The organism is Pedobacter albus (assembly GCF_036324255.1).
GTDB classification, from domain to species: Bacteria; Bacteroidota; Bacteroidia; order Sphingobacteriales; family Sphingobacteriaceae; genus Pedobacter; species Pedobacter albus.
On sequence record NZ_JAZDQT010000001.1, the window covers coordinates 2186744 to 2302086 of the forward strand.

The 115343-nt window shown below is 44.1% G+C and carries 73 protein-coding genes and 1 tRNA gene (2 of these 74 running past the window's edge); 20 read left to right on the plus strand and 54 right to left on the minus strand.

Features of this window, described 5'->3' with window-relative positions:
- The 4 genes from VRU48_RS09080 to VRU48_RS09095 all read right to left on the minus strand — a co-directional run.
- Positions 1 to 462, minus strand: partial view of a hypothetical protein gene (locus VRU48_RS09080; RefSeq protein ID WP_330107607.1) — the 5' portion only. 78 nt of this gene lie to the left of the window's left edge; 462 of the gene's 540 nt are visible here — the first part of the coding sequence; it begins with the start codon at positions 460 to 462; its stop codon lies off the left edge, out of view.
- A 221-nt stretch (positions 463 to 683) separates the two neighbouring features.
- Positions 684 to 1490 (minus strand): M48 family metallopeptidase, encoded by an 807-nt coding sequence (locus VRU48_RS09085; RefSeq protein ID WP_330107608.1) that lies wholly within the window; start codon positions 1488 to 1490, stop codon positions 684 to 686.
- A gap of 6 nt (positions 1491 to 1496) precedes the next feature.
- Complete coding sequence (locus VRU48_RS09090; RefSeq protein ID WP_330107609.1) at positions 1497 to 1856, minus strand: magnetosome magnetite crystal formation protein family; 360 nt, start codon at positions 1854 to 1856, stop codon at positions 1497 to 1499.
- 364 nt (positions 1857 to 2220) lie between these two features.
- Positions 2221 to 3027 (minus strand): hypothetical protein, encoded by an 807-nt coding sequence (locus VRU48_RS09095; RefSeq protein WP_330107610.1) that lies wholly within the window; start codon positions 3025 to 3027, stop codon positions 2221 to 2223.
- Positions 3028 to 3534: 507 nt separating this feature from the next.
- Here VRU48_RS09095 and VRU48_RS09100 point away from each other — a divergent pair.
- Positions 3535 to 3723 carry a hypothetical protein gene (locus VRU48_RS09100; RefSeq protein WP_330107611.1) on the plus strand — a complete coding sequence of 63 codons (189 nt, stop codon included), beginning with the start codon at positions 3535 to 3537 and terminating at the stop codon, positions 3721 to 3723.
- A 219-nt stretch (positions 3724 to 3942) separates the two neighbouring features.
- On the opposite strand, the gene VRU48_RS09105 is transcribed toward VRU48_RS09100, so the two are convergent.
- Complete coding sequence (locus tag VRU48_RS09105) at positions 3943 to 5604, minus strand: UxaA family hydrolase (protein ID WP_330107612.1); 1662 nt, start codon at positions 5602 to 5604, stop codon at positions 3943 to 3945.
- Positions 5605 to 6176: 572 nt separating this feature from the next.
- Between VRU48_RS09105 and VRU48_RS09110 the strand changes: the two genes are divergently transcribed.
- From VRU48_RS09110 to VRU48_RS09120, 3 genes are all read left to right on the plus strand, one after another.
- Entirely contained in the window at positions 6177 to 7055 is an 879-nt protein-coding gene (locus tag VRU48_RS09110; RefSeq protein WP_330107613.1) for an AraC family transcriptional regulator, read from the plus strand.
- Between the two features lie 154 nt (positions 7056 to 7209).
- Complete coding sequence (locus tag VRU48_RS09115; protein ID WP_330107614.1) at positions 7210 to 9366, plus strand: alpha-galactosidase; 2157 nt, start codon at positions 7210 to 7212, stop codon at positions 9364 to 9366.
- A 4-nt stretch (positions 9367 to 9370) separates the two neighbouring features.
- Entirely contained in the window at positions 9371 to 10201 is an 831-nt protein-coding gene (locus tag VRU48_RS09120) for an SMP-30/gluconolactonase/LRE family protein (RefSeq protein ID WP_330107615.1), read from the plus strand.
- A 74-nt stretch (positions 10202 to 10275) separates the two neighbouring features.
- Here VRU48_RS09120 and VRU48_RS09125 read toward each other — a convergent pair whose 3' ends face one another.
- From VRU48_RS09125 to VRU48_RS09135, 3 genes are read right to left on the minus strand one after another with little or no spacing between them, the layout of a single operon-like run.
- Positions 10276 to 11157, minus strand: a complete 882-nt coding sequence (locus tag VRU48_RS09125) for a heparin lyase I family protein (protein ID WP_330107616.1) — start codon at positions 11155 to 11157, stop codon at positions 10276 to 10278.
- A complete protein-coding gene (locus tag VRU48_RS09130) occupies positions 11157 to 13202 on the minus strand; it encodes a glucosidase family protein (RefSeq protein WP_330107617.1) in 2046 nt (681 codons plus the stop codon). The genes VRU48_RS09125 and VRU48_RS09130 overlap by 1 nt, the downstream gene beginning before the upstream one ends.
- Positions 13203 to 13216: 14 nt before the next feature.
- Positions 13217 to 14347 (minus strand): glycoside hydrolase family 88/105 protein, encoded by a 1131-nt coding sequence (locus VRU48_RS09135; protein WP_330107618.1) that lies wholly within the window; start codon positions 14345 to 14347, stop codon positions 13217 to 13219.
- 229 nt (positions 14348 to 14576) lie between these two features.
- On the opposite strand from VRU48_RS09135, the gene VRU48_RS09140 reads away from it, so the two are divergent.
- Entirely contained in the window at positions 14577 to 16091 is a 1515-nt protein-coding gene (locus tag VRU48_RS09140; protein WP_330107619.1) for a hypothetical protein, read from the plus strand.
- A gap of 278 nt (positions 16092 to 16369) precedes the next feature.
- Here the strand turns inward: VRU48_RS09140 and VRU48_RS09145 are convergent, their stop codons facing one another.
- The 10 genes from VRU48_RS09145 to VRU48_RS09190 all read right to left on the minus strand — a co-directional run bounded on the left by VRU48_RS09145 (position 16370) and on the right by VRU48_RS09190 (position 35074).
- Positions 16370 to 17809 carry an alpha-L-fucosidase gene (locus VRU48_RS09145; RefSeq protein WP_330107620.1) on the minus strand — a complete coding sequence of 480 codons (1440 nt, stop codon included), beginning with the start codon at positions 17807 to 17809 and terminating at the stop codon, positions 16370 to 16372.
- A gap of 20 nt (positions 17810 to 17829) precedes the next feature.
- Positions 17830 to 19029: a glycoside hydrolase family 88 protein gene (locus VRU48_RS09150; RefSeq protein WP_330107760.1), complete on the minus strand. Its 1200-nt coding sequence runs from the start codon at positions 19027 to 19029 to the stop codon at positions 17830 to 17832.
- Positions 19030 to 19031: 2 nt separating this feature from the next.
- The gene (locus VRU48_RS09155) at positions 19032 to 20897 is read right to left on the minus strand and encodes an alpha-L-fucosidase (protein ID WP_330107621.1); all 1866 of its coding nucleotides are present in this window, start codon (positions 20895 to 20897) and stop codon (positions 19032 to 19034) included.
- A 2-nt stretch (positions 20898 to 20899) separates the two neighbouring features.
- Complete coding sequence (locus VRU48_RS09160) at positions 20900 to 23062, minus strand: glycoside hydrolase family 31 protein (protein WP_330107622.1); 2163 nt, start codon at positions 23060 to 23062, stop codon at positions 20900 to 20902.
- 542 nt (positions 23063 to 23604) lie between these two features.
- Positions 23605 to 26175: a glycoside hydrolase family 95 protein gene (locus VRU48_RS09165; RefSeq protein WP_330107623.1), complete on the minus strand. Its 2571-nt coding sequence runs from the start codon at positions 26173 to 26175 to the stop codon at positions 23605 to 23607.
- 2 nt (positions 26176 to 26177) lie between these two features.
- The gene (locus VRU48_RS09170; protein ID WP_330107624.1) at positions 26178 to 28646 is read right to left on the minus strand and encodes a glycoside hydrolase family 95 protein; all 2469 of its coding nucleotides are present in this window, start codon (positions 28644 to 28646) and stop codon (positions 26178 to 26180) included.
- Between the two features lie 108 nt (positions 28647 to 28754).
- Positions 28755 to 29420, minus strand: a complete 666-nt coding sequence (locus VRU48_RS09175; protein WP_330107625.1) for an outer membrane beta-barrel protein — start codon at positions 29418 to 29420, stop codon at positions 28755 to 28757.
- Positions 29421 to 29527: 107 nt separating this feature from the next.
- The gene (locus VRU48_RS09180) at positions 29528 to 30370 is read right to left on the minus strand and encodes a hypothetical protein (RefSeq protein WP_330107626.1); all 843 of its coding nucleotides are present in this window, start codon (positions 30368 to 30370) and stop codon (positions 29528 to 29530) included.
- Between the two features lie 12 nt (positions 30371 to 30382).
- Positions 30383 to 31945, minus strand: coding sequence for a RagB/SusD family nutrient uptake outer membrane protein (locus VRU48_RS09185; protein ID WP_330107627.1), 1563 nt, complete (start codon positions 31943 to 31945; stop codon positions 30383 to 30385).
- A 6-nt stretch (positions 31946 to 31951) separates the two neighbouring features.
- Positions 31952 to 35074: a SusC/RagA family TonB-linked outer membrane protein gene (locus tag VRU48_RS09190; RefSeq protein WP_330107628.1), complete on the minus strand. Its 3123-nt coding sequence runs from the start codon at positions 35072 to 35074 to the stop codon at positions 31952 to 31954.
- A 661-nt stretch (positions 35075 to 35735) separates the two neighbouring features.
- Between VRU48_RS09190 and VRU48_RS09195 the strand changes: the two genes are divergently transcribed.
- Both VRU48_RS09195 and VRU48_RS09200 read left to right on the plus strand, forming a co-directional pair.
- The gene (locus tag VRU48_RS09195; RefSeq protein WP_330107629.1) at positions 35736 to 37031 is read left to right on the plus strand and encodes a PQQ-dependent sugar dehydrogenase; all 1296 of its coding nucleotides are present in this window, start codon (positions 35736 to 35738) and stop codon (positions 37029 to 37031) included.
- 91 nt (positions 37032 to 37122) lie between these two features.
- Complete coding sequence (locus VRU48_RS09200; RefSeq protein ID WP_330107630.1) at positions 37123 to 37560, plus strand: c-type cytochrome; 438 nt, start codon at positions 37123 to 37125, stop codon at positions 37558 to 37560.
- Positions 37561 to 37822: 262 nt separating this feature from the next.
- Here the strand turns inward: VRU48_RS09200 and VRU48_RS09205 are convergent, their stop codons facing one another.
- From VRU48_RS09205 to VRU48_RS09245, 9 genes are all read right to left on the minus strand, one after another.
- Complete coding sequence (locus tag VRU48_RS09205) at positions 37823 to 38791, minus strand: glycoside hydrolase family protein (RefSeq protein WP_330107631.1); 969 nt, start codon at positions 38789 to 38791, stop codon at positions 37823 to 37825.
- A gap of 54 nt (positions 38792 to 38845) precedes the next feature.
- A complete protein-coding gene (locus VRU48_RS09210; protein WP_330107632.1) occupies positions 38846 to 40432 on the minus strand; it encodes a glycoside hydrolase family 28 protein in 1587 nt (528 codons plus the stop codon).
- 141 nt (positions 40433 to 40573) lie between these two features.
- Positions 40574 to 42610, minus strand: a complete 2037-nt coding sequence (locus VRU48_RS09215; RefSeq protein ID WP_330107633.1) for a discoidin domain-containing protein — start codon at positions 42608 to 42610, stop codon at positions 40574 to 40576.
- Between the two features lie 9 nt (positions 42611 to 42619).
- Positions 42620 to 44002, minus strand: coding sequence for a polysaccharide lyase 6 family protein (locus tag VRU48_RS09220; protein WP_330107634.1), 1383 nt, complete (start codon positions 44000 to 44002; stop codon positions 42620 to 42622).
- A gap of 300 nt (positions 44003 to 44302) precedes the next feature.
- Entirely contained in the window at positions 44303 to 46723 is a 2421-nt protein-coding gene (locus tag VRU48_RS09225) for a glycoside hydrolase family 3 N-terminal domain-containing protein (protein WP_330107635.1), read from the minus strand.
- A 25-nt stretch (positions 46724 to 46748) separates the two neighbouring features.
- Positions 46749 to 49694: a glycosyl hydrolase family 28-related protein gene (locus VRU48_RS09230; RefSeq protein ID WP_330107636.1), complete on the minus strand. Its 2946-nt coding sequence runs from the start codon at positions 49692 to 49694 to the stop codon at positions 46749 to 46751.
- Positions 49695 to 49703: 9 nt separating this feature from the next.
- On the minus strand, positions 49704 to 52406 hold the full coding sequence (locus tag VRU48_RS09235; protein ID WP_330107637.1) for a carboxypeptidase-like regulatory domain-containing protein: 2703 nt from the start codon (positions 52404 to 52406) through the stop codon (positions 49704 to 49706).
- Between the two features lie 757 nt (positions 52407 to 53163).
- Positions 53164 to 53868, minus strand: a complete 705-nt coding sequence (locus tag VRU48_RS09240; protein ID WP_330107638.1) for a LytR/AlgR family response regulator transcription factor — start codon at positions 53866 to 53868, stop codon at positions 53164 to 53166.
- A complete protein-coding gene (locus tag VRU48_RS09245) occupies positions 53837 to 54958 on the minus strand; it encodes a sensor histidine kinase (RefSeq protein ID WP_330107639.1) in 1122 nt (373 codons plus the stop codon). Before VRU48_RS09245 ends, VRU48_RS09240 begins: the two co-directional genes overlap by 32 nt.
- A gap of 201 nt (positions 54959 to 55159) precedes the next feature.
- On the opposite strand from VRU48_RS09245, the gene VRU48_RS09250 reads away from it, so the two are divergent.
- Entirely contained in the window at positions 55160 to 57610 is a 2451-nt protein-coding gene (locus VRU48_RS09250) for an outer membrane beta-barrel protein (protein WP_330107640.1), read from the plus strand.
- Between the two features lie 494 nt (positions 57611 to 58104).
- Here the strand turns inward: VRU48_RS09250 and VRU48_RS09255 are convergent.
- The 3 genes from VRU48_RS09255 to VRU48_RS09265 all read right to left on the minus strand — a co-directional run bounded on the left by VRU48_RS09255 (position 58105) and on the right by VRU48_RS09265 (position 61802).
- Positions 58105 to 58178: transfer RNA gene (locus tag VRU48_RS09255), tRNA-Ala, on the minus strand.
- A 157-nt stretch (positions 58179 to 58335) separates the two neighbouring features.
- The gene (locus tag VRU48_RS09260) at positions 58336 to 60273 is read right to left on the minus strand and encodes a heparinase II/III domain-containing protein (RefSeq protein ID WP_330107641.1); all 1938 of its coding nucleotides are present in this window, start codon (positions 60271 to 60273) and stop codon (positions 58336 to 58338) included.
- Between the two features lie 23 nt (positions 60274 to 60296).
- Positions 60297 to 61802: an alpha-L-fucosidase gene (locus tag VRU48_RS09265; RefSeq protein ID WP_330107642.1), complete on the minus strand. Its 1506-nt coding sequence runs from the start codon at positions 61800 to 61802 to the stop codon at positions 60297 to 60299.
- Positions 61803 to 62020: 218 nt separating this feature from the next.
- On the opposite strand from VRU48_RS09265, the gene VRU48_RS09270 reads away from it, so the two are divergent.
- On the plus strand, positions 62021 to 64279 hold the full coding sequence (locus VRU48_RS09270; RefSeq protein WP_330107643.1) for a tetratricopeptide repeat-containing sensor histidine kinase: 2259 nt from the start codon (positions 62021 to 62023) through the stop codon (positions 64277 to 64279).
- Positions 64276 to 64920 (plus strand): response regulator transcription factor, encoded by a 645-nt coding sequence (locus VRU48_RS09275; RefSeq protein ID WP_330107644.1) that lies wholly within the window; start codon positions 64276 to 64278, stop codon positions 64918 to 64920. Before VRU48_RS09270 ends, VRU48_RS09275 begins: the two co-directional genes overlap by 4 nt.
- Positions 64921 to 65117: 197 nt before the next feature.
- Here the strand turns inward: VRU48_RS09275 and VRU48_RS09280 are convergent, their stop codons facing one another.
- The 16 genes from VRU48_RS09280 to surE all read right to left on the minus strand — a co-directional run bounded on the left by VRU48_RS09280 (position 65118) and on the right by surE (position 90879).
- Complete coding sequence (locus VRU48_RS09280) at positions 65118 to 67409, minus strand: GH92 family glycosyl hydrolase (protein ID WP_330107645.1); 2292 nt, start codon at positions 67407 to 67409, stop codon at positions 65118 to 65120.
- A gap of 28 nt (positions 67410 to 67437) precedes the next feature.
- Positions 67438 to 68106: a basic secretory protein-like protein gene (locus tag VRU48_RS09285; protein ID WP_330107646.1), complete on the minus strand. Its 669-nt coding sequence runs from the start codon at positions 68104 to 68106 to the stop codon at positions 67438 to 67440.
- Positions 68107 to 68119: 13 nt separating this feature from the next.
- Positions 68120 to 70348, minus strand: a complete 2229-nt coding sequence (locus VRU48_RS09290; protein ID WP_330107647.1) for a GH92 family glycosyl hydrolase — start codon at positions 70346 to 70348, stop codon at positions 68120 to 68122.
- 1 nt (position 70349) lies between these two features.
- Positions 70350 to 71771, minus strand: a complete 1422-nt coding sequence (locus VRU48_RS09295; RefSeq protein ID WP_330107648.1) for a glycoside hydrolase family 125 protein — start codon at positions 71769 to 71771, stop codon at positions 70350 to 70352.
- 54 nt (positions 71772 to 71825) lie between these two features.
- Positions 71826 to 72713: an ROK family protein gene (locus tag VRU48_RS09300; protein WP_330107649.1), complete on the minus strand. Its 888-nt coding sequence runs from the start codon at positions 72711 to 72713 to the stop codon at positions 71826 to 71828.
- Positions 72714 to 72757: 44 nt separating this feature from the next.
- Positions 72758 to 75022 (minus strand): GH92 family glycosyl hydrolase, encoded by a 2265-nt coding sequence (locus VRU48_RS09305; RefSeq protein WP_330107650.1) that lies wholly within the window; start codon positions 75020 to 75022, stop codon positions 72758 to 72760.
- A 22-nt stretch (positions 75023 to 75044) separates the two neighbouring features.
- The gene (locus tag VRU48_RS09310) at positions 75045 to 77213 is read right to left on the minus strand and encodes a hypothetical protein (protein ID WP_330107651.1); all 2169 of its coding nucleotides are present in this window, start codon (positions 77211 to 77213) and stop codon (positions 75045 to 75047) included.
- Between the two features lie 86 nt (positions 77214 to 77299).
- On the minus strand, positions 77300 to 79120 hold the full coding sequence (locus VRU48_RS09315) for a RagB/SusD family nutrient uptake outer membrane protein (RefSeq protein WP_330107652.1): 1821 nt from the start codon (positions 79118 to 79120) through the stop codon (positions 77300 to 77302).
- A gap of 11 nt (positions 79121 to 79131) precedes the next feature.
- A complete protein-coding gene (locus VRU48_RS09320; RefSeq protein WP_330107653.1) occupies positions 79132 to 82308 on the minus strand; it encodes a SusC/RagA family TonB-linked outer membrane protein in 3177 nt (1058 codons plus the stop codon).
- A 215-nt stretch (positions 82309 to 82523) separates the two neighbouring features.
- On the minus strand, positions 82524 to 84968 hold the full coding sequence (locus VRU48_RS09325; RefSeq protein ID WP_431311632.1) for a glutaminase family protein: 2445 nt from the start codon (positions 84966 to 84968) through the stop codon (positions 82524 to 82526).
- 233 nt (positions 84969 to 85201) lie between these two features.
- A complete protein-coding gene (locus tag VRU48_RS09330) occupies positions 85202 to 86206 on the minus strand; it encodes a LacI family DNA-binding transcriptional regulator (RefSeq protein ID WP_330107655.1) in 1005 nt (334 codons plus the stop codon).
- Positions 86207 to 86268: 62 nt separating this feature from the next.
- Positions 86269 to 87396: a hypothetical protein gene (locus VRU48_RS09335; RefSeq protein ID WP_330107656.1), complete on the minus strand. Its 1128-nt coding sequence runs from the start codon at positions 87394 to 87396 to the stop codon at positions 86269 to 86271.
- Between the two features lie 105 nt (positions 87397 to 87501).
- Positions 87502 to 88608, minus strand: a complete 1107-nt coding sequence (gene lpxB / locus VRU48_RS09340) for a lipid-A-disaccharide synthase (protein WP_330107657.1) — start codon at positions 88606 to 88608, stop codon at positions 87502 to 87504.
- Between the two features lie 133 nt (positions 88609 to 88741).
- Positions 88742 to 89518: a hypothetical protein gene (locus VRU48_RS09345; RefSeq protein ID WP_330107658.1), complete on the minus strand. Its 777-nt coding sequence runs from the start codon at positions 89516 to 89518 to the stop codon at positions 88742 to 88744.
- A 246-nt stretch (positions 89519 to 89764) separates the two neighbouring features.
- On the minus strand, positions 89765 to 90037 hold the full coding sequence (locus tag VRU48_RS09350; RefSeq protein ID WP_330107659.1) for a stationary phase survival protein SurE: 273 nt from the start codon (positions 90035 to 90037) through the stop codon (positions 89765 to 89767).
- 2 nt (positions 90038 to 90039) lie between these two features.
- Positions 90040 to 90879 (minus strand): 5'/3'-nucleotidase SurE, encoded by an 840-nt coding sequence (gene surE, locus VRU48_RS09355; protein ID WP_330107660.1) that lies wholly within the window; start codon positions 90877 to 90879, stop codon positions 90040 to 90042.
- A gap of 189 nt (positions 90880 to 91068) precedes the next feature.
- Between surE and VRU48_RS09360 the strand changes: the two genes are divergently transcribed.
- Positions 91069 to 94002 carry a M16 family metallopeptidase gene (locus VRU48_RS09360; protein ID WP_330107661.1) on the plus strand — a complete coding sequence of 978 codons (2934 nt, stop codon included), beginning with the start codon at positions 91069 to 91071 and terminating at the stop codon, positions 94000 to 94002.
- A 109-nt stretch (positions 94003 to 94111) separates the two neighbouring features.
- Positions 94112 to 96517: a hypothetical protein gene (locus VRU48_RS09365; protein WP_330107662.1), complete on the plus strand. Its 2406-nt coding sequence runs from the start codon at positions 94112 to 94114 to the stop codon at positions 96515 to 96517.
- A 26-nt stretch (positions 96518 to 96543) separates the two neighbouring features.
- Here VRU48_RS09365 and VRU48_RS09370 read toward each other — a convergent pair whose 3' ends face one another.
- Both VRU48_RS09370 and acs read right to left on the minus strand, forming a co-directional pair.
- A complete protein-coding gene (locus tag VRU48_RS09370) occupies positions 96544 to 96729 on the minus strand; it encodes a CsbD family protein (RefSeq protein ID WP_330107663.1) in 186 nt (61 codons plus the stop codon).
- Positions 96730 to 96981: 252 nt separating this feature from the next.
- On the minus strand, positions 96982 to 98877 hold the full coding sequence (acs, locus tag VRU48_RS09375; protein ID WP_330107664.1) for an acetate--CoA ligase: 1896 nt from the start codon (positions 98875 to 98877) through the stop codon (positions 96982 to 96984).
- A 126-nt stretch (positions 98878 to 99003) separates the two neighbouring features.
- Between acs and VRU48_RS09380 the strand changes: the two genes are divergently transcribed.
- The 8 genes from VRU48_RS09380 (at position 99004) to VRU48_RS09415 (ending at position 105474) form a co-directional block, all read left to right on the plus strand.
- Positions 99004 to 99498, plus strand: a complete 495-nt coding sequence (locus VRU48_RS09380) for a hypothetical protein (RefSeq protein ID WP_330107665.1) — start codon at positions 99004 to 99006, stop codon at positions 99496 to 99498.
- A gap of 88 nt (positions 99499 to 99586) precedes the next feature.
- Positions 99587 to 99820: a 50S ribosomal protein L28 gene (rpmB, locus tag VRU48_RS09385; RefSeq protein ID WP_199140266.1), complete on the plus strand. Its 234-nt coding sequence runs from the start codon at positions 99587 to 99589 to the stop codon at positions 99818 to 99820.
- A gap of 41 nt (positions 99821 to 99861) precedes the next feature.
- Positions 99862 to 100044, plus strand: coding sequence for a 50S ribosomal protein L33 (rpmG, locus tag VRU48_RS09390; protein ID WP_008242799.1), 183 nt, complete (start codon positions 99862 to 99864; stop codon positions 100042 to 100044).
- Between the two features lie 83 nt (positions 100045 to 100127).
- The gene (locus VRU48_RS09395; protein WP_199140264.1) at positions 100128 to 100289 is read left to right on the plus strand and encodes a DUF4295 domain-containing protein; all 162 of its coding nucleotides are present in this window, start codon (positions 100128 to 100130) and stop codon (positions 100287 to 100289) included.
- 72 nt (positions 100290 to 100361) lie between these two features.
- On the plus strand, positions 100362 to 101324 hold the full coding sequence (ftsY, locus tag VRU48_RS09400; protein ID WP_330107666.1) for a signal recognition particle-docking protein FtsY: 963 nt from the start codon (positions 100362 to 100364) through the stop codon (positions 101322 to 101324).
- Position 101325: 1 nt separating this feature from the next.
- Positions 101326 to 102654, plus strand: coding sequence for a 30S ribosomal protein S12 methylthiotransferase RimO (gene rimO / locus VRU48_RS09405; protein ID WP_330107667.1), 1329 nt, complete (start codon positions 101326 to 101328; stop codon positions 102652 to 102654).
- Between the two features lie 69 nt (positions 102655 to 102723).
- Positions 102724 to 104310, plus strand: coding sequence for a bacillithiol biosynthesis cysteine-adding enzyme BshC (bshC, locus tag VRU48_RS09410; RefSeq protein ID WP_330107668.1), 1587 nt, complete (start codon positions 102724 to 102726; stop codon positions 104308 to 104310).
- A gap of 78 nt (positions 104311 to 104388) precedes the next feature.
- A complete protein-coding gene (locus VRU48_RS09415; protein WP_330107669.1) occupies positions 104389 to 105474 on the plus strand; it encodes an Ldh family oxidoreductase in 1086 nt (361 codons plus the stop codon).
- 113 nt (positions 105475 to 105587) lie between these two features.
- Here the strand turns inward: VRU48_RS09415 and VRU48_RS09420 are convergent, their stop codons facing one another.
- The 6 genes from VRU48_RS09420 to dapB form a co-directional block, all read right to left on the minus strand.
- Positions 105588 to 107195, minus strand: a complete 1608-nt coding sequence (locus VRU48_RS09420) for a SusD/RagB family nutrient-binding outer membrane lipoprotein (protein ID WP_330107670.1) — start codon at positions 107193 to 107195, stop codon at positions 105588 to 105590.
- Between the two features lie 18 nt (positions 107196 to 107213).
- Positions 107214 to 110669: a SusC/RagA family TonB-linked outer membrane protein gene (locus VRU48_RS09425; RefSeq protein ID WP_330107671.1), complete on the minus strand. Its 3456-nt coding sequence runs from the start codon at positions 110667 to 110669 to the stop codon at positions 107214 to 107216.
- 97 nt (positions 110670 to 110766) lie between these two features.
- Positions 110767 to 111951, minus strand: coding sequence for an ROK family protein (locus VRU48_RS09430; protein ID WP_330107672.1), 1185 nt, complete (start codon positions 111949 to 111951; stop codon positions 110767 to 110769).
- 154 nt (positions 111952 to 112105) lie between these two features.
- Positions 112106 to 113290 carry a signal peptidase I gene (gene lepB / locus VRU48_RS09435; RefSeq protein WP_330107673.1) on the minus strand — a complete coding sequence of 395 codons (1185 nt, stop codon included), beginning with the start codon at positions 113288 to 113290 and terminating at the stop codon, positions 112106 to 112108.
- Between the two features lie 148 nt (positions 113291 to 113438).
- On the minus strand, positions 113439 to 114974 hold the full coding sequence (gene lepB, locus VRU48_RS09440) for a signal peptidase I (protein ID WP_330107674.1): 1536 nt from the start codon (positions 114972 to 114974) through the stop codon (positions 113439 to 113441).
- Positions 114975 to 114986: 12 nt separating this feature from the next.
- On the minus strand, positions 114987 to 115343 hold the end of the coding sequence (gene dapB / locus VRU48_RS09445) for a 4-hydroxy-tetrahydrodipicolinate reductase (RefSeq protein WP_330107675.1). The gene runs 384 nt beyond the window's last position; 357 of the gene's 741 nt are visible here — the last part of the coding sequence; its start codon lies beyond the right edge, outside the window; its stop codon occupies positions 114987 to 114989.

The window sequence follows — 115343 nt, forward strand, 5'->3', positions numbered from 1 at the left end:
TACCTGAAGTACATAAGTGCCCGTAAGTGTTTTGTTGCTGCTGTTGTAAATGAGGCTACAGGTCATGGTTACATTGGCGTCTTTTTTTAAAACAATGCTCAGGTTGTTTCCATTAATCCTATAGCTGCCAGCTTGCAGGGATGTCATGGCTTCGGGTGTCCATAAGCTGCAACTCACCTGGCCGCCAACAAGAAACTTAAAAGCTACGTCGCTAACCGAATGGCCTATATTTCCAGTTACCCACATGCGGGTGAGCTTCCAGGTGTACAGGGTAAATTTGGCGGTTTCGCGATCGGCTAGCGTTGGCAATTCCTTAACCGTACCCAAAGGCAGCTTTGTTGGCAGCTGTGGCAATTTTGCATCGATTACATTTTTTTTAGGTGGCACCTGTGGTGGTGCTTCCTGTGCCTCTGCAACAACAATGGAGAGTGCCAGGCTTAGTAAAAAAATAATTTTCTTCATGATTTTTGAGAATTAATAATGCGGAACAAATGTGTTATTCAATCTCCGGAACAAATTATGGTTGATCATCAGCCCTTCGTCAGCACATTATCGTGCCTTACCAATTCACACCCTGCCGGTGCGACAAGCTGGCCATGCCAAATGTATTTTTTTGCGCAAAGGCATTTACTGTGGCAAACAGGAAAATGATCACTAAAAACGATTTGTTCATGGGATTGATTTTAGGGCTGATGGTAGTATTTGCTCTTGATTTCGGGAATTAATGCGACTAGTTTTTTGATCCTTGTTTCATCAGAAGGATGTGTAGACAGAAATTCGGGCACCTTGTTTTTATTTGCCGCACTCATGCGCTGCCAAAAAGGAATGGCTTCGTCGGGGTCATAACCCGCCATAGCCGCAAACATCAATCCCAGTTTATCGGCTTCGCTCTCTTGCATGCGACTGTTGGGCAGTGCCAGCGCGAGGTTAGAACCTACCAGATAGAGGCCGAGAAACAATGCCTGTGTTTCCTGTTTCTTTTCCTTCATTGCTTCCTGTAGCACCATGCCACCGAGGTTAATCAACAGGCCTTGGCTCATGCGTTCATTGCCGTGGCGCGCAATAGCATGGGCAATTTCGTGACCCATAACCACCGCCAGTGCATTTTCATTTTGCGTGTAAGGCAACAGTCCGGTATACACCACCACTTTGCCCCCAGGCATGCACCGGGCATTTACGGTAGTCGCATCGATGGTATGGTAATCCCATTTAAAATTTTTGAGGTCTTTGCCCAGGTTGTTTTCCTGCATATACTTTTCTACCGCCTGCTGGATTTTTGTACCTACCCGCGTTACCAGTTGGGCTCTTTCATCGTATGGAGAAAGAGTTGCACTGCTTTTTACCACCGAATCGTATTGCGTTAATGCCATGGCGGTTATCATGGCATCAGGCACCAAATTGATTTGTTTCCTACCGGTAATGGGTATGGTTTTGCAAGCCAAAAACCCTGTTGCAAACAATGCCAAAATCAAGGATAGGGCCTTTTTCATGACAGGTTATTTGATGCCTTTGAGTAAATCCTGGGCTTTGTTGCCGAATAGGGGCAATGGCTTTTGCTCGCCGTTAACCGCACTGATGAGTGCAAGAACCCAAAGCACCAAGAAACCCAACAGCACAAGGCTAAGGGACAGGGAGATCATGCGACCCAGGTATGGGGTAAAGGCAAACAGCATCTGGACTATACAAATCCCAAATGCACAAAGCATCAAAAACAACGATTGCCTGATGTGAAACAAGGCCAACTGACTTTTATTTTTGCCCAACTGAACGTAGGCTATAATCCATCCGATAATTGTGATGTAACTGATGATGGCCACGGTTTTCTCGTCCATTTCCTGTGTTTGCTCCGTATTCATTGCTTAAATATTTAATGGTGAAAATGAAATTTACGAGGTAAAAGTAGCCTAGAACAAGAGGCGCATCAATCGTTAAAAAAGATGATTTTTGGAGGCCGTTGGGGAGGGGCAAAAAAGGGATGGAGAATATGGAGCGCTCGAAGTTGTACTCTAGATAAATAAAAAGGGTCATAGCAATATGGCCCTAAAACAATCAATTGATTGCTTTATCTCTTGGCTTGTAGTCACTGTATCTTATGGCATCATAAACATGATTAAGATAGCCAAGAAAAACTTCTGGAGATTCTATATTGCGGTACGGTTTTTTCTGCCGACAATGGCTTTGTGATAATTTTTGAAGATACTAGCCTTACATTCCAGATAGTTAGTCAACAATCAACAGATCCCATTTCTTCACCAGATTCCATTCTCCGTTCTGTTTTTCAAAATAGAATTCGGCTGATCCATTTGGATAAGCGCATTGCAGAATCGCCTTTTCCATTTTCAAATTAAAAACCGCTCTGTTGATATTAAAGTCGTAATCCACGATGTATTCCTTATTTACAAGCAACGGCCTTCTTCCTGGATTAGTGGCTACAAGTTTGGTTTGCAAAAAAGCAACCCTGTTTCCATAAGATGTATCTCGCCGTCTAGACAAATAACTATCGCCACGCAGGAATTGATTGAGCTGGCTGATATATACCTTAGGCAATTTCAAAGCCTTCAAATTGTTGGGGTAGGTTGCTAATGCGTCGACGGGATTCGCAACATTTTCTTGTGTATAGATATTCTTAAAATTATAGAATCCAAATCCTCCAGGAACCAGGGTAAGCAGTTCATAATCCTGCTTCATCCACATTTCTACTTTTTGAATGCTATCAACATTTATATCATCAACCTTTGCACACAACAAATCGGACTGGATAATAAAGTATCTGTCCTTGATCTGTACCTTGCGTTTTGCATATTCCGATTTCACATGAAAATCCATGAATTTAGCCATGATTGCATTTAAATCGGCTCCAAATTCACTTTGGGGATTACCGTAGATACCGGAGCCTATCTTTTTCAGGTACCGTTCAAATTCTACATCATCTTTCGCATCGTAAATCTTTTTCAACTCGATTTGCGCAAATACGGTGCTGTTTACAACCAGCAATAGCAAGCATACAAACAATCTCTTGTACATCATGGGCATAAGATCTCAAATGAAAATTTATCTTAAGATATAAATAAGTTGTTAGCTTTTTGCGATGCATTATTTTTCTCTTGCCAAATGTTTCTCTATGTAGCTTTTAAGGTTATTGTTACCTTACAGCAAAGGGCCGAAACCTAGTTCAGTTTCGGCCCCTTATATTAGCTGTCCGGCCTATAGGTTTTCCTGGTAAAAAGGAATCAGCTTATCCAACGCAATCTTTACGGGTTCTGGCTTGTCATACAGGTCGTAATGCGACCAGCCTTTACTGTAGAAAAATGGGCTTAAGCTAGGGATTGAAGTAAGAACCGTACTAAACCCTTTGATAAAAAACAAGACAAAGACCCCTTTTCGAGCTTGGCATACATCAATAGGCAAGCAAGGGAGAAAAGGTGAGGCAGATTTATCCTGAATATTATTCTTGTCCGAATTCCAATATATACTGCGCCACAAACATTTTGCTTATATTTATGTTAATGAACATATATCTTATTTCTAATTGATATGGAAAGATCAGAAATTATAGCGTTGCTCGAAGTAATCAACCAACAGGTAAGCTCATCAATACTGGGCGGAATGGAAGAAGAGTATGAAGAACTTGAAAGTATGGGCCTGATCACGATCGACCGCAAATCGGTACAATGGGCGGCGGCGATGACCCCTGAAGGAAATGCCTATCTAGGGCATAATTAGTCCATCGCCGGTTGTAGCCACAATAGTTTGCCAATTCAATTGGCGAAAGCATGGACCTGCCGTGCAACTATAGCCAATCCAACGGTCCAAAAGACAACTATGCCGTCCGTCAGTTGCATCTCGTCAGCAACGGAACGACACGACGGCAATAAATGTACCCGAGACCTTAGCGGGAAATCGAACACATCATCAATTTTGTTTACTTGAGCCGATAGATGATTACAAACTCACCCCTCTTTTCCAAGGAATAAAGTCGTCTTGCTCTAACGAAACGGCTTTAGGGATTTCTATCCCGCTGGCCACATTGATAATGTAATGCAGGATTCTTTCGCCAGACGCCTCAATACTTTCTGTGCCTTCAATAATTGTCCCACAGTCAATATCTATTATATCTGGCATTTTTCTGGCCAATGCCGAATTGGTTGAAATCTTAATTACAGGTGCTATCGGATTGCCTGTGGGCGTACCCAAACCTGTGGTAAATAAAACAATGTTCGCCCCAGCAGCTACTTCGGCAGTGGTACTTTCTACATCACTACCAGGCGTACATAAGAGGTTTAGCCCTGCTTCCGTAACCTTTTCTGGATAATCCAATATAGCTACAACTGGAGAATTCCCTCCTTTTTTCGCTGCGCCTGCCGATTTGATAGCATCGGTAATTAAACCATCGCTGATATTTCCGGGGGATGGATTTGCATAAAAACCTGAACCATCTTGTTCTGCCCTAGCATTATAAGTTGTCATCAGATTCATAAATCGCTGGGCTACTGATTCGTTTACACACCTGTCGCTTAATTCCTGCTCAACACCACAAAGTTCAGGAAATTCTGATAAGATTACCGAGCCTCCCAAAGCTACCAATAGATCTGACACATAGCCAATAGCAGGATTCGCAGAAATCCCAGAAAAACCATCCGAACCTCCACATTCTAAACCTATGCAAAGCTTATGTAATGGCGCAGGTGTTCTTTTTTGCTGATTTGCATTTAACAAACCTGCAAATGTTTGCTTCAACGCATCTTTTAACATTTGATTTTCTGTACCAGAAATCTGCTGTTCTAAAACAACTAACGGCTTATCAAATTTAGAATCGCGTTTATAGATTTCATTCATTAGGATGCTCGTCTGCGCATGTTGGCATCCCAAGGATAAGACGGTTGCACCTGCCACATTGGGGTGAGTAATATAACCTGCCAGCAAGCCACATAAAGCATCCGAATCCATTCGAATTCCTCCGCAACCCAAATCATGTGTCAGGAACTTAATGCCATCCACATTGGGAAAGACCCTATCTCTCTGTTTTCCGCCTTGGCAATCTTCAAATTCAACGGCTAAAATATCATGAACAGCCTGCCCGCTTTGATATAGACTGATTAACTGATCTACTTCAGTAGCCCAGCCTTTTGCCCTTTTGTAGCCCAATTTTTCTACAAGCGCTTCTTTCAATACGGCTACATTTCTGTTTTCGCAGAAAACCATCGGAATAACCAGCCAATAATTTGCCGTTCCAACACTGCCATCGCTACGGGCAAAGCCATTAAAAGTTAAATTATCAAAATTTGTGGTATCAGGCTTTTGCCATTCTAATTTGCGTTGGCCCATACCAAAGGAAGCGGTGGCATGAACTACATTGGCAACGGTTAATGCCCCTCCTGCCGGAACAAAGGTTTTTGTTTTGCCTACCAATACCCCGTACATATAAAGAGGATCTCCTACCTGAAGATCGGTGGCACTAAACTTATGTTTTCCTTGGATATTGTCTTTAAGATTGAATGTTTTTCCGTTAAAATCTACTGAAAAGCTTTTATCTAAATCTTTTAAGGCAACCAACATATTATCTTTCGGGTGAATCTGCAGATAACTTACTTGCGTATCGTTCATAATTTATGTAAAAATGTTTTTCATTAAGAGCACATTTCTTCTCAGGCTCTGAACCTGGTAAGGGTTCCTATGATTTGGTCAATACTAAAGAACGAATCATTGGGGATTTAAAATTTGCTTAGATTATCCAATTTATCAGCAATATTGGCGCAAACATTAAACTATTGTACAATTATTTCAAACGTTTGAAATGTCATTTCAGTGGATATTATCGAAATAAACGCCATTATGAAATCTTTCTTCCGTTTTCCTTTTTTATTTTTCATTATCGATAGCTATTTCTAAACAGCAACAGAATGGCTTATTGAAATGGTTTACTGATCATAAATCAAAAACCACCATTAACCGACCAACTAAAACTGAGATGAACTGTACAGCTGAACCACAAGCCAGGTCACTTGATGACCAAAATCTTATGACAGGCTATGCTAAAGGCGATTTTTTTGCTAAAGCCTACAAAGAAAATATAATTTTTGCGATTTATATTTTATGCCGACAAAGCGTATTGTTCTGATTTTTCACATTTAGCTGCAGCGTCTATTTATTTGACCAACCTATAAACCATCCCTAATATGAAACCGCAATTATTAAAAGTTTCAACGGGTCCTTCGCAATCTTTCAGTGTGCGGAGAGACCTAGTTCCACACATGAACAACAAGTGGCATTACCATCCGGAAGTAGAGCTCATCCATCTAAAAAAAGGATATGGAACACAATTTATTGGAGACAGCATCAAGACCTTTAGATCGGGAGACATTGTATTGGTAGGTGCTCATTTAGCACATTATTGGAGATTTGACGACGCCTATTTTAAAGACGAATCGAAACTATCGGCAGACGTTAGAGTTGCCCATTTCAGTGAAAATTTTTGGGGCGATCAATTTCTTAACCTTCCCGAGAACAAAGCAATCAAAATTCTGCTAGAAAATAGCAGAAGAGGCCTACAAGTAAACGGGAAAATAAAAACAAAAGTTGCCGATCTCCTGGAACAAATGCTCATTGCCGAAGGCCCTCAAAGGATTACTTTATTAATGGAAGCACTTTCTTTGATTGCTAATTGCAACCAAACAGCAAAGCTTTCGTCAATTGGCTTTAAACAGTCTTATGACGAATCTGAAAACATGAGGATCAATGCGATTTACAATTATACGTTGGAGCATTTTAGAAGAAAAATTCATTTGGAAGAAATTGCCAATGTAGCGGTAATCAGTCCTAATTCTTTCTGCAGGTACTTTAAATCAAAAACACGTAAAACCTATTCAAGATTCCTTACCGAAATAAAAGTAGGACATGCCTGCAAGCTGTTGATCGAAAACAAGCTTAACATTAAACAGCTCTGCTATGAAAGTGGATTTAACAACCTAGCTAGCTTTCACAAATACTTTAAAATAACTACAGGCAAAAGTCCAATAAGCTACCAGAAAGAATACATTTCAAATCATAGTAGCTAAAGCCAGCTCATGATTTCTTTTAAAAGCAACCCTTAAAGGTTGCTTTTTTATTCTTTGCCTCAAACTTACGCCTGCCATTGGCTCAATGTTATCAGTTGTACCAAATAGCTTGTTGATAAACATAATCTAAATATCCCTAGCAACTACCCATCCTATGAATCTTAAAATTATTCTCTTTACGTTTTTCTTACTCTGTTCTTCAGCTTTATGGGCACAGAACCGTAATACTATTATCATCGAAACCCAAAATACCAACCTCGTGTTTACTGCCGAAGCGGGCGGAAAATTATTTCAGTCTTATTTTGGAAAAACACAAGCAAAGGACAGCTATACCAAATTAAAAAAAGGCCCGGAAGCCTATATTGGAGCCGGTATGGAAGATGTATTTGAACCTGCTATCCGTGTTGTTCATGCAGATGGAAATCCTTCTTTAGATTTACGTTTCAATAAAACCATAACCAAGAAACTTGATAACGACATTACCCAAACCGACATTTATCTAAAAGATCCGGTTTATCAAACCGAGGTGATACTCCATTTTAAAGCCTTCTTTAAAGAGGATGTGCTAAGTAGTTCCTCAACCATTATCAATAAAGAAAAAGGAAGCATTGCACTAACTAATTATGCATCTTCGATGTTGCATTTTGATGCCGATAACTATTACCTTACCCAATTTCATGGTGATTATGCACGCGAAATGGACATGCAGGAAAGCAAGCTGACCAGTGGCATTAAAATTATTGACAGTAAGTTAGGCAGCAGAACGAATATGTACCAAACTCCCGTTTTTCTTTTATCGCCCAATCAAACGGCTACAGAAACCAGTGGCGAGGTAATCGCCGGAACAATAGCCTGGACAGGAAATTTTCAGTTTTTATTTGAGCTCGACAGAAGTAATAAGCTCAGACTAATAACTGGAATTAACCCTTATGCCTCTAGTTTAACCTTAAAGAAAGATGAACAATTTCCAACACCAGAATTCATCTTTACCTATAGTGATATCGGCAAGGGAAAAGCTAGCAGAAGCCTCCATAATTGGGCACGTAATTATGGCGTTTTGGATGGTACTAAATCCAGAATGATTTTATTAAATAATTGGGAAGCTACACATGTAAAATTTGATCAGGAGAAGTTGGTAGAACTGTTTGATGGCTCTAAAAAGCTAGGGTTAGATTTATTTTTATTAGATGATGGCTGGTTTGGCAATAAATATGCAAGAAACGATGATAAAACCGGCTTGGGCGACTGGCAGGAAGATGTTAAAAAACTTCCTGATGGGATAGGCTACCTGGTAAAGGAGGCTACCAAAAAAGGAATTAAGTTTGGGATATGGCTAGAACCAGAAATGATCAGCCCTAAAAGCGAATTGTACGAAAAGCATCCTGATTGGGTTTTAAAGTTACCAAACCGGGCAGAAAATTATCAACGTAATCAGTTGATATTAGACTTGATCAACCCCAATGTTCAAGATTTTATATTCAACTTAGTAGATCAGATGATGACCAAGAACCCAGATTTGGCCTATATTAAATGGGACAACAACCGTTTCATGACCAATGCCTATTCGCCTTACCTAGGCAAGGACCAGTCGCGGATGTTTATTGACTATACCTTGAGCTTCTACAAAGTGATGCAGCGAATCAGAGCAAAATATCCACATTTGCCTATTATGCTCTGTGCAGGCGGTGGCGGCCGAACAGATTATGGGGCACTTCAATATTTCGATTCTTTTTGGCCAAGCGATAATACAGATGCTGCAGAAAGAGTATTTATTCAATGGGGCTATTCGCACTTCTTTCCCTCAAACACAATCTCAAGCCACGTTACATCTATGGGCAAGCAAACGCTCAAATTCAGAACCGATGTAGCCATGATGGACAAACTGGGCTATGATATCAGTGTAGATAAAATGACGCCTGAAGAAATTACATTTAGCAGTACCGCCGTAGCCAATTATAACCGGCTAAGCAAAATAATTTGGTTTGGAGATTTGTATCGACTAATATCGCCTTATGATGAGGATAGAGCTGTATTAATGTATACTGATTCGACAAAAAATAAGGCTGTTTTATTTAGTTACAATTTGGCATTGAGAAAAAAACAGCTATTCGGTCCCGTAAAACTCCAAGGCTTAGATCCTGATAAAGAGTATAGCATTAAAGAAATAAATTTAATACCTGGAAATGCAGCAGAGAGTCCCGAAGACGGCAAGCTGTATACCGGCAATTATTTAATGAATATTGGCCTGAATGTAGCTCCTGCTAAATTAAGGCCCTACAGTAGTATTATTTTAGAAATTACAAGCAAATAGATCAATGAAACGAATTATTTTTTTAGCCCTTTGCCTTGCAATTGGAGGCAATAGTCAAGCCCAAAACAAACACCAGCTGGTTAAGCTTTGGCAAACCGACAGTGTAATAGCCGTTCCAGAATCGGTACTGATCGATTATAAAGAAAAGCTCTTGTATGTGTCCGAAATCGGACCTGGCAATGCTTCGGCATTCGACCAAAACGGTGGAGTTGGCAAGTTATCCATGGACGGAAAACCTATTGATTTGAATTGGATTACAGGGTTACACTCGCCAAAAGGGCTGGCCAGAATAGGAAACGAATTGTATGTTGCCGATTTAACCGAATTGGTGGTGATTGACATTAAAAAAGGAAAAATCATTAAAAAATATCCTGTAGAAGGCGCTGGCATGCTCAACGATGTAACGGCAAGTGATAAAGGCGTAATTTATTTTTCTGATTCGAGGACCAAGAAAATCCATCAGGTTGTTAACCAGCAACTGAGTACCTATATGGAAAACGTAGCTGGGGTAAACGGCTTAAAAGCCATTGGTGATGAATTATATATTTTAGGCGGAAAAAGGTTTTTTAAGGTCGATGCCCATAAAAAGGAAACCGATATTGCGCAACTGCCTCAAGGTGGCGATGGCCTGGAACCCATTGGCAATGGCGATTTTTTGGCCACCAGCTGGGGAGGCTATATCTTTTATGTAAGCAAGGATGGTAAGGTAGAAACTTTGTTAGACAGTCACGAGCCCAGGGTAAACACCGCTGATTTAGCTTACGATCAGGCCAAGAAAATACTTTATGTGCCTTCTTTTTACAATAAAATCATCACTGCTTACCAATTGAAATAAGTTTGATTAATAGTTGATAAGCGATATTGCGGAGGGAATGAGCGTATTTCAAGGCTTTAATACGCTCACCTTCCCTATTGGCAAACGGCGTCTCCTTCTGCAATACAGAAATCGGCGAACCTAACCGCTTCGTCCCTTAAATAAGAAGTATTATTTAGGCTTCGGTAAATTCCCCACTTTGGCCTGCAAAAGGTGGTTCCTGTACGCCATAAATCGATGTTGCTATTGGAATAGGTTAACAGCACTGCACCATCGCTTACCTTTTTAATGGTGATGTCGAAAGTGCCATTGGTTCCGTATTTGATCTTTTCGGTTACCTCAACCCAGTTGCCCTTAAACGGAGCCAAGTCTACTGTTTTAACTTTGCCTAAAGAAGTGGCCGATGTACCCGCCGTGTGAATAATTTCGAGCTTATCGGGCGTACCATATCTTGGGCTAATGGTAATGAGCGGCGAACCATCATCGCCATCTCCGGCCTTGATTTGGTGAATATGCGTAAAACTTGGCGAGGGCTTAAAACCTGCATCCAACTTAAACTTCCATCTGTAGGTTACGGTTTCGTCTATGGTTCCCTTGAGGTTATCTGGCGATGGGCCATAGGTTTTGATTTCGTTTCTTTGCCTGTCTGTTGATCCATTGCAACGGTCGTCGTCTGGTGTAACGTGGATATAAAATTCGAATACGTTTTTCTTCAAAACATCATCATAAACTTCGGCAATATGACGACCAAAAGCCGTGTGTCCACAATCGGGGGTTTCTTCGGCTGTGCCTCCAAACTTGCTGTTGATCAGTTCATAGGTATTGCCCGGGCCATCCGCCTGCAACATTACACCCAGTTTTGGTGCAACGGCTGGCGGTTCTATTTCTTTATTTTCTACAGGCTGGCTGGCTTTTTTACAATAGAGGATTGAAAACGTAGTTAAAACCAGAAACGATAACAATAATTTATCCTTCATTACAATGTGATTTTACAGGTTGCACCTTCATTAATTACATAGGTTTTGGTCTGTTTGCCGGCTTGGGCAATGCTGATCTTTAGTTTATTACCAGTGGCTCTTTCTACCAATAAATCAAACTGGCTTCCAAATGCATTGATTTTATTCAGGGCCATCTGGTTCCAGTCTTTTGGCAAACGCGGCGTACAATCGAAAGTGTTAAATCCGGTTGGACGCATGCCAAAAAGACCTTCGGTATAAATGCGGCAATACAAACCACTTTCGGCAGCAAGGTGTCTTTGATTGCCTTCTGGATAAGCTTCAACCGCATAAGGCACATGTTCGCCCAGCAAGCGTCTTTGCGAATAATACTTCAAGAAATCCATTGCTTTTTCTGTTTCGCCAGCAGCAAAAACGCCACGCAAGGCATAAAGCGTAGAACGATCCCAAAAAGTGATTTTACCCGCTTCGGTTGCCAAACCATCTGCTGTCCACAATCTTGGCGAGAACAAAGCATCGATGGTTCCTTTTTTGCGATCGTAAATGCCAACGGTTAAAGGCAGGCAAATCCAGGCCCTCAAGGTAGTATTGGTTTCGTAATATTTGTAGGTATCAAAACCTTCTACATTGGCACCGAAATACTTTTCCATGTTTGCCCTTAACTCATCGGCTTGCTTGGTATAAGTATCCGTTTGACTTTTCGGTTTGCCCAACAATTTGCCCAACAAGGCGGCAGAGCGAAGTGCATCATAATATAGGCTGTTGGTTGATAAATTAGCTTTTCCGGCCGGAAACCTGTTTTCCAATTCATCACTATCAGAATTGGCTACGCCTTCGGCATTGAGCTTTCTGTGACTATACTCCAAACACCACTCGATTAAAGGCCACAGCACCTTGGCCGAATCGATGTTGCCATAAGTTAAGGCATAACGAGAAGCCCCATAGGCAATCATGGCCTGATCTCCCCTGTCGCCAGCGCCCTTCCAAACCGCATCGCCCTCGGCAACAATCGAACTCGGAATAGGCTTGTAATCGGCATTCATGTATTTGGCAAACCAACGATAAGCATTCATCGCCGATTGGTTGCCCACTTCATCGCCCAAAAAGGCAAAAAACGGATTTACATATTCGGCTTGGTCATTGGCCCAAATGGCGGCATAATAAGACAATCCGCCCGGTCCGTGCAAGTAGCCGCCTTTTGTTTTATAAATGCTTTCGGTTGCCCTTATTTTTGCGAAATCGAAGGTGGTATTTAAAACCTTATCTGGAGTTACCAATTGTAGCCTATCCATCAAACCGGTAACGCGTTTCATTCTTGCCGCTTCTTCTGCATCGGCATCGATATTTAGCTTCTCCGTTGGGTTATCTGTAGCCAAATAGTAAACCGTAAAAGTGACAGATTTGCCCGGCGCCACCACTTTGCTGCCAGCGCCAATGGTACCCGTAATAATGCTATGTTGCTTGTTTTTGCTCCTGAGGCTATCTGTACGGATTTCCTTCCTCAGGTATTCCATAGCGAAGCTTACGTCTTTATCGGTTACATTGGTAAAGGTAAACTTCTCTAAAGCCATTGGCTGGTTTACCGATGGATAAAACTTGCGTTGGATCTTTGCCAAAACCGGTGTTCCCGGTTCGGCATTCACCGTCATTACGCCTTTTTGGCTGATGTCTGTAATCGTGTACGATAAATCGCCAGATTTGCCGCTTTTGGCCAAATTGGTTTTCAGCAACCTATTGTTGATGTAGAAACGGGGCAAATCGTTATCAGTGAAACTATAAGAGATATGTGACCTTGTGGCATCGGGCAACATCCTAAAGGTTGGGAATACAATGGTTCTGCTGATGTTTGACCTGCCTGCACTGTCTACGCCATACTCAACCCACATAGATACCTTTTCGCCGCTCATTTCGATATGATCGGTATGAGGCAATCTTTTGTCCAGTTTCCAATTGATGCTGCCATCGGGCTGGATAGTCCACCGGTCTTGTTGTGGCGTTAATTTAACTTGGGCAGTACCAGAAAAGCCTAAAAGCAGAGCAAGGGAAAGAATAACTAATGATCTCATTTTCGAATATCGGATTAATTGCTGATTAATGCTGCTGCCGTCCATAAAATTGGTGCCTGTCCGTGCAAATCGCCCACTACCCTTTTTCTATCTAAATAATATTGTTTGTCGTTTTTCTTGTTGGTGCCTTCGCATACTTCTTTGATATCGGCATTTTCGTCGATATAAGAAACCAAACCCAACCATGCTTTGCGCGCCGCAGGCATATAAGCTTTTTTGTCCAGCCAGCCTTTTTTAACACCTACTACCATGGCATAGGTAAACATTCCTGTCGATGAACTTTCTTCCCACGAACCAGGTTCATCGATTAATTGTCGCCATAAGCCCGATGGTGCCTGGTATTTCAACAGCGAGGCCATCATGGTTTTGTAGCCCTTCATAATGCGGGCACGATCTGGATTGTTTTCTGGCAACGAACTCAAGATTTCGGCCATACCGGCAGCCATCCAGCCATCGCCCCTGCCCCAAAAGTAAGGTACATCGGGCGCATGGTAGAACAAGCCGTTTGGTTTTTGTAATGAATCAAGGTATAGTACCATCTCTTTGGCTGCCCTGTTGATGTATTTTACATCGCCAGTAGCCCTGTAGGCCTGGGTCTGCAAAGCGGTGATCATAAACATATCGTCAATCCACATACGTGTATGCCATGAGTAGCCCTTTTCGAAGGCTTCTAGCTGTTCTGGTTTTACTTTCACTCCAGCATCTGGCTTGGCCCATTGTTTATCGGCAATGCCCTGGCCTAATTCTAAATACCTTTTATCTTTTGTTTGGATATATAATTGCAAAGGCACCGATCCAAATACGGCCCAATCCACATTGGTTACCGGGGGTACCATTTTGGCTTCGGTAGTAAATACAGGTTCGAACCTTTTGATCAGATCGTCTTTCAAGGCTTCATCGTTAGTAGCTTTCGAAAATTTTAATGCACCATACCAGGTACAGCTTTCTGGATAGGTAAAAACCGATGGCGGTGTTGGCCTATTAAAATTGGTATGTGGCGTAGCTACGAACCTTGCGGCTACTCGCTTGCCCACTTCTTGTGGCGAAGCGCCTTTGGGCCATGAGGTTAAATTTGCGGTTTGAGCAAAGCTGATGCCTGAGCAGGCCAATATTAGTCCGAAGATTACAAGAATAAATCTTTTCATGTTTGTTGTGATTTGGTTAATGCAATAAACAAAAATTGCCTGTGCCGATTGTTTATCGGATTGGCTACTCAATCAGCAATTTTAGCATCAAAAGCATTGGAGCGACGAAAGGAATGTACATGCGATTGAATTTGCTAAATCTCAAGGGTAAAATTACATACGCATTTGCCAATATTTAATAACTATTTAAGATGAGTTCTGGCTACATTTAGTTTTAGCCTATTTAATCATGATCAAGAACATTTTATTTTTAAGTACTGCCCTTTTTGTATGCCTATCGATTAAAACGGTGGTAAAAAAACTGGAAGAATCGAAATACATCAGGGTAAATGCCGATGGCTCCTTAAAGTACCTTCCCGATGCAAAGGGGAATACCATTCCCGATTTTAGCCATGTGGGTTATCATCAGGGCGATAAAGCTATTCCAGCTGTAACCGTGGTAAAAACCGTTAGCGCAAACGAAAGCGGAGATAGTGGGCAGTTGTTGCAAAATGCGATAGACGAGGTGTCTCAAATGCCTTTAAAAGACGGCTTTCGCGGTGCGATCCTGCTCAAAAAGGGCACCTATAAAATTGCGGGCACTTTGCACATCAACAAAAGCGGCATCGTATTAAGGGGCGAAGGAGAAAATGCTACCAAACTGATTGCCACTGGCAAAGGCCAAAGGTCCTTGGTTGTTTTTGGTGGCGACGGGGCCTTGAGCGCAATCAAAGGTACCAGGGTGCAGGTAGCCGATCAATTCGTACCTGTTGGCACTTTTTCGCTTACGCTAACTGATGCGAGCAAATTTAAGGTGGGCGATAATATTGTAGTATACAGACCGGGTACCGATCAGTGGATCAAAGACCTGAAAATGGACCAGATTGAAGCCCGCGATGGCACCAAGCAATGGCAGGCCAAAGAATACAACCTAGAATTCGAAAGGCGCATTATCAAGATAGAAGGCCATAAAATTACGCTCGACAATCCGATAGTGATGGAAATGGAGCAAAAATATGGAGGTGCCGAAGTTTACAAAGCTTCTTTTGAGGGCAGAATAAACGAAGTGGGCATCGAAAATATATACCTCGAATCTGAATATGCCAATGATACCGACGAAGACCATGGCTGGGTTGGGGTAGAATACAGCAAAGTTCAGGATGGCTGGGCGAAAAACATTACCACCAAGTATTTCGGTTATGCGGCCGTGAGCATTAAGGCCACTTCGAAACAAATTACGGTTAAAGATTCGAAGTGTTTAGATGCCAAATCGGTAATTACTGGTGGGAGAAGGTATTCGTTTAACAATGATGGACAGTTGAATTTGTTCATGAATTTAGAATCGACCGATGCAAGGCACGATTACGTAACCGGATCGAAAACCTTGGGGCCGAATGTTTTTACGCAGTGCAAAGCGATCAGAACCCATGCAGACATTGGTCCGCACCACCGTTGGGCAGCAGGAACCTTGTACGACAACATTCAAACCGATGGCGAAATCAATGTGCAGGATCGTGGCAACTGGGGCAGCGGACATGGTTGGGCCGGCGTAACGCAGGTTTTATGGAACTGCAAGGTAAAAAGGGCAGCGGTACAAAGTCCTTGGGCAAATGGCCAGAACTACAGCTTTGGTACACAGGGCGACAAATACGATGGCCGGTTTAAAGGCAGGCCTGATGGTGTTTGGGAAAACCAGAACCAAACAGGTATTAAGCCAGCTTCGCTGTATTTGGCGCAACTACAAGACAGGCAGAAAAGGAATTAGTTTATTGGTTCATTAGTATGCTTAATCCTATACATGCCTACCGGCAGACTGGCGGCGCAACGATTTCGCAAAGAACAAAAGCTTCGTGGTCTTTTGTAGTTAGCTTAAAAAGAAACCCGCATTGCGTCCAGGATGGCGCGTAAAAAAGATGCCAAACAAGTGACGGAATCAAAAACGGAGGAAATGTTTGTTACTTTCCTCCGCTAACCCCTCCTACGAGGGAAACAGTATGATGCCTGTAAACTATGGTCTATCGACTAAAGACTATGGACCTTAACCTAATCAATCGCTCCTGTTTTCATTTTCTCTTTGCCACCTTCTCCAAACCAGGTTTGCATTTTGCCTTTTACTTCTAACTTGATTACGCTGGCTACTTCATTTGGTACGCTAGCAGGCAACTTGATCGTTACTTCGTCTGCAGTTTTATTAAAGTTTACCTTGTTTTTATTGTTCAGCAATTGTGCAGACACCACTTCGTTAGCTAATCCTTTAACCACCAATTCGCCGTTCTTAGGCCATTCGAATACCGACAAATACAAAGTGGTTGTACCATTCGCATGATCTTTTCTGGTTACCCTGCCCCAGGTTTGCGTTGGAATTGGGCTAGCTTGCGTAGCATAAATCGCTTCGCTGTATATTTTCATCCAGGCACCCAAATCTTTTAAGCGCTCTACACTGGCTTCTGGGAAAGAACCATCAGGTTTTGGACCTACGTTTAACAAATAGTTTCCTCCTTTTGAGGCAATGTCTATCAGGTTGTGAATCAACGTAGGTGACGATTTCCATTTTGTATCCGAATTTCTAAAGCCCCAAGTACCGTTCATGGTCATACAGGTTTCCCAATCCTTGCCGTCTAGTTCGCTCAAGTTTGGTATTTTTTGTTCGGGTGTTTTGGTATCACCCGGAAAGTTGGGGCGTTTTAACCTATCGTTGGTAATGATGTTAGGTTGCAACTTTAATTGGTCCTGTAGTTTTTTGGCGGCTTCGTCCGTCATATTGGTTGGCGTGTCCCACCATAAAACGGCCACATCACCATAATTGCTCATCAATTCTTTTACCTGCGGTACAGCAACGCGATCTATATACTGATCAAAAGTTGAAGTTTCTTGCGCAGGATCCCAATGGCCTTTATGCGCTTCGGTATAAGCATTGATTTTGGTGCTGTCTGGATTTGGCCAACCTTCGGCCATTACCTTTCTGGCTACTGCACCACCCGCATTGCCCCAATCTTGGGCTTGCGAGTAATAAAATCCTAACCTGATGCCATATTTCTTACAAGCGGCGGCCAAAGGCTTTAGCAAGTCTTTTTTATAAGCTGTAGCGTCTGTAATATCCCAATCGCTTGCTTTCGAATCAAACAGGGCAAAACCATCATGGTGCTTGGCGGTAATGATCATGTATTTCATGCCGGCATCTTTAGCCATTCTTACCCATTCATCGGCATTAAATTTTACCGGGTTAAATTGTTTGGCCATTGCTTTATATTCGGCAACTGGCACTTTCATGCGGTTCATGATCCACTCTGCCCCGCCCCTGGCCTGTTGATGGCCATTGTACTCGCCGGCCATTTGTGCATATACGCCAAAGTGGATAAACATACCGAAGCGGGCTTCGCGCCACCACTCCATTTTTTGGTCGTGGGCAGTTTTTTGCTGCGCATGGCTGAAGCTGTAAAAGCAGCTGAGAACAGTGACAAGAAATAGAAATTTAACACGCATGATGATAATATTTTAAAGGTTTAATAGGTTTTTGTTTTGTAGTTTTTGTAGCGTAATAAGGCTTCGAGGTAATAATAATCGCCATAGCTTAAAGGCACGTCAACCTCGCTGTTCGATGGTTTCGAACCTGTGCTGTGCAACAGGATAAATCCTTTGGCCGTGCCTGCAGGCGCGAGGTATTGCGTGCTTAGGCTATTCAAAATCCGATTGGCTTTCTGGTAGTAATCCTTGCCCTGTTTGCTGTACTTACTCAATTCGTATAAGCCTGAAGCAATGACCGCAGCGGCCGAGGCATCTCTAGGTTCGTTAGGAATTTGAGGTGCATCGAAATCCCAGTAAGGCACCAAATCTTTGGGCATGTGTGGGTTATCGAAGATGAACTTGGCAATATTTTCAGCCTGCTTTAAATAAGCTGGATTCTTGGTATAGCGATAGCACATGGTATAGCCATACAGGCCCCATGCCTGCCCACGGGCCCAAGCCGACGAATTGCTGTAACCTTGGTGTGTTGTTTTTTTCAATATGGCACCGGTTTGCGGATCGTAATCTACCACGTGGTAAGAACTGTAATCGGGGCGGAAATGATTCTTCATAGTCGTATTGGCATGGCTCACCGCAATTTTATAGAAAGACGAATCACCTGTTAGTTTGGTCGCTTCGAACAACAGCTCCAAGTTCATCATGTTATCGATAATCACCGGGTTTACCCATTTATCACGGCTATGATCCCATGATAAGATGACGCCGGTTTTAGGATTGAAACGGGTAGCCAGGGTTTTGGCCGATTGGATGATCACTTCCTTATCGTGCGCGTCGTTCGTTAACCTAAAGGCATTGCCTACGCTGCAAAAAACCTTGAAACCCATGTCGTGTGTGGTGCCATTGGTTTTTTCTTTCTCCATGAAAGTGGTGAATTTTCTGGCAGCCGATTTCCATTGCTCGGTTTGATAATATTCATCCAAATACCAAAGCACGCCCGGAAAAAAGCCGCTTGTCCAATCTCTGGTAGCTACCAATTTCAGGTTCCCATTATCCAAAGTTCTTGGCGAAACCAGTTCTGGCTTACTTAGGTCTTTGGCTTTTTCTATCTCTTGCAACATTAATGTAGTTTGAGAGGCAGCCTGTGCAAATGCTTTGGGTACATCAACTTTTTGCGCATAAACAGCATGCTGTACGGCCAATAAAATAAGGGAACTCGCTAGGTATTTAATCGTCTTCATCATCAATTTATAGGAACCAATTGTACTTCTAAGAGTTTCATCAGTTCGGTTTTTGCCATGGTATTCGGAACTATGGCAATATGGTGTACACCTTTGTCTAACTGTACTTCGGTTACGCTTTGGGTAAGCACTACATTATTGCCAATCAGTACATCTTGTTTAATTTCTTGCTGGTCTATTTTAAAAACAAAGCTGCCTCCGCTGTCTTTGTTGGCCAAATATTTAAGAACAAGTTTAAATTTTTGTGGGGTACTTGTTCTGAAAGCCCATTGTACGGTTTGGTCTTTTTTGGTCCAGTTTTCTACATAATAGCGATCGGTTTTGCCATCGCCAAATTTAAAGCCTTTGCTTAATTCGGCATCGAAGGCCAAAAGCCTCGTTGGCGATACATTATTGGCTACATAACGTGTGCTGTCTGTTTTGATAGGGCCATTCAGCGCCAGCACAATTACAGTATTGGCCGTATCTGGTGCTTTGGCAGGCACATTGATATAGAAATCGGTATCGTTAATAGTTTGAGTAGCCAGTTTGGCTTTTTTAGAATCGGTGAGCAGATAGGCCTTATCAATTTTAGATTTTAAGCCACCTACATACAATTTTCCGTCTTTTGGCCAATTGAACACATGCAAATACAGGTTGTTTCCATTTTGGCTGGTTACCCCCCAGCTTTGCAGAGGCATTTTGCTTTGACGGGTTTTGTAAATGCTTTCCGAGTTTTTGGCTATCCATTTCTCAATACCACCTAAAATTTGCAGGTCCTTGCTATCGAAAGCGCCATCGCCTTTTGGCCCGATGTTTAACAGCAGGTTGCCATTTCTCGAGGCCGCTTTGGCCAACAACTGAATAAAAAAGCTGGCTGGTTTATGCGAATCGTCGTATTTACTGTAGCCGTATGATTCGTTGGTCGTTGGAATGGCTTCCCAATCTCCGTCTACTGGAAAAAATTCGGCAGGCCTATCGGCAGTGTTTTTATAATCGCCAAAGTTGGCGCTGGCATTTCTTACCAAGCGGCCGTTTACCACCACATTGGGATCGGTTTCCCGAATGGCTTTTAAAATTCTGATGTTCTCAGAAAGCGGCAATTTTTGAGGCGTATCAAACCATAAAATGTCTGGATGATATTTGGTGAGCAGTTCCTTGATTTGCGGAATTGCCTTCTCATCTACATATTTCACTGCTTTTGGCAATAATTCAGGATGCTCTACATACCAGTTTACCCCACCATACAAGCCTAAATCTCCTCCCGGATTTTTATATTCCCAGTCGTTGCCCGGTGCATTGGGATCCTCCCAATCGAAGGCATGCGAATAGTAAAACCCGAATTTCATGCCGTGCCTTTTCGCCGCAGCGGCCAACTCGGCCATCGGATCTCTTTTAAATGGGGTTTGATCCATGATATCGAAATTTGATACTTTCGTATCATACATCGCAAAGCCGTCATGGTGTTTGGCCGTGATGATAAAGTAATTCATTCCAGCTTTCTTGGCGTCTAAAATCCATTTATCGGCATCAAACAGTACCGGATTAAACTGATGGGCCACATCCAAATAGTCTTTTTTTGAAATCTTTTCCTTGCGCATCAGGTGTTCTGCATAGCCGCCTACTTTCTTGCCTTTCCATTCGCCCGCTGGCAAAGAATAAACGCCCCAGTGGATGAACATGCCAAATTTGGCATCGCGCCACCATTGAATGCGTTGTTCATGCGTTTTCATCGAGGCAGTCCACCAGGTATTTACCGCCTCATCAATTGCTTTTTGATCGCGGTTTTTAGATTGGTTGAACATCTCCTTATCCTCATCGCCATTTTGCGCCCAAGCCATCGGCGCTGCGAGCAGCAACAAGAAAACAATATTGAATAGCCTTTTCATGCTTATTTGGTCATAAATGTGAAACTTACCTTGCCAATATTATTCGGTTTGCCTTTTTCTGCAACGCCGATGCTTCCTTTTAATTGTCCGTTTGCAAGGCGTTCTATTTTTATTTTGCGCCACGACAGTTGCCCTTTTTCAAAATCGAAGGTTTCTCCATCGTCGTCGTATAAATTGTATTCGCCAGCTTTTTCACCGTAATGGCGGATTTCCAAATCTACTTTTTCACCCGGTTTTGGTGCATGTAATAAAGCTGGCATCATCGGGATAATCCCTCCGTCCTTTACGTAAACAGGTATTTTATCCAAGCCTGGTGTAACCGTAATTACTTGTCCATCGCCCACAAAGGCCCCAGTGTAAAAATCGTACCATTTTCCCTTTGGCAAAATCACTTTTCGTTGAGTTTGGCCGGTAAACATTGGCGCTACCAGCAGGTACTCGCCAGCCATATACTGGTCTTTGATTTCTTTTGAAGTAGCTTCTGCATAAGGGTTTTCTTCTAAATTGGCATTGGCTTTCTCAACCTTAGCCTCTTGTTTAAAGCCTTCTTCCAAGTTCATCGCCCTAAAAGGTGGCGTGCCTTCGAAATGGTATTTGGCAAATTCGGTATACCAATATGGCATCATTCGCATCCTTAAAAGCGCAAACTCTTTCACTTGTTTTTCCACATCGGGGTAGGTCCACGGCTTGGTGCCGCTAGCCCAGGCATTGATCATGGCCATAGGCGAAAAAACATTCGATTGAAACCTCCTCAACCATTCTTCTCCGGTTTTAGAAGCCCTAACTTCGGGGGTCCACAACACTCCAGCAAATCCGCTGTTAATGAGTGCAGTGATAAAATCTTCATGGTTATAGTAATCGTTGTAGATTACATAAGGAAATGAAGTCCCCCCGCCGTTAGATGCTCTTACCAAACCAAATGTACGCTTGTTCATATTTTTGAATAGGGCCGCTGAGTAGCGTTGCATAAGCAATCCGTAAGTTTGACGCATCTGCTCGGCACTGATCCCCGATGGGAAAGTGGCTACATCTGGCCATAAATAGTGATCGTAGCCATCAACTTCGTCAATTTTATAGCCACTAATGCCAATATCTACTTGGTCTTTTTTCAGTTGACCAAAGAAAAGCTCTTGGGCTTTGGGCATCGTAAAATCTGGAACAGCGCCCAGCCAAACGGTATGCGAACCTGTTAAAGGCCTAATTTCTTTATAAAATGGTGCATCTGGCGATACGTAAGGATTGATCCACAAATTGAGCCTAATGCCTTTGGCCAACATGCTTTTGGCAAAACTGGCTGGCTCGGCAAACCGGTTTTTATCCCAAGAGAAAGTACCCGGATAAGCCTTGCTCTGCCAGCCTGGCTCCAAGCCTACAAAATCTAAAGGGTAGCCTTTTTCTTCAAAACTGTTTACTTCTTTCTCTACATCGGCAGCTGTAGAGCGGGTCATTACGCGTTGTGTAAAGCCCAAGCCCCAACGCGGAGGCAGATAACCACCACCGTTAAAAAGGTTGTATCTTTTAATCGCAGCTAAAGTATTCGGACCACCAAACACATAAAATTCAACTCCTGCAGCGGGCACTAAAATTTCTACTTCATCGCCGTTGTTTCGAGACGACCAGCCTTTATCCGAGTTTCTGTCCTTAGGTGTCGGAAAATTGGGACTGTCTTTTCGCATGCCTGTACCTGTCCACACCTTAATGTACCTGGCCGAGTTGATGAAAACTCCATAACCATTTGACGACACATAAAAAGGGGTTGGTGCATGCGTACGCCCATTGTCCTTGCCTCCATAATGGTCTACATGCAGTTCTAGTATTTTGCCGCGTTGGTGTACGGTTTGAAAATTCAGTCCAAAGCCATACAACTGTTCGGTTTTATCTAACGGGATGCGCAGATAAGTTTTGCCATCGTTCAATTGCGCGATGATTGGCTGCTTTGCAAAAGGAAAAGGCACAGTGCCTAATTTGGCTAATGATTCGTGGTTGGGCTGAGCGCCTGATGCTTTGAGCAAATCGTAGGCTTCTGGCTTTCCAAATACGCCCTTCCATACGCCCGGCTCAATTTGCGTCCAGGTTATTTCTTGTGCCTTTGAATTAAAAATCGTTGCAAAAAAAAGCACAACACAGAGGATGATGCTTTTAGCTTTGGGTACAGGTTTATACATTTGGTTGGTCAATATAACAATAAGCAAGTAAAGGATTTTTAGCTGCTTTTCAATCCCTCTGCTATGCACTTTATTCAACTAAATTGGCATGTATTAAAGGCGAATTAAAGATATTGGGGGTATTTAGTTGAATTGTCATCCAACGATTTTTACCATTAAGAAATTAAGGCCATTAGCGCGTAGGCGAGTTCAAGCTTATTTTTCTTAATGCCTTAACGGTTCAAATGTTCTATTGGTGATTTTGTCATCCATAGCGAAGCAAAGCCTGCCTGTGGTAGGCAGGGAGATTACAACGACACAACAGTATACGAACGGCCTTTAAGCATATCGAAATCAATCACATAGCTTTTTGCCACAGGTAATTCCAACAGCTTGGCGTTGCCGTTTTGTTTAATCCAACGATTTTTACCATTAAGAAATTAAGGCCATTAGCACGTAGGCGAGTTCAAGCTTATTTTTCTTAATGCCTTAACGATTCAAATGTTCTATTGGTGGTTTTGTCATCTATAGCGAAGCCAAGCCTGCCTGTGGTAGGCAAGGGGTTACAACGGCACAACAGTATACGAACGGCCTTTAAGCGTATTGAAATCAATCACATAGCTTTTTGCCACAGGTAATTCCAGCAGCTTGGTATTGCCGTTTTGTTTAAATTCACCTGTTTTATGATCGGGGCTTAAGTTTGTTGCATTGTGCGATGCCGTTTCTACTATTTTTACTGGAAAGTTTGTCCTTAACCTGCAATTGCCGCCAATATTCGATGTAATTATGGCGTGGGTTAATTTATTGTCTTTCCAGTTGATGTTTACCGTAAAGTTGCCTCTGGCTTTAATGCCGTTAATAGAACCCATTGTCCATTCGTTAGGTAAGGCCGGCAATAAGTACAGTTCCCCATTGTGGCTTTGCAACAACATTTCGGTAATGCCAGCAGTAGCGCCAAAGTTGCCATCGATCTGAAATGGGGGATGCGCGTCGAACATATTGGGGTAAGTACCGCCCCCGCTCATTTGCACATTGGTTAATTGAGCCTGCGGGTTTGTAGGCGTAACGGGTTCGACGGTTTTGGCTGGATCGATTAAGGTTAAACCCGCTTTCAAAATCTTTAGCGAATGATCTCCATCCAACAACCTTGCCCACCAATTGATTTTCCAGGCCATAGACCAGCCCGTACTCACATCGCCCCTATAAATTAAGGATTGTTTGGCCGCTGCCGCCAATTCTGGTGTATTTAAGGGGTCGATTTGTTGACCAGGATATAAACCAAACAAATGCGACAAATGCCTGTGCGTATCTTTTGGGTTATCCAAATCATTAAACCATTCTTGCAATTGCCCATATTGTCCAATTTGGTAAGGGTATAATTTTGCTTTTGCTTTAACCAGCTTGGCAACAAATTCTTTATCGATATTTAGGGCTTCTGCAGCTGCAATGCAGTCGGCAAAAAGCTCTTTGATAATACTCATGTCCATCGTGCTGGCCATACTCATTTCGTAGTCTCTGCCGTTAACATTAAACACATTTTCGGGCGAAGTTGATGGATTGGTAACCAAATAACCATTTTTATCTTCAACCAGCCAATGGAGCATAAACTCAGCCGCACCTTTCATTAAAGGATAACTTTTCTCTTTTAAGAAAATTTTATCGCCGGTAAAAAGATAATGCTCGTACAAATGGGTACTCAGCCAAGCGCCCCCCATAGGCCAAGCCGACCAACGAGCTGCCGATTTAGGATCCCAATCATAGCCCCCACTCGGTGATGTTTTTGCCCAGATGTCGCTGTTGTGATGTACTACCCAACCTTGATTAATTCCATAATTTACTTTGGCCGTAACTGCTCCGTTTTTAGCCAACCGAGCAATAAAATCGAACAAAGGCTGGTGCAGTTCTGAGAGATTGGTATTTTCGGCCAGCCAATAATTCATCTGCGTATTGGCGTTTACCGTATAATTGCTTCCCCATGGTGGCTGCACGGCATCGTTCCAAATGCCTTGTAAATTGGTGGCTTGACCACCTTGTCGCGAGCTGGCAATCATCAAGTAGCGACCAAACTGATAATATAAGGTTTGCAAACCTTGGTCATTTCCGTTTTGCCCTTGTCTGGATAAGCGAATATTTGTAGGCAATTTAACCAATGCTGGGTCGGCCTGCAAGTTAAAACTTACCCTGTTGAAGAGTTTTTGATAATCGGCCAGATGTGCTGCTTTTAGCGTTGCGAAAGACTTGGCTTCCGCATTTTTCAAATTGGCTTTGGCCTCAATGGCGGGATCTACTCCTGCCAAGCCTGGCGATTTATCAAAACCATTGAAACTGGTGCCACTCGTCAAATAAATGGTTACAGCATTAGCTTTCGAAACCTTGATATCGCGGCCATTTGCGGTTACGCTTCCGCCCTCGTTTTTGAGCTTGAGATGCACCTCAAAATTCATCCCTTCCTTATCATCGTAAACAATTTGTTGGGGTTCGGTAGCCCGGTGTGCTACATGTTTCGGTGCTTTTCCTTTTAAAACCAAATAATTGGACTGCACCGCGGCGGTTTGATAGCGTAGTTTACTGGTTAGGCTCGTCGTAAAACTGATGGCATTTTGTTTATCGGCAGTTATCCTAATCGCCAGTACTTTATCAGGATAACTCACCAAAGTTTCGCGTTTGTAATTGATGCCGTTTATTTTATAGGTTACGGAATGAACTGCGGTATTTAAATCTAATGTTCTGTTGTAATTGGTAGTGGTCGAATCGCCTAAGCCGAAGTCTAGAAAAAGATCGGCCATGGTTAAATACCTTGCCGAATAGGTTCCCTGTAAATTCTGTTTCCATAAGGTGGCCGCTTTGCCATAATCGCCTTCAAAAATTGCCTTCCTCACTTGTGGCAAAGCTTCTACACCCTTCGGGTTATTTCCCGCATCGGGGTAGCCCGACCAAAGCGTAGCATTGTTCAACTGGATTCTTTCTCGATTTACCCTGCCAAAAACCATGGCTCCATTTTTACCATTTCCCAAGGCCAAGGCTTCTTCCCAGATTTTCGCGGGAGCGGTGTACCACAACTTTAAAGGTTCTTTTACTTGTGCAGTTGCCGAAAGCGCAAAGAAACTTAGGAAAAGGAAAATATATTTCTTCATGGTTAAAAGTTAAAGGTATAAGTTTTGCCTGCCACGGTTGGCAAATCGTAATCGGTTGAGGTTGGAATCACCACTTTGTTCAGCTTGGCTTCTGGCGAAATCAAAGGTGCTTTCACCCGAGGCATTTCATAAAAAGTATTTGGATTTTGGCCTTTGGCCTTTGCAAATTGGATTTTGCTTTTGTCGATTTGGCTATCGTTGAGGCGCAGCCTGCAGTTGCCCCCGAGCTTCGATTTGATTTGAAGCTGTGTAATTTTTTTGTCTTTCCATTTGATAGCGATTTCAAAACCGCCACGGGCAATCAGTCCGCTGATTTCACCAGCAGCCCATACATCTGGGAGTGCGGGCAAGAGGTAAACGGCTCCATCATGCGATTGCAACAACATTTCGGCAATGCCAGCGGTGCAGCCAAAATTGCCATCGATCTGAAACGGCGGATGCGCATCGAGCATATTCGGATAGGTGCCGCCACCTTTTACGTTCACGGTATCTAGGCGGCTTCCTACCAAACGCAATTGGTCTGTAATGAGTTTATAAGCGTGGTTGCCATCTAAAAAGCGGGCCCAAAGGTTTACCTTCCAGCCCATAGACCAGCCCGTAGCTGGATCGCCACGATAGATCAAAGACGTTTTAGCGGCATCGAACAATTCGGGCGTGCGGTTTGGCGAAATCTGATTGCTCGGATACACGCCATACAAATGCGATACGTGTCGATGCTTGTCGTTTACCCGATCCAAATCGGTTAGCCACTCCTGTAGCTGGTTATGTTTACCGATTTGCATTGGGGCCAGCCTTTCGATAGTTTGGCTTAGTTTTTTCCTGAAATCGGTATCGAGGCCGAGCAGTTCGCCTGCCCTTTTGGTTTTGCTGAACAGATCGAACAACAGCTGGTTATCCATGGTGGTACCAGCCGAAATAGAAACTCTTTTGCCCTCCACGTAGGTATTTTCGGGCGAAACTGATGGCGCCACCACCAGCCATTTGTGCGAAGGTTCTTCCTGCAAGATATCCAGGTAAAACTCGCAAGCACTTTTGAGGATGGGATAATAGTTCTTCAAGAAATTCTTGTCGCCAGTAAACTGGTAATGGTCCCACAGGTGCTGGCTCAGCCAATTGCCACCCATCGGCCACAAGCCCGGAAAAACGCGATCAACCGGACCAGTAATTCTAAATAAATCGGTATTGTGATGCGTAACCCAGCCTTTGGCACCGTACATTACTTTCGCAGTTTCTTGTCCAGTAACCGATAAATCTTGGAGCATTTTAAACAAGGGATCGTGTAGCTCGGTTAAATTGGTGACCTCTGCAGGCCAATAATTCATTTCGGTATTGATGTTGATGGTGTATTTGCTATCCCATGGGGGAAGCAACTTATCGTTCCAGATGCCTTGCAAGGTAGCGGGTTGCGTACCAGGCTGCGAACTCGAGATTAGCAAATAGCGCCCATACTGAAAATAAAGCGCCGCCAAATGAGCATCGTTCGATTGTGCAAATTTCAATATCCGTTCATCGGTTGGTTTATTCACCATGTCGGATAGACCTAAATTCAGCTTTACCCGATAAAAATATTTTTGATAAAAGGTAATGTGCTCCTTTAAAGCCTGATCATAATTTTTCAAGACGGCTTTAGCTAAAAAGCCAGCCGCTTTGGCAGAAGCATCGCCACTAATGTCGTTGTACTTTTTAAAGTTGGTGGCAATGGAAACATAAACGGTAGCCGAGTTGGCATTTTTAACTTCGTAAGTATTGTTTTTGGCCACCATCGTTCCACCCTGTGGCAATACTTTTACCTGCGATTCGAATTTGATCTGTCCCTTTTCGCCTTCGTGATCGGAGGTAATGCCACTTAAAACCAGTTTGCCTTTGCCGGTTTTTTGTTCGCTTTTTTGGGGCGAAACCATCGATGCCACAAAGGAAATCTGGCCGGGCTTGTTGGCGGTCAGCCTGATGATCATCACCTGATCAACAAAAGAAGAAAAGATTTCGCGCTTGTATTTTATGCCATTCAGTTCGTAGGTAACCGTAGCCAAGGCTTTTTCGATGTTCAGGTCGCGGTAATAATTCGTCGCTTTTTCATGGCCATCAAATTGCAAAAAAAGATCGCCTACGGTTTGGTACACCATGCCACTGTTCTTTTTAGGGAACATCTTTACATCGGCAATGGCCTGCGCTTCCTCAAATTTTCCTTCAAAAATGAGCTTCCTCAATTCGGGAATAGCGGTTCCCGATTCGGCGGTAATGTTTTGGTTGGGTCCACCAGACCACACGGTTTCTTCATTCAGTTGCAGCTGTTCTTTGGCCGGATTGCCAAATACCATGGCCCCCAACCGGCCATTGCCAATGGGCAGCGCTTCGTTCCAGTTGGCGGCAGGCAAGGTATACCACAATTTTAAGGTGGCATCGTTTTTTTGGGCTTGGACATTGACCCATAAACCTAGTCCTAAAACAGCAAATAAAATCCTTTTTAACATGTTGAATAATGGAGCTGAAAATTAATGAAAATAGCCGAACGGTTAATACAAAGGCCCCAGATCCCGGTAAAATCGGGATGCGAGGCCTTTGCATGGGTATATCAAATCCTAAAAAATATAACCTATCGAAAGGTTAACATTCCTGTTTTGCGATTTGAAACCTGGATTGTTGCTGATATTGGCCAAACCAAAGCCATAATTGAGGCTAAAATCGATTTTGTTTTTGAGCCTGAAGCCTGCTACAGCGTTCAAACCGTAGTCGAACTTATCTAACTGGTCTGGCTGATCTCCAAATGCGACACGTTCGGCACTTCCCCTTTTCATGTAGGTATTTCTTTTGTTGATTGACCTGATCCGGGCACTAACCGCATAAGCGGCATAGGCGCCACCACCGGCATAGGCCGTACCTAAGCTCAGTGTTTTGTTGTACAGCACATTAACTGGAAGTTCAAAATAATAAATATTCAGGTTGCGCTCGGTGGTGTACGGAACCGGCGAGCCGAAAGAAATGGTGTTGTGCTGCTCAACCGATTTGTTGCCCTTAACCGAAAACAAGAGGCCAGGCTGCAGGGTGGTAGCGGTACCGATCTTAATATTGGCAAAGCCCCCCAGCAAAAACTTGGCGCTGATTTTATATTCGGACCCTGGGCTAAACCCGGTTCTGGGCTGGAGCGATGGAAAATTGACCCCCATTTTAACCCCAAATTGAGTTTCTTGAGCCCATGCACCATGGCTAGCCATTAGCACAAGAAGCAGAAATAAAAGTTTTTTCATCAGTTTATAGTTTACTTTTAAAGTTGATGAAGCCATCATGAGCGGTTAATTGTAGCTTAAAAGCATGGCTCATGACGGGTTCATCATTCCATTGTAAGGTTAAATTTTTATCTGGACGGACGCACGGTAACACCCCAAACATGGATGGTGCCATTGGTTGCCCTGTAGTTTGAAGATCTTACGATCAGTCCTCCGTTAAAAAACAATTTCGAATCGGCGGTATTAGACAGTTTGAGGGTAAATTTTCCCTCCGGGTCAAAGCCCTTGCCGTTGTTGCCTACATAATCGAAAGTGAAAACTGCCGGAGTACCTGTACTCGCCGTGGTAAAGCCCGGAACCGACGAAGGCGTAACCATGTAGCCCAACCTCGATTCTTTGGTAGCCACACTGCCAGGCGACAGCAGCGATTGCAAAGTCACTTCGTTTTGGTCGAGGTTATCGTAGCTGTATTCGCCCTGTCCGATCAGGTACAGCAGGTATTTCTTAACAGTTTCCTTATCATAGTCTTTCCAGCTCTTGGTTGGCGTAGTGGTTACCGGTATGCCCGAAGTAGGCGTGGTAAAGATGACAGACCCGTCTGGATTTTTGCTGATGATTGGGTAGTCGTAAAAGAAACAGTTGGTTTGCAGTACCTGCGAACCATTTACCCTTCTGATGGCATCATTGTGCAGAAAAATATAAGTTCTGTTCGGCTTGGTGTACTCGAGGGTATCGATGCCCGAATAGTCGATTGCCTTTTTCATCCACCTAAAAACGGTATCGTTCGGGTTGTTGCCATCGGCACGTTTCTTCAGGTATTCCCAAGCAGTCATGTTCACTTTTTCTTCCAAAAGCGATTTCTTATAGTCGTAATCTTCCTGAAGATCTAACCCAAACACGCTGCAGCCGGTAATAAATACGCTCAGGGCAAACAGCACCAGTAGTCTATTGATTAACTTTTTGATGTTCATGATCTTAATTTTTTAGTCGGTGTAAGGTGGATTTTGTTTAAGCAACGAATTGGAATTCATTACGTTTCGGTTGATTGGCCATAGGTATTTGCGTTTATCGGTACCAAAGCCGGTTGCATCGGCTGGCAATACGCCCGCCCTTACCTGGCGCGCCTTGATGATCGGGTCCATTACTTGAATCACCCTATCGGTACGCACCAAATCGAACCATCTTTTGCCTTCCGCAAAAAGCTCGTATTGTCTTTCCTGGATAATGGCATCTTCCAATTTAGTGGCGTCTAATGTGCCTGGGGTAACCGAAACCTCCGGACTGTTCACTGTATACACCGGTATGTTTGCCCTAGTGCGGATAAAGTTCAAATACTTAAGCGCGTTTGTTCTGTCGCCGGTCTTGTTCAATGCTTCGGCATACAACAGGTACATATCTGCCAATCTGTACATCGAGATGTAAACGGTAGAGTTATTTACGTCTCTATCGGCTGCCAATACGGTATAACCGGTGGTGCCCAAGGTACCCGTTCCTTTATAATATTTCCATACCCTATCTCTGGCATCGGTTTTGGCAATATCGTAAGTGGCGCGAGTCCTGATGTCTGTAGGGTATTTCAATGGCCAATCGTAAAAGATACCATAATCAATTACCAAAGGCGTATTGTTTGGCGTGGCCGTTACACCCGCCATGCATGGACATCCGTTAGTGGTGGTATTCCAGTGGATGTTCCAAATGGCTTCGATACTGTTAGACGGGTCGTAGAACATCTTGTTCCAGTTGGCGGTAGGCTCCAAATCGGTAAGCAGTGTACCCCCATAAGTGGCCTTGGCAGGTGCTTTGGTAGCGCCTAGCAAGCCAAACCATTTAATGGCGTTGGTATAGTCCTTGCGCCACATGTATACATCAACCAATGCGGCACAAGCGGCAGCCCTGCCCATTTTAAACACACTGTAATCGGCATTGTTTACATTGTTATAGCAAAAAACCAAATCTGGAATGATTACCTCGTCGAAGATCTTATCAACCGGATCTCTGGCCAGTCTGGCATCTTTCGTGGCATCTTCGAAAGGCTCTAGCCTGATTGGTGCATCGCCCCAGGTGCGCACAATATAAAAATAAGCCATTGCCCTCAGGCCCCTGCTCTGTGCAAGGTTGTCATTAATGATCAAAGGCGTAATCAGGCTTTTGTTCATTTCCGTATTGGCAATGCCCGGAATGTATTTGAGATTGAGGTTGGCAATATTGATAACCTTGTACATGCTCGACCAATCTGAGAAAGGATTGCCGGCAGTTAGGCCATTCAGTTGCAACTCGGCATAGGTTGCATTAGAGTTGCCCCCTCTCTCGTAGTTGTCTGATCGGGCTTCGCCCCACATGGTGTATTTGTTGTTGGCCTGAGACTCGCCCACCATAGCCTGTTGAAAGTTGCCATACAGCGAAGCCATGGCACCGGTCATATCTTTGGCCGATTGGTAAAAATTCTCTGCCCTGATGGCCGTTACCGGCGGTATTTCTAAAAATTTCTTGCAACTTCCTAACGTAATTATTGCGGTTAGCAAAGCAATGCCAAATATCTTTTTCATAATAAATTATAAGCTAATGTTTATACCAAAACCAAATTCCCTACGCTTAGGGTAATTGCCTCCATCTGTTCCTGGGGTTAATGGGTTGCTCGAGGTAAACTCTGGATCAAAGCCCGAGTAGTTGGTCCAAGTGAGCAAGTTGGTGCCGTATACAAAAAGCGAAAGGGCCTTTAACTTGAACCTGTTAACCAAAGCCGGCTGGAACGAATAGTTAAGCCTTGCGCTAGAGAGCCTTACAAAAGACGCATCTTCGAGGTAGTAGCTGTTTACGCCTCTTTTCTGGTTGCCGTTGTTGTCTTTAGTTGGGAAATAAGGATAGGTAGCGATATCGCCCTCTTTTCTCCAGGCGCCATAAATCGCTTCAGGAAATGCGGTACCGTTGGTTGATCCAAACGTAGAGAAGCTCTCTTTGAACGAGTTGTAAATCTGTCCACCAATGGTGGCATTGAACATCACGTTTAGCGAAAACCTCTTGTAGCTAAAGGTATTAGAAAGTCCCAAATAGAAATCTGGCGTGGCATTGCCAATTACCTGACGATCGGCATCGTCAATGATACCATCTTTGTTGGCATCGTCCCACTGGGTATCTCCACCTTTGAGGACACCTGCCGGTCCGCGCATTTTCTGAACGGTGCCGGTGTAGCGTTGACCATTTAGCAAATAATACTCTGCCGTTTGGCCGTCGGCCGAAACGTTTACAGGCTCTAGCTTGCTCCATTCTGAAGAATAGGCGTTAGAAGCCGTCCAGCGGTAAATACCCAATTGCTTGTAGCCGTAAAAATCGCCCAAGCGACCTCCAGGTCTGATGATATACCTAGACCCGGCGATAAAAGGCTCATTTTTAAACAACGATTTTACCCTGCCTTGCTCAAAAGAGATATTGGCATTTACGAACCAGGTAAAATTAGGCTTGGAAACCGGGGTGCCAGAAATTGAGAATTCGGCACCGTTGGTGTATAAATCGCCGGCGTTTACGCGCACGGTTTGAAAACCCGTTTCTTTGGGCAACAAGTTGTCCATCAACAATTTGTTAGTGGCTTTATGGTAATAGTCAGCCACCAAAAGCAACCGGCCATTAAACAAGCTGATGTCTGTACCGATATTGGTTTGGATAGTGTTTTCCCATTGGATTTCTGGGTTGCCCAAGCGATTAGAGATTACCGCGCCTGCATTGCCCATGTAGCTCACGTCGCCAAAGCTCACCAAGGTGGCGTCTTCGTTATCGCCGATGCCATTGTTGCCCTGTGCACCTATACTTACCCTGATCTTGGCATCGTTAAGTACTTTTCCTTTGGCCCACGACATAAATTTTTCGTCGGAGATACGCCATGCCAACGATCCCGATAAGAAATCGCCCCATTTGTTATCCGCACCGAATTTAGAAGAACCATCCCTTCTGTAGGTACTGTTAACAATATAGCGGCCTTTGTAGTTATAACCCAAACGGCCAATCAGCGAAGCCAGAGAGTTGCTGCCCCCACCTGTGTTGCTGTTTCTGATATCGATGTTGCTTAAGTTAAAGTTCGTTACGTTTTCATTTACAAAGGAGCCCGGCAAAGCCTGGAACTTTAATGATCTCGAATTGTTTTTAGAAGCCTCTACCCCTAAAGTGGCATTAAACCTGTGGTCTTTTCCAAAGGTTTTGTCATAGTTGAAGAACGACTGCAAAGTCCAGTTGAAATTAATGCCTGAACTTTGGCTTCCCCTGTTTTCGTTGCCGTTATCGTCCAAAAACTGTGGCTGGAAATATTTGTTGTTCGTATTGGTCAGCGATCCGCTTCCAGTAGTGGTAAACCTCAAGCCATCCATAATCTTGTACTCGAGGATATCGGTGAACGATGCCGCATAACCATCAGTAATATTGGTTTCGAGCAAGGCATTGGCGATAGGGTTACGCTTGGTAGAAGTATAACTGGTCAAGCTGCCATCGGGCAGATAGATCCTTAAGTTGTTGGGCCTATCGAAAACCGGGTTCAGGGAACCTCCAGTGCTCCAGGTAGAACGTTTATTCCAGCCAAAAGTAATATTAGCCGTATTCCTTAATTTAGGGGCCACCTGAAAATCGATGTTCATCCTGCCCTGCAAGCGTTTGGCCCAGGTATTGAGTACGCTACCCCGGTCGTCTAAATAGTTTAAGCTTGAGTAATAGGTCAATCCTTTTTGGCCACCGCTTACGCTCAGTTTGGCATCGTTTAGCCAAGCCGTGTTGCCTAACAGCATTTCTTCCAAATAGTTGTCGGCATTGTAGGCTACGTTAAGCGAGTCGGTGTTGCTACCCGAACTTGGGTTGTTGTTGTTTTGGATCTGGCGCCACAAACGCAAGTCTTTAGAATTGGCCTGCTGAATAGTATGGGCAATATTACCCATTTTAATACCATAAGAGGCATCGATACGGGGTTTGCCTTCCTGCCCCCTTTTGGTCGTTACCAAAATAACGCCATTGGCTGCCCTCGATCCGTAAATAGAGGTAGACGCGGCATCTTTCAGGATTTCGATGTTCTGAATATCATTGGGATTGATGTTGCCGATACCATCGGTGATTACCCCGTCTACTACGTATAAAGGGTTGTTTCCTGCCGAACTAAAGGTAGATGCACCACGGATTTGAATGGTACCCTCGGCACCCGGCTCGCCATTGTCGTTAACCACCAACACGCCCGAAGCCTGACCTTGGATGGCATCGAAAATATTGGTAGGCTGACGTTCGGTAATCTGCGTGGCATTGATAGAAACGGTAGCACCGGTGAGGTCTGATTTCTTGGTAAAGCCGCCGTAGCCCTGTACCACTACCTCGCTGAGCGAACCCACGTTTTCTTTGAGCACAATGGCCATTTCCTTTCTATTGCCTACCTGTTCTTCGTAGGGATTGTAACCAATAAAAGTGAAAGTAAGTATTGCCTTAGAGTCTGGAACCTTAATGGTAAACTTTCCGGCATTGTCTGTTACTGCGGTAGCCGTTCCTCCTTTTAACTTAACGCCTACCCCAGGAATTGGTTCTCCGGCAACTTCTTTAACCGTACCCGTAACGGTAATGGTCTGGGCAAAAGAAACAGCCGGAAACATCACCATCAGGAAAACCAACGTCTTCCAAAGGTGATGATTAAATAATTTAGTAATTGTCTTGTCCATGTGTGAATGATTTGTTTGATAGTTTGAATTGTTTGAAGTTGGTTCAAAATTCATTCACGTAGGGTGATGTCGATTTTGGACTGCATGAATTGGCAGACCGCTAAAGTTTAGTGTCATGATAGTTTATATTTGGTATTACAATAGAAAGGAATTATCGTCTTGCTTTAGTGAGTATTTTTAGCGTTTTAGTAAGCAATTTTAGCATGCCTTATATAAATTTCAATCTAAACATGCTTAAAAAGTTGACTGTTGCTTAAAAACGATGGGCCTGATAGGCTTATCAAAAAAGATCTTCGCCAAAAACAATTCTACAAAAACAGCCCTTTCCATTGCTTTTAGCGTATAATTTTGTCGTTCTCCATCATTAGCTTTAGTAGCGATTCTAAAACCCGTGGCGCCAATTCGAACCAAGCAATTCGGCTGGTGCAAATGGAAATAGGCCTCATCCATTTCATTTCGATGCCAATATTATTGTATAAAATGCCAAAAACTAATAATGATGATTTCCCTCATCAGTTAGCTTTGAAATACATTTTATTTCCTCAAATGCTGAAGCGAATTTCATTAATGATTACCGAAGCCGGCGACAACACTTTGGACACCGCAAACCGTGATGTTTTTATAGGAAGTATTAAAAAACAGTTTATTAAACATAAATCAAATGAGAAAGAAAATAATCATTCCGCTCTCCATTGCCTGTCTTTTAGTAGGCTCTTTATCTGCCTTTATGTACAAGCATGCAGCCGAAATTACACCCTTTAAAGCCGACCCCGACAATGCCGGGCTCAAGTTGCCTGCTGGTTTTGGAGCCAACAAGGTGGTTGATAATTTAGGCAAAGCCAGGCATATCGTGCTGACCAAAGATGGCAGCATTTACATCAAGTTGATGAAAGTGGTGAACGGAAATGGCATTTTGTTTTTGCAAGACAAGGATAAAGACGGCAAATACGAAGTTCAGACTGCTTTTGGCAATTACGGCGGAACCGGCATTACCATTAAAAACGGCTATTTGTACGCTTCTTCAGACAAAGAGGTATTTCGCTATAAGCTGGATGACCAAGAACAGGTAATTGATCCGGCTAAACCCGAAAAAATCATTACCGGATTATTGGCTGGCAAACAGCACCAAACCAAATCTATTGTATTGGATAATGAAAACAACATTTATGTAAATATTGGCGCACCGACCAACTCTTGTCAGGAAAACGATCGCGGACTGGAGTCAAAAGGCAAAGCCGGTTGTCCAATTTTAGATTCAGCTGGAGGCATTTGGCAGTTTAAGGCCGATAAGCTGAACCAGTCTTACCAGCATGGGATAAGGTATGCCACCGGCATTAGAAATGTGATGGGCTTGGATTGGAATACCGAAAACAACACGCTTTATGTAATGCAACATGGCAGGGATAACCTAAATTCGTCATGGCCAAAGCTTTTTAATGAAAAACAATCTGCCGAAACACCGGCCGAAGTGATGTACATGGTTAAAAAGGGCGACAATGCAGGTTGGCCTTACACCTATTATGATTCTGCCCTGCAGAAAAAAATACTGGCTCCAGAATATGGCGGCGACGGTAAAAAAGAAGGCAGTTCAGCCTATATCGACCCTATTGCCGACTTCCCAGCCCACATGGCACCAAATGCATTGTTGTTTTATACCGGCAATATGTTTCCGGCAAGGTATAAAAACGGAGCCTTTATTGCCTTTCACGGCTCTTGGAATAGGGCACCCGAAAAACAGGCCGGCTATTTTGTGGTTTTTGTTCCTTTTGCCAACGGAAAACCAAGTGGGAAGTGGGAAGTATTTGCTGATGGCTTTTCTGGTTTAGATGCTGTAATGGTTCCCAGAGAAGCCGTGCACAGACCTTGCGGATTGGCCCAGGCACCAGACGGCTCATTATATGTAACCGACGATGTAAAAGGCACTGTTTATAGAATTGGATATACCTCGAAAAAATAAGTCTTTATGAAACCATCATGAGCACGTGGTCCAAAAGCATTATTATATGCTCATGATAGCTTCATAACCATTAAAAAACAATTATAATCTAATGAAAAAAATAGCTTGTATTACTTTTTTGCTGATTGGTTTATTGACCAGTTTAAATGCACAGACCAAAAAAACAGCGACAGCCAAGGCAGCGGGTACAACCGAGCCTTCGTTGGTAAACGGCAAATTGCTGTATAAAAAATACTGTTTGGTTTGCCACCAATCAGATGGCGGTGGTGTAATGGGCCTGAACCCGCCCCTTATTAAAACCGATTATGTTCTAGGCGATCAAAAAAGACTGATCAACGTAATTTTAAAAGGCCTAAATCAGGATATAGAGATAGATGGCGAAACTTATGCCAACCCCATGCCGGCATTAGGGCACCTTAGCGACCAAGAGGTGGCCGATGTGTTGAGCTTTGTACGCAATAGTTTTGGAAACAAGGCCAGTGTAATTACCCCTGCTCAGGTTAAAGCGGTTAGAGCAACGAAAAAATAAACCTAAATTTTAAACAAAAAAGGCTACCATTTTAAGGTAGCTTTTTTGTTTACAGTCGAGTTAATTAACCGATTATTAATCTATTTATCACACTGACAAAAGCATATCAAATGACAAACCCATTAAAAAAGCAGTCCGTTTAGCACTGCTTTCAATAACATCTTTGATATTGATAAACTTAGCTGCGTTTTTCAATCATTTTCTTTGCGAAAAAATGCTTTGCCTTCAGCTGGTCAAGGTTTGGATTTTTCATCGTTACAGCTTATTTGAGTGCTACAGGCACATAATTCTTCACCGGGTTCACCTCAATCCACGATTTTTCGCTACCGTCTTTGGCCTGGCTTAGGCAAGCGGTAAAAAAGGCGGTTACCTGTTCCTTCTCGTTCACAAAAACAAAGGGCCTTTCCCTCCTTCTAAAGGTTTGTTCGGTACCGTCATCATAGGTTACGGTTTTGGTATAAATCGATTCTTTTGAAACCAAAACATAGTTGATTCCGTCTTTAGAGGCATATTGCGCGCCGTTTTTGGGTGTTCCCGTAGCATCGCCCCTAAAATCGCTCAGGATCACATTGTATTGGTTTTTAGCCCACCATATAGTGGGGTCTTCCAATTGGTTTTTATCGGGCAATAGGTTGTATTGATCGTTCACCAAGGTATATATTCCATTAAAAGCAGGTGCTTGGTAGGCTTGGGCAATGCGGATGTTATCAACTGATTTCCTGCCAAACACATAAACGCTACCGTCTTTTTTAACCAGTGGCGCCGGATTAGAAAAAGGCATGGCCAGTTTGTCTATCCGTGTCCAAGGGCCTGTAATTGATTTGCTGTAGGCATAACCGGTTTCATTGGCCGAGGAGATGTAGTACAGCACAAAAGTATCGCCAGCCTTTACAATTTTAGGATTATGCGCACGGTCATTATCCCAAAAGTCTGGTCTTTTTTGGATCACCACCTCTTTAAATTCGTAAGGTCCATACAGATTTTTGGAAGTGGCTCTAACAATTTCCGAATAGGTGGTCCAGCCCCCCAAACCATATTTTTCTGGCCAGCGTGAGGCAAATAGGTGGTAGGTATCGCCCACTTTAATTACCGATGGACACCACAAAATATAGCCCTCCATTTTAAAGCCTCCATTTTTTACGGCTGGCTGCATGGCGTCTTTTAGCGTTTGCGATTTTGCAACGAATGCAAAAAGCAGGCAAATTAGTATAGCAACAGTGAATTTTTTCATAGGGTTTGTTTATGGATAATTTCTATCGAGGAGTTGTTTGTAACGGTGCAATGATTATTTCGGCTTGGCACCTGAAGCAAACTCTACCTGCTTTTTAATTGTTGAAGCTTTGTTATTAGCTACACTAATGCTCTTGCTATTGGTGCCTTCTACCCTTACCAAGGCCCGTGCATCGCCTTTTATGCTGATTCCGCTAATGTTGGCCCCAGCTACACTTTCTAAACGTACAATAGCTTCGGCACCTGTGGTCGTTGGCAAATCCCAATTGCTCACAGTTAGCTCCTTGCCATCATCGCAAACCAAAGCCGGACGCCTATCGTTGCTAGCTAAATTAAATTTAACATTGATGAGTTTAAGGCCCTTCACATGGCGTGCCCAAATACCATAAGCCGGAATTTTTGGTCCAAAGGTTTTTACTTCTGGATATTGATCTATCGCTTCTGGTACTGCTACACGTGAATCCTCAGTGGTACCGCCTCCAGCCAAAGTGATTTCTATGTTTTCTAAAGTTAAATTGGTGATGTCGTGACCGGGAACACCAGTGATTAAAATACCCGATGGTGGCGTTAGCTGTGCATTATCGGCAGCCTTTGCCTTCACGTTTCTGATGGTTACGTTTTCGAAGCTTCCGGTAGTTTTTTTGGTTTCAGTGTTTTTACGGAACACATTAAGCCTCGATCCCAAACGAAACAACATTGGGGTTCTTACTTCATCCATTGTGATATCCGAAATCAGTACGTTGCTGATGTGCGCGCCATCAACCGTTAGCAATTTGATACCTCCGTTTTTGGTATCGTAAATATGGCAATTGGTAATTTTGATGTTTTCGAAATCGGCAATGGACTCGGTACCTATCTTAATCCCCGCCTGATTACTTTTTAACCTCAATCCGCTTACTTCGATATCTTTGCAAGCCATTAGCCTCGAGGTGGTTTTAAAAACCAAGGCATCATCACCACTGGTTACATCGCAGTCTTTAATACGTACTTGTTGGCAACCATCAATTCCAATCCCATCATTATGCGCAACTCCAACACTTTGGATCTTAACATTCTCGATTAAGATTTGCCTGCTTTGAAAATAATGCGATGTCCAAGCGCCTGCATATTTCAGGGTTACGCCTCGCACGGTTACGCCTGTGCAACGTACAATGCGCACCAAAAAAGGCCTTAAGCCCCAACGTTGGCCTTCTGGACGGGTATCGGTTAAAATATGTTTGGCTTTAATAGCCGATCCTTGTCCATCGATCGTTCCTTCGCCTTCGATGCCGATGTTTTTTGCATCAACAGCCACCAACAAAGCCCAACCTACATCAATGCCTAAACCCTCGGTAAAGGGATCGAGATTTTGATAGTCTTTTAAATCGACACTACCTAACAACACCGCATCTTTTTGTAGGTAAATGGTAACATTGTCTTTTAAAGCTATGGTACCCGAAAGGAATTTACCTGCCGGAATGATCACCTTGCCGCCGCCGCTCTGGTGACAGGCATCAATGGCTTTTTGAATGGCCTGAGAATTTAGCGTTGTTCCATCGCCCACTGCACCGAACCTGGTGATGTCGAAATCTGCTGCTTTTACGCCATAACACATCCCTAGCAAAAACAACAAAAGGCTTATTTTTTTGATACCGCTTACCATAAAGAAATTATATTTGACACTGCAACTACGTGATTATTAGCGATGTTTTACGCATTTTAATTATCCTTTTATTCAACAATATTGACGTCAAAAGTCTGAAATGCTACCTTTCCGGGTATATTCGACTGAATGAATACCTCCTTATTTGGCTAAGTATAAACCGAAATTTTTAATGGCTGGATAATCGCTAAACTTGCTGATCGTAAGCTTTACTTTCCATGCTGTTATTGGCTGAAATTTAACGGTTTTATTTTCGCCTATGCTAGTTCCTTGATCCACCAAAATCCATTTGCTATCCAGCTGTACTTCTACTTTATATTCTTGCACCCTTTGGCCTAAAGCTTCACCTATTTTGAGCGCATTGATCAATACTGGTCCTTCCATATCTACTTCAAAAGTGGCCTGTTTCAAGCCATCGTTAATGGTCCAATAGGTTTTATTGTTGCCGTCCAAGGCTTTTTCGCCTCCAAAATCACGGGTAGTGCCACGTACATTGCTGGTATTTACCGGACGCTCGAAAGCCAAATTAATACCCAATTGTGGGTCGCTATCTGGCTTAAATGGTGTTGGCGCTATTTTCTTATTGTTAAACTCGCTCAATTGATTGGCTTGGTAGCCGATATTTTTTAAGGCTTTGTTGCCCAATCTTTCTTCCAACTGCGCCAAATACAAACTTTGGATAGCCACAGGTTTGCCATGCGAATCGAAATTACCATCGGGAATGATGGGCGCACTATCGAATAAGCGAGCGGTTTGTTCCCTTAGCCCGATACAGCCGATGGCCCAGTTGGCCGCTCCCGGCGGATTTTGGATGATGTAGCTTTTAGCCACACAATTCCAGGCTACCGCCCAGGCCATTGTCCACCCATGACCAGAACCCGCAATGCCACGGTTCATAAAATCGATATTGCCATCGGGGATGCTACAGTTATCAACCAGCAAACCGGTTGCCCATCGTTGGTGGGGCTGGATACGGCTTCCTATGCCCCTAAATGTAGAATTTAAAACCACATTGGGACCAGTTACCAAACTCGATGTCCATACAAAGTAGGTATTGCCTCCAGTGGCTTCGCAGCGGTCTATTAAATTCTGGCTTCCTTCTAGGCTAAAATCGGCAGGTTTTGATGCGCCCAAATTCGTATAGGTATGTTTGATCTTTACTTTTTGCATGGTAATTCGATCGCCTGCGAGCACCGTACTGTTCATGGTCTCTTCGGCAAATACGTTTTTTACCCAGCAATCGTCGCCGCCAACCCGAACCGCCGCATAAGGTGCGTGACCATAATCTGTTTCCAAGGGTGCGCATTGGATGTGCAGGCCTTCTACCCCCACATTCGTCACCCTGTTCAGGATTCTCAACTTCACTACGTTTGCCCCCATGGGTTCCAAAAATTTGGCATCGTACGAATCGGCCAAGGGTACATCAATGGTAATTTGGTTGCCGCCAATAGCTTTGATAATCCTTTTGGAAAGCTCTTGTCGGCCCGTTCCCAGCCAAGTCTGTTTTTTGCCTTCACGGTACATATCGTCCATTTTCATGAAACTGATCCAGGCATCGGTAACCGGCCGCTGTATGGCAATAGTATCGCCTACTTTAAAGTTCTTGGTATCAAGCACTTTAAAAACCGAAACACCAGCCGGAACATAAGCATCGGCCAAACGAGTGCTGGCCAAGGCAAGCTGTTCTTTATCTTCTGTGTTGCCTAGGGCCACTTTGGTATTTCCCCTGCCAATAACAATGGCCGTATGGGGCTCACCAATCATTTTAATCGTCGTCCCTCCCTTTTCACTTCCGTTTCCACGCAAAACGATGCCACTTTCTGAAAGGATGATGGCATTGGCACAGGTAAACACACCTGGTGAAAGTTCTACCGCACCTCGGAAACCATTTTTTAAAGGCATTTTGGCTACCTGATCAATTGCGTTTTGGATGGTTTTGGTATCGTCGCCAGTACCTGATGGCTTCACTTTAACGGCTGTAGCTATAGTTGGCAAGGGCATGCCCCCACCTTGGTAACCCGCATGGGAGAAATCCATAATTCGATCTCCCTTAGCTGTGGTTTTATAGCTGAGTTTTCCTTTTTGATCGTATTTAACCCATTCGGTTTGTTGTGCAACGGTTTCTTTAATTGCAATAAAATTCAATGCCAGCAAAAAGGCTATGCTAAGTTTGTTCATGTTCGGAAATTATTTTTTAGCCAAATGGCCTACCTGGTTAGGCAATAAAATACTGGCTTTTACTGGCGCTGTGCTTACCTCGTCGGCACCTGGCTCTAATGGGCTTACTCTTGGCTGGCCATCCATATCTACAGTTATAGCAGGATAAGCTTCTTTAACCGTGTTGAGTAATGGGCTATTGGCTGATAGATGGAAAGTACCGGAAGCATCTTTAACCAATTTCGGATCGGTGGTTTGGTAAGAACCTGCTGGCAAATCTCCTGCGCCAACTTTAAAAAGGATATTTCCTTTCCATTGGGCTTCGGTCATTGGTCCGGAGATCTTAGTGGCCACACCGCCGCCTTGAATGATGTTATTAGCTACCGTAACATACGTTGCTCCTAAACCATCCTTTCTTGGGGTTTGCACAATATTCTCTTTGTTGTTGATCAATGTATTAAAGGCAATCAGAATACGGTCTGGACGATCATGCGATGTTAACGGGGCACCATCGGCCACTTCTGCACCACCGTTTCCGATGGTAATGGCTGGTTTGCAGTTCTCAAAGTAATTGCTAAAAATAAGGTGGTCGTCCCCGAAAATCCTTAAACCCGGTGTATTCACAAAGTAATTTCCATACACCTGATTTTTGTTTCCATGGCGCAAAGTAAACTGTGCCGGACAATCTCTAATCGTGTTGTAGCGCAAAATTACGCCACCCGCTTTTACAGAAATGAGCTCGTTCTCTCCTTCGCATTTCTCAAACAGGTTGTATTCTACTACGCTATTGCTCATCGACATGCTAAAACCGCTTAAGCCAAACTGAAAGGCTTCGGCTCCGTTTTTACCGCCTTGACTGGCTGCTGTACTAAAATAGTTATGGTGAATGTGCAGGCGCTCGGCAATTTGTTTGCCCTCGCCCCTAATGGCAACAAACCTACCCATCGCATTTTTATTCTGAAATGTATTGTAGTCTACTTCCTGATCGGTACCTGCTACTGTGAGGTCTTCTCCATCGCCAGGGGTTTCGAAAATATTTTGAGTAAACCTGCAAAAGCTGGTGCCGTTGCCTGTTTTGGCTTTTGAGGCAAGATGGGTAAACTTAAAGCCTTTAATAATGATGTATTTGGCAGGTTTCACCAAGTTAAATCCTCCCTTTCCAGTAATTTCTGTTTCGCTTAGTTGCTCCGCAGCAATTACAATGGGTTGTTGGGCGGTGCCTTCTCTGTTAATGGTGATGTCTTCGGTGGTGGTATATACGCCTTTTTTGAGCAGAATGACATCGCCGGGTTTGGCTTTATTGATCGCATTTTGCAATTCGGCAATAGAGGCCACAGTAATGGTAGCGGCGAAAAGGTTTGACGAGCCCAGTACGAACAGCAGCGCAAAGCCAATTAGATTGATTTTTTTCATACAACGTAAAACTATCTGGTTTATAATGATGCAACCTATCTATAAAAATCAACAATTAGGTAAGAGAGTTTGGCTAATAAATCAGATATTTTGGCATGATGGCTTGATTGTTTTTTACCACCCAAGACACCTCAGTTCACCTTAGCCTTAATAAGATTTTCGCCACCTAAGACACCTCGGTTCACCTTAGCCTTAACAAGATTTTTTAACCACATAGAGGCATAGGGCACATCGGTTTTACTTTGAGCGCAGGGATATCGCCTTAGCTTTTCTAAAGTGTCTAAGATGGTAATGTATGGACTATTTACTCACCATGAATTCTTTTTTGAGTTTAATTGATTCGGAAGAATTACCAATCAGCACTTCGAATTTACCGGGCTCTACAGTCCATTTCATGTTTTTATCCAAGAGCATCAAATCGTCGGGCGTGAGTGTAAACTTAACTGTTTTGGTTTCGCCGGGAGCTAAATTTACCCTTTCAAAACCGCGTAATACCGTTTCGTAAGTGGTAACGCTGCTCACTACATCTTTAAGATAAAGTTGCACCACTTCGTCGCCTTTGCGGCTGCCTGTATTTTTCACATCGACCGATACTTGTACTTCGCCTTGCGAACGGATCTGTTCTGCACTTAATTTAAGGTTGCTGAACTCGAAAGTTGTGTAGCTCAATCCATAACCAAAAGGATAAAGCGAACCCAATACCATGGTTTTACCGTAGCCATTTGGGTCGTCGTTTTTGCTTTGTCCAGCTTGTGAGGCGGGTTTAAAAGGAAAATTATATTCAATTTGTCCGACAGATTTCGGATAGGTCATGGTGAGTTTACCCCCAGGATTGTTTTCGCCAAATAAGGTTTCGGCCACTACTTTGCCTGCCGATGGCCCCGGAAATCCTGCTTGAAGAATAGCAGGCAAGTATTTGTTTTCCCAATTAATGGTTAGCGGACGCCCGTTTACCATTACCATGACTACAGGTTTGCCAGTGACGTATAAGGCCTGCAGCAATTGCGACTGCAACCCTGGCAAGTTTAAGCCAGTTCTGGTTTTGCTTTCGCCTACCAAATCATCGGTTTCGCCTACTACAGCAATAATTACATCGCTGTTTTTAGCCGCTGCGACGGCCTCATTAATTTGAGCCTGCTCTTGTGCAGTTAAAGCAACCGGCATGATCTCACTTTCTGGCCATTTGCTATCGATTACTTCACAGCCTTTGCTATAGTTTACCGTGGCAGTTTTGCCTGCAAAAGCCTTAATGCCATCGAGGATAGAAACAATGGGATTGTTAGACGGTCCGTATCTACTGGTGGTATATTTGGTTTCGGTGGCCAACGGACCAGTAACCAGGATGTTTTTATATTGGTTGATGTTAAGCGGCAGGAGGTTTTTCTCGTTCTTCAACAGCACCATCGATTCGCGGTTCAGCTGCAAGGCCAATTCTTCATCGCTGGCCGTATGCACATTTTTATCAGATGCTGCCGGATCGTTTACATAAGGACTATCGAACAATCCCAATCTAAATTTCACCCGCAATACATCGGCTACGCGCTCATCAAGTGTTTTCATCGAAACCGAGCCTTCTTTTACCAATTCGCGCAAAGGCAGGATAAAAGTTTCGGGCATGGTAAAATTGGTGCGCACATTTAAACCCGCTTCAATAGCTTGTTTTACCGCACCTTTATAATCATCGGCTACGTGGTGCTTGCTCGAGATAAACTCTACAGCCTCACTGTCTGACACTACATAGCCATTAAACCCGTATTGATTGCGCAACAGCTCGGTCAGGAAATAATAGCTTCCAGTTACAGGCTCGCCATCCCAATCGTTGTAGCTGCTCATTACGCCCATGGGCCTGGCTTCCTGGATCACCCTTTTAAAAGGATAAAGGAACATTTCGTGCAATTCTCTAGGTGCTACATGCGGATCGGTACGCGCATTGCCGTCACGGCCACCTTTAGGCACGCTGTAAACGGCATAATGTTTTAGGGTAGCTGCCACTCCCTGGTTTTGGATGCCCAATGTCATCTGCTTGCCCAGCTCGGCAATAAGGTAGGGATCTTCTGCATAACATTCTACCACACGGCCCCAGCGCTGATCTCTGGCTACATCCAGAATTGGCGCATATACATTGGTGTAGCCCAAGGCCTTAGCTTCTCTGCCCACCGTGTTGCCTGCCCTATAAACCAAATTTTTGTTCCAAGTACTGCCAATGTTAACCGGTGCCGGAAAAGGAGTAGCCCGATCGTGGCAAAGCCCGTGAATACCCTCGTTGCTAAAGTCGACAGGAATGCCCAAACGGGTTTCTTCTACAAACCATTTTTGTACCGTATTGATGGCGTTGGCATGTTTGCTAAAAGGAAAAGAGTATTGGGTTACCGCCTTTTTATTGTAAGGCAAACTGTTTAGTTCTTCATCTATATTGGCAATGCCGTCTTTCCAGATTTTTGTTTTCCATTCGGCTGTTGGCATTTCGTCTTTCAATACCCTGCCATAACCATAAAGCGTAGCAGTTTGACAGGTTTTTTCATCCAAATTCATTTGACTCAGCAGGTCATTTACCCTACTGTCTATGGGTTTTGATGGATCTTCGAAGACATCCATTTTGCCGTTTTTGTTAAAATCTATCCAGCCTTTGTGGTAGATATTTTTGTTTTGGGCATGGCCGGTGGTTGCAACAAATAGAAGAGCGAAAAATAAAACAGACGGATATCGGAAAGTACGGTTCATTTATGGTTTAATACTTGGTTACAATTTAGTTAAGTTTTGATAGCGGTTTGGGATCTTTGCCCAACACATCGTCATCGTACACTATTTTATCTATGGTAATTTGGGAGGCATTTTTCTGGCCGATTACCGCAGGATTATCTGCGGGCTTTACCATTTTAAGGTCCGAAAACTGCGCGCCAATTACGTCATCTAAATATATGACATAACGGCTATCTCTTTTCTCATAATTGAAAGAACTTTGCTTAACTGTTAAGTTCTTTACATGACGGGCCCATAAACCATAAGAAGGCTGCACTTTTAGATTGGATACATTGTATTGTCCAACGCCCAACTCTGGAGGTGTTTGTGCCGTATCGGCCACCGCATTGCCACCCTTAACCAATACATGAACATCGGTAAAAGATACGTTTTTGATGTAGCCGGTATGTTGGCCATTGGGCAATTTGAAATTCAGTCCGCCCTCTACTGCTGCATTATCAGGCAGTTTATAACCGGCAATGATCGGGCTTGCCTTACGCTGTTTGCCATCATAGGCTTTCCAGCGGTTGCCGGCATCGCCATAAGAGCTGCCTCCATAAACTTCGGTAATATCTACTCCATTAATGATGATATTTTCGACCATTCCGATATTGATGTTCTTAACCAACAGTTCGTTGTGTTTTTCGCCGTTATCGGTAAAATTGTATTTGCCTACCGCAGCGCCCAATACCCTGCCCCGGTTGGAAATAGAAATAAAGAACGGCGTAGTGCTACGCAACATTTTAGACCTGGCATGTAGTGTGCCTGTATGTCCGCAATTGAGGTGGATGTTCTTGATGTGGCCACCATCATTGGTAGAGATCGAAAAACCCGCTTTGTTAGCACCCAGCACATAAATATTGTCTACGCAGATATCCATGATGTCATCAACCGTTTCCGAACCGACCTGAAACAGGTTGCAGTTGGTATCGCCAATAATGTTGCGCACCTTGTAATTGCGCGCCGGACGGGTAAAGCCCAAGGAACAATCCGATCCCGGTTTTACGATATCGTCAGAACTTACTTTGCAATAAATATTGGTTACGGTTACTTCGTTGCAAGCCATAAAATCGTAGATATCGCGAACATTTGAAGTGCTATTCCGGCCGAAATAGGTGTTGTGCACATTAATAAAATCGGAGCCGGTGGCCAACAAGGCAAAATGGCCAGCCCGATCAATATTGAGCATGTTTTGGGTATCGAAGTTTTTGCTACCGTCTTTGCCTACATAATAAGGTTCGTCTTGGGCGGGATCGTACCACAAATCTTCGGTTCTAGGCAAGCCGCCTATTTCTATGTTGGTGCAGAGCTTTAGCGCAAACATTTTGTCGGCCCTATTGTCGGGCGCATTGTTCATTACATTATCACCATTTACCAAATTGCCATCGCCGGTAATCCGGCCGTTTCCAATAATTTTGATATTATCCAAACGCTCGCCAAAAAACATGGCGTTTCTAAAATAGTGGTGGCCAACATCTTGTTTGGTGAGGTAGTTTTCTGGATCGGCATATGGACCAATAGCCGTAGGCGACAATCCCGAACGGTACTGCTTATCGCTAAACCAGGTCTGCTCGGGTGCATCGGCGCCTTTAATAGCTTTAATGGTTGCTTCTTGAGCTAAAAACAAATACACATTGCTTTGCAGGTGCACCGTTTTTACCAAATAGGTACCCCTGCCAAAATACAAGGTGCCTCCGCCAATCTTGTTGAGGTAAGCGATGGCTTCGTTTATTTTTTGAGTATCGTCTATTTGGTCGTCGGCATTTACCCCAAACTTTTTAACATCCATTTTGCCAGTATAAAACTGCACCAGATTGGAGTATCCTTTTTTCTCGCCATCTTTTACCGACAGCCTAAAACTATACAGCAAATGAGGTTTAAGGTTGGCTAGTTCGGCTGTATTTGTTTTCAGATCAACCGCATTAGGCGCCACCGTCCATGTTTTGCCTTCATTGAGCGATTGTTCTAATTGGATGTTTTTGGCATCGCTTACGGCAGGCCATTTAAAATTAACAGAGGTGTAGCTTGTTGCCGTTTCTTTATAGGCCAAGTTGCGATCAAGTACGCGTTCAAAATTGGAAATGGCTTTAGTTACCTTTAAAATCGCGATTTCGCCACCCGTACCAGCACTGCTTAGCACTTCGGGTTCAGAAGTGGTATAAGTGGCTTTGAAAGTCAGGTCCCCACTGTTTTTGAGGTTGATATCGTTTATTTTCAGTACCAGATCGGCACCATTTGCTGGTCTGAGGTCTAAATTTTTAAAAGTAATGACGCTACCAGTGGCTGTTTTAGTGATAGCCACTTCCCCAACCTTCGAATAAGAATACAATGAGCCCACTCTGCCGATAGATTGTGTACTCAAGTCGCCCAATTTCACAAAGCCTCTGCCAATTACGTTTACACTGGTGTTATTCAGTGTTGGCGCTATACCCAAAGGCAAAAACAACTGCACAGTCGCGTTAGGACTTCTTTGTCCGGCGGTATAGCTTAGCGTTAAGCTGGTATTGGTCTTTTGGGTGAGCTGGTTTTGAAACAGGCTCAATTTGCCACCGAGTGCCATTTTTTTGAAGGCAATGGTGTATTTTTTAACAGTTTTGCCATCCTGTGCAGTAACCTGTAGCCAATCTCCTTCGCTAATCGTGCCCGTATTTTTTAGGGTGCCCCTGCTGTCTTTAATTTGGTATTGCTGTGCAGAACCATCGGCTGAAACAATTTCTGTAATGATTTCGTCAACAGTGGCCCGCGTGCTCACCAGGCCCTTGTCTTCCGGTGTGTCTACCGTAAAGCGATAGGTGTTCCCGCTGGCTAAAAGTAATTGATTGGCACTGATCTGAATAATGTGCGGACTGCGAGCCCCAAAGGAAATCGAAGTATTTGAGCTTAGGGTTTCAGCCAAGGCCGGGGAAACCATGAGCTGTACGATTAAGACAAGAAAGCTCAGTGCTTTATTCATTTTAAAACTCTATTTAACAATAATACTTGATTTGGCACCGCCGATACCTCCGTTCATGTTGCTACCTTCCATAATCAAGGTATAGGAACCTTTTTTATCGGTGGTATAAAAGCCGACATGGGCAAAGCCATTCTTATCGGTTACCACGTTTGGATTCCAGTAAACCGTTGAGCGGGAATCAACCGACGATTCCTTGCTCTTTACCTTATACTTCGGACTGTAAAATTGATGCGATTCGACCATGCTTAAAGGCTTAAAAAGATAGGTACCTGGCGTTTTCGTTATATAGGCTCCATTGCCCGAATAGGTGGTGATTTCGATAAAGGCATGGTCATCGAACGTATCTGTGTCGACGTTTAAAAACCGTTTTCCATAATTTGTAATCATCCCGGGCGACCTCATCAATTCTATTCCCTTGATATCTTCGGCCGTCATGAGGTCTAAATAAAAATCCCTTAAAAAATCCCGATATGATAAGCCTTCCGGTCTCATCCTTCTTACATCAATTCCATCAATCACCAAATGCACCAACTGATCCCTGATCATATAGGTATGCTTCCTTTCATCAACCCTTAAATCGGGGATGTGTTCGAAAAGCAATTGACCCAAGGTCTTTTTGCCCGCCTTGTTCAGGTCAGATTCGTTTAGGGTAAGATCTGCATTGCCATTGTTAAGATTACTTGATCCTTTTACTATTTTCTTGCCTACAATGAGCACCTCGTTTAGTTTTTTTCCATTGAGCCTATTTTGTTGCTGTATATTTTCGACCCTATTCTTCACCGTACCCAGAGCGCCAGTATCGATATTTAGGAACCAGGGCCTTTGCACCTGAATAACCGTATCAAATTTTGGTGCCACAAACTCGTCAACCTTAATAGCGACGTTGAAGCTCTTGTTGTTTTTATTCTTTGCCTGGATAAAATAGACCGCCGAATCGGCAAGTTTTACCTCGTTGAAAGCAAAGGCACCTTTTGCATTGGTGGTAGTTTGTAGCAGTAATGAAGGATTTTTGGACAATAGTACCACATTGACATTGCCAAGGGCTTTACCCAAGCCCGAACTTACACTTCCATTAACGGCGTAGGCCGATTCGTGTTTAAAGCTGGGCTCAACCACGCTATATTTTGTATTCCAATTGTAACTTGTCCAACCTTGGGTTAAGAGCAACTGATCTAAATCGGCCCAAATTTGTGCGGTCATCTGCTTCGGGAAATAATACCCGGGATCTTCTACAAAGCCTTTCAGTTCCGAACTAAGCAGGATATGGGAAAGTAGGCCTTCGTTGCTGACCGAATCTATTTTAACCTGCCCATCGTCTGTTACGGCAAGGGAAAAACTTCCCTGAACAGGATTTCCTTTTTCGTCGCTAATATGAACATCCAAGCCTACGCTATCTCTATTATGGTAGATGGCCTTGTTCGGCTGAAGCTTTACTTGCAGCAAATCGGTATTCAGGTTAAATACCAAACGTTCGCAAACAGCTTGTTTTTGCTCGTCCAATAAAATAAGTTTGATTACACCCGAAGGGAAAAGATTTTTGCCAATCTTTACCTTTACCACAGAATCGGCGATGTTTACTATGCCACCATAGCAGCCAACGCCACGGGCTTGGCCAATGAAAAAATACTTGCCTCCTCTTTTATCTCCTGTGGCAAATACCTGAATAAGCAGCGAATCGCTCAACTGGTTATTCACTATATTAAATGTAATACCTGATTTTTTGGTAATGGGCAAGGGATAATTTTGCACTGTCCCATCTTGTTGCTTAACCGTCGCGGTATAGGTTTCGCCGGCTTTCGGAGTGAAAGTAAAGGAGCCCATTCCCAAATGTGTGCTTTTAAATTGGGCAACCGCTTGCTTTAAGTTGTTGTAAACGGTCCCCGAAACTTCGGTGCCATAGCCATTCTCGTCAATTGCCTTAAAGCCTATCTTGCTTTTTAAGCCGTCAACCAAATTCCCCGATTCGGGCAAAAATTGTAAGTCGATGTTTTTTGCTTGCTTTAAGACAACCGGAAACTTGATTTCCTGTGGATCATTCCCATTTGTTTTGAGCTGGATCTGAAGGTTTTTAGCTTTGTCACTTTCCAGCAAGGGAAATTTAAAATCCAGCCTTCCAATGGCATCCGTTTGTAGGGTTGCTTTTTTTCTCAGCTTTTCTCCATTGAACAAGCTTACTTCTATTTCTTTCTGGCCAATTCTGTTCCCCTTTGTTTCGCTGAGGAGCAGGTTGGCATTTAACATTTTCACATTGCCTTGTTGCTGCACCTCCATTTTCGAATTGACTAACCATCCGTTCTCGGCCGGGTCGGCAATGACAAAAGACCTTTCGAAAAGATATTGCGCATTAAAATTCTTCATCCAGTTGGTATAGGCCCTTAACCTATAATTTCCGGCTTTATAGATAGATTCTGTTAAATTAATATTGCCGATGCCCATGCCATAATATAGGGCAACCACTTGGCGCTTCATTAAGGCTCCAGTCTCATTTACAATATCGATATAGAGCATTTCTTTGGCGAGCGAATTGTTAAGGTAATTCGCATTCCACACATACGATTTAAACCAAAGCGTGTCGCCCAGCATGTAATTTGGCTTATCTGTTTGGAGGTATGCTTTTTGGGCGGGCAGACCTGGGGGATTGAGCAGAGAAGACACTTCTGTTTCCTTTTTGGTTTGCGAAACACACAAATGTGGAAGAAGCAGTAATGCCAAAAACGATAATTGGCGAAGTGTTAACTTAAAAAATCCTGAAATATTATTTAGCTGTTTATTCATTTTCCATTGCTCTATTTATTCCCGGCCAACACTTTCTATAATTTAAAGATACAGTATCAAGTATTATGGAGATTGGCATTTTAATAAAGGAAATTGACATAAGGTTGCGAATTATATATTTTGGCGTAATGGGTTCGGATTTTGCGGTTCCAGTTAACGAGCGTGGAGCAGTTCGGTTTTGCTAAAACAATTTTAGGGATAAGGAGATTTCCGCTAAAAGAGCCATAGCCGTATTGGCCAAAAACAAAATCCAAATGGACGACAGCGGGGCGTCTGATATATTGGACTTTCTCTCCCATATCGCAAAGACAAGGAAATGGCCTGAGGGCGACAGCGGGCATCAGAAACCCTGACCGAAAATCGAACCCATAGAATAACGGGCTTCAATTAACTGTCCATCAATTCATTGTGGGCATAAAAAACGGAACACCGCTTTTGCAGTGTTCCGTTAAGTGGGGCAAGCATACAAACTCCGAACCGCTTTATTGAAGATCTTTCAAAAACTGCCTCTATTAATACAGAACCAGCCGACGACAACGCGCCTCCTTCTCCAAAGCCAAAATCAGCTTATTTGACAATCGGGTACCGGAAAAAGAAATTCCCTTACAGGAGTCTCTCCCCTACATGCTTTGCAGTAGATCCACTTTGCGGTTTCCGAGATGGTTAAGAAAGAATTTCCAGTGGCAATATTTAACTAAAGATTCCCCAGCATCTTAAATACTGCAGATTTATAGCTTTCACCAATTGGTATTTCTGATTTTCCGATCTCGATAGTATTGGTATTGAATGCCGTAATATTCCTCAGATTGACAATAAATGAGCGATGGATTCGCAAAAAACCTTTCCCCGACAGGTCTGCTTCGATATCGGATATCCTATATTTAGCGACAATCTCATTCTTAATAGTCCATAGTTTAATATAATCCTTGATGCTCTCTATATAAAGCACCTCGTTTAAATCGACCTTAACCTGTTTGTATCTCGATTTAATAAAAATAAAGCCTGGCTCTGAATTTGCCGGCATGGGAAGTCCGCTCTGCCCGGCATTATGAAGGTACCGGTCAACTGCTTTAAAGAACCGGTCAAAAGTAATAGGCTTTAACAAGTAATCTACCAGGTCCAGATCATAACCATCCAAAGCAAATTCCCGGTATGCAGTAGTTATAATCGTTTTTGGAGCATTGCTTACGGTTTTTAAAAAGTCGATGCCGTTGATGCCGGGCATTTGAATATCCAGGAACAGGAGGTCAACATCCTGCCTTCTTAAAACATCAAATGCCTTAGCTACATTGGGGCAGGTTGCAGCTACCTCCAGGAAATCAAGCTGCGCGATGTGTTTTTCGAGGAGATTGATTGCTAAAGGCTCGTCATCTACCAATAAACAGCGTATCTTCTTCATATGTTTTCTTCATCGTTAAATCGATTTGCAGGATTACCTTAAACAGCTCACCCGTTTGCTCAATTACCAATTGATGGCCTGATCCATAAATCAGCTGCAGTTGCTGCTTCAGGTTTTTCAACCCAATTTTTTCATTTGCTCCACCTTGGTTTCCATGGTTATAGCTAACAGAGTTAACTACCTTAAAAATAAATATGTTTTTGGATACTTCCAGATCTATAGTAATGAATGGGATGCCTGTATCTTTACCTGCCCCATGTTTAAACGCATTCTCTACAATAGAAAGCATCAACAATGGCGCGATATTGGTTTCCTGATCGATACTTTTATTAAAGCGCACTTGCAAACTCTTATCATACCGCAACTTTTCAAGCCCAATATAATTATCCAATAAGGCAATCTCCGTAGACAAGGGAATAAACTCACGATCGCAACGGTAAAGGGTATGGTCGAGTATTTCGGAAAGCCTCGCAATTGCCGCAGAAGTGGCTGGCGATGACATCAAAGAAAGAGAATAGATGTTATTTAAAGTATTGAATAGAAAATGCGGGTTTAGTTGCGTCTTTAACAACCTAAGTTCCGCTTCCGTTTTTTGTTTCTCGAGGGTAAGCGTGCGTTTTTGAATATCCAGCTGGTCTTTGAGCAGTTTGATGAACATAAAAACAAAAGCTAGCGAAAAGATGCTAAAGAAATAAATATAAAGAAGTTTGGGAAGGTTTGTCAGTATCTCCCGGTTGGTTTCAAATGCTTTCGGAATTGTTCCTGCCAAAGGCTCGGCAACCCGGATGATTAAAAAACGGCATAATACACAGATTATGTAGCTGGCAAAGATAAAACCTACTAAGGTTACTGCGTATTTCTTCTTGTAGAAAAATCTAGGTACTGCCCAGTAAGTCAGGAAATAAGTGGCGAGGATTTGCGGACCAAGAAAAAGGCTATTAGCTATTATTGCAAAACGATAGCTAAATGCATTTCCGTCCCGGTATTTGCTATTACTGATGGCAATCAGCATTATGATAAGCCAGAAAAGTATGTGGCTTAACAGCCGGTGCTTTTTTTGTACATCAAGGATTTTTTCAAAAAGGCTCATTACCAACAAGTATAGGTAATTTAACGTATAGATTAATCCGCAGTCGACAAACAGGCAGTTTCACCCCCCGAATCTCCTTAAAACACCTCTCCGACCTGGTTAATCAGGAACTTTAGCTTGTCCGTCTACACCCGATGCCTATCCGGCAACGGCGGGTTCACCGCACCTCAAATTGTGCTACTATTGATAAAAATCAGGCAAATGGAATTCAATTTTATCCGGATAGGAACACTCTGCACTTGGTTGTTCCTGTTAACTAACTTAGCAAAAGCACAAACAACTGTTAACCGGTCATTTACAGGGAGCATCGTTGACTACAAAAACGCGCCCCAGTCTAATGCTACCGTGATATTGAAAAATGAACAGGATACCAGCATCGTGCAATCTACACAAAGCAATGATCAGGGCCGCTTTACTTTTAAAAATGTAGAGCCCGGGAATTATCTGATTAAGATTAGCATGATTGGTTTTGAAACTTTTGTAAGATCAGGTATCCTGATCGATGCTGGCCCAAAACAGGCCACACTAGGCGTCATTCGTTTACGGGTATCGCCCCAGATGCTCAATAATGTAATCGTTAAGGGAACAACCCCAAGGATTGAAAGACGGATTGACAGGACTATAGTCAATGTAGACCAGAACATCGCAAATGCCGGTTCAACGGTGTTAGAAGTGATGAAAAAACTTCCGGGAGTGCAAATAACAACAGATGGCCAGGTAACACTTAATGGCAGGTCGGGCATCAATGTGATGATCGATGGCAAGCCAACTTATTTATCAGCATCCGATCTGGCCACTTTACTTAATGGTATGCCTTCGGCCAACGTTCAAAAAATTGAAATCATGACCAATCCATCTGCCAAATATGACGCTTCTGGAAATGCGGGAATCATCAACATTGTAAAAAAGAAGAACCAAAGGGAGGGCTTTAACGGTAGCTTAAATGGAAGCTATGGGCAAGGTTACTATGGCAGGTACAACGGCGGAATAAGCTTAAGTTATAAAACAGATTCGTATAATCTTTACCTGGATAACAGCTATGCTTATGGGAAAGATCTTTTTAACCGGACAGTAGGCATGGATGTACTGGATGGGAACAATGCGCTCCAATCGAAACGGACTTCCAACAATGACAACATCACTGCAGACAAAGCTTATTCGCCGACTCTCGGGCTCGACCTCTATCTCTCAGGGAATACAACACTTTCTTTAACAGGCACCGCGACCGTACAATCCCGTAGCGACCAGACCTTGTCTAGCATGAATATATTTGATGGCAACCAGTCATTAACCGGGACCGAATATTTTTCCGCATTAAATAAAAACAAGCCGTTCAATTATACCACCGGGATCGCATTGGCCCGACAATTGGATTCTTCTGGCCGAGAACTGGCCTTTAACCTGGATTACGCTTGTTACCGGAACAATGCCCAACAATATAATCATACCTCATTAAACGATGCCTCCGGCAGTTTTCTGAACCGTTCTATAGTTTTTCTGGATCAAAGCAGACGGCTCGGCATCTATGCGTTTAAGGTAGACTACACGCATCCCCTAAAAGGTCAGGGTCGCCTGGAAGTTGGCTTGAAATCAAGTTACATTAAAGCAAATAACAACAACGACTATTACAACTATTTGAACGACCGCAATATCCTGGATTCCTTGCAAACCGATTATTCCGTCAATTCGGAAAACATTAATGCAGCCTATGTTAATATTAAGAAAACCTATAAAAGATTAGGAATCCAGGCGGGATTGCGTGCGGAACAAACGGCTACCCAAGGCCGGCAGCTACTGACCGGTGAATCAGTAAGGCAAAATTCCCTGTCGTTATTTCCGACTGTTTTTTTTGATTACAAGCTCAACGAACAGCAAGGTTTAATGATCAGGCTGGGCAGGAGAATAGAACGCGCCAGCTACAATGAATTAATCCCATTCCGCCGACCGCTTACCCCGGCATTATATTTTCAAGGGAATCCTGATTTAAAGCCACAAATTACCTGGCATGGTGAGGTGGCCTGGTCATGGCGCGGGGAGCTATTTCTGACCGCAGGATATAATATTGACCGAAACTACGTCCGGACTTTGCCATACCTGGATAGTAACCGGGTGACTGTTACCCGGACACCTACTAACATACAGCGATCCAGCTCCTGGAATATCGATCTCAGTTATTCCAGGAAATTCACTAACTGGTGGACAACCAATACCACTTTTTCACTATATCAAAACCGCTTTAGTGGGCAGGTGGGAAATTTCAGACTGGATGATCCCGGAATCCCTACCATTTATTTCAGTTCCAATAACATCTTTTCGATTGCAGCCAAACTGAGTGCCGAAGCAGATTTTGAATACAATTCTAAAAGGCAATTGGTTACCTCCTCCTTCGGCGCATATTCTACGCTTGATATCGGGGTCAGACAGCTGCTATTTAAAAGCAAAGGCGCCTTCACAATTAAAGTCACCAACGTTTTTCAGAGTGAAAGCCATAACGTGATCGATCGCTACGAAAACTTGTACCAATATTCGTATTTCAACTTTTATACCAGGGCGGTCAGGGTTAATTTCTCTTACCGGTTTGGCAACGGCAAAGTAGCCAAATCAAGGAAAGAATCAAGTTCAACCGATGAACAAAAAAGAGCGAACCGATGACGGTTCTTTTGCTTTTATTCATCGTTCTAAGATACTTGGAAATACCAATAAATTTGACCCCCTTTCGCCAAAAACAATTTCTCGGTTACCATCTGAGAGCAAACATTTTAAGAAGTCCTGAAGTTGGCGGGACGGGAGCAATCAAATTGGTTTATTTAGACATAGCATTAGGCATGTCTTAGTTCCTCGAAATTTGTAACTTGGTTGATGAAGATGAAGCAGAAGTTATACCAGACTTCCTTTATGATATTGCAAATACTTATGAGTGGCCTGATTTCGAAAAAAGCACACAGCCCTAAACGGAAATCGAACCAAAAAAACGCTTTGACACAACGTTTGCGTACTTTTTCGGCATTTGACCAAAATGCCGAGGGTTTTTTATTGCTAAAATCGAACACTTCATACACCCTCTTTCCAACAGTCTCAACCAGCTGTCCATCAGAAATTTGCGGGCATAAAAAAACGGAACACTCATATTAGAATGTTCCGTTAAGTGGAGAATGCCGGATTCGAACCGGCCACCTCTTGCCTGCCAGGCAAGCGCTCTAGCCAAATGAGCTAATCCCCCATTTTTGCCCAAAGGTTTTATCCTTTGGGCTGGCAAAAATAATAATTAGTTTGTTTAATACAAATAATGTTTGCAATAAACTGATTAAATAATATTGCTATTTATCAATCTGCTTTTCAATTGAAACGATGAAGCCCTATCAGCCAAGTGCTTAAACTCATTTTTTCTCGCTGGCAGTGATCGCTAGTTTTAGCGTATTCGTTTTTTCTTTGCTTTTGGTAATCAGCCTGATGCGATAAATCTTGTTGCCCCACATCTTCACAATCCGGTCATCGTCAATCGCCTGCTCGTCTACTTTGGCTTCGAGTTGGCTCGCATCGTAATTCATTGCTGTTCCCGTTTGACCGAATACAATTTTTCCAGGTTTTAATTCAACGGCGTAAGGCGTAATGAAATTGAGTTCGGAAGCTTCCTTATAGCTATTCAGTTTGAATGCATCGGTGAGGTTGATCGTATTTTTTGAACGGTTGAGGCTAATGGTACGCTCCCATTGCTGTACATCGGCAGCTGCCGGATAGGCCTTTGCAATGTCCATGGCCACCGTAGCCAAGCCAGCGGTATTGCTAAACCTGAAGTTTGTGGCCGCAAACTGCCTTCCGTCTTTCTGTTGTACACCGTTAATAGTTGGACAATTGTGCCATTGCGATTGCACATTCCAAAGTTCGTAGCGCCTGCTGCTAAACGTTTTGCTGGTATAGGTACCCACACCCACATCAATCAGTAAGGGTTTTCCATCATGATAAACAATAAAGCTACCAATATCGTTATGGTTATGGCTTTCGGCATTATGGCCTCCCTTAGCGGCAAAAAAGAAACCTTTGGTGCTTCCGGCAAGGGTGCGGGCATTAAAAACCTGTAAATCTGGAAGCGCGGCATAAAGCGGATATGGAGCTTTGGCCGGGGTATTGTCTAAAGCTTTGTAAACGGCTGCAGTAGCCAGAAAATCGGTGATATCATTGCCCGAAACCTGCTTCCCCCTGGCCTTGAACAAAAACGAAGCATAGTCTTTTAACGTTTCATCCTTAAACAACACACCATATTGGTACACGCTTTCGGGATTTTGCGTGTAAGCTGGAAAAGCATCGGCAAAGTTGACCATATAGGTATCACTAATCTGCATTTTGTAGGCATAGGCTCCAATTTGGTGCAAGAGTTCTTTGTCGCCCCAATTCAGTTTACCATCAGAAACCTGATTGAGGAGCGATAGCAAACGAATCAGTCGGCCACCCGCCATATCCCAATAAGACGGTCCTTCGTCGCAGCCACCATCTTCCGGATATTGGTTAATGAAAATATCAGTACTCCTGAGTATCTTGGCGCTCAGCGAATCGAGTTTTTTGCCTGGTTGCAACACCTGCAAGGCGGCCTGCAACGTATTGCTGTTTACATAGGTATTCCAATTGTTGACCGAGTTGCCCTTAAAGCCCATCCAGCCAAAACTGTATTTGAGGTAGGGATCAAAAAGCCTACGGTTCAGTTCGTAAACAATCCTGCCATTAACCACCTTTGAGTATTTGGCAAATTTGGCCGACAGCATATTATAAATGGTAGCTACGGTCAATCCGGTACTCGAGGCATGCAAATCGATGTATGGGTTTTCGATGTTCGGCAAATCGGCGCCCTCTTTTTGTACCACGATGTGCGCAGGCGCTACCCAAGTACTTTCTTCGAGCACCAACCACAAGCCGTTTACAATTTGCGGGATAAACCTTTCCTTGTTTTCGATCAGCTCGCCCGCCACCAACAAGGATAACATGCGTCGACGCTCATTGACCAGGTTTTCGTAAGTAGTACGCGTACCCGTAATTTTATAATCGAGGTACAAACTAGCCGGCAACGAAGGCCATTTGAAGCTCAAGGCCGCCTCTGCTTGTTTCAAGATGCGCTGCTTTACCGAATCGGGCAGGTTGGCCACATTTTGCAGGGCATTGGCATTTTGTTCTTTTTGCCAATTTGAAAGATTAGGGAAGGCATCGCCATTGGCATAGGTTTGTTGATAGGCTTCGATGAGCCAATTTCTTTTGGCCGCCTTTTGCGCATATACACTCAGCGAAATGCTCCACAAGATGAAGCAATAGCATGCAATTTTTTTCATATTCAGGTGATGATTAGGATAGGTTAAGGTTTTAAAAAATACAGGCCAAATTCGGCCAAGGCTGGGTTTAATCTCGACGAAAGGATATGAAACCTGATTTGACTGGTGGTCAATTCGTTAAATTTAAGCAACCTTTTGTAGCCAACAGTAGTTCCTGTTGCAAATACTTTCCAAGAGGTACCATCAAAATATTCGGCTTCAAATTTTTCGATCCGCTGACCTACCGCAATATTTTCCTGCAAAGCCAATACATTGAAGGTAACGGGCTTAGTCCAACTCAACTGAATGGTGGTTGTGGTATCTTTGGCTGTGGTGGTAAAGTAGGTTTGCAACTTGTCATCGAATAAGCTAGCTAGGTTTTTTCCGTTTGCAGCTTGCAACTTGGCTGTTTTGGCCAGGTTTTGTCCAAAGGTGGTTTTCATTTGGCTGGCAAATCCTTGCAGGCTCTTGATATCGGCCTCGGCAATAAGTCCTTGGGTGTTTGGCGGAATATTGAGCAACAGCACGCCATTGCGGCCAACCGAGGTGAAGTAAATATCCATCAAGCGCTTATCGCTCTTCACTTTGGCATCTTCTGCAGGATGATAAAACCAACCTGGCCTGATGCTCACATCGGTTTCGGCCGGATACCAAACCAAGCCGCTGGCATTAACCAACTTGTCGCGGCTTCCCCTATCCTGGTCTTTATAGCTGCCCAATACACCAGGTATCACATTTACTTCCTGTTGCGAAGCGGCCGCGATTTTCTCTTGGCTCTGCTCTGAAACTGGCAACACGCTCCACTCTGTTTCCCGGCCTACCCCACTTTCGGTGCCTACCCAACGTACATCAGGGCCCTGTACCGCAATAACGGCCTGTGGCTGCAATTTTCTGATCAGCGCATACCAGCGATCAAAATCGTAAACCTGCTTCTTGCCGTTTGGTCCTTCGCCATTGGCTCCGTCAAACCAAACCTCATCTACTTTTCCGTATTGGGTGAGCAATTCTGTTAACTGATTGACGAAATAGGTATTGTAGGCCTCTGTTCCATAGCTGGGTGCATTTCTGTCCCATGGCGACAGGTAAACGCCAAAACCTACGTCCAGTTTGCGGCAAGCTTCGGCCACTTCTTTCACGATATCGCCTTGGCCGTTTTTATACGGCGTGTTTTTGATGGAATGCTCGGTAAATTTGCTGGGCCACAAACAAAAGCCATCGTGATGCTTTGCCGTGATGATGACCTGTTTAAAGCCGGCATCCTTAACGGTTTTAACCCATTGCACCGCATCAAGTTGCGCCGGATTAAATTGGGAAATATCTTCTTTGCCATCGCCCCATTCGCGGTTGGTAAAAGTATTGATGCCAAAATGGAAAAAGGCGGTAAGCTCCAATTGCTGCCAGCGCAACTGTCTGGCCGATGGGGTTACGGTTGCGGCTTTGGCCACAATCGCGTGGAATGGGTCTGTTTTTTTGATCTCGACAAAATTATGTTGCTGGGCTTGAGTAGTAAGGGCCAGACAACATAAAATAACGATCATGCTGTTTTTCATAATCAAGAAATGATAGTAAGGTAGTTTAATCTTGTAATAATAAGTTTTTTGAAAGAAAAACCCATCGTACAAACATAAAAAGGTTGTTATAAAACCGAAAGCTGCGCAAATCAAGCTGAGGGCGAAAACTTAAATCTTTATTAATTTGTGCCTTAATACTTTAGGCATTATTGATTTTGGTCTAGCACAATACGCAATTATTGTTATTTTAGAGGCAAATGATACGCTTCAAACCCCCTCTGTTAATTTCGGTTTTTATACTGGTCTTTTGGATAAGCCCTTATCAGCCAGCCATCGCACAGGTAACAGACCGTCTTGTTCCGGTTAAAGACATTGCCGAGCTGAAGCAAATGTATCCATCGGCAACTAAAACGATGTTGCTATTGAACCATGCGCGCAACCCAAGGACGATTTACAGCGATGAGCTAAAAACTTTACTGGAAGAAGCACTTGCCAATGCCCAACAACTTGAGCGCGACGACCTCATTGCAAGCGTTATTGCCACACAGGCCATGGCGCAATTTACGCTTGGCAACCAAGAGGCCGCATTTAGCCTGATTAAACAAGCCGAAACCTATTTGCCGAAACTACCCGACCCAATGGCTGTCAACCTGCTTTCAGACCTCTCGCGGATGTACAACAGGGTTGGCAACAATGAAAAAGCCGCAAACTATTATGATAAAATAGAAGCATTGACGAAAGACAAGCCACAGTTTCTCTTTCCGAGAATAACGAACCTTAGGAACCGCTCTAATCTTGAGCTTAGACTGGGAAACCCCGAAAAAGTCAGGCAAAACTACGAACTGGCATTAAGCTTGGCCAAGCAAAGCAATAATCCTTCGCTTTTAAAAGACACGAGATTTGCCTATGCCCACATGCTGGTCAACCTTCATCAGGAAAAAGAAGCCTTTGCTATTTTAAAAGACCTTATTCCTGATTTAGACAACAACATCAACGACCGTACCGTACCCTTTTTTGAAATTTTATCGAGAAACTACGAATCGACCGGCGATTATAAAAATGCCTTTTTGTATGCCGAGAAAGCCTATAACCTGCCCACGGCTACCAATCAGCAAAAAGGCCTTAATATCAACCGCATGCTGATGCTGGCTTTTCTGTTAAAAGACTTTAGCCATTTCGACACCTACTTTGCCGCGCACCAGCAATATGGCATGGACCCAAACAACCTGCATTCAAAAAAATTCTATCAACTGGCCGAAAGCAGGTATTATGATGCTAAAAACAAAGTAAAATTGGCCAAGAACAGCTATCTGAAAGCCTATCGATTAAAACTGGGCAACCAAGAGGCCCCAGTTATTGACGTAGAAATCTTAACCGGACTGGCCAATTTATATGCCCGAACCAACCAACCTGATTCGGCTGCTTTTTACCTGAAAATGGCCGATGGCATTCTTAAAAAATACCCTTTACCTCCTAATACTCGCCTGCTTTATACCAATACGCTGAAAAATTTAAATCAGCAAAATCCAAAATCCCAAGACACGCTCATTAAAAACTTGGAGCAGCAGCTCCATTTGCAAGATACGCTGCGCCAAATGGCTTTGAGCAGAGCAACTGGCGAATTGGAAACCAAATACAAAGTACACGAGAAGGAACAGCAACTAGCCTTGGCCAAAAAACAGCAAGAAATACAAAAGCTGGAACTGCTACAGCAAAAACAACGCAATTGGACTATTTTTATCGGCTCGACGGTGGTGGTACTGCTATTGAGTGGCCTCGCCTATATTTTATTTCAGCGCAAAAAACAAGCTGGCATTTTGCATCGGACCACCTTGAGCAACCTCAAGCAGCAACATCAGCTCGATTTGATGAATACGCTAACCGAAGCACAGGAGCAGGAGAAAAAGCGCATCGCCACACAGCTGCACGATGAGGTTGGCGCCATGCTTTCTATCGCCAAGCTCAACATCAATACCTTAAACGAAGAAGTGTTTATAGCAGGGTCTGAAGCCACCCAAAAACTGGAAGTAGCACAAAACCTGTTGGGCAACATCAGCGAAACCGTGCGCAACATCAGCCACGCCTTGATGCCCATAGCTTTGGAGAAATATGGCTTCAAAGCTGCCATTCTGGATTTGATTAGCGCGATTAAAACAGCCAACCGCTTAACCGTAGAGCATGTAATTGAAGGATTTGAGCATACCGAAAAATGGCCGCAGCAATTTACGCTGAGTACTTACCGCATTATCCAGGAAATACTGAACAACGCCATAAAGCATGCCGAAGCCAAGCATTTGTTCATCCAGCTGATCGAACTGGAAAACAGCCTGACCATTTATATTGAAGACGATGGCAAAGGCATTGGACAAGAAAGCGACACCACTGCCGGTGCAGGCATGAAACTGTTGCAAACCAATATTGCCTACCTTTCGGGCAAACTCGAAATAGAAGGCAAGCCCAACGAAGGAACTTTTGTATTAATTGAACTCCCTATCCCCCCTATCAAGCTACCATGAAAATCCAATTGATACTCGCCGACGACCACCCTGTTGTACTGCATGGCATCAAAGCGCACTTTGACAACGACGAGCGTTTTGAAATCATAGGCATGATGAACAATGGCCTCGAGCTCTTAAATTCGCCTTTGCTGGTTAAGGCCGACATCATCCTGCTCGACCTGAACATGCCTGGCGTGGATGGGTTAAAAGCCTTGCAGGAATTAAAAAAGCGGAAAATCAAAGCCAAGATTATTGTGCTTAGCAATTACCATTCTCCAGAACTGATTAAAAACACCAAGGCCAATGGGGCCAGTGGCTATATTGTAAAATCAGACGAACTGCACAAATTAGCCAATAGTTTGCTGGCTGTGATGGACGGCAAGGAAAGCTTTCCAAATTTCAATCCGAAAGAACCCAACGAAAGCCCTTTCTCCTTTTTCGACGATTTTCTGAAAAAACACAAGCTCACTAAAAGGGAAGTGGAAATTATCAGGCTGGTTTGCCAAAATTTGCGCACCAAGGACATTGCCAAACGCCTATACCTTTCAGAATTTACCGTTCATACGCACCGCAAAAACATCATGCGCAAATTGGATCTGTCAGATTCGACCGTAGCGCTTTATGATTTTGCCTTAAAGGCGAATTTGATTAATCCTTAAGACTAAAGAGCAAAGCAGAAGAATAAAAGAGGTTGAAGGTAGAGGGCGGAGGGTTTTAACTACATACTCCCTCTCCTTTAGTGCAACCAAATGAAAAGCGGATGATATTAGAGTAATTAATATGGATGCCAAAATAAATCAGCTTGACAAACTGGAAAACACTTGCGAAGTTTTAAAAACTTCGCAAGTGTAATTGGCTATTTCGCCGTTGAAAACGAGTAAGGAAACGAATTCTCGCTGGTGCCTCTTGTTTTATTTGGCGTAGCCGACATGCCAAAATCCAATACAGCTCCTTTTTGCAGGGCCGAATGGCTGAGCCAGTTTTTATCGTAGCTGGCGCCATTTACTTTTAGGCTTTGGATGTACCTATTGTCTGCGCTGTTTGTTGGCGCGTTGATGACAACGGTTTTGCCGTTCTCCAAATTCAAGGTTACCTTTTTAAACAAAGGCGCACCAACTACGTATTGGTCAACCGCTGGTGTAACCGGATAGAAGCCCATTGCCGAAAACACATACCAAGCCGAAGTTTGGCCGTTGTCTTCGTCGCCACAATAGCCATCGGGCGTGGCATGGTACAAGCGGTTCATGGCTTCGCGTACCCAATATTGTGCTTTCCAAGGAGCACCACCATAGTTGTACAGGTAAATCATGTGCTGTATCGGCTGGTTACCATGTGCGTATTGGCCCATGTTGGCAATCTGCATTTCCCTGATTTCGTGGATAACACCACCATAATAGGTATCATCAAAGATTGGAGGCAGGGTAAATACCGAATCCAGTTTCTGTACAAATTTCTCTTTGCCACCCATAAGCTTCGATAATCCGGCAATATCCTGAAACACCGACCACGAATAGTGCCAGCTGTTGCCTTCGGTAAAGGCATCGCCCCATTTAAACGGACTAAACGGCGATTGGAAAGTACCATCCTGGTTTTTGCCACGCATCAGGCCACTTGCCGGATCGAACAAATTCTTATAATTCATCGCCCTTTTGGCATAAATGCCGATTTCGCTTTCAGGTTTGCCCAAGGCTTTGCCCAGTTGATAAATGGCAAAATCATCGTAAGCATACTCTAAGGTACGGGCAGCGTTTTCGTTGATTTTTACATCGTAAGGCACATAACCCAATTCGTTGTAATACTTCACGCCTTTACGACCTACTGCGGTCATTGGACCTTCGTTGTTGGCACCATGTTTTACGGCCTCCCAAAGGGTTTCGATATCGTAGCCACGAATGCCTTTGATGTAGGCATCGGCCACTACCGAAGCAGAGTTGTTGCCAATCATGATATCGGCAAAACCCGGACTGCTCCATTCGGGCAAGAAACCGCCCTCTTTGTAATCGTTGATGAGGCCTTCCTGCATCTCTTTGTTGATAGACGGATAAACCAGATTCAAGAAAGGATATAAAGCCCTAAACGTGTCCCAAAAGCCGGTTCCAGCAAACATATAGCCTGGCAAGATCTTGCCATTATACGGGCTCCAATGCACAATTTTGTTGTTGGCATCAATCTCGTACAATTTGTTGGGAAAGAAAAGCGTGCGGTAAAACGACGAGTAGAAAGTACGGGTTTGATCAACCGTACCGCCTTCAACGCTAATGCGACTCAAGGTTTTGTTCCAAATGGCTTTGGCCTTGGTTTTAGTCGCATCGAAGCTATCGTTGGCCAATTCTCTTTTCAGGTTCAATTCGGCCTGCTCAAAGCTGATGAAAGACGAGGCTACCTTGGCATGCACTTTTTCGCCATTTTTGGTTTTGAAACCAATGACGGCACCGGTATGATCGCTTTGCAGTTCCAAATCTGTTGCATTTAATTTATTGCCCGACCAAGTTTTGGCAATGGTAAAGGCTTTGTCGAAATAAATGACAAAGTAATTCTTAAAATTGCTCGGCAATGGTCCACGGGCATATTTTGAAGTATAGCCAATAATCTTGCGTTCTTCTGGAATAATTTTGATGTACGAGCCTTTGTTCAGGGCATCGACCACTACAAAAGCGCTATCGGTTTGGGGATAGGTAAACCTAAACTGCGCTGCCCTTTCGGTTGGCGTAATTTCGGCAGTTACGTTCGCATCGGCCAGGTAAACGCTGTAATAGTATGGCTTGGCTACTTCGGCCTTGTGGGTAAACCAACTGGCACGGTCGTCTTCAGTAAATTTCAGCTTTCCAGTAACAGGCATGATGGCAAACTGGCCATAGTCGTTCATCCAAGGCGATGGCTGATGCGTTTGCTTAAAGCCGCGTATTTTATCAGCATCGTAGGTATAAGCCCAACCGTTGCCCATTTTTCCGGTTTGCGGGGTCCAGAAATTCATGCCCCATGGCACTGCAATGGCCGGATAGGTATTGCCATTAGACAAATCGGGCTTTGATTGCGTACCCATTAACGGATTGATCCATTCTACAGGATCGGTAATCTTGCCTACAGTTTGCGCCGAAAGCCCCAAACCTGCAAGTACCAATGTAGCGGTGAGTAGTTTCTTGATCATTTTTAACTATTGAGATATGAGAATTAGGTTAAGCATTCGGATTGGCGGCATAAGCAGCCCAAAGTTCATCAACGGTTTTGCCGGTCAGGTCTTTCCAAACAGTCTCCTTGTAGGTATGCGTACGCATAACGTTGTCCAGTTTAACCACAATGCCTTTATGGCCGTGCGTTTCGAGCCAGTTTAAGAAACGGGCGGTAATGCGGTAGGCATTTTTATAGCTTTGCTCTGGCTTAAACGGGGTTAAGGTCCAATTGGCACCCGGATTGTCGACGCCATATTTAAAGCGTACATAATCGGCAATGCCTTCGGTTAACCAGCCTGGTCCGCCACCGTTGCCATAGTTTTGTACCACGTGCATTACCTCGTGGGTTACCACATCGATATCGCCTGGGTGTTTGACAAACCACTCGGGATTGTACACAATACGGCCGCCACCTGTTGCGGCTACGCCTTTGTAAGCCGTATCGATGCTAAAGGTTACGGCTTTATCGGCATTTTGGTTAAAGTCTTTGGCCAATACCGGATAAACCTTGAAAAAAGTTTCGATCATGCGTTGCTTCAAGGCCGGATCAAAAGAAGCCGAATTGCTCAAAAAAGTGAGGGTGTAGCCTTTTCTGGTTATCGTTTCGGGATTTTGGGCCCTTACACCAACCGCCGTTAAAACGAGCGCCAAACCTGTTAAAAATGTTTTGTTCATTGTGCTGTTATGTTTAGGGATTATAGTTTAAAGCCGATGGAGGCAAATTGGTGCTGCCCCACGTTTTGTTGGGCAAACTGCCCATTTGCAGAGTCAACACCCCTCCGTTGGTCAATTCTTGATGCGTAAACCACGAACGGTTCAAAACCTTGCCGTTTAAGGTAGCGCTTTGGATGTATTTGTGGGTAGCCGAATTGTTTTTGGCCAACACCGTAAAAGTTTTGCCGTTATCGAGTTTGATGCTCATTTCGTTAAACGTAGGACTGCCGATGCTGTAAACCGGAACACCAGGCGTGACCGGAAAGAAGCCCATCATCGAAAATACCACAAAAGCCGTCATACCGCCCCCATCTTCATCACCCGGAATGCCAAACAGGTTATCGGTGTACCAGGTGTCTAGCAGCATCTTGATCCGTTTCTGCGTTTTCCATGGCGCACCCAAATAATTGTAGAGATAAGGGATATGGAAACTCGGCTCGTTGCCCATTACAAATTGGCCTACCAAGCCCGTGGCATCGGGGAAAGTATACCACAAATTGTATTTGCTCCGGCCGAGGCTGGCCCTAAACAAATCGTCGAGTTTTTCTTCGGCTTTGGCCTTGCCCCCCATGAGCTGGAAAAGCCCAGCTAAATCGTGTTTTACATCCCAGTTGTAGGTATAGGCATTGTTTTCGGTAAAGTATTCGCGACCGCCCTGTCCGCCAGAAAACTTGGGATCGAAAGGTTCTATCCAATTGCCTTCGCTGTCTTTGGGCCAAACAAAGCCCTTGTCTTCGCGAAATACGTTTTTATAGTTGGCGGCACGTTTCAAGAACAAAGCCCTATCGGCTTCGTTGCCACTTTTGCTGGCCAATTGCGCCAAGCACCAATCGTCGAAGCTGTTTTCTAAAGTAACCGAAACGCTTTGTCTTTTTTCAAAGCCATGCACTGTGGCAACGGTTTCCTTTTCGCCGGGTTTGAGTGCGGGCATGTAACCTTTTTCATTGTAAAATGTATCAAGCGATGTAGCCTTGCCATTTCTCCAAGGCAATAAAGTGGCTTCGAGCGAGTTCTTTTTAATGCCTTCGTAGGCTTTTTTAAGGTCGAAGCCACGAACTCCTTTTTGGTACGAATCCAAGAACCAAGCGGCCGCGTGATTGCCCGTCATGCAGGGATTATCGCCAAACACCAACGCAAAAGAAGGCATCCAGCCACTCTGTTCGTACATCTGTACATACGAATTGAGCTTATCGCCCTCCATTTTAGGGTTCAGAATGGTTTGCAAAGGTTCTAAAGCGATGTAAGTATCCCACAACCAATTGTCGACAAAAAACGGACGGTTGGAACTGTGCACCTGATGATCGTAGGCGCTGTAATATTTGCCGTACTCGTTAATATCGACCATGCGCTCGTAAGAACGGTACAGCGAAGTATAAAAAACACGTTTCTGTGCAGTAGTACCTCCTTTTACGTTCACCTGCGAGAGTACTTTGTTCCAAGCCGCAGTAGCTACGCTTTGCAATTTGGCTCTGTCCCAGCCGGTAATTTCCTTGTTCAAGTTTTCTTTGGCCTGCTCAATACTGATGAAAGATACGCCATATTTAAAGGCCACTTTTGATGCCTGCCCTTCGATTTTAATCAATGCGCGTTTTTTGCCTTGTCCGTTTTGATAGCTGATGTCGCCCAACGCTACGTTCGTTTCGGCGTAGAAATAGGCTTTCATCCCCTGAAATTCTTCAACGCCACTAAGGGCATGCTTGTTTTCAAGGTTGATTTCGCCATTGTTTAAAATGTTAAAACGTAAATAATGCGCCTCTTTAGTCGCAAAAGCAAACTCAAAAAAACCGGCTTTGGCGCCAGGTGTAAAACTGATTTTGGTACCGTTATCTTCAAGCAGTCCGTTATAAGAATCGGGCCTGATCTGCTCGTTGTCGGAAGTAAATTTTTGGCCCCAAGCCTGTTCGTTAATGGTACCCGAATAAGGCATCAACCCGAACAGCCAGTTTTGGCGGTGCGAAGAAATGGTAAGCGGAAAATAGGCAATCTGATCGTCCAACTGGTCGGCACGTGCCGGAAAAACCCGCACCATGCTGTTGGGCAAATGCACTGCCGGCCTGGTGGGCTCTAAGATAAGTCCAACGCTGCCGATGGTTGGATCTACATACTGCAAATTGCTAGGTTGCTGTGCAAAACCCGAGTTAGCTCTTAGCAATAGCGCCACTGAGAGCAACAAGCCAGCTATTTTTACCGATTTCAACTTCATTTTATTTCAATAAGGCTGGTTTTTCGTTGTAAATTTTCCATAAAAATTCGCCAAACAAGGTATTTGCCCAGGCAAACCAGCTGCGCGTAAATTTGGCAGGATCGTCTTTATGGAAACTCTCGTGCATAAATCCTTTGCCAGCATGCGTACTTTTCAGCATGGCGATACATTTTTTGATTTCGGCATCGCTTACCGAGGTAATGCCCTGCAGGGTAATCGCCATTGGCCAAATCATATCGGCCCCCGCATGCGGACCACCCACACCTTCGGCCGCCTTGCCTTTAAAGAAGAAAGGATTATCGGTTGACAGGATAAACTTACGCGTGTTCTTATAAATCGGATCATCTGCTTTGATAGCACCCAAATAAGGCATCGACAGCAAGCTAGGCACGTTACTATCGTCCATTAAATAGGCACTGCCAAAGCCATCTACCTCAAAGGCGAATATTTTGCCATAAATCGGGTGGTCTTTGGTGGCATATTTTTTCAAGGCCGCTTCTACTTCATTAGCTAAAGCAGTTAACCTGCCTGCCATGGCGTTATCGTTATACAAGGCGACAAGCATTTCGGCCGCTTGCCTTAAGCTGCTTACTGCAAAAAAATTAGATGGAATGAGGAACGGATAAATGGTGGCGTCATCGCTTGGGCGGAAGGCCGAACAAATCAGCCCCACCGGTTTTACCGGGAAACCATAGCCTGCCATGGGCAACGAATCGGTTGGAGCCGTAGTTTCGCGCTGAAAATGGTACGGTCCTTTATTGTCTTTACGTTGCTGTTCTACAAAGGTTTTATAAATCAATTCGATGGCTTTTTTCCAGTCGGCATCGAAAGGTGATTTGTCGCCTGTTTTTTTCCAGTAGTTGTAGGCCAAACGGATGGGATAGCACAGCGAATCGATTTCCCACTTGCGCTCGTGCACACCGGGCTTCATATCGGTTTTATCGCTTTTCCACTCACCCACTTTATTCGGGTCATTGTAAAAGGCATTGGCATAAGGATCTTTTAAAACGTAGTGTGTTTGACGGTTGATGACGCCGGCGATCAGATCCTTTAGTTTTGGATCTTCGTTTACAAACTGCAGGTACGGCCAAACCTGTGCCGAGCTGTCGCGCATCCACATGGCGTCAATATCGCCAGTAATGACGTAGGTATCGGGTCTGCCGTTTTTTACCGAATAGGTTACCGTGGTATCTAAAGTGTTGGGGAAGCAGTTTTCGAACAGCCAGCCCAATTCCTTATCGGCCACATGTGCCTGAAAAGTTTGGATGGCTTTGTCTACAGATACGCTCGTAAAGTGGCGCTTATCGGCAGCTACCCTAACTACCGGAAATTCGGGTGCCAAAACCGAAGCAAAGGAAAATTTTGAAGCCAGTACGCCGGCTCCCAACAATCCTGTGTTCTGAATAAATTTTCTTCTTTTCATAGCTTAGATTTTTGTTTTGTGGCGCGTGGTTCGTGCGCCTTTATTTTTTGTTGATTATTTTTCTGTTTGATGGATTTCCAGATTCCAATTACTGGCTGCGCCAATTAAAGCGGCATGTTCATTCAGCTCCGTTAGCTTAATGGGTATATTCAGGCCCTGCTTGCTCAGCCCGATATTTAAGCTCAACGCAAAGAGATCGAAAGCCTGCGCAATATTCCCTCCTAAAATTACCACTTCGGCATCATGTTTTTTAATAATCGGGGCTAAAAATTGAGCCAGGTTGGCCCCAAATTCTACAAATACCTGTTTGGCCAAAGCATCGGCAGCTACCAGACCGGCCAATTCCTTTACGCCGTCCAAACTTTTGCCAGTCAGTTCGTTGTAACGCCCCACAAACCAGCGGGTAGAAAGGTAATCTTCGGCTATGCCATCCAAAAACGCCGAATCCCACAGTTCGGCATCAGAAGCTGCGCCATTGATAGAAAGCGCCGAGCCTAATCCCGTGCCTAGGGTTAAACCGAGTACCCGGCTATGGCCCTTGGCTGCACCGCTAAAGACTTCGCCCTGCATAAATCCGGCCGCATCGTTCATAAAGTGGATGGCCGTTGGCTTCAATTGCAGGCGCTTGGCCAATTCTTCTTTAATGTTGACCAAGTACAGGGCATTGAATTTATCCTGCTCCTTGATCAGCGAGATGCCGTTTTCATAATCGAACGGGCCAGGCATGGCAATGCCGATGTATTTTTCGTTTCCGTTGGCACTTGCAAAAGCAGCTTCAATTACATTGCACCAGGCTTTTAGGATAGCTTCTTTTTCTTGTTTAGAATTAACCGCATTACGCTTTATCGACTTTTCAATTAATGTTCCTGTTTTTAAATCTACCAGTGCAGCCGTAATATGCGAGCCACCTATATCAACACCCAATACAGCAGGTTTTTCCATTTTTATTTGTTTATTATATTCTTCTTTTCGCTTACTAAAACCTTTTACTTAGTAAGCGAAAAGGGTTTATCTTCTTTATGCAGCCCCCTGTTCGTGGCTGGTTTGGTATCCATTTCTAATTTCAGTGTCCCTCCACTAACCAAATCGGCATGGCTAATGTAATTGTGCGTATAGGGCTTGCCATTGAGGGTTGCAGACTTAATGTATACATGAGATGCGTCATTAGCCGGTGCTTCAATTACAAATTTTTTCCCGTTTGCTAAAGTAAGGGTTATTTTTTTAAAAAGCGGACTTCCCAATACATATTCGCCAGTGCCGGGGGTTACGCTGTAGAAGCCTAAAGCACTGAGTACGTACCACGACGAGGTTTGGCCCTGGTCTTCGTCGCCGGGATAGCCGTTCTCGGTGGCATTGTAAAGTTTTTTCATGACCTCGCGGGCGCGAAACTGCGCTTTCCATGGCTCATTGGCATAATTGTACAAATAAACCATATGCTGAATGGGCTGATTGCCGTGGGCGTATTGCCCCATATTGGCCATCACCATCTCGGTCATTTCGTGGATCATGCCTCCATAAGTACCCACATTTACCTTGTTGGGTTCGGTAAAAACCGAGTCGAGTTTGGCCGTAAAATTTTCATTACCTCCCATTAAATTGATGAGGCCTTGAATGTCTTGGAACACCGACCATTGCCAATGCCAGGCATTGCCTTCGGTAAATGGGCCACCCCATTCGGTAGGATCAAACTTCGGCGTCCATTGGCCATTGGCATCTTTGCCACGCATAAAACGGGTTGCCGGATCGTACACGTTTTTGTAGTTGTACATTTGACGAGCAAACACCGATTGGTAAAAATCGTTGCCGCTTAGCCGGGCCAATTCGTAGCCACAAAAATCGTCGTAAGCATATTCGAGGGTTTTGGCAGTGGCTTCGCGATATTTGGGATAAGGCACATAGCCTAGCTCAAAGTATTCCTTCCAGCCATCGCGGCCATTGGCCGGACCCCATGGGCCTTTGTTCATGGCTTCGTGCGCATAGGCTTCCAAGGCTTTTTTCGGGTCGAAAGTTTGAATGCCCTTTGCCCAGGCATCGGTAAACAGGGAGATGGCATGGTTACCAATCATGCTGCCTGCTTCGCTCGGAAAAGACCACGAAGGCAACCAGCCACATTGTTCGTAGGCATCGAGCATGGCTTGCAGGTATCGGCCGTGCATTTCGGGATGGATCAAGGTATTTAAAGGGAATTGCGCCCTAAACGTATCCCAAAATCCGGTATCGGTAAACATGTAACCAGGATGTATTTTGCCATCGTAAGGGCTGAAATAATAAGGCTGTCCATCTTTGCCGATTTCGTAAAACTTGCGCGAAAAGAGGCTGGCTCTAAAAAAGCACGAATAAAAGGTAGCGATGTCTTCTTCGCTGCCACCTTCAACCAAGATTTTGCCCAGCGCTTTATTCCAAACCGCAGCCGCATTGGCCTTGGTTTGTTCCAAGGTTTTGTCCTTGCCCAGTTCTTGTTGTAAATTGAGTTCGGCCTGCGTAGCGCTAATGTAAGATGAGGCTACCTTGGCCTGCACTTTAACGCCAGCCATAAATTCGATGTAGGCGCCTTTACCCAAACCTTCGGCCGTGGTTGAATCAGTTTTAACAGTATTGGTTTTGTTGTCCCAAGTACCATAAGCTTTGATTGGCTGGTCAAACTGAATAACGAAATAGCTCTTCCAACCTTTTTTAAAGCCTTCGCCGTTGTTGACATAGCCGGTAATTTTTTGTGCCTTCGGGAAAATCTGCACGCCACTCAATCGGGTATAGCCATCGAGTACCAAATAGCTCTTTTTGCTTTTGGGATAGCTGAACCTGAGGTGTGCACCACGCTCGGTTGGTGCAATTTCGGTAGTGAGCTGGTTATCGAAAGTTACCTTGTAATAATTGGGCTTAGCCACTTCGTTTTGATGGCTAAACTTGGCCTCGCGCTTGTTTTCGTCAACCACCAATTCATCAACCATGGGCATGAGCGAAAAAACGGCATAATCCCTGGTCCATGAGCTGCATTGGTGTGCCTGCTGAAAGCCTCGGATCTTGTCTTTAAAATATTGGTATTTCCAGCCATCGCCATTTTTGCCGGTTTGTGGCGTCCAGGTGTGCATGCCAAAAGGCAGCGCCGTGGTTGGATAGGTATTGCCTCGGGTAAGTTCGTGTTTGGAGTTGGTGCCCTGCAAAGTATTTACATAGCGCACCAAATCTCTTTCTTGCGCCGTTACGCTGGCGATGGCACAAGTCATTAAAAAGCCTAATAGTTTGAGTTTCATGTTGTGTGTTTGTGTTGTTGTATTACCAGTTGATATCGACGTTTACGCCTTCGCTGTAATTGTCGAAGCTCAACAAAAGGGTCTTAGACTGTTCGTCCCAGTCATTCTTAAATAGCTCGAGGTCTTTGCCGTTTAACTTGGCCGCTACCTGTTTTGGTTTTTTGGGCAGCAAAATGCGCATGGCGTTAACGGTATTCGATGGACTCTTGATTACAAAAGCATAGCTATTTTTGGTGATTTTAACAGTGGAGTCATCCAAACGCCCCGCAGCGGCCAACACTTGAGGCGTATTTTTGGCCGTAGCCTTGTTCACATCGTATAGGTAGGCCTGGGTGTTTGGAGCCACGGTTTTTTGGTGCAGTATAGGTAAAGCAGGGTCGAATAGGTCGATGAAAGTTCCGGTTAAGGTTAGGGCTTCGTCGTTGCTGGTTTCGTTTAAAACGGCAACCATTTTGAATGGTCCACGATCGAGCACAAAGTTGTTTTTGAAGAGGAGTTCTCCCGCATGGGCATCTGTTTCATAGGCGTTTTTCACGTTGGCCAAGAAATCGGCATCGCCATTGGCTTGCATCACCAGTTCTTTGGGGTCTTTGCGGACGATGAAAACCTTGCCCTTGCCCACCCCGTATTCGGTATGGTTATCGTTGGGGCTCAAGCCAAACAGTTTGAACAAATGCTGCGAAGGTGCCGTAAAATTGTTGCCATTGGTATTCCACCACTCTTTGATGTTCTGAAAAGGATCGTTGTCACGGCCGTAATAAAGCAATACGCCTCCGTTTCTTACCCATTTGGCCAATTCTTCGTGGTAACTGGCCGATAAGGGCTTCATGTTGGCATAGCTCATGATGAGTACCTTGATGTTTTTCAGCGTATTTTTATTAGCCAGGTTTTCTAGGTGCACGGTTTCTACCGGGATGCCTTTTTTGAGCAAAGGAATAGCCATGCCATAAAAATTCGACAAATAGGGATCGTCATAACCGGCATGGGTTGGAAAACGCTGAAACATCATCGAATTGGCCAACAACACGCCAATGCCATGGCTGCCGTTCAATTTGTTGTTTGACAAAGGCATTTGGTTGAGCGAATTGACCATGACCTGCATTTGAGTGGCATAGGCCTTTGAAATAGGCTGTTTTTCTTTTTGTCCGGCTACGCTGAATTTGCCGTTGTAAATGCGGTTTGGCCAAGGCATCACTTCGTAATTATCAACCATGGGATACAAGAGCTTGGCGGTAAAAGTGGCTTCGTAATTCACCTTGTAATCGTCCCAGCTACGGGCGCGGTCTTCTATCGGGTCAGTTAAAAAGAAGATCTTTCTGCCAGTCGGGGCCGTCATCGAAACCATCGAGCCATATTCCAAGAAAGCATTTTCGAATACCCTTTCTTTTGCCTTGCCGTTGTAGTAAACCGGTTCTCTCGAAGTGCCCGTCCACACCTGCGCAATGTAGCCATCCATGCCTTCGAGGTTGGCCAAGCTAGCCTCCGGACTTACAATCTGCCATGAAGAATAGTTGATGAGCGAATGTGTAGGCACATAACATTTTACCCTTTTGCCCAAGCTTTCGCTGTAGCTTTTTACATAGGCAAAAACCTCTTTCAGGGCATTGAAATAGAGTTGATATTTTAACTTGGAAGAAAGATAGGTGGCTTCTGGCGATTCGTGCTGGGCCATCCAAGGCGAGCCATAGTAGTTTTGCCATTCTTTTTTAAAGGCCTCGCCATAACCTGCGCGTGCCCAAAACTCGGGTTCTTCCAAATAAATGGCGCTTACGCCGGCATCGATGGCACGTTTGACATGGGTTTTCATATAAGCCAGAAAATTGGCCGACGGCACAATGTAAGGCACGTTTTTGCCATGCCAAATGGTTTCGCCGTTGCGCATGACCTGGCCTTCGTCTAGATGGTTTTTGCCATCCCACTCGCCTAAAAAGTAGTCCTGATATTGGCCCCAGGCAATTCCGGTCATAAACTGTACTTCGTAACCTTTGTCGCGGTAGCTTTTTACTCTTTCTTCAAAATTGCCACCGGCGTCGTTAATGCCGTATACCATGGCAATATCCGAACGCACATCATAATTGGCGCTCCAAGGCGCTGCGACCTGAAAAGAGGTTTTCTGTTTCGATTTGTTTTGTGCAAATCCGTTGGCCGATACGAGCAGCGCAACGAATAAGATGCCCATTAGCTTTTTCATAGCATTAAGTTGTAGGGATGAACAATTCAAATCAAGGTAGTGCAATCGCTCGCACTACCTGATCAATTATTAAGATTGGGAATAATTTACCAGCCTGGGTTTTGTACCATCAGGTTATCTGCATTCACATCCTTAGCCGGAATTGGAAACAGGTAATGCCTTTTGGTGAATGTTCGGGTTTCGAAAACGGTTCTTTGGAAGAAGTCTGGCAGGTTTTTGGTGATGTTCAAGCCATACATCGGTCCGTTATCGGTTGTTTCGGCAATTTTCCATCTTCTGGTGTCAAAATACCTTACGTTTTCAAAAGCCAATTCAGACCTGCGCTCTTTCCTGATGGCATCGCGCATAGCCGCCTGATCAACTGGTACCGGAATTTGTCCTGCGCCACTGCCGTACTCCGGAATACCTGCCCTGTTTCTGATCTGGTTCAGGTAAATTAAAATATCAGGATCGCCTGGGGTCGATTCGTTCAGCGCTTCTACATAATCCAAAAACAGGTTGCCTACGCGGTACAAAATTACCGGACGGTTGCTTTCTCTCCAGTTGCCCAAGCCCATGGCTTTTCTTACGGCATAACCGGTAACGCTATAGTCGTTGCCTCCGGTTGCCTTGCCCGAGTTGCCGTTGTTGTTAAACTGGGTCACTACGTTGCCAAAATTGGTATTTAGCCACACACTGTTGTGGTAGGTGATGTTTACATAGAAACGTGGCTCGCGGTTTACCCATTGGTTGTAGGTATCGGTAGCAATGGGACTACCTGGAGCCTGATACATGGTGGTTCCGGTTTGTACATAGCCACCCAGCGGATCGTCGATACTGCGGCCATTGGCCATAAAAAAGGCATCGACCTGATTTTGCGTTGCACCCAAACCGGCCGAACCTCTTACCTCCGAGTTAAATCCGTTGTGGTAAGGGGTCATCTCGTATTGACGGGCCTCGATAGAAGATTCGACGCGCATCATGATGATTTCGTTGTTGAAACGATCAATAAAGATATCCCTGCACGACAAGTACGGATCGAAAACACCCGACGAGTTGTTTTTTCTAAACAAACTGTAAGTGCCTGGCACAAACTGGGTGATATAGGCTTTGTAGGCATCAGATGCTTTTTTCCATTTGTTCACATCGTAGGTTTGGCTGATCAACTGCTTGCCGTCCTTGTTTTTTAGGCTAGCCAAATCGGTATTGCCATTGTAGAGCGGACTTGCCGCCAACAACAAAGCCTGTAGTTTGTAGCTTAAGGCCATGCCTTTGGTAATGCGGCCATAGTTGTTGTCGTTGGCCGGATTGGTTGGCAAATTGGCCGCGGCGGCGTCCAGCTCGGCAACAATGTAGTTGATGCACTCGTCCATGCTGCTGCGTGGCAACCTGATGCTTTCGGTTGGGGCATCTGGTTCGATTACGTTTTCGCCGATAAGAACCACCGGGCCGTACATACGCACCAGGTAAAAATAGTACATGGCCCGCAAAGCCCTGGCTTCGTTTTTATACTGCGTAACCAATTGAGGCGTAATATCCTGGGTTACTTTGTCAATATTGGCCATAAAGAAGGTGGCCGAGCGGATGCCCCTGTAAAAGTTGTTCCAATAATCGTTTACAAAACCAGAGTTCGAATCCCAGCTGCCGATGTTGATGTTATTGCACTGGTTAAAGCCCCAAACCCATTCTGCCTCGTCAGACGAACCTGTCCATACCCCTGCATTACGGCCGGTATTGGGATTGCGCTGGCCAAACTCGTCGGGGATTTGGCTGTATACGTTGTTCAGGAATTTTTCGGCGGTTGCCCTGGTTTTAAAGGTTTCGTCAAGGGTAAGCCTATCGTTAGGCACTTGGTCTAAAAAACCTTTTTTACATGATGTAGCCAGCGTTAAAGCCAGTACAAGCGAAAGATATATATACTTTTTCATGTTCGTCAAAATTAAAATTTAAGGTTAACACCTAGCGACAAAGTTGCGGTTGTTGGATATCTAGCTCCATTTGCCCTTCCATTTACATTGGTATTCAACTCGGGATCCCATAACTTCCAGCTACTGAAAGTGGCCAAGTTGGTACCGATCAGGTAAATCGCCGCATTTTTGACATGGATTTTGCTAGCCCACGATTTTGGCAGGTTATAGCTCAATTGTGCCGTTTTTAAACGCAAAAAGTTGACGTCTTTTACCCACCAAGAGCTCTCCTGGGTATTATTGGTGTTATCGGCTTCGCCATAGGCCAAACGTGGATAAAACGCATCCTGACGTGGATTTTCTGGTGTCCAACGATCGGTAGCAATGGTATAGGCATTGCTTAGGCCACCGCCGCCGTTAAACGGAAATATACCCGAACCGCCCAACATGATGTCGGCGCCATGCACCCCCTGGAAGAAGGTGCTCAAGGCAAATCCCTTGTACGAAACATTTACGCCAAAGCCATATACCTTGTTCGGCACATCGCCACGGCCAATCCTGGTTTTATCGTAGTCGTTAATCAAACCATCGCCGTTCAAATCCTTGTACTTGATATCGCCTGGTTTGACAGAAGCTTTTGAGCCTGGCGTAGCGCTGTTATTGATTTCGTCTTGCGAATCGAACAGCTTCTCGGCAATATAGCCGTACCTCGACAGTACGTTATCGCCAATACGGTTCATCCAGGGATAAGGCTGCACCGGACGGTCGTCTTCTACAATTTTATCTTTGTTATAGGTAAAGGTTGCACGGAAGCCTAAATCTACCTGCCCTAGTTTTGTATTGTATTCTAAAGTGGCATCGATACCTCTGTTATCAACAATACCCAAGTTGCCGTAAGGCTGGTTGGTTAAACCTACATAGCCCGGAATAGATTGGCGTTGGAAGAAAATGCCTGTTCTGTATTCCTTAAATAAATCTACAATCAGGTAAAGGTTGTCTTTCAAGGTCCTGATTTCCATACCCAAATCCTGCTTTCTCGATTCGGCCCAGCTTACATCGATACCATAATCGGTTACGTTGATGCCACCAGTATTGGAAAAGTTTTTGCCAAACTGATAGCCGTTGGCGTTATCGGCCACCAAAGTAAGGTAGGCAAACCTACGGCCCGGCAAATCGCCAATACCGGTTTTACCGTCAGAGTACCTGAACTTTAAGAAAGAAATCACGTTTTTCATGTTGCCCCAGAACTTCTCGTTAGAAGGGATCCATCCCACACCAAAGGCCGGGAACGAGCCGAAACGCTTTTTAGGGTTGAAGTTTTCGGAACCGTTATAACCGAAATTGAATTCGGCAAAGTAGCGGTCGTCATACGAATAGGTTGCCCTTGCCGCAGCAGCCAATTGCCTGAAAGGGATAGAGGCGGTAAAATCGCCGGCAAAAGGCTCTGTTCGGTCTTCAGAATAACCTAAAATCAAACCTCCAACGCGATGTTTGCCAAAGCTTCTGTCGTAATTGATCGAAGCCTCGGTGTAAAACTTGCGATTGCCTCCTCTTGCGGGTTCATAGGTCAAATAGTTTTGCGAGCTGGTATAAGTCTGGATGAGGTCTAAGCTGCCATCGGCTTTGTAGGGATTATTGATATCCCTTAAAAAGTAGGTACTCTCCCTTTTCGATCGCTTGATGGAGTTGGTGTTGGTGGCATCGAAAGCAATCATGGCCGACGCGCTCAAGCCTTTCACCAAAGGACTAATGTCTTGCGTTACCCTTAAGTTGCTGTACACCTGATTGGCAAACTCCGTTCTGTAGCCCCTTCGGGTTAAATCGGCATAAGGGTTGCGGAAACCACCGTTTGAGGAACGTCCCGGCACCGAGCCATTGGGATAGATTTTTGGATATTCGACCGGCGACACATCCAAGGCCGAACCGAAAATGCTTTCGGTAGTCTCGCCCGGATAATTGCCATTGGCGGCGAAACCTTGTATGCCCAGGTCTAATTTGGTGGTTCCGGTAATTTTTAGGTTCAGGTTACTGGTAAAATTATAACGGGTGTAATTCATGGCCGAATTATAAGCCGCCAAATCGTCGGTTTTTAAAAAGCCATTTTCGTTATAATAAGCCAACGACACATAGTATTGCGCATTTTCAACGCCTCCACCGGCATTCAAATTGGCCCGGCGTACGCTGCTGTATTGCTTAAACAGTTCATCCATCCAGTTTACGTTTGGATAAACCAAAGGATCAACACCCGATGCGGTTTTGTTGATGTAATCTTGGGTATATTTTGCAGGCTGGCCCCGACCGGTTAAAGCCTCGTTGGCCAAGTTCATGTAGGTAACTCCATCCAAGGCTTTGGGGTGACGTGTAAAAGTGCTCAAGCCTTCGTTATAATCGAAAAAGATAGAGGGTTTGCCTACCTTACCGGTTTTGGTTTTCACCAAAATTACGCCGTTGGCACCCCTCACGCCATAAACGGCCGTTCCAGACGCATCTTTCAATACGGTAAACGATTCGATATCTTCTGGATCGATGTTGGAGATGCTGCGTTGCACGCCATCAACCAACACCAATGGCGATGCCGAACCGCCACCAAAAGTAGAAATACCCCGCACCCAGATATCGGCTGCGCTTCGGCCCGGTTCGCCGCTTCTTTGTACGCCAACCACACCGGCAATCCTACCGGCCAACGATTGGGTAATACTCGCTACAGGCAATTTGAGCTCTTTGGCATCAACGGTTGATTGTGCACCGATCAATGACACCTTGCGTTGCGTACCAAAACCCACAATGGCCACTTCTTCGAGCGCATTGCTGCTGGGCTTAAGCTGTATGGTGATGTTTTTTTGGCTGCCTACAGTTATTTCCTGCGTTTCGTAGCCTACATAGCTAAATACCAAAACCGAATTTTCTGAGGCCACGGTAATGCTGAAGCTGCCGTTTACATCGGTAGCTACGGTGGTTAGGGCGCCTTTTACCCTCACGCCTACCCCAGGTATGCCCGCACCGGTTTCGTCTTTAACAATACCTCTAATCACAATGTCTGCAACCGAACGTTGCAGTTCGTTTTTAAGGAGAAGCGGTGCTGGCGCATATTTGGCATCGGCCGATGCACTTAATGCCAAACAAACCGCCATTGATAACGCGCCAACTTTCACGGCGCGCTCTTTCATCATCAGCCTGCGCTTGATGAGTCGAGTAAATGTCTTGTTCATAATGTTTTGTTTATAGTTGGTTTTTGTTGATTTTTTTAAGCTGTTATGTGATGTGGTTTTCTCTTTTATTTATCCATAGGCTATCGTTTAATTTCTTTTTAAGCTGTGATCTATAGATCAGCAGTATGATTTTAAGTTTTTTATTCCGCGGTCTGTGGCTCACAGACCGGTAAGGCATAATCAATACAGTTGGTCTGTGAGCCACAGACCAAGGCTTATTTTTTATTTTTCCATTGCTCTGCCAATAATTTGATAAAGTAGCCACCCACTACGCTCCTGGCCTGAAAGCCAACCATTTTGCCGTTGGTAGTTTCGTGCCAATCGCTTAAAGGCACCCTGCTGGTGGTTTCGTTGGCATAGCGGAATACCGGGTTAACGAGTTTTTGAAAATCAGCTTCCTGATCGGCTAAAGTGGCAGTCCATAAAATCCAGTCTGATTTGGTATAGGTTTTACGGCTATCCAGTGGAAGACCATAGGCTTGTTGCTTGGTTAAGTAATAGCTGATTTCTTTTTGATAGACTTCTTTAGGGAACAGATCCAATCCCAGCAGCTTATCCCAAACCATATTGTATTTCTGGCTCCAGGTGCCTTTATCGTTAAAGGTCAGTGCATAGTGGTCGCCGTCGGCAGCCAGCTCCAACCATTTCTTTACCATGGCCTGTGCTTCGGTTCTTACTTTTTGGGCTTCTTCAGTTTTGCCCAATGCCTCGGCCAATTGCGCATAACCACCTAAGGCTACAATGGCTTTAACCGATAAGTTGGCGTTTCTAGCCAAGTGTCCAGCAAAATCGTCGGTACATAATTGGTTGGCCGGGTCAAAGCCTTCTTTTAACAGGTAATTGGCCCAGGTAGAAAGTGTTTCCCAATGTTTTTTGGCATAATTGGCATCGCCTTCTGCCTTGGCAATGGCCGCGGTGAGGATGATCATGTTGCCTGCTTCCTCAACCGGCATGTCTTCGCCATAAGTTTGCCCGTTGGCCAAGGGGTAGGTACCCAAATCGTGCGCAGCAAAAGGTTTTTTCCATTTGCCACTTTCAGTATAGTAGAAAATGCCGTTCATCATGCCTTTCAGCAATTCGGGGTTATACACCAAATATTGAGGTGCCGAAGGATAGGTGATATCAACCGTATTGATAGAACCATTGCTAAAATTCTCCTTCGACATGAACAGCAAGTCGCCATTTGGCGCATAAACAATTTTATGCGCGGCTATGCTCTGCCTGTAGGCCAGCTTGCACAAATCGGCATAGGCCTTGCCACCTGCGCGCAAGGCATCGGCATACAGTTTTTGATCAAATTGTGTACATCTTTGCTTAATAGAGGCATAATCCTGACTGGCCTTAATCGGGTGACTTTCGAAGTTCCCGCCCGATTTTTTCCAGATTGGTTCAAGCTGCGCTCCAAAATACGCCACCGATTTCACGTCATCGTAGCCCAGCATCAGGTATTTGGAAACCGAGGCCTTACCCACTTTTCCGAAAGGGATAACCGAAGCCAAATTCAGTGGCCTGCTGTTGGTTATTTCCTTGGCTGTTGGATATTTCTGACCGATGAACTGCAACAGGCTCTCGTTTTGTGGCGCCAGGTATTGAACCGGTTTAAATTGTGCGGGAACGGCCACATACACATAGCCCCAATCTATCCTTACATCATCGCCCTTTTTTTGCAGGATAGGCTGTTCTACCGTTCCGGCTTTTTGGATGGCCAGGCCACCACTATTGTTTTGCCAGGCATTTACCGGCTGGTTGGGCTGGTTAACGGCCAAAGTAGAAGAAGCACTGAAATAAAGATCTACCTGATGAGGTTTCGCATCAGCCGATTTAACGGCATAGCTGATGTAACTGATGGGTCTTGCAGTTAACTCGATATCGTTAAGCAGCAAGGGCGAAGTAAAACTTACTTCGAGATTTACCTTTCCGCAGGCGAAATTATAAATGGTACTTGTCGCAGTCAGCTTTACGTTTTGCTGCACGGCTTCCAATACTTTAGCCCCATCGGGAATTTCCTCCACAATGCCTGCATCCAAATGTCTTCCACCAGCCGTATTCTTGCAATGGATGGCCAAGGTATTCTCTCCAGCTTTTAAAACTCCGGTTGCTATAGGAATATAGATGTATTCGTGTACCCAGCCTTCTTTTTGGTAAATCGTTTTACCGTTTAGGTACACCATAACATTGTCGTCGTGGTTTAACTTCAGGTATTTTTGGGCGGTCGACAATTTCTCGACCGAAAAGGTTCTGCGGAAATAAATGTCAGCTGTATTCCACTTGGTTTTGGCCGTATGGTCGTCGCCAAAAGGTGCATCGGCTTTGCTCCAGCCCTGCTCGTTAAAACCTGCCCCCATCCAATTGCCAGCTGGCGTGTTAAAAGTATAACTTGCCTGGTAGGCCTGCTCGTCGGCGGTGGGCAATAGGCTTTTGTAGCTTTTGCTGGCTGCACCTAAAAAGCGATAGAACTGGCCATCAACTTTGAGCACACCCAATAACGACTGCTCTCTTCCGGTCCAGTGTTTGGTTACCGAGCCGTTAAGCTTATCGCCAAAAGACCATACGCTAAAATAAGTATCGTGGGTAATTAAGGGATAGGCAGGTGCTTTATCCTGCGCTTTTACCGTTAGGGCTAAAATTAGGCCACAAAGTGCCAGAAGACATTTTCTCATCATACAGTTTATTTTTGGTTACGCCTTATTAAAACGTTTTAGTTTAGCTACAGACAAGTATTTTATGGGGCGGGCACGAAGCCTTGAAACAAAAAACTACTTGGAGGGCGATTTAGAACTGAAAATGCTAAAACGTTTTACTAAATCAATTTTAAATAAAAAAAATTTCAGATGAAATACATAATTGTAACTTTAATGATACAATTTAATTATAAAGAAATGTTGTGATAGCCTTATTTGCGCAAAATCAATTTGGCCGGAATAATGATCTGCTGATCCGGAAGCTTGTTTTTAGAGGCCAGCTGGTTGAGGATAAGCTTGATGATGGTTTCGGCAATTTCTTCCAAAGGCTGCTGAATGGTAGAAATACTCGGCGTATGCAGTTCAAAAGCCTCGTGGTCGTCGTAGCCGATTACCGCAAAGTTCTCATCTATGGTTTGATGCAGTTCTTTCAGCACTTTTAAGCCACTAATGGCCAAATAGTTGGTAGCAAACAGCACAGCATCTACCTTTTTGTTTTTGAAAAGCTGTTTGATCTGCTTAATGGTATCGGCTTCTGCCTGGTTAAAAGGGATTTTGAGCAACAGTTCTTCATCAAAAGGAATGGCATGGTCGGCCAGCGCTTTTTTATAACCTTCGGCACGCTCAATAATCTGCTGCACATTGATATCGGTAGTAACCAGGGCTATATTTTTCTTGCCTTGCTTGATAAAGCTTTCGATGGCCTGGTGCGAGGCTACAAAATGGTTGGCGCCTACATAATTGGTATTGAGTTCGGGCAGGTTCCTATCAAACAAAATCACGGGTTTGTTCTCGTTCAGCAAAATCTGGATATCTTCTTCAATGCCTTTTATCGGCGAAATGATATAAGCATCTACCTTTCTCGACTTGAACATGGTGATGAGCTCCTGTGCTTTCTCTACGCTGTTTTCGGTGCTCGAATAGATAATCTTATAGCCTTTTTTATAGGCCTTGTCTTCTATTAACCGCGCAATTCTGGAGAAAAACGAGTTGGAAATATCTTCAACAATAAGCCCTATGATGTTCGAATTGCCCGTTCTCAGGCTTCGAGCAATCTGATTGGGCTTGTACCCGCTCTCAGCAATAATTTTCTGTACTTTTTTGATTACCGCATCGCTAATCGACTTCTCTTTGGCCTTTCCATTAATGATAAATGAAACCGTGGTAATAGATACCTTGGCCTTTAGTGCTATGTCTTTAATAGAGAGGGCTTTCATCTGATTTGCTTTATTGGCCAAATATAGCAAATACTCTACTCAATCAAATATAAGTTGTAAATCTACAGTTTTGGATAAGAATATTTGAATAGGCCAAAGCTGATACCTAGCTTGGCAAACCAACTTGACTGTTGATAATAAATATTATACAAATCTTGCCCATAATACCCTCCCTCAAGAAATAAACCAGCTGCTGAGAAGCCCCTTATTCTAAAATGTAGTGTTGCATGAAAGTTAATTCGGTCTGAAAATTTAGCTCTTTGCAGATTATAAATAGAACCAACATTCATTCGATTGGTAATATAGCTTACATAAAACTCAACTCTAGTTTTTTCTATCTTAAATGTGTCTAACTTCGCTCCCTTTATACTCATTTCATAATTTGGAATCCATGCCCATGATGAAAGGAGGTTAATTCTCCTTGTTCCATAAACCTTATAAGTTTTTAAGCCTTCGGATGTACCTGTAGAGGTTGAAAAACCTAGTTTGGCGAAAAGATTGTGATTTGTTGTTCTACGAAAAGCCATCGCGTTGAACCCAAGTAGAAAATCATCGCTAAAGTCCCCGTTATAAGTATTTGCATAACCTTTTTTGCCCCAAGGCCTATCAACCGAGTTAAATTCTTCCCCATCTTGTCCATCAGAATGATGATTGCCCTTAAGAGAAAAGGCAAAATGGGTTTTTCTTAGTGAATTTGGATTGTTATATCGAACGAACAGCTCTCCACCCGGCCTAAATGAAGCGGTGCGAACAGGATGGGAAGCATCTCCTAACGAGGCTTGATTTTCAAAAATTCGCACCTCAAAATCAGGATTAAAGTATAGCGAAAGCATCAGATTGCCTTCTCCCCAGCCAATATTCCATCTATCTGATGAAATTCTAAAATATGGGCTTACTATAGCATCTAACACATAAGGATATCGATCGGGAATATCAGCTTTTGTCATCCATCTTTTATTCACATAAAATGACGCTTTTGACAGAAAAACAGTTGAAGAAATTTCTTCATTGAAATAGGCATTGGCTTTTAGCTTGTTAATATACACTGTATCATATGCCCGTTCTTTTTTTAGTGCCTTGGCCTTAACAAAATCATAAATATTGCTTTTTGGCACATCAGTAATCTGCGATTTCGCAGACAAAATCATTAAGCAGAATGCTAATATGAAGTAAAGCGAAGATTTGAGCATAACGTTAATTTCTTGCTTGAATCTAAAACGTTTTCACGTAACAAACAAGAAAGTAAAAACTATGAACAAAAATGCTAACTAGCTATTAACCAACACTCAATAAATTCAACTACTAAGTTTAGCAACAATAAGCCTGGCTGTTCGCTGCGAAGCGCCCGCCGTGCCCATTTTAACGCCCAGTTCTTCATAATCGGCCAGCATTTTTGCACGCCCGGTTCCTTCGGTAACAAGTTTGAGGTTTTGTGCGATGAGTGTCGCGTTGCAGTCTTCCTGGATCAGTTCTTTGACCACTTCCCTATCCATGATGAGGTTAACCAGAGAAATAAACCTGATTTTTACCAATAAGCGTGCGATGGCCACCGACACATTGCCCCCACGGTAAAGCACTACCTGGGGCACTTTGAATAAAGCGGTTTCTAAAGTGGCCGTACCCGAAGCCACCAAAGCCGCGTGGGCGTGGTGCAACAACTGATAGGTTTGCGAGAAAACCAAGTTGGCCGGTCTTCCGTTAATGTACTGCTGATAATATTGCTCGGTAAAAGTTGGTGCGGCGCCAATTACAAACTGATAATCGGGAAACTGGTCTACCACGGCTAGCATATCGGGCAACAAACGTTCTATTTCTTGCTTTCGACTGCCAGGCAACAAGGCCACAATAGGTTGATCACCCAGCTGGTTGTCGGCCCTGAAATTAGGATTAGGCACAAATTGCTCGATTTCATCTAGCAGGGGATTACCTACATAATTTACTTCCATCCCCCATTCTTTGTAGAAATCTACTTCGAAAGGCAGGATGCAAAACATTTGGTCGACAATGCGCTTGATTTTGAGTACGCGCTTTTGGTTCCAGGCCCAAACCTTTGGCGAAATGTAATAACAGACTTTGATGCCCTGCTCTTTAGCAAATTCGGCAATTTTGAGGTTAAAGCCCGGAAAATCTATCAATATCAGGGCATCGGGCTGGTAGGCTAAAATATCGGCTTTGCAGATTTTGAGGTTCCTGAAAATGGTACGCAGGTTAAACAACACTTCGGTAAAGCCCATAAAAGCCATATCGGCATAGTGCTTAACCAGCTCGCCGCCCTCGGCCTGCATCTTATCGCCACCAAAATACCTGAACTTGGCATTTGGATCTTCCAATTTCAATGCCTTCATCAAATTGGCTCCGTGCAAATCGCCAGAGGCTTCGCCTGCTACAAGGTAATATTTCATTTAATCTGGTTCATTAATTTGGATGTTGAATTGCTTTATGTGTTAAATTGTTCTATTGCTCAATTGTTAACGGTTCACCGTAAACTGGCTATTTGCCACTAGACCGCCAATTATTCAACTTCAAGTATCTCCGCTATTTCCACCATTTTCTTTCTTCTTCCGTTCTTGCCTTTTTTACACCTTGGGTATCGACCGAGCTCATCATTTCTCTGTAGTTTTCCCAACCGTTTTTTACATATTTTTCATTAACCATAAACTCTCCTGCACCACTGTCGAGCTCTTTGCTATTCGGAATGCGGTAATCACCCCAATTACATTTCTTAACCGTTTTAGTCTGGTAACTCGTCCATATTCCGGCAAATTGATTGTTAGAAAATCCATCAGCAACCAACATAATTGCATCATAACGGAACTTCCCTTGCTTGTCAATCAAAAAATGCGTCTCTAATTTCCCGGTAATCAATCCGGCACCACTGTTCTTCGCATCTTCATAAAGTTTAACTTCAAAAGTAGCAATCCCTTGCTTGTAACCTGGGATTTCAACCTCGGGGTTCAATGTGCAAGAAGTTACAATCATTGTTCCGATAAAATCGCAAATATTATTTTTTACCCGCGTTTTGCCATATACATAATATTCGGCTGGTTTGTCCTGGCTTTTAACCATAGCCGTAATATGGATGTAAAATCGTTGGTAATTATCGCCAATAAACCCCAATGGGTCTCTCCTTTTTATCTTTTCCTTATTATCCTCCCTGTCTTCGTCAATAATGCTATCAGCGGTCACAATGGCAGATAAATCGTATTTACCTATCTGGCTCATAAAATCTATACTTTTCGATTTTTGAGCTCCAGCTTGCTTAATTGTACTAGCAAAAACTAAGATGCACAATAGTAACTGTTTAAAATTCATAGGTATTTGGGTTACTAATTAACGGTTGGTCATTAATTTATTGTTGGACTGTTAAATTGTTGACCACCCCGCCCTTTGGGCACCCCTCCATGGGAGGGGAATTGTTAATTGTTAAATTGACTTATTGTCTACATGACTTTTTAATCTACCTGGTTTGCCGTTTCATGCATTTCAGCCTTCCAACATTAAAACTTTTCAACCTTACAACAAACACTTGCGAAGTTTTAAAAACTTCGCAAGTGTATCTCACAACACCTTATAAAAAAAGAAGGCAAAAGCCCATAAAAACGTCATGCTTAAAATGCCACGCCCTATGTTTTCTTTATTGATTTTAAAAAAGTAGTTCATTAAAAAAGCATTGATGGCTACGCAACCAATCAGCAATAAATCGGCATGCTGCAGCGCCTTAACATGCTGCATCAGGTACCAAACCAGCAAACCCGGCATCAACGGGGCTAGTACACCAATGGCCATGCCTATCCAAACGTTGTTTTTAACCGCCTTGATTTTCTCTTGCATGGCTAACCTAAATTTGCGCCATCAGGCCCTGCGGTTTTCTCCACTTTCGATTGTGTCGCTGGCTTGGCATTCAAGTCCCAACCGTTTAAAATCGGGATGGCGTGATGTGCGGTCAGGTCAAACTGAACCGGAACCACCGAAGCATAGCCATGATCCAAGGCCCAAACATCGGTATCTTCGCCTTTATCGTAGTTTTCGAACACGCCGGTCAGCCAGTAGTAAGGCCTTTGGTAAGGGTCTTTTCTTTCTTCAAAATCTTCGGCCCATTTGGCATTGGCCTGTCTGCAAATTTTAATGCCCTTGATGTGTGCCCCTTTCGGGAAATTGACATTGAGCAGGGTAGCTTCCGGCAATCCGTGACTAAGCACCTGTAGGGCAATCGTTTTGATAAACGGCTTGCAGTGGCTAAAATCGGCGTCTTGGGCAAAGTCATCGAGCGAAAACCCAATAGACGGGATTTTTTCGATGGCACCTTCTACTGCAGCCGACATGGTGCCCGAATAAATGACATTGATCGAGTTGTTCAGTCCGTGGTTGATGCCCGACACGCAAAGATCTGGCTTTTTGCCTTTAAATACTTTGTTGACGGCCAGTTTAACACAATCAACCGGGGTACCCGAGCATTTGTACATCTCTACGCCAGGATAAAGGTCTACCCGATCGAACCGCAGCGGCTTGCCAATGGTAATGGCATGGCCCATGCCCGATTGGGGCCCATCGGGTGCCACTACTACAACATGTCCGATTTCCTGCATCACTTCGATGAGGTTTTTAATACCGAGCGCGGTAATTCCATCGTCGTTAACCACCAAAATGGTAGGCTTTTGGGTATCTTTATTCATACGGTAAAAATACGAGAAATAATCAGAAGCTTGGCTCCCGTTTTACAATAGTTAATTTTCATCCCATTTTTTTGGGAAAGTAATCGCCAGCCGCTTATATTTGATCACTAACTTATTGGCCATCAAACATTCTTAACCACAAGCCCGGCTTGTCTTTGGATTTTGACCCACTTAAATCATATAAAACTGATGAAAACCAAACTCTTACTCTTTGTCTGTCTTTTACTGGCGGGCAATCAATTATTGGCGCAGTCTACCTATCAATGGAAAACGGCCACCTCTGGGGGTTACACCTATAAATATGTAACCAACGACCCTTCTAAAACCCGTTTTTATACGCTGAAAAATGGACTGACCGCCATTCTTTCGCCCAACAACAAAGAGCCTAACATCCAATGGCGCATGAGCGTAAGGGCAGGCAGCAACACCGACCCTAAAACCAATACGGGTTTGGCGCATTACCTGGAGCATTTGCTTTTTAAGGGAACCGACAAATTCGGCACCAACAACTGGACCAAAGAAAAACCCTTGCTAGACAAAATCGATGCACTTTACGAAAAGTACAACAAAACTACCGATCCGGCCCAGCGCAAGGAAATCTACAAAGAAATAGACAAAACTTCTGGCGAAGCCTCAAACTTCTCTATTGCCAACGAGTACGACAAAATGATTGCCGGCATTGGAGGCAACTCTTCTAACGCACATACCTGGTACGAAGAAACCGTGTATAACGAAGATTTCCCTTCTAATGCCATCGACAAATTCCTGGCCATCCAAAGCGAGCGTTTCCGCAAACCTATTTTCCGTATTTTCCATACCGAATTGGAAGCGGTTTATGAGGAGAAAAACCGTGGTCTTGACGATGACGGCAACAAACTGGACGAAGCCATGATGGACAAGCTTTTCCCTACGCACAACTACGGACAGCAAACCACCATCGGTACCATTGAGCATTTGAAAAATCCGTCGTTGGTAGAAATCAAAAAATACTACGACAAGTATTATGTGCCTAACAACATGGCCATCATTTTCGCAGGCGATTTCAATCCTGACGAAATGATCAAGAAAATAGACAAATCTTTCAGCTATATGGTGGCTAAACCTGTAGTGTTATACAATCCGGTTCCCGAAAAACCATTAACGAGCATCCAAAAAGTTGATGTATATGGTCCGAGTGCCGAAGCCGTAGAAATCTATTACCGCGGCTATCCAGAAAATTCGCAACAAAGCCTGTTGCTCGAATTGATCCGCAGCATTTTGACCAACGGCAAGGCCGGTTTGATCGACATTAACCTGAACAAGCAACAAAAAGTGCTTAGGGCAAGTGCAAGCTATCAGCAAATGAAAGACTATGGCGTATTCAATCTTTCGGCACAACCGAAACAAGGCCAAACCTTGGAACAAGCCGCCAAATTGTTGCTAGAACAAATCGATTTGCTTAAACAAGGCAATTTTGACGACGAATTGCTAAAAGCCATCGTAGCCAACAGAAAATTAAGCTTTTTGCAGGCTTTTGACAGCAACAACAACAGGGCAGAAAATCTTTCTACCGAGTTTATCCTGAACAGGGGTACCAAATGGGACAAAGGCCTTGGCGAAATTGAGGCCACTGCCAAAATTACCAAAGCCCAAGTAATAGCTTTTGCCAAAGAGTTCTTTAAAGACAACTACGTAATCGGCTATAAGCACAAAGGCGAAGACAAAAACGTAATCAAGGTAGAAAAGCCTGCCATTACGCCTATCAACGCCAATGCCAATCTTACCTCGCCATTTGTAAAAAGCATTTTAGAAGCCCCGGTAAAACCGATTGCGCCTAAATTCTTGGATTACCAAAAAGACATCGCCTACGGCAAAGTAGGTGTTGCCGATTTGATGGCCACCAAAAACAACGACAATTCTATTTTTAGAATGACCTATAGGCTTAACATCGGCTCTAACAACTATAAACTGTTACAGTATGCCTCTAGCTACCTGCCTTACCTAAGTACAGACAAATACAGCGCCGAAGACCTAAGCAAACAGTTTTACAACATTGCCTGTAGCTATAACCTGAGCGTCGGCGCAGAAAACACCACCATCAGTATCAGTGGTTTGCAAGAAAACTTCGACAAAGCGGTAAGCTTGGTAGAGCATATCCTTGCCAATGTAAAAGTAAACGAAAAAGCGCTTGAAGAACTGAAAAGCAGCATTTTGAAAGGCCGTGAAAACGCCAAGCTCAACAAAGGTCAAATTATGAATGCCTTGACTTCTTACGCACAATATGGCAGCTTAAACCCTTTCAACAATGTATTGACCAACGAAGAAGTAAAAAACATCAAGGCTTCTGATTTGGTTGATTTGTTGCACAACCTGACCAATTACGAGCACGTCATTACCTATTACGGCCCTAAAGATTTGGCCAGCATTACGCCTGAAATCAAAAAACAACACTTGTTGCCAAAAGAATTTACGCCCGCTGCCCCTGCCAAAGTGTATACCTACACCACACAGGATGCCAACAAGGTATATTTTGCCAATTACGATATGGTACAGTCGGAAATCCGCTGGTTGAGAAATACCGGGGTTTACAACAAAAACGACGCAGCCAACATCCAAGTGTTTAACAGCTATTTTGGTGGCGGGATGGGTTCTATCGTTTTCCAAACCATTAGGGAATCGAAAGCATTGGCCTACTCTACTTTTGCCACTTATGTATCGCCAGATAGAGCCGACAAACAGTACAGCATGGTAGCCTATGTAGGTAGCCAGGCCGATAAAATGACGGATGCCGTAAACGGAATGAACGAATTGTTGAACGTATTGCCAAAAAGCGAAAAATCATTCGATGGTGCCAAAGCAAATGTAGTCAACAATTTAGAAACCGCCCGCATTACGAAAGATGCTGTGATCTACAGCTACTTGGCCGATAAAAAACTAGGCTACGACCATGATTCGAGAATTGATCTTTACAGAGAACTGAAACCTATCAATTTCGACAGCATCAAGGCTTTCCATGGCGAGAAAATTGCCAATAAGCCCTATACTTATCTCATTGTAGCTTCTGACAAGCGAGTGAAATTAGAAGATATGCAGAAATTTGGTGCAGTAACCACTTTAACCTTAGAGCAATTGTTTGGTTATTAAGCCAAAGCGATTGCCAGTGCGCAATGGCCGTTTCGAAATATCGAAGCGGCCTTTGTGTTTATAGAGCTGTGAATTTCCTATTTTAATAGATTTAAGCTATTTTTAACACATGCGCTACTTATCCCTGGCCATCTTATTGGCGTTGTTGAGTTTGAAGGCAAATGCCCAAGACGACCCTTTGGTCGATCGTTTAAAGGCCTACGGCGATGCCAAACAAAATGCCAACCTGTTTGTCCACTTCGACAAAAACGTATACACCAATTACGAAACGATATGGTTTACGGCTTACCTGATCAGGAAAAGCAAAGCTCCCATTAATCAACATAAACTCATTTCGGTAGCCTTGATTAGGGATGCCGACAGTACCGTAGTAATCGAAGAACGCTTTCCGATGCAGAACGGATTGGCTTTTGGCAGCCTTGTTTTGCCCGATTCGTTGCTAACCGGCAATTACCGCTTGCTGGCCATTACCGACAGGTTGACCAACAGCAGCCCGGAAGCCCTATTTGTACAGCCCATCACCATTAAAACCAATATCGATGCGCCGTTTAAAGCCAGCATGAAACTGATAGAGCCGGGCAGCAACAAAGTACTGCTTTCGGTTACTTCTAAAGACAACCGTTTTTTGCCCAAGCCAACTATGGTAAGCTATAAATATGGCAACTTCACAAAAACGGCTAAAACAGATGCTTCAGGACAGCTTTTACTCGATTTGCCTAAACAGGAAAACATTTCGGATCCCAATTTGCATGTCAAGCTCAAATACGAAAAAGACAGCAGTTTAATCAGCATGGCCCTACCACCGGAGAAAAGCAGGGCGAGCGTAAAATTTTATCCCGAAGGAGGCAATTTGGTAGCCGGCTTGCCCATGAATATAGCCTGGGAAGTTAAAGACCAATTTCAGATGCCGATTGCCCTCTCTGCCCTGCTCTTTAAAAACAACCAGGTAATCGACACCATTGAAACCAGCAGCTATGGCATTGGCAAATTCAGGCTGTTGGCCGATGCAGATGCCGACTATACCGTTAAACTGGCCCATTCGGGTTTGATAGACAGTATTTATCACCTGCCCAAAGCCCTGAAAAAAGGAGTTGGCTTAAGTATTCCGGAAGCCCTAGCCCAAGACAGCTTGCGGATCGGCCTACGTACCAACGATGCCAAAAAACTGACCATCCGCATCCATAATTTTAAGGAAAGCTTTGTGTATGCCACTTTTGAGATGGAGCAACATTTCAGGACCATCAAAATCCCCTTAAACGAAGTACCCAAAGGGCTTAACACCATCACCATTACCGATAGTTTAGATAGGCCCTTGGCCGAACGGATGTTTTTTGCCCATTACGACAGCAGCCCGAAGCTAAGCCTAAGCACCAACGAGCCCAGTTATACGCAAAGACAAAAAGTAAGCCTCAGCCTAAAACTCGACAGCAAAATCGAAAATGCCCTGGTTTCTATCGCCTGTGTGCAAGACAGCCGGCTAAACGGCAAAAATACCAACGACATAGAAAGCTATACCTTTTTAAACAACGAACTTGAGCAGCTCCCGCTCAATGTAAATGGCCAAGCCTATAAAGACAAGGCCTATCTTGAGCAGATTTTATTAGTGAAAGGCTGGCGCAGATATACCTGGCAAGAATTTCAGGAATTTAGACCCGAATCGGCTGCCTTTAAAACAGATAGCCTCCAGGTAATTGGAAAAGTAACCAAATCGAAAAAAGAGTTGGTTGCACCGGTTATCGTCGGCGTACTGAATGCGCAACAAATGGGCTTGATAACCACCCGCAGCACGGGGCTATTTAACCTCAACACCAACGAGCTGATGGCCGAAGCCGGCAGAAAAATGTATTTGTTTGTCAACGAGAAAAACAAACTGCCTTATAAAATTGAAGTCGACGATGCATTCAGTAACATGAATGCCAAACTAAGGCACCAGATTTCCTACCAAAGCAACATTTTGCCTTCCAACCTGTTAAACAATAGCGAGCTCGTACTCCAAAGCAACGAAAAAGCCATCAGGCTTAAGGAAGTAACCATTACAGCCAAAAAAGACAACGGTTTCACTTTTGGCAGAGGACTACCCGGCAGCAATGCCTGTGGCGATTACGTGTGCAGGTACAATATCCTCAATTGTCCCAACCATGTTGGAGACTCAGACAATACCCAGCCCGTTCCTGGGCGAACGTACATGACAAACGGCCATTCGATGCTGTACACCGAGTGCAAGGCAAGCGTAGCCAACAATGGCAACGAGCTCTTCACGCCTGTAAAGGGCATCCGCCTACAGAAGGAATTTTACCTGAGCGACTATAAAGAACCCCAAGAACCCGCATTTTTCTCTACGATTTATTGGAATTATGCCACACTGTTAAAAGGTGACAAAGCTACAGACCTCAGTTTTTACACCAGCGATATTACCGGAAAATTCAGGATTGTGGTGCAAGGCCTAACCGATAATGATGTTATTTATGCCGAACGTTTTTTTGAAGTGAAAGCCAAACAAAAAAGCGACCCCTAAAAAGAAGTCGCCTATTGATGTAAAAATCAGAGAGAATTAATCCATTTTACCAATTCATCTCTTGCTTTACCCGTTTTTTGCTGCAATCTGCCTAACAATTCGTCGTCTTTGCCCTCCTCATGTTTCAGGTCGTCGTCGGTGAGGTCTGCGTAAGCCTGCTTCACCTTTCCCTTGATCTCGTTCCACTTTCCTTTCAATTCTAGCCTATCCATAGGTTTTCCATTTAGTTCAACACTCTATTTGTTGGTTAAATAACAGACCTGGCGTGGCGATTGTTTTTAAAAGATTGGATTGTTCTATTGTTAAATGCTGAATTGCGCTATTGTTAATTGTTATACTGTTAAACTGTTGCTATTGCTGAATAATTAAACTGTTAACTGAAAACTGCCAACTGAAGACTATTGCTATTGCTAAATGCCCATCAGCTTTAACCTTTGGTCTTTAGTCTTTAAGCTTTCACCCCCCTAAAGCTGCTTCGATTTATCGATAATTTCCTGTACCACTGCCGGATCTAGCAAGGTGCTGATATCGCCCAGGTTCGAGGTATCGCCTTCGGCTACCTTGCGCAAAATACGGCGCATAATCTTGCCCGACCTGGTTTTAGGCAATCCCGATACAAACAAAATCTTATCAGGTTTGGCAATGGCTCCAATAATGCGGGTTACGGTTTGCAGGATATCCTTTCTGGTGAGGTCTTCATCCTTGCTCAATCCAGGATAAATCACAAAAGCAAAAATGCCCTGTCCCTTAACGTCGTGCGGGTAGCCCACCACAGCGCTTTCAATTACACCGGCATGCATGTTGATGGCATTTTCAACTTCGGCCGTGCCAATTCTGTGTCCAGAAACATTGATTACATCATCAACCCTTCCGGTAATGCGGTAGTAGCCATCCTCGTCGCGCAAGCAGCCATCGCCCGTAAAATAAAGGTTTTGGTAGGTTGAAAAATAAGTTAAACGACAACGTTCGTGATCGCCATAAGTGGTACGCAACATGCCAGGCCATGGAAACTTGATGCACAAATTACCGTTAACGCCATTGCCTTCAATTTCCTTGCCCTGCTCATCAACCAAGATCGGCTGTATGCCCGGCAAAGGCAAAGTGGCAAAGCTAGGTTTGGTAGGTGTTACAAAGGCGATAGGCGAAATCATGATGCCTCCCGTTTCGGTTTGCCACCAGGTATCCACAATCGGGCAGTTTTTCTTGCCTATTTCTTCGTCGAACCAATGCCAAGCCTCTTCATTAATAGGCTCTCCTACCGAGCCCAATACACGCAGGCTGCTCAAATCTTTGCCTTGAACAGGCGCTGTTCCAAATCCCATTAACGACCTGATGGCCGTAGGGGCGGTATATAAAATGTTTACTTGATGTTTTTCTACAATGTCCCAGAACCTTGAAGCATTGGGATAAGTTGGAATACCCTCGAACATCAGCGTGGTGGCGCCCTGCGAAAGCGGTCCGTAAACAATATAAGAATGGCCAGTAATCCAACCAATATCGGCCGTACAGAAATACACTTCGCCAGGCTGGTAATTGAATACATTTGAAAAGGTATAGCCGGCGTACACCATGTAGCCCCCACAAGTATGCACTACGCCTTTGGGCTTGCCGGTAGAGCCCGAAGTATAGAGGATAAACAGCATGTCTTCGGCATTCATTTCTTCGGCAGGACAGTTTGAATCGACCAATTTGATTTCGTCTTCCCACCAACAGTCCCTGCCTTTAAGCATCGATACCGGCGTACGGGTATGCGTAAGCACGATTACTTTTTCGATGGTAGGGCAGCCGATCAAGGCATCGTCTATCACTTCCTTAAGCTGGATCTGTTTATTGCCACGAAAAGCGCCATCGGCAGTTACCACCACTTTACAGGCGGCATCGTTAATGCGGTCGGCGATAGATTTGGCAGAAAAGCCACCAAACACCACCGAATGCACGGCGCCGATACGGGCACAGGCCAATACGGCTACGGCCAGTTCGGGTACCATCGGCATGTAAATGCACACGCGGTCGCCCTTTTGTACGCCATTCTTTTTAAGCACGTTGGCAAACCTGCAAACCTGCTCGTGCAGTACACGGTAAGTTAAGGTAATGCTTTCTTTTTCCGGATCGTTGGGTTCCCAAACAATGGCGGGCGTATCGCCTTTTTCGGCAAGGTGCCTGTCTAGGCAGTTTTCGGTAATATTAAGTTTGGCTCCTTCGAACCATTTGATGCTGGGTGATGCAAAATCCCACGACAGCACATTGTCCCATTTCTTTTTCCAAAGGAAATTGGAGGCAATGCCTGCCCAGAACTCTTCTGGCTGGTTGATGCTTTTTTGGTACGTTTCTTGGTATTCTTCAAAGGTATTGATCTGCATATAGGTAATTTTAGGTATATGGTTAGCCAAATATAATCGTTAATCCCCAAAACTTTAGAAAAACCATGGCCTTAAATACCTTAAATCGTATATTTGATACAATTACCATTAACTAAACCTAACACCATGAAACAAAAACTTTTTCTTTTGCTGTTCCTTTTTATCGGGATGGCCACGGCCAATGCCAGCATCAACAAAAATGGCAACCTGCAAACCGACACCTTAAAAAAAGGCAAGAACTACATCCTTTTTAATAAATCAGCAAACATAGACGAAGTTAGCTTCAGCGTCAACAAAAAGAAGGAAAGCACACTGGTCATCCGTTATGGCTATCCTAATCCAGGTGCGCCTACCAACAACATTAATGGCGCCATACAGCAGAGTAAAACTCAATATGGCGAACCTGAAGCCATTCCGGTATTCGACAAGATCGAAATCGTTAGCGGCAAATACGAGAACATCAAGGTAGAGAAAGAAAACACCCTCAGGAACAGATTTACGTTTACAGACCTGCAATTTCCTTTACACCTAAAGTTAACCAGCGGCAAGGAAACCATCGAATTTGAGCTTCAGGAGGCCGGTTATTGGAACATGGCCATCATGCTCAAAAAAAATAATTAGCATTCACTTGACGTTTACAAAAATAATTCTGATATTTGCAAACTCTTAAAAATTAAGAAGTAGCGAACAATCAAATAATAATAAAGTCATGTCAAGAGTTTGTGATTTAACCGGAAAAATGGCGATGTCGGGACATAATGTTTCTCACTCGAACGTTAAAACGAAACGCAAGTTTTACCCGAACCTACAGCTTCAGAAATTTTATATCCCTGAAGAAGATCGTTGGATAACACTAAAAGTGTCTACTTCGGCTATCAAAACCATCAATAAAATTGGTATTTCAGAAGCCATCAACCGCTTCGTGAAAAAAGGATATTTGTAAAAAACACTTGCTGATCTGTATCGGCATTAACAAAAAATAAAATGGCAAAAAAAGGCAATAGAGTACAGGTTATTTTAGAGTGCACTGAGCATAAAACTAGTGGTATGCCAGGTATGTCTAGATATATTTCTACCAAGAACCGTAAAAACACTACCGAGCGTTTAGAATTGAAAAAATTCAACCCTGTATTGAAAAAAGTAACCGTACACAAAGAAATTAAATAAGGTTGAAGACCGAAAGCTAAAGATTTAAGGCTCTAAATCCTCATTCACTGGATCTTTCACTCAATCATTAAACTTAATAAGACATGGCAAAGAAAGTAGTTGCAACCCTTAAAACAGGTACCGGAAAAGAGTATTCGAAAGTAATTACAATGACAAGATCACCAAAAACTGGTGCTTATTCTTTCAAAGAAATCATTGTACACAACGATCACGTAAAAGATGCGCTTGCTAACAACAGCAAGTAGTCTTATCCACGAATAGCATTAAAGGCCGTTCCGTATTAAACGGAAGGGCTTTTTTTATTTTAACAACATTTTATGGGTTTATTTGATTTTTTCAAGAAAAAAGAAACCGCGCCAGAAGCTCAGGAAGCTTTAGACAAAGGCCTGGAAAAAACCAAGGAAGGTTTTTTGAGCAAAATCACCAAGGCGGTTGCCGGCAAATCGACGGTTGACGACGACGTGCTCGATAACCTGGAAGGCGTTTTGATTAGTTCTGATGTGGGGGTAGCCACTACCCTAAAAATCATCGAGCGCATTGAGGCCAGGGTAGCCAGGGACAAATACTTATCGACCACCGAGTTTAACCACCTGTTGCGCGACGAAATCCAGTTGATGCTGGCCGAAAACAACAGCAACGATTTCCGCAATTTCGAATACGGCAACCACAAGCCTTATGTGATTATGGTGGTGGGCGTAAACGGCGTTGGCAAAACCACTACCATTGGCAAACTGGCGCACAAGCTGAAAAATGAAAACCTGAAAGTGGTACTGGGCGCTGCCGATACTTTCCGCGCGGCGGCCGTAGACCAGATCAAGCTTTGGGGCGAGCGCGTGGGCGTACGCGTAGTAGCACAGGCCATGGGCTCTGATCCGGCTTCTGTTGCCTTCGATACCCTGCAATCGGCTGTTGCCAACCAAGAGGATGTGGTTATTATCGATACAGCCGGACGTTTGCACAACAAAGTCGGCTTGATGAACGAGTTGGGCAAAATCAAGAACGTGATGCAAAAAGTAGTGCCTCATGCCCCACACGAAATCTTGTTGGTGTTAGATGGCTCTACCGGCCAAAACGCATTTGAGCAATGCAAACAGTTTACCGAAGCTACCGATGTAAACGCATTGGCCATTACCAAATTAGACGGTACGGCCAAAGGTGGCGTAGTAATCGGTATTTCTGACCAGTTTAAAATTCCAGTAAAATATATCGGCGTTGGCGAAAAAATGGACGACTTGCAGTTGTTCGATAAAAAAGAATTCGTTAATTCCCTTTTCAAATAAAATGATTACAAAAAAGGCTATAAAATCGGTTACCAAACCTAAAATCAACGTTATTACCCTAGGCTGTTCTAAAAACACCTACGATTCGGAAGTATTGATGGGGCAGCTACGCGGCAATAACCTGGCTGTTGAGCACGAATCAAACCGCTTAGGCAAGAACGATATCGTGGTAATCAACACCTGTGGTTTTATCGACAATGCCAAGCAGGAATCGATTGATACGATTTTGCAATATAGCCAGCTTAAAGACGAAGGCAAGGTGGGAAAAGTAATTGTTACCGGTTGTCTTTCTGAGCGCTACAAACCCGAACTCGAATCAGAAATTACCAACGTAGACGCCTATTTTGGCACCAACGACCTTCAAAATATCCTGCATACCCTGGGCGCTAACTACAAGCACGAACTGATTGGCGAGCGTTTGCTCACTACCCCATCGCATTTTGCTTATTTTAAGATTGCCGAAGGCTGCAACCGTCCTTGTTCGTTCTGTGCCATTCCCTTAATGCGGGGCAAGCACGTGTCGAGGGACATGAACGAATTGGTAAACGAGGCCAAAATATTGGCAGCCAACGGCACCAAAGAGCTGATCTTGATTGCACAGGACCTGACCTATTACGGATTGGACATTTACGGCAAACGCAACCTCGACGAATTGTTGCGTCGCTTGTCTGACGTAAACGGCATCGAGTGGATCAGGTTGCAATACGCCTACCCTTCTGGCTTCCCGATGGAAATTCTGGATGCCATGAACGAACGCGAAAACATTTGCAAATACCTCGATATGCCTTTGCAACACATTACAGACAACATGCTGAAATCGATGCGCCGGGGAATTACCAAACAAAAAACCATCGATATCGTTAACGAAATCAGGGCTAAGGTTCCGAACATCGCCATGCGTACCACTTTAATTTGCGGTTATCCTGGCGAAACCGAAAAAGATTTCGAGGAGATGTACAATTGGGTAGAAGAAACCCGTTTCGATCGCTTGGGTTGCTTTACCTACTCGCACGAGGAAAAAACACATGCCTACAACTTGGTCGACGATGTTCCTGAAGAAGTGAAACAAGAACGCGTAGATGCCATTATGGAGCTGCAGCAAGGCATTTCTTTCGACATTAACCAAACCAAGATTGGCCAAACCTACAAAGTATTGGTAGACAGAAAGGAAGGCGATTTCTTTATTGGCCGTACCGAATTCGACTCGCCTGAGGTAGATAACGAAGTGCTGATCGATGCCCATTCCGGCTATGCCGCCGTTGGCAGTTTTGTTCAGGTTAAAATAGACCGCGCCGAAGATTTCGACCTGTATGGACAAATTGTAAAATAAACAAATCTGCTATCATTTTGACAGCATTAATTTGCAACTTGCCCGAATATTGTCAAAGTTCAAACTCAGATGAAGGCTAAATACATCTCCTACGAAGATACCCACTCGTTTTCTAAACTTGTTTTAGATTACGTAGACGACGACGAATTCCTGCGCCCTTTTTACAACTTCAGACCCGATAGACAAGGGCTAAAACAAGCCGTGGCCAACAGGAATTTCAAAGGAGACCGAAAAATACTGGTCGATGTTTTAACCCAGCAATACCAACACCTTAACATCCATCAGGCCGTTAGCCAAAATATTGCGCTCTTGGCCAACGAAAATACATTTACGGTAACCACAGGCCATCAGCTTAACCTGTTTACCGGTCCTCTGTATTTCATCTACAAAATCGTAACGACCATTAACCTGGCTATCGAACTGAAAATGGCCAATCCGGAAAAAAACTTTGTACCGGTGTACTGGATGGCCACCGAAGACCACGATTTTGAGGAAATCAACCACGTCAGTGTCGATGAAAAAAACATCAGCTGGATCCAGCAGACTAATGGGGCTACTGGCCGCCTGAGCACCAAAACCGTTGCCGCCGCCGTAATGGCCTACAAAGGTTATTTGGGCATCAGCAAAAACGGCAAGAAATTGGCCAAACTGGTAGAAAATGCCTACCTCAACCACGATAACCTGGCCGATGCTACTCGCGCATTGGTCAACAGTTTGTTTGAGCAATATGGACTGGTGATTGTCAACGCAGATGATGCACGGCTTAAAAAAGAATTTGCTGCGATCATCAAAGAAGACATAACAGCACAGCACAGTTCAAAACTGACCGAACAAACCAGCGAGGAACTGACCAAAAACGGCTATAAAACGCAGGTTAACGGACGTGAAATCAATTTCTTCTACCTGATAGACAACCTGAGGGAGAGAATCATCGAAAAAGATGGCCTATACACGGTTAACCACACCGACATCAGCTTTACGCCGGCTACCTTGGTTAAGGAAATTGATGAACATCCGGAAAGGTTCAGTCCCAATGTAATTATGCGCCCGCTTTACCAGGAAGTAATTTTACCCAACATTGCCTACATTGGTGGTGGTGCAGAGGTATCTTACTGGATGCAGCTTAAAGCCAATTTTGATCATTATCAAATCGATTTTCCTGTTTTACTGTTGCGTAATTCGGCTTTGCTGATCGACCAACGCAGTGCAGACAACCTCCACAAACTGGGCTTCAAATTTGAAGATGCTTTTTTAACTACCCAAGCCTTGCAACAAAGGTGGATCAACGAAAACAGCGAGGCCAATTTAAACCTGGCCGATGAAACCCGGGCTATACAGGCCGTTTTTGACCAAATCAAGCTGCACGCCTTCAAAATAGACAAGACTTTGGAAAGCTCGGCCGATTCGGCCAAAACAAAAACTAATCATCTGTTGGCCAATTTGGAGAAAAAATTGTTCAGGGCCGAAAAACGGAAACACGACGTTTCGTTAAAACAGATAGAAAATGTAAAGAACAGGCTTTTTCCCAATGGAACCTTGCAAGAGCGCGTGCTTAACCTGGCTCCGATGTACGTCAATTATGGCGACGATTTTATTTCTTCGCTCATTGAAAACTTCCAGCCATTGGGTGGCGATTTTACTTTATTGCTTCCATAAGACAGGAAAAAAAGCGAAAGGCAACAGGTTTAAGACCCGTTATCTCAATACTCACTTCTCAATACTCAATACCAAGAAATGAACTTTATCACTTTTACCGAAGAGCAGCTCCGAAACTTTACCTACAGCGTTTTTGAACGAATGGGCTGCAACGATGAACATGCCAAACTGGCGACCGATGTACTGATTCGTTCCGACCTGCGTGGCATCGATTCGCATGGGGTAGCCCGTTTAAGCGGCTATGTGCGCCTTTGGGAAAAACAACGGATCAACGCCACTCCAAACATTAAAGTGGTACACGAAACACCTACTACGGCCACGGTTGACGGCGATGGTGGACTGGGGCTCGTGGTTGCCCCTTTTGCCATGCAAATTGCCATTCAAAAGGCCAAGCAATATGGCAGTGGCTGGGTAGCGGTTAAAAACTCGAACCATTTTGGCATTGCCGGCTATCATGCTTTATTGGCTGTTGAGCAGGATATGATTGGCATGAGCATGACCAATGCAAGTCCGCTGGTAGCTCCAACTTATGCCAACGAACGTTTATTGGGTACCAACCCCATCTGTTATGCTTTTCCGGCCGGACATCATCCTCCCGTAGTGGTTGATATGGCCACCGCCGCGGCGGCCAATGGCAAATTAGAAATTGCGCAAAGATCCAATACGGCTATTCCGGATGGTTGGGTTCAAGATGCCAAGGGGCAACAATCGACCAACCCTAACGAATTGAAAAATGGCGGTTCATTATTGCCTTTGGGAAGCGATAAGGCACATGGCAGCCATAAGGGCTATGGTCTGGGAGCTACGGTCGATATTTTATCGGCAGTGCTTTCTGGTGCCAATTACGGTCCATGGGTACCTCCTTTCGTGGCCTTTTTAGAGCCTCCTACCGATCCGGTGGGCGAAGGCATTGGCCACTTCTTAGGCGCTATGCGTGTGGATGGCTTTAGGCCTGTTGCCGATTTTAAAAACCACCTCGATAACTGGATCGAACGCTTTAAAGGCGCGACCACGGTTGATCCGGATAAAAAGGTAATCATCCCCGGCGAACCCGAATATGCCTTTGAACAGGAAAGAAAACTGGAAGGCATTCCACTTATCGACGTGGTGGTAAACGACCTGAACGAGCTGGCCACCAAACTCGGCATTGCCAAACTTCATTAAAAAAAGAAAGGGAAGCCCTAGGCATTCCCTTTCATCACCAACTTATAAACTATATAAGCTAATCTACATCCCATAACAGCTTTGATGCAGATCATCTTACCTTGCTGTTCTATTTAAGGCATCCAGTACAGTTTTTTGGCAGACTGGGCTGTTTTATCGACACCGCCTGTTACCGCTGTCCAATTGGCATTGTTGTTAGTTTGCTCATCGTCTGGATAAGGCAAACGTACAGTGTTTGAAGGCGCTGCCGTAGCATCTCTAGGAACCAAGCCGGTTCTCCTTACAATTGTCCAGGCTTCTGCTGGCTGCCAAGTGGTGGCAATCCAAGCTTGCGTAGCAATTTTGGTTAAGGCATCGTTATCATTAGCACCATTATACAATACTTTGGCATTGGTGAGCATAGCTGTCATTTCGACAGCGGTTGGCGGCGTAGGAATGCGGCCTGCCCATCTTGGCGATTTTTGGGTATAGTAATACCAAAAATCAACCGAAGCTTTAATTCCTGCTTCATACTCGGCTTTTGCAGTAACGATGTTTTTGGTTACACCCATACCGCGCTGATAGATTTCGGCTTTTAGGAAATGTACGTCGGCCTCTGTAATAATCAATGTAGGGCGGTATTTGTTATCGCTTGCCAAGTAAATGTTAAATGCCGAGAATATATTTCCAGGATCGCTACCCACAGTTTTCTTAACTACCGAAGCTGCCGGATCGTTAGGATAAGGGTTTCCGCCATCGATAACCGACAGGTTTTGTGGAGCAGGCACCCATTTATCGGCATTGTTGGTCATGAACCACACTTTGCAACGCGGATCGAATATGCCCGAACCATCGTTGGCCATTGTTGACGACATCTGGTTCCACATGTTGCTGCCCATACGCAAGGCCGAAACAGAAGTTTCGCGGAATATATAGTAATAATCTACTTCAACATTCACCGCCGCTGGCCAAAACCCAAAGTTGTCTTTTTCAAGCGCAGCTAGAGTCTGGTTGTTGGGCAATGGTTTACTGTTGCTCATGATATCGGTAATGATACTGCTTGCCAGTGCCTGTTCTTTGTTGTACAAACGCACCGCATAACGAAGCAATATGGCATTTCCGAATTTCTTATAAGACGTAATGTCATTGCCTAGGAAAGAATCGGAAGATCCGATATTGGTCTGCGTGGCATCGGTTGAAAGGCCGTTTACCGCAGCCTGTAGGCCAGCCAATACACTTCTATAAATGTCTGCTTCCTTGTCGTAGCTAGGACGATAAAATTCTGTGCCGGTAGAGGCTATTCCCGCCTTTGAGTACGGCATATCGCCATAATAATCCAGCATATGCAATGTTTTGGCGGCCATGAGGATGGTAGCCATGTTCTTTACATTGGCAAATGTTCCGCTATTTTGGTTCTTATTAATCAGCGTCATCATTTGCTGATAGTTTTTCAGCGATGTATAATAATTAGACCAAGGGTTGCTGATATAATTAAGATAATTGGCCGTTTTACTTTGTACAGCCTGCTGGTTGGCGGCATGCCAAAACAAAGCCACATACATGGTTTGGTCTTCGTCTTTGATCATGCTACTGGCCACATTATTGAATAGGGCTGGTATAGATGCCGAATTAACGCTACCCTCATTATAGGGCGTATTCATTTCGGTAAAATCCTTCGTACATCCCGTTAAGGCAAGGATTGCTAAAACAACCCATTTGCCATATATTTTTCTTGCTTTCATGCGAATATCTTATTATGATTAAAATGATGTTTTAACAGACAAACCAAACGACCTTACTCTTGGCAACGACGAGTATTCTATACCCTGCATATTACCAATACCGGCCACACCTTCAGGATTTGCGCCTTTTGGTGCGGTTGTGTAGATATAAAACAAATCACGGCCTATTAATGAAACACTAAGGTTTTGCAATACTTTGGTTTTTCTTACCCAATCGGCAGGCACCGTATAGGTTAGGCTTACCTCGCGAAGCTTAACCCAGGTATTTTCAAAAACAGAAGCCGAGCGTGGCAAACCGAAGTGGTTCCAAGAGCCATAGGTACCCAAATAGTACCAGGCTGGGTTTACCACATTGGTATTAGGTGTGCCATCGGCATAAACACCGTCGAAAACAATACCGTTATTGCCCACGCTGCCATCAGGATAAACCAAAGGCAAACCGCCGCCATCGCGTTCTTTAGTGGTTTCTTTAAGCAAACCATTACCCATGGCTGCACTCCAGGTTCCAAAGAAGCTGTCGCCACCAATCTTGGCATCAACCAAAGTATACAACGAAAAGCCTTTATAGCTGAAGGTATTGCTGATACCTCCGGTAAGTTTAGGTTGCGAATTGCCGATTGGCACTTCAGAATCGGTCAGTACCCATTGCGTACCAGCAGTGTAGGTTTTGCCGCTAACCGGATCGGTAAAGGTCATTTTATTACCCAAATTGTCAACCGCATCTTTTACGATCTTTTTGCCGTTCAGGTATTTAAAGTCTTTTCCATAAATGGTTCCGTAGTTGTCTCCAACCTTAACCCTTTGCGAAACACCAGCACCGCTAAACAAATTGCCTAACTGCAATTCGTTAATGCCATCAACCAAAGCCAATACCTTCGACCTAGACGTGGCGCCGTTTACAGCAATGTTCCAGGTAAAGTCTTTATTTGCGATTGGTGTGGCGTTGATGGTAAACTCAAAGCCTTTATTGCCGATAGAGCCACTATTAATTACAATAGACGAATAACCCGACGACAATGGCAATGCACTGGTCAAGATCTGGTTAAAGGTTTTCATGGTATAAGCACTCATGGTCAGGTTGAGCTTATTCTTTAAGAACCCAAGGCTCAAATTCAACTCATAACTGCGCGAACGTTGCGGCTTAACCCCTTCATATTTCAAAGCGCTCGGAAATGTTTGCGAAGCCTGTCCGTTGTATTGGCTGGTATTGAGCAGGTTGTAAATGGTATAAGGATCGGTATCGCTTCCGGTTTCGCCAAACGACAAGCCCAATTTACCAAAGCTTAGCCAAGGCAAGGTTTTCTGCATGTTTTTAATGCCATCGGTAAACACATAGCTTAAACTGGCAGATGGATAAAAATAGGAGTTGTAGTTAGAAGCCAGGGTAGACGACCAGTCATTACGTCCAATTACGTTAAGGAACAGGTAATTTTTGTACGACAGGTCTAAGAAACCGAAAGTAGAATTGATTTGTTTTTGGTAACGAAGCTCAGGAGCGTAGTCATTCCAATCTTCGGGTTGGTTTCCGTTGTTGGTGGCAAAAATAAACGGCCTGATAAAATCGCCTTTTGTTCGGCCGGAAGTGGTATAGTCGTTTCTGTAATACGACTCGCCTCCCAGCGTCAAAGCAGCATTGAACTGATCAAGGAAGAAATTATCCTTGTGCAACTTTAAATAACCTGTAATGGTGCGGCTCAGCAATTTGGCCTGCGCCTCTTGGTAAGAGCCTTTTGTGCCCTGAACATTGGTTGGATAGTTTTTGACCTGTATCACATCGTTCGAATTGTCGATACCACCTTGGCCAATAAAGGTTAACCAATCGGTAACATCGGCTATAACTTTAGCTCCGCCGATAAACTGGTTTCTGTTTAAAGTACTGTTGTTCTTATAGATGTTCCAGAAAGAATTGGTCAGATAACCTCCGTCAAAAGGATAAGCTGGTGCACCTGTCGGAAAATTAGACCTGTTGTTTACATCGTTTTGCGAACCATCGCCCTTAAAATCATTCAATTTCTCTACTGCCGGATCATATCCTCGCTGCGCTCCATAAGCTAAGCCTACCCCATAGCCTCCACCTATTGATGGTGTATTTAAACGCGTATAGTTTACATAGCTTCCGGTAACTTCGGCTCTTAACCGATTGCTTACCTTAACTGATGAACCTAAATTGAAGATATTGCTGTTGTAATTACTGTTCAATACGTTGGCATCGCTTTCATCGCGTGTGTAAGAAAAACGCAAGGAACCTAAATCGCTGCCACCAGACAGGGCCACGTTGTGTTGGCGAACAAATCCGTTCGGGAAAAATTGTTTCCAATCGTCTTCAACAGCGCTATATGGGCGTTGTACGCCATCATACCACAATATCGGCTGACCATCGAATTTTGGCCCCCATGAAAGTGCACTAGGGAACGAAAAATATTGCCAGGCGTCCATTGCTTTATCATAAGGCAGGCTGTTGAATGCGCCACCTACATAGTCGGTTCCGCTCGCTGCCGACCATAAACCGGTTTGGATTCTCTGGCCTGCGCCATTGGTTTTGAACCTTTTGCTCTCGTTAGCAGTCCACATAGAGCTGCGCAATCCGGCACCGTATTCATTTTGAAAATCCATGTACTGGTAAGGATTGGTAGTTCTTGTGCTGAAGCTATAATCGACACCCAGTCCTTTTTTGGCGCCGCCTTTTTTGCGGGTAATCAAGATTACGCCGTTTGCACCCCTGGCACCATATAAGGCAGCCGCGGCTGGCCCTTTTAACACTGTTACATCTTCTATATCCTCCTGGTTGATAAAGTTCATACCTGTGCCCCAGTCTTTATAACTGCTCACATCCTGGTTTTTATCTTGGGTTAAGCCCATACTTCTAGCGGCATTGTTGTTGCCGTTATTGTTCAGCGGATCGTTGTTAATGGCTACACCATCAACAATAATCAAGGCACGGTTATCTCCGGTTAAAGAGGTATTGCCCCTTACTACAATCCTTGCCGAACCGCCTTCAACCCCGCCGGCCGATTGCGAAATCTGCAAACCGGCTACTTTGCCCATTAAACCTTGGGCAATGGTTGGTGCCTGGGCAATGGTGAGGTCTTTTCCCGCCACGCTTTGAGTTGAATAACCCAACGCCCGCTTTTCGCGCTTTACGCCAAGGGCCGTCACCACGACCTCGTCGAGGTTACTTGTGGCCGATTCTAGCGTCACTGTTAAATTATTGGCCGTGCCTACGGTTACTTCCTTAGGCTTATAGCCAATGTACTTGAACACCAGAATATCGCTTTCTGCTACCGAAATCGAGAAATTTCCATCGGCATTGGTACTGGTTGTTTTTTGCGTATTCTTGACCTGAATACTCACGGCTGGCAGGGTTTCGCCGCTTGGATCTTTCACCGTTCCCGTAACGGTTTTTTGCGCATAAGCAACTGTGGCTATGCAGCCCAACAGGAGTATGCCTAAACACATTAGATAGATTTTTTTCATAGTTTTACTGGTTTAGTTTTTATTTAGTTAGCGTGTGTTCTAGGTTGGCATGGTTGTCGTGATTAAGGGATGGTCAAATGTTAAAAAATCGGGTTCTCTAATTAAAAAGGCTATGTGCTATAACTAAGCTTGCCGAAGCCATTAATTCGGCATCTTCTATAAGTTTAGACAAGACAATCGTTGTTTTTTCGGCTATACGAGGTATACAAAATTCGTTGATGGCCTGTTCTATGGCCGGCAGCAGCATTTTTCCGGCTTTGGCTCCCCTGCCACTCAACACAATGCTTTCGGGGTTCATGATGTGGATCAAAGTAGCCAAGCCTTTACCAATCTGAAATGCGGCGTCTGATAGAATGGCAATGGCCAAGGGGTCGCGCTTCACAACCGCATCCAAAAAATGATCTGCCTTATGTTTTTGTTCGTCTTTAAACAGTTCGCTCATGATGGATACGGAACCTTCGGCCAAAGCTTTCTCTGCATTGGCTACCATCACCAAAAGCGAGGTGTCTACTTCCAGGCAGCCTACTTTGCCACAAGAACACAAGTTGGAGGTTTTTGACAATGGGATATGGCTAAACTCGCCCGCATACCCGCTGCTGCCACGGTAAAGGCCTCCGTTTACAATCATGCCTAAGCCTGTGCCCCAGCCAATGTTAACCACCAGCACGTCCTTTTTGTCGCGGGCCACCCCAAAATTGAGTTCGGCCAGCGCAATTAAACTCGAATCGTTGTCGATGTGTACCGGAAGGCCCAAAGCCTGAGCCAGGTACTGACGCAAATTGGAACCATCGGCGGGTTTAAGGCACGAATAATTGATGCCTTCTGTAATATTGACAAAGCCCGGCATGCCGATGCCTACACCTAAAATCTGGTTCTTTGCCAAACCTGCCACCTCAATCTGCCGATTGATAAACTGGCTAAGCTTAGCTACTGCATCCTGGTCTTGGATATCAAGGTCGAGGTTTTTAACCGGCATTACGATTTCTTGGGCCAGGTTGTAAATCACCATTCGGGTGGTGAGCTGGTCCATGGCCACTGCAACCACATATTTTTCTTTCTTCGGATTGAGCAAAAACGTCTGTGCCCGGCGTCCACCAGTTGATGGCGCCAAACCTTGTTCTATGATATATTGCTCTTTGATTAACATATTTACAGTAGTCGTAATCAGGGGCAGACTCTTCTTGGTACGCTTGCTGATTTCGGTCAGGGAAAGTGCTTTTCTATAATAAAGTTGTTTAATAATATCAGCCCTAAGCTGTTGTCCTTTTGCTGTTACGGTCATGTTTATTGGGGATGTAACATTAAACTTACTAAATAAATAATGAACAAAACAAATCTTTTTAAAAAAATTATAAAGATTTAAAAAGTTAACAATAAAAAAAAGAAGCCATCTTGATGATCAAGATGGCTTCTTTCTATTCGATTAAAGTCTTTTGCTAGTGGATGCCTTTAAACAGTCTGTTCCAACGTATTTTGCCGAACCATGAGCCTTCGCTATCAAAGCTCATCCAAATGAACAGGGCCTTGCCTACTACGTGGTCTTCGGGCAGAAAGCCCCAAAAACGCGAATCGACTGAATTATGGCGGTTATCACCCATCATCCAGTAATAGTTCATTTTAAAAGTATATTCGGTGGCTGGTTTATCGTTCAGCATCCACACATTACCTACCTTTTCCAGCTTATTGCCTTCGTAGGTCCTAATGGCACGGTAATAAACCGGCATGGTGTTGCTGTCTAACTTTACCGTCCATCCTTTTTTAGGCACGATAACCGGCCCGAAATTGTCAATATTCCACTTCCGGTTCGGATCGAAGGTAAACAGATTACCATCATCAACACCCGGTGCAGCTACATCAAGTGCTACCGATTTTACAAAATCGAGTTGCTTTACCTTTGCTATCATGTCGGCCGTTGCAAAAGCGCCATAGCTATTCGGGCCAATCGTCGACCCTTCGAGGCCCAAATCGGTCAATACCTTTACGTTTACCTCTGCAATGCTAAATTCAATTCGATATGGCATTTTTCCGGCATTGGCCAAAGGTTCGGCCTTGCCGTTTACCATGGCTAAACCGTTGCTCATGCTAATGGTATCGCCGGCGATGCCAATGCAACGCTTAATGATGTTCTCGCGCTTGTCTACCGGTCTGGTGATGATGGTATATTGGTTGTTAACGGCTTGCCAGCCCAACTGCCTGACCAAAGTATAATAGCTGACGTCTTGGTTTTGGAGGGCCACGGTATCTCCAACCGGAAGGTTGAACACCACAATATCATTGCGTTTGATGTTTTGGAAACCTGGCAATCTCCTGTATTTCCATTGCACGCCATCCCAATAAGCTTTGGTGCCGGTTAGGGGCATGGTATGATGCGCAAAAGGGAAAGCAATCGGGGTCATCGGAATGCGGGCGCCATAGTTGACCTTGCTCACGAAAAGGAAATCGCCAACCAGCAAGGAGCGCTCCATCGAACCCGAAGGAATGGTGTAGGCCTCGATAAAGAACACCCTGATGATGGTGGCCGCCACTACCGCAAAGATGATGGCATCGGTCCACTCGCGGGCCTTGCTTTTTTTCTTCTTAGGCTCGCCAGTATTATTTTTTTTCCAAAATTTCCAATTCATATCGTTCTATATTGTCTTATTCAAAAACAGGGTTAAATTAAAACTTTTTTAAAGATTTTAGCGCTAGACATTTTTATTTTGTTACATCGATGCCCTGCTACAAAAAAAGCATCGCCTAGGCGATGCTTTGTAAACTTTAAATAACCAATTAGTTGATGCCTTTAAAAATGCGGCTCCAACGTATTTTGCCGAACCATGAACCCGAACTGTCAAAGCTCATCCAAATGAACAGGGCCTTGCCTACTACATGGTCTTCCGGAACAAAACCCCAATAACGCGAGTCGGCCGAATTATGGCGGTTATCGCCCATCATCCAGTAATAGTTCATTTTAAAAGTATAAGAAGTTGCTTTTTTACCGTTGATTAGCCAGTCGTTGCCCGATTTTTCTACCGTATTGCCTTCGTAGGTACGAATGGCCCTATAGTACAAAGGCATGGTATTGCTGTCGAGCTGAACGGTCCATCCTTTGGCCGGAACTTTAATCGGGCCAAAGTTATCCCTGTTCCAGTTCCGGTTCGGATCGTGCGGAAATATGCCTCCCATTTCGGTATCTGTTGGCAAAGCCGGATCCATTACTGCCGATTCTACAAAGTCGAGTTTCCTCAGCTCATCAATCATAACTGCCGAGGCATTAACACCAACGGTATTCGGTGCAGAAGTTGGCGCAATTTCGCTGGTTACGAAGCCCAATTTCTCCAATACCTGAAAATTTACTTCTGGCGACTTAAACTTCACCAAATAAGGCATCATGCCTGTATTTTTTAGGGGTTCGTCTTTGCCGTTTACATTGGCGATACCATTTTTCATGCTCACTACATCGCCTGAAATAGCGATGCAACGTTTGATGTAGTTTTCGCGCTTGTCGACCGGCCTGCTGGTAACCGTATATTGGCTGTTGACTTCCTTCCAGCTAGAGTTGCGTACCAAGTCGTAATAACTGGCATTCTGATTTTCGAGCGCTACGGTATCGCCTTCGGGGAAGTTAAACACCACCACATCATTGCGTTTGATATCCTGAAAGCCCGGCAACCTCCTGTATTTCCACTGCACGCCGTCCCAATAGGCTTTGGTGCCGGTTAGAGGCATGGTATGATGCGCAAAAGGGAAAGCAATCGGGGTCATCGGGATGCGGGCACCATAGTTGACCTTGCTTACGAAAAGGAAATCGCCTACCAGCAAGGAACGCTCCATCGAACCCGAAGGGATGGTATAGGCTTCGATAAAGAATACCCTGATGATGGTGGCCGCTACAACCGCAAAAATGATGGCATCGGTCCACTCGCGGGCTTTGCTTTTTACTACTTTATGCTTTTCTTTAAATTCTTGACTTGCAGACTCACCAAGATAAGTTACATTTTTATCAAAACCCCATTTCGGAAATACAATGAACGAGAGAATAACAGCAGCTGCATGCTGAGAAAACTTAAATTTCCCAAAGCACTTTACAAAATCTATAGTTACACCAATAACTACAAAAAAATTGATTACTGGCACAAAATAAAGTAATATCCACCATAATGGACGACCAGTAATTTTCAGCATTACATAAAAGCTATAAATCGGAATTATAGCCTCCCAACCTGGCCTCCCGGCTTTTTGAAATAGTTTCCAAAGTCCGATTAGTTGAAGGATAATTATTGGCGATAAAAAAAGTAATGTCAACAGATACTCCTGTGATTCCATTTTGATGTATTCTTATTTAAAATTAAAAATATCGGCAATGCTGTAAAAGCCTTTCTTGTCTTGCAGCCACTCCGCCGCGATTACGGCACCCAAGGCAAAACCTGCCCTGCTGTGCGCGGTATGTTTGATTTCGATATCATCAACCTCCGAGCTGTAAACCACGGTATGCGTACCCGGAATATTTTCGATGCGGTGCGATTCGATAAGCAGCTGCTCGTTTTTTACCACATCGGGAATCGGCGTACCGATTACCTCGTTAAGCCATTCAGATTTGCGGTCTATGGCTTCGATAATGTCTTCGGCAATGGTCATGGCCGTACCGCTCGGCGAATCGAGTTTTTGGGTATGGTGTATTTCTTCTACCTGCAC

Bases quoted from the DNA above. Each gene is read 5' to 3' on its own strand.
- VRU48_RS09090 (WP_330107609.1), bottom strand. From the start codon at position 1,856: ATGAATACGGAGCAAACACAGGAAATGGACGAGAAAACCGTGGCCATC.
- VRU48_RS09345 (WP_330107658.1), bottom strand. From the start codon at position 89,518: ATGAATTTTAAACAGTTACTATTGTGCATCTTAGTTTTTGCTAGTACA.
- VRU48_RS09155 (WP_330107621.1), bottom strand. From the start codon at position 20,897: ATGAAAAGGCTATTCAATATTGTTTTCTTGTTGCTGCTCGCAGCGCCG.
- rpmG (WP_008242799.1), top strand. From the start codon at position 99,862: ATGGCAAAAAAAGGCAATAGAGTACAGGTTATTTTAGAGTGCACTGAG.
- VRU48_RS09140 (WP_330107619.1), top strand. From the start codon at position 14,577: ATGATCAAGAACATTTTATTTTTAAGTACTGCCCTTTTTGTATGCCTA.
- VRU48_RS09150 (WP_330107760.1), bottom strand. From the start codon at position 19,029: ATGAAGACGATTAAATACCTAGCGAGTTCCCTTATTTTATTGGCCGTA.
- acs (WP_330107664.1), bottom strand. From the start codon at position 98,877: ATGCAGATCAATACCTTTGAAGAATACCAAGAAACGTACCAAAAAAGC.
- lepB (WP_330107674.1), bottom strand. From the start codon at position 114,974: ATGGAATCACAGGAGTATCTGTTGACATTACTTTTTTTATCGCCAATA.
- VRU48_RS09265 (WP_330107642.1), bottom strand. From the start codon at position 61,802: ATGAAAAACAGCATGATCGTTATTTTATGTTGTCTGGCCCTTACTACT.
- VRU48_RS09215 (WP_330107633.1), bottom strand. From the start codon at position 42,610: ATGAACAAACTTAGCATAGCCTTTTTGCTGGCATTGAATTTTATTGCA.
- VRU48_RS09380 (WP_330107665.1), top strand. From the start codon at position 99,004: ATGAAACAAAAACTTTTTCTTTTGCTGTTCCTTTTTATCGGGATGGCC.
- VRU48_RS09180 (WP_330107626.1), bottom strand. From the start codon at position 30,370: ATGAACATCAAAAAGTTAATCAATAGACTACTGGTGCTGTTTGCCCTG.
- VRU48_RS09245 (WP_330107639.1), bottom strand. From the start codon at position 54,958: ATGAGCCTTTTTGAAAAAATCCTTGATGTACAAAAAAAGCACCGGCTG.
- VRU48_RS09210 (WP_330107632.1), bottom strand. From the start codon at position 40,432: ATGGTAAGCGGTATCAAAAAAATAAGCCTTTTGTTGTTTTTGCTAGGG.
- rpmB (WP_199140266.1), top strand. From the start codon at position 99,587: ATGTCAAGAGTTTGTGATTTAACCGGAAAAATGGCGATGTCGGGACAT.
- VRU48_RS09115 (WP_330107614.1), top strand. From the start codon at position 7,210: ATGAATCTTAAAATTATTCTCTTTACGTTTTTCTTACTCTGTTCTTCA.
- VRU48_RS09230 (WP_330107636.1), bottom strand. From the start codon at position 49,694: ATGAATAAAGCACTGAGCTTTCTTGTCTTAATCGTACAGCTCATGGTT.
- VRU48_RS09320 (WP_330107653.1), bottom strand. From the start codon at position 82,308: ATGAACAAGACATTTACTCGACTCATCAAGCGCAGGCTGATGATGAAA.
- VRU48_RS09095 (WP_330107610.1), bottom strand. From the start codon at position 3,027: ATGATGTACAAGAGATTGTTTGTATGCTTGCTATTGCTGGTTGTAAAC.
- VRU48_RS09330 (WP_330107655.1), bottom strand. From the start codon at position 86,206: ATGAAAGCCCTCTCTATTAAAGACATAGCACTAAAGGCCAAGGTATCT.
- VRU48_RS09105 (WP_330107612.1), bottom strand. From the start codon at position 5,604: ATGAACGATACGCAAGTAAGTTATCTGCAGATTCACCCGAAAGATAAT.
- VRU48_RS09250 (WP_330107640.1), top strand. From the start codon at position 55,160: ATGGAATTCAATTTTATCCGGATAGGAACACTCTGCACTTGGTTGTTC.
- VRU48_RS09160 (WP_330107622.1), bottom strand. From the start codon at position 23,062: ATGTATAAACCTGTACCCAAAGCTAAAAGCATCATCCTCTGTGTTGTG.
- VRU48_RS09135 (WP_330107618.1), bottom strand. From the start codon at position 14,347: ATGAAAAGATTTATTCTTGTAATCTTCGGACTAATATTGGCCTGCTCA.
- VRU48_RS09305 (WP_330107650.1), bottom strand. From the start codon at position 75,022: ATGAAACTCAAACTATTAGGCTTTTTAATGACTTGTGCCATCGCCAGC.
- VRU48_RS09365 (WP_330107662.1), top strand. From the start codon at position 94,112: ATGCGCTACTTATCCCTGGCCATCTTATTGGCGTTGTTGAGTTTGAAG.
- VRU48_RS09430 (WP_330107672.1), bottom strand. From the start codon at position 111,951: ATGACCGTAACAGCAAAAGGACAACAGCTTAGGGCTGATATTATTAAA.
- VRU48_RS09130 (WP_330107617.1), bottom strand. From the start codon at position 13,202: ATGAGATCATTAGTTATTCTTTCCCTTGCTCTGCTTTTAGGCTTTTCT.
- VRU48_RS09395 (WP_199140264.1), top strand. From the start codon at position 100,128: ATGGCAAAGAAAGTAGTTGCAACCCTTAAAACAGGTACCGGAAAAGAG.
- VRU48_RS09165 (WP_330107623.1), bottom strand. From the start codon at position 26,175: ATGAAGAAATATATTTTCCTTTTCCTAAGTTTCTTTGCGCTTTCGGCA.
- VRU48_RS09225 (WP_330107635.1), bottom strand. From the start codon at position 46,723: ATGAACCGTACTTTCCGATATCCGTCTGTTTTATTTTTCGCTCTTCTA.
- VRU48_RS09295 (WP_330107648.1), bottom strand. From the start codon at position 71,771: ATGAAAAGAAGAAAATTTATTCAGAACACAGGATTGTTGGGAGCCGGC.
- rimO (WP_330107667.1), top strand. From the start codon at position 101,326: ATGATTACAAAAAAGGCTATAAAATCGGTTACCAAACCTAAAATCAAC.
- VRU48_RS09415 (WP_330107669.1), top strand. From the start codon at position 104,389: ATGAACTTTATCACTTTTACCGAAGAGCAGCTCCGAAACTTTACCTAC.
- VRU48_RS09290 (WP_330107647.1), bottom strand. From the start codon at position 70,348: ATGAAGTTGAAATCGGTAAAAATAGCTGGCTTGTTGCTCTCAGTGGCG.
- VRU48_RS09220 (WP_330107634.1), bottom strand. From the start codon at position 44,002: ATGAAAAAAATCAATCTAATTGGCTTTGCGCTGCTGTTCGTACTGGGC.
- VRU48_RS09425 (WP_330107671.1), bottom strand. From the start codon at position 110,669: ATGAAAAAAATCTATCTAATGTGTTTAGGCATACTCCTGTTGGGCTGC.
- VRU48_RS09100 (WP_330107611.1), top strand. From the start codon at position 3,535: ATGGAAAGATCAGAAATTATAGCGTTGCTCGAAGTAATCAACCAACAG.
- ftsY (WP_330107666.1), top strand. From the start codon at position 100,362: ATGGGTTTATTTGATTTTTTCAAGAAAAAAGAAACCGCGCCAGAAGCT.
- VRU48_RS09125 (WP_330107616.1), bottom strand. From the start codon at position 11,157: ATGAAGGATAAATTATTGTTATCGTTTCTGGTTTTAACTACGTTTTCA.
- VRU48_RS09170 (WP_330107624.1), bottom strand. From the start codon at position 28,646: ATGTTAAAAAGGATTTTATTTGCTGTTTTAGGACTAGGTTTATGGGTC.
- VRU48_RS09360 (WP_330107661.1), top strand. From the start codon at position 91,069: ATGAAAACCAAACTCTTACTCTTTGTCTGTCTTTTACTGGCGGGCAAT.
- VRU48_RS09145 (WP_330107620.1), bottom strand. From the start codon at position 17,809: ATGCGTGTTAAATTTCTATTTCTTGTCACTGTTCTCAGCTGCTTTTAC.
- VRU48_RS09420 (WP_330107670.1), bottom strand. From the start codon at position 107,195: ATGAAAGCAAGAAAAATATATGGCAAATGGGTTGTTTTAGCAATCCTT.
- VRU48_RS09315 (WP_330107652.1), bottom strand. From the start codon at position 79,120: ATGAAAAAGTATATATATCTTTCGCTTGTACTGGCTTTAACGCTGGCT.
- VRU48_RS09120 (WP_330107615.1), top strand. From the start codon at position 9,371: ATGAAACGAATTATTTTTTTAGCCCTTTGCCTTGCAATTGGAGGCAAT.
- VRU48_RS09285 (WP_330107646.1), bottom strand. From the start codon at position 68,106: ATGAACAAAACATTTTTAACAGGTTTGGCGCTCGTTTTAACGGCGGTT.
- VRU48_RS09260 (WP_330107641.1), bottom strand. From the start codon at position 60,273: ATGAAAAAAATTGCATGCTATTGCTTCATCTTGTGGAGCATTTCGCTG.
- VRU48_RS09110 (WP_330107613.1), top strand. From the start codon at position 6,177: ATGAAACCGCAATTATTAAAAGTTTCAACGGGTCCTTCGCAATCTTTC.
- VRU48_RS09085 (WP_330107608.1), bottom strand. From the start codon at position 1,490: ATGAAAAAGGCCCTATCCTTGATTTTGGCATTGTTTGCAACAGGGTTT.
- VRU48_RS09185 (WP_330107627.1), bottom strand. From the start codon at position 31,945: ATGAAAAAGATATTTGGCATTGCTTTGCTAACCGCAATAATTACGTTA.
- VRU48_RS09310 (WP_330107651.1), bottom strand. From the start codon at position 77,213: ATGAAAAAGCTAATGGGCATCTTATTCGTTGCGCTGCTCGTATCGGCC.
- VRU48_RS09370 (WP_330107663.1), bottom strand. From the start codon at position 96,729: ATGGATAGGCTAGAATTGAAAGGAAAGTGGAACGAGATCAAGGGAAAG.
- VRU48_RS09200 (WP_330107630.1), top strand. From the start codon at position 37,123: ATGAAAAAAATAGCTTGTATTACTTTTTTGCTGATTGGTTTATTGACC.
- VRU48_RS09280 (WP_330107645.1), bottom strand. From the start codon at position 67,409: ATGATCAAGAAACTACTCACCGCTACATTGGTACTTGCAGGTTTGGGG.
- VRU48_RS09175 (WP_330107625.1), bottom strand. From the start codon at position 29,420: ATGAAAAAACTTTTATTTCTGCTTCTTGTGCTAATGGCTAGCCATGGT.
- lpxB (WP_330107657.1), bottom strand. From the start codon at position 88,608: ATGAAATATTACCTTGTAGCAGGCGAAGCCTCTGGCGATTTGCACGGA.
- surE (WP_330107660.1), bottom strand. From the start codon at position 90,879: ATGAATAAAGATACCCAAAAGCCTACCATTTTGGTGGTTAACGACGAT.
- VRU48_RS09205 (WP_330107631.1), bottom strand. From the start codon at position 38,791: ATGAAAAAATTCACTGTTGCTATACTAATTTGCCTGCTTTTTGCATTC.
- VRU48_RS09335 (WP_330107656.1), bottom strand. From the start codon at position 87,396: ATGCTCAAATCTTCGCTTTACTTCATATTAGCATTCTGCTTAATGATT.
- bshC (WP_330107668.1), top strand. From the start codon at position 102,724: ATGAAGGCTAAATACATCTCCTACGAAGATACCCACTCGTTTTCTAAA.
- VRU48_RS09195 (WP_330107629.1), top strand. From the start codon at position 35,736: ATGAGAAAGAAAATAATCATTCCGCTCTCCATTGCCTGTCTTTTAGTA.
- VRU48_RS09325 (WP_431311632.1), bottom strand. From the start codon at position 84,968: ATGAGAAAATGTCTTCTGGCACTTTGTGGCCTAATTTTAGCCCTAACG.
- VRU48_RS09190 (WP_330107628.1), bottom strand. From the start codon at position 35,074: ATGGACAAGACAATTACTAAATTATTTAATCATCACCTTTGGAAGACG.
- VRU48_RS09275 (WP_330107644.1), top strand. From the start codon at position 64,276: ATGAAAATCCAATTGATACTCGCCGACGACCACCCTGTTGTACTGCAT.
- lepB (WP_330107673.1), bottom strand. From the start codon at position 113,290: ATGAATTGGAAATTTTGGAAAAAAAATAATACTGGCGAGCCTAAGAAG.
- VRU48_RS09300 (WP_330107649.1), bottom strand. From the start codon at position 72,713: ATGGAAAAACCTGCTGTATTGGGTGTTGATATAGGTGGCTCGCATATT.
- VRU48_RS09270 (WP_330107643.1), top strand. From the start codon at position 62,021: ATGATACGCTTCAAACCCCCTCTGTTAATTTCGGTTTTTATACTGGTC.
- VRU48_RS09350 (WP_330107659.1), bottom strand. From the start codon at position 90,037: ATGCAAGAGAAAATCAAGGCGGTTAAAAACAACGTTTGGATAGGCATG.
- VRU48_RS09240 (WP_330107638.1), bottom strand. From the start codon at position 53,868: ATGAAGAAGATACGCTGTTTATTGGTAGATGACGAGCCTTTAGCAATC.